This window comes from Shouchella oshimensis, from assembly GCF_004375095.1.
Taxonomy (GTDB): Bacteria; Bacillota; Bacilli; order Bacillales; family Bacillaceae_D; genus Shouchella; species Shouchella oshimensis.
Map to the genome: position 1 here is coordinate 1 of NZ_SNUX01000001.1, position 115,343 is coordinate 115,343.

Consider the following 115,343-nt stretch of genomic DNA (forward strand, 5'->3'; position numbering starts at 1 on the left):
GTAGCTCCAGTAACTCCCGTTACTCCAGTAGCACCTGTAGCTCCAGTAACTCCAGTGACTCCGGTAATGCCAGTCGCACCAGTAACTCCGGTAGGACCAGTAACTCCAGTAGCCCCAGTAACTCCTGTAGCACCCGTTACTCCTGTAGCCCCAGTAACACCAGTAACACCAGTAACACCCATAACGCCAGTAGCTCCAGTAATGCCAGTAGCACCTGTAACTCCGGTAACTCCAGTAGCACCCGTAACGCCAGTAGCACCAGTAACTCCGGTAATGCCAGTGGCTCCGGTTACTCCTGTAGCCCCAGTAACTCCCGTTACTCCAGTGGCACCAGTAGCTCCAGTAATGCCAGTAGCCCCTGTAACTCCCGTTACTCCTGTTGCACCAGTAACACCAGTAGGTCCGGTAATGCCAGTAGCTCCAGTAATGCCAGTAGCTCCAGTAGCACCCGTAGGACCAGTAGCTCCAGTAACTCCCGTAACTCCCGTAACGCCAGTAGCACCAGTAACGCCAGTAGCTCCAGTAACTCCAGTGACTCCGGTAACCCCAGTGGCACCAGTAACGCCAGTAGCACCCGTAACGCCAGTAGCACCAGTAACTCCTGTAATGCCAGTGGCTCCGGTTACTCCTGTAGCCCCAGTGACTCCAGTAACTCCTGTAACCCCTGTAGCTCCTGTAATGCCAGTGGCACCAGTAACGCCGGTGGCACCTGTAACGCCAGTAATCCCAGTGACTCCAGTAGCTCCTGTTACTCCAGTAGCTCCAGTAACACCAGTGGCACCAGTAACGCCGGTGGCACCAGTAACTCCGGTGGCACCAGTAACTCCGGTGACGCCAGTAGCTCCGGTAGGACCAGTAGCTCCAGTAGCACCTGTAACTCCGGTAACTCCAGTAGGACCAGTAACGCCAGTAGCTCCAGTAGCACCAGTAACTCCAGTAATGCCAGTGGCTCCAGTAGGACCTGTAGCTCCAGTAACTCCCGTTACTCCAGTAGCACCTGTAGCTCCAGTAACTCCAGTGACTCCGGTAATGCCAGTCGCACCAGTAACTCCGGTAGGACCAGTAACTCCAGTAGCCCCAGTAACTCCTGTAGCCCCAGTGACTCCGGTAACCCCAGTGGCTCCCGTAACGCCAGTAGCACCTGTAACTCCGGTAATGCCAGTGGCTCCGGTTACTCCTGTAGCCCCAGTGACTCCTGTAGCCCCAGTAACTCCCGTTACTCCAGTGGCACCAGTAGCTCCAGTAATGCCAGTGGCTCCGGTTACTCCTGTAGCCCCAGTAACTCCCGTTACTCCAGTGGCACCAGTCGCTCCAGTAATGCCAGTAGCCCCTGTAACTCCCGTTACTCCTGTAGCACCAGTAACACCAGTAGCTCCTGTAACTCCGGTAGTTCCTGAGACACCCGTAGGTCCAGTAGCACCCGTAACTCCTGTAGCTCCAGTAACTCCAGTAACTCCTGTAATACCAGTAGCTCCTGTAATGCCAGTAACCCCAGTAGCCCCGGTGGCACCAGTAGCACCTGTAATCCCAGTGGCTCCTGTAACTCCTGTAACTCCTGTAACTCCTGTAGCCCCAGTAACACCAGTAGCCCCAGTGACGCCGGTAACACCAGTAGATCCCGTTACTCCTGTAGCTCCAGTAACGCCAGTAACTCCAGTAGCACCCGTTACCCCAGTAGCACCTGTAACCCCAGTGGCTCCTGTAACTCCAGTAGGACCTGTAGGTCCAGTAACGCCAGTAGCACCAGTAACTCCGGTAGGACCAGTAACTCCTGTAGCCCCAGTAACTCCAGTAGCACCCGTTACTCCTGTAGCCCCAGTAACTCCAGTGGCACCAGTAGCTCCAGTAATGCCAGTAGCACCAGTAGCACCAGTAACTCCCGTTACTCCTGTAGCACCAGTAACACCAGTAACACCAGTAACACCAGTAGGACCAGTAGGTCCGGTAATGCCAGTAGCACCAGTAACTCCCGTTACTCCTGTAACCCCAGTAGCTCCTGTAATGCCAGTAACACCAGTAGCCCCGGTGGCACCAGTAGCCCCAGTAACCCCAGTGGCTCCTGTAACTCCAGTAGGACCTGTAGGTCCAGTGGCCCCGGTGGCACCAGTAACACCCGTTACCCCAGTGGCTCCAGTAACACCAGTAGCTCCAGTAACTCCCGTTACTCCTGTAGCACCAGTAACACCAGTAGCTCCGGTTACTCCAGTGGCACCTGTAATACCAGTAGCTCCAGTGGCACCCGTACCGCCAGTAGCACCCGTAACACCAGTAGCTCCGGTAATGCCAGTAGCCCCAGTAACCCCAGTAGCTCCAGTAATGCCAGTAACACCAGTAGATCCTGTAACTCCCGTAGCTCCAGTAACACCAGTAGCTCCAGTAGGGCCTGTAGCTCCAGTAGCTCCTGTAATGCCAGTAGCCCCAGTAGCTCCTGTAATGCCAGTAGCTCCTGTAATGCCAGTAGCCCCAGTAACGCCAGTGGCCCCAGTAACGCCGCTCACATCGTTACAATAGCTACAATAGGTGCTAAATAAAGATCCTCCATTTGTTGGTGTCCTTTTAAATTGGACAATGCTTTGATGTATACAATATTCATATTTAGAAATTTTTTTCATCGTAAACAGCCCTTATACAAATGTATTTTTATATGTAGGAAAAAAAGGCTTTCTAAATAGTATTCATAAATTTTTTAGTTGTGAATGGGACAAGGTGAAGTCCTGACGATTTTTCGTTTTAGATTTAAAGAGTATACATGCATGTTTATAAAGGGCCAAATTTTGTTGCAAAGTAAAAACAAAAAAAGCCCAGATACGAAAGGATCTGAGCTTGAATTAAAGTGGATTGAAAAATTTTATTTTTAGTTAAGAGTGGTTTGTCTCAGATGGTTTTTTCCTCGTTTTTATTCCAATTAAGAAAAAGCCTGCGATAATAGCTAAGACGATAACCGTGAATGCAATAGTCGAATTTATTTGTTGGCTAAGTATGCCAAGTGCAATCCCTACTACTCCAAAGTCTGAATCACCAAACGTCGTACTTTGGAAACCGAGATCTCCGAGGACAGGTAATAGTAATGCTGGTAAGAAGCTAATAAAAACTCCATTTACCATAGCACCAATAATGGCTCCCCGTCTTCCACCAGTAGCATTTCCGAAAACTCCAGCTGCTGCACCTGTAAAGAAATGCGGTACAAGTCCTGGTACTATTACTGCTAAGCCAAAGAGTGGTAGAAACATCATACTGATTAAACCAGCTGCGAAACTAAACAAAAATCCTATAATAACAGCGTTGTTTGCAAATGGGAAAACAGCAGGTGCATCAAGTGCTGGCTTTGCATTTGGTACAATTTTGTCAGCGATTCCTTTAAAAGCCGGAACAATTTCTCCAAGCAACATTCGTACACCTGTGAGAATGATGTATACGCCAGCCGCGAAGGCCAATGCTTGCATTAAAGAGAACACAAGAAAGTTTTGTCCGCCACTCAACTGTGATTCAATAAATTCACTTCCTGTAAATAGTGAAACGACAACGAATAAAATAACCATTGTTAAGGATACAGCAACTGTCGTATCTCTTAAGAAACCAAGTGATTTTGGCACTTTTATATCTTCAGTAGATTTTTCTTTATTGCCAAACCATTTTCCGATTGTAGCAGAAGCATAATAGCCGAAAGACCCAAAATGACCAACAGCAATATCATCAGAACCCGTGATCTCACGAGTGAAAGGTTGAAGCATAGCTGGTAGAAGCACCATTAAAGATCCTAAGATGATAGCGCCTAGTACGACCATTGGAACTCCAGCCATACCAGCAGTAGTTAAAATGACGGCTATCAAGCAAGCCATAAACATGATGTGGTGTCCAGTTAAAAAGATATACTTAAAGGGTGTAATACGAGCAAACAGAATATTTGCCATCATCCCGAATAACATGATCATCGCTGTTTCAGTACCAAATGCATCTTGCGCTATGGCAACGATTACTTCGTTATTCGGTATGACACCGTTTACATCGAATGCGTGATTAAACATCGCACTAAATTGATCTAATGACTGTGTAATGACCATGGCACCTGCTCCTAAAATAACAAAGCCAAGTACGGTTTTTAGGGTTCCTGACACTACATCGGCAACTGCTTTTCTCTGAGCAAGTAAGCCGATGAGTGCAAAAAGACCAACAAGTAGTTCAGGAGTACCTAAGAGATCATTCATGATGAAATCAACCATTGGTGACTACCTCCTTTAGCTTATACATGTTGGTTTAGGACTTCTCGTAATTCATTTTTATCAAGTAGGTTTTTTAGGCCCACTACGTTTCGAGAACCATCTCTTAAATTGGAAACAATCTCTTCTGAACCAATATATAAGTCCGCGTTTTCAGTTTTTGCTGTTGTTAAATCTGTGTGAGACACATCTGCTTGTTTATCTAAATCCTTTAAAACTTGCTTTGCATTCATTTCAACAATCATAGAACTTCCTAATCCATTTCCACATACAACTAATACTTTTTTCATTGTTCTTGTCCTCCTTCATTCTCCTTATGAAGAATGGTTTCAATTTGTGAAGCTGATGTACTTGCCAAAATGTCTTGAACGTTTTTCTGTTCTGAAAGCAGCTCAGAGAGTTGGGATAACGCTTTGAGATGGGTCTCATTATCAATGGCCGCTAAAACGATGATAATTTGTGCATTATGTTTGGCTTCATTAGAAAAAGAAACAGGTTCATTTAGTTTCAATATACTGATCCCAAGCTTATTAACGCCTTCTTCAGGTCTTGCGTGTGGCATCGCAATGGAAGGTGCGATCACAATATAGGGTCCGTTCGTTGTTACATTATTAATCATGGCATGAATATAGGATTCAACAATCGATTCGTTTTGTAATAGCGGCTGAGCAGCTATCGTAATCGCTTCCTGCCAGGAAGAAACGGTAGGCTGAACCTGAATCATGCTCTTGTCTACTATCTCATGTAACATCGGTTTATACACCTCAAGTCTTAATCTAGTTGGGCGAAAGAATGGTTCTAGTTGATGAATTAATGCTTGTCTATCACGAATATCAGCATTTTTTTCAATAATATGCAGAACGCTTTCAAATTCAGACTGTTTTAAGCGTTCAGGATCCAAAAAGCTTTGTAACTCACGAAAGATATGTGCCTTTTCTCGATCTCCAAGAATTGCCGGAACGTAGATAATCGGAATGAGGGATTCGCTTATAAAAGTTGTAGAAAAGGCGAGATCTACTTTTTTCTCATACTTGTTAAACAAACGTATTGGGATATACGTAAGAAATTCTACTTCCGGTAATAAGACTTCTAATTGAGAGAAAAGCATTGATGACGCAGCAATACCATTCTCACAAACAACAACCGCTTTATACGCTTTTTTTCGATTTTCCCTTTTTCGATTAATCCACCCACCAAAGTGCATCGCAATAAGGGCAACTTCTTCCCTTGGAATTGGTCGATTCACGTATTCTTCAAGTGGTTTTAAAGCTTTTTCAGTCAACGTATAGATTTCTTTAAGTTGGTGTTCAATAAGCGGTAAATACCGGTGATTGAGTTGTTCATTATACTTTAATCTGTAATAGGCAGGTTTGATGTGTGCCACTAAATTCTTGTACAAGCGCTCTTTTTCGTGAAAATTAACTCCACTATGGTATTCAAACCGCTCAATGATTTCTTTTGTTAACGTCAACACATCCGTTTGTTCGTCTTGTCGATCACGAGTATGAATATCCGTTACCCGGGAGCTTAACAGCCGAATAACAAATAGTATGCACTCTGGTTGCTTAAATAAACGAAATCCTTGATGAACAAGACGTTCGGCCATTTGATCAACAACCTTATAAGCCTGTGTATGAAGAAGTACTTGCTGTTCTTCTACTTCTATCCAAAGCTTTTCAAAAGATCGATTAGATAAGAAAAGAAGGGTAAGCTTTAAAGACGTTGCTACTTGCTCATTGAATGTTAGCGATAACGCTTGCTCCAATTGTTTAATTTCATTTTGAAACTGTAGTTCTGTATTCGTTATTCCAGCTTCTACTTGATTAAATAGCAACGACCTTACTTCAATAAAATCTTCATCAGCGATAACGAATATAACTTTTTGAATCACCCGCCACACATCATAATCGGCTCCAACTATACGATATCCATCTTGTTTTGAATGAAGCAGCTCAACATGATGATCGTGGAGAAATTGTGAAACAGCAGTTAAATCTTTAAACAAGGTTCCACGACTTACTTGAATGAGATCCATTAACGCTTTAGCGGTTGTGTTTGGTGGTTGCAGCAATACACTGGCTACAATGATGTACTGCCGTTCTTTTTGAGTAAATCGATAATCCCATTGTTTTTTTAATGCAACTAAATTAACTAGACTTGTCTTCGTGTCGGAAGTTAAAGATATGCCTTTACGATATTCACGTTTTATAGGATGTACTTGATTTTCTAACAACCAATAATCAATTTCATTAAAATCGTTATAAAGCGTACGTTTTGACACACCAAGACGCGTTGCTAACTCAGCAGGATCAATCGGTTTTTTCGCTGAATGTAAATAAGATAAGATGGTTATGCGTCGTTGATCAAGAACCACAAAGATTGCTCCTTACAGAATATAATTTTGCACAGTATCTCATAACCTAAATGGAGTATAAACGGAAACAATCAAAGTGTTAATAGCTTTTACCAGACAATAAGTGTACAATTCAATTGTGAAAAACTATACGCAGATTCCAGCAGTACTATTATGAACAAAAAAAGAGAATAACATGAATGGTTATTCTCTAAACGTGAATCTTATTTTAAAGCACTTCCTAGCATGCCAGAAATAAAGTGCTTTTGCATAGCTAAGAAAAAGATCAGAATTGGTACAGTTGCTATTGTAATACCCATCATAACTTGACCGTAATCCGTATACGATACCCCGCTTAACGTTGAAAGGGCTACTGGAAATGTATACATATCAGGTGTTCGAATGGCGATAAGGGGCCACATGAAATTGTTCCATTGAAACATAAAGAGGAAAATGGATGTGGCTGCTAAAGCTGGCTTCATGGATGGTAATACGATCTGCATAAAAATTCTCCATTCCCCTGCTCCATCTAAGCGTGCTGATTCTAATAACTCTGTAGGAAAAGATAAAAAATTTTGTCGCATCAGAAAAATGGCAAATGGATAGCAAAGTTGAGGCGCAATTAATGCAAAATACGTATTTAATAAATTGAAGTTAGCCATCATTTGAAATAAAGGAATTAATGTAGCTTGATACGGTATCATCATGGATAGCAAAAACACTGTAAAAATAACATTTCGCCCTTTAAAAGTAAATTTTGCAAAGGCGTAAGCGGCTGTGGTACTTATCGCTAATGCAAGCACAACGTATAAGCTTGCCACTACTAGTGAATTAAATAATACCCGCCAAATGCCTACATTCTGATCTAAGTTTCTTAAGTTCTCCATAAAGTGACTGCCAGGTATAAACGTCGGTGGACTTGAAAACATGGAAGAAGATGGGTTGGTCGCACCGATGAACATCCAATAAAATGGAAATACTGAAATCACTAAAAAGACGAGTAAAAAACCATACATGCTTACTTTACCTAACAAATGTTTCCGTCCCGTTTTTGTTTTCATTATTTATCACCTGTTACTTTAAATTGAATAATAGATAGAACAGCCACAAGCATGACAACTACATAGGCAACTGCACTTGCATAGTTAAAATCAAAATATTCAAATCCATTTTCATAAATGTACAAGCCTAACGTCATCGTGGAGTTAGCTGGGCCCCCACCTGTAAGATTGAATGGTTCATCAAATAATTGAAGCGTACCAATTGTTGATAAAATCCCAGTAAACAAAATGACTGGCTTTAAACTTGGAATCGTAATGGAAAAGAACTGTCTAATTTTCCCTGCACCATCCATTTTAGCTGCTTCATACATTTCATGGGGAATATTTTGCAAAGCAGCAAGGTAAATAATCATGTTGTAACCCGTCCACCTCCATGTCATAGCAAGCACAATGGAAATCTTCGCCCATGTTCCATCTGTTAACCAAGGAATGGCGGACATTCCGAGATTTGTAAACAGTTCATTAATAAGCCCATTATCTTGTAGTAAAACTGAAAATAATAGTGAATAGGCAACTAGCGACGTGACGGCTGGTAAAAAGAACGAAACTCGAAAGAAGCCCTTTAGGCGTAACAACTGGCTATTTAACACATTTGCCAAGATCATTGATAAAAGTAGCATGAACGGCACTTGTAAAATGAAAATAATAAATGTATTTACGAGGGCCGTCTGAAAGATCGAATCATGAATCAGTCGTATGTAATTGTCAAATCCAGTAAAGACATAGCTTCCACCTTCAAATTTTTGAAAGCTAAGCACGATGGAAGCAGCAATGGGATAAGCTGTAAAAAGTAAAAACAAAATAACCGCTGGTGCTAAAAATACATAAGGGGTTGCCTTAGATCGGTTCATGACACAGCCCTCTTTCTTTAAAATCGGTGAAGCAACGTACAGGACTTCACCGATTTCTGTTTTTATAAGATCATTTAATTCATTCTGTTTTGTAATTGTTGTTCGGCTCGTGTCATTACATCTGTTACGTCCGCTCCATTCGCTGCATCAGATTGCGCCGTTTCCGTTTCATCTCGAGCGATGGAATAATTTCCTGTATAATTTACAGAAGGAATATCTTCCATCATACTGGAAAAGAGCTCCCAAATGGCCTGATCTCCAAAGTAACCAATTGGAGAAGTGAATACGTCATTGTCGTAAATGGTATTAAGAGAAGGAAATAAGCCATTCTCCATTGCCGTTAATTGGACATCATCAGAAGTAGAGAAATACTCCATAAACTCATAGGCAAGTTCAGGATTAGCCGTTTGTGCTGAGATCATGTAATTGCTTCCTCCTAAGTTAGAAGCCCGATTGCCGCCTGCTTCCATTGCTGGCAATGGAAACACTCCCCATTGTCCTTCTAAATCTGGCGCCTGCTCCGTTAACGAACCGGTTAACCATGCCCCAGTTGGCGCAGTAGCAACCTGACCATTCGCCAAGCCTGATAACCATGCATCCCAACCGACTAAATTCTCATTTAACCCTTCTTGATGTAATCGCTGAATCACTTCCATCGCTCTAATCGACTCATCAGACGCTAGAGCAACTTCTTCATTGTCATCAAAATAAAATGTACCTTGCTGATTTAACATCATTCGGTAAACACCATCATCATTACTGATGTCAATACCAGTTAATGCTACATCTAGCTCGTCCCGCAATGTATGACCTGCTTCAATAAAATCATCCCAAGTTTCAATTTCGTCTGCATAAATACCAGCTTCTTCAAACAAGTCAGTTCGATAAAAGACACCAGCAGGACCCGCATCAAAAGGAAAGCCGTACACTCCCCCGTCAACGTTCAATAATTCCGTTTTAAAAGCAGGAAATTTATCATTGTGATTCTCTTCAAAATCATACTCAGAAATGTCTAAAAAGGCATCTTTGAAATTTGAAAGATAACCTTGAACGCGATCATCTTCAACGAGCATAATATCAGGTAAACCCTCTCCATTTGCCTGAAGCCCTGTTGTAATACGCTGATAAACATCCGGTGTTCCTACTTCAATAATTTCTAGTTCAAAATCTGGATGATCTTCTTTAAATTGAGCAGCTGCTTCTTCAAGTACTGGAATATTAATGTTCCAAGCCCACGCGGTTAAGGTTTGATCATCAGAGGTTCCGCTGCTACCTGAACCTCCACAAGCGGATAAAGAAACAAGCGCTACTAGTGATGATGCATATAGTAAGTTTTTTTTCATGTTCATGCTCCTCTCAATATGTATGACGCATTCATGCTTTTGGTATCGCTTACAATTACAGCTAACCCACTCTTTTTTTGAACTATTCAAGTATTCAACCGAAAGAAACCGGTTTCAGTTAACTTTAAAAAAGAAACTCTTTTTTGTCAACAAGCAATTTTGACACTTTGATGATTTCCGTTTTAAGTGAAAAATGGAGCTTCACTTTGACTACACTCGCAAACAATTCTATACTTCTAATAGAAAAATGAAAAAGGGAAGCGATAACGAATGTTGAAGAAAGACGGTGTTACAATTTACCGGATTGCCAAAGAAGCAAATGTTTCGCCTGCCACTGTATCGAGAGTCTTAACTGGAAGCGCAAATGTTAGGGAGCCAGCTAAATCTAGAGTCTTAGCGTTAATTAATAAATATAATTTTAAGCCGAATGTAATGGCACAAAGCTTATATTTAAAACAATCAAAAATGCTAGGTATCATTTTGCCAGATATTGATCATCCCTTCTATTCTATGATTGTTAAAGAGCTTGAAAGACAAGCCCTCGAAAAAGGTTATACGTGTTTATTGTGCAATTCCATGCAAAATTTCACCATAGAGCAAGCGTATTTGGACAATCTGATTTCCCGTCAAGTTGATGGCATTGTTTTTCTAGGTGGTCGCATTAACCAAACCCACCCCACCGAAGAACTTCGAGCAGGAATGATCGACGCACTAAAACATGTACCGATTGTTTTTGTTAATGGAAAAATGGATGGTGTGGACGCCCATACAATCCGTACAGATGAAGCAAGTGGTGTGCGACGTTTACTTGAGCTACTTACTCACCATGGGCATGAAGCGATTGGCTTATTAGGTGGGGAGATAGGGGTTTCGTCTACTGATGAGAAAGTGAGTGTTTTTCGAGAAACGATGCTAGAAAAAGGATTAATCTTTAAAGAAGATTGGATTCATAGTAGCGGTTATAGCATAGAGGCTGGAGAAAAAGATGCCACACATCTCATTCACCTTGATCATCGACCAACAGCCGTCTTATGTATGAATGATTTTGTAGCCATTGGAGCTATCAAACAGTTCAAAAAGTTTGGTTTGAAAGTTCCTGGTGATATTTCTGTAACGGGGTTTGATGATACGTATTTAGCTGAACACTTCCCTCCTGGTGTTACATCTGTTAATCAAAACTACCAGATGCTAGCAAAGAAAACAATCGAGACATTAATTGGTTTGATTGCACACGAAGAACAAGAGAAAGAGGCGATCGTCCCAACGTATGTGACAGTAAGAAACTCATGTGATGAATGGCAACACTAACTCCTTTTTAATGTGTTGTCATTCTTCAAGCTTTCTTTTCAAAAAATGACTTTTAAACATTGACAAAAGTGCAAATTCGATATACCTTTATTTGAAACCGGTTTCTTTTCAAAGGGTAAAGTAGATAGTACGTAAAAGGAGATGACTAATGGTGTCAAAACAATTAACTTGGGGTATTCTTGGAACCGCTACCATTGCAAAACAATCAATGATTCCAGGTATCTTGGAATCCAGCACAGGATCTATTGGAGCTATAGCAAGTCGATCTCTTGATAAAGCTCAAGCATTCGCTTCAGAATTTTCTATCCCTACAGCATATGGGTCCTATGAAGAATTAGTAGCAGATCCCTCTATAGATGCTGTGTACATACCGCTGCCAAACCATTTGCATAAAGAGTGGGTCATTCGTTCGGCTAAAGCGAAGAAACATGTTCTATGCGAAAAACCAATCTCTTTGAATCAATTAGAGCTTGAGGAAATGAAACGTGTATGTGAAGAAAACAATGTATTATTACTAGATGCGTTTATGTATCGCTACCAAGAGCGCTATACACTTATTAAAAACCATATTAAAAATGGGGACATTGGTGATTTAAGAGGGATTAGAAGCTCCTTCTCGTTTAATAATGCTGGAGCTCTTGATAATTTTCGGATGAAAAAAGAATTTGGTGGAGGTAGTTTGTACGATATTGGTGTCTATCCACTTAGTTTAGCACGTATGATATTTGAAGAAGAACCAGAGGCTATTACGGTTCACTCATATTCACCTGATTCTCATAACGGTGTTGATATGTCAGCGGCAGGTTTGGTTGAATTTAACAACGGACGCTTTCTAACATTTGATTGTGGCATGTGGGCAGCCTACCGTAATGATGCTGAAATTCTTGGTTCTACAGGTCGCATTCTTATTCCCGATCCTTTTACAGGTGGTTTAGAAGGATTTCAACTTATTCAAGGGAGTGAACAACGTCAAATTGATGTAGAAGATACAAATCATTACGCGAAGCAAGCCGATTATTTTGCTCATGTTGTATGGGGTGAAACGGCCAATCGCTTTGGCATTGAAGATTCTCTTGCAAATATGCGTTTACTTGATGGAGCGCTTGCATCACAAGAAAAACGGGAAAGAGTGGTGTTGTAAAACAATGTTAAAAACAATTCAATTAGAGGGATTATCTTCCCCTGTATCCTCTCTCATTATGGGATCTGATTATTTTACCCCTGAGAATCAGGAAACAGCTAGTCAAATGATAGAAAACTATTTACGCATCGGTGGCAATACAATTGATACAGCGTTTATTTACAGTGGCGGATTAAGTGAACAAGCGATCGGAAACTGGCTGAATAATGGAAACCGAGAACGTGTTAATATTTGGACAAAAGGTGGGCACCCGAACCAAAATGGCCACACCATTACGAAAGCAGAACTAAAAGAACAGCTTAAAATAAGTCTTGATCGATTAAAAACCGATCATGTTGAGCTATATGCCCTCCATCGGGATGATCCTTCTGTTCCTGTTGGTCACATTTTAGAATGGCTGAATGAGTTTATTGAAGACGGTTACATCTCTACTTTTGGTGGATCAAATTGGGAGACTTCTCGTTTAGAGGAAGCAAACGATTATGCATCAACACATGGTTTACGCGGCTTTTCGTTTTCAAGTCCAAATTTAAGTCTGGCAAAGGCAAAAGAAGCTTATTGGCCAGGGTGCATTAGCTTAGATGCTTCCGACATTAAATGGCACCAGCAATCAACGATTCCTGTACTCTCATGGTCCTCACAAGCAAGAGGTTTTTTTACAGGTCGCTTTGATCGAAACGATTTTTCTAACGAAGACCTTGTACGTGTTTTTTATAATGATGACAATTGGAAACGATTTGATCGTGCAGCAGAGTTAGCGGAAAAGAAAGGCGTAACGACTATTGAAATTGCACTTGCTTATGTATTAAATCAATCATTTCCAACAGCTGCTATTATCGGCCCTCAAAATAAAGAGGAAATGGTATCATGCGCGCAAGGAGCAAGCATTGTATTATCAAAAGACGAAATCAATTGGCTTAACTTAGACGTACCTACACCCTCTTCTTGATGCTTTAGAAAGATAAATGACAATCAAAAAGGTACAAAAGGATAAAAGATCCTTTTGTACCTTTTTCTCTAAAATTCTTGTTTTGGTGAGGACTGAGAATGAACATGGTCATATTCAAATTCTTGTTTTGGAGGAGATTTAACATCTGCACTGTAAAACCCGAATTCTTGTTTCGGACTGGCCTCAACCCCTGCTGATGGAAGTGTCAAAGATGCTACGATGAAAAAAGATGCAAAAACGATGGACATTTTTCTCTTCACGTTTGATCAACTCCTAGTATAATTCGTTTTCTTGACATTTCGAGTGCGTACTCAGAAAACAATAAAGCTGTTTCGAACTTATTTTGCTGCTTAAAGTAATTCGCTATTTCCTCGCCAAGCTCTTGGCAATCAAAGTAGTTCTCTTCTGATTCCAGTTTTCGTAAGCCTTGCTGTATCAAGAGTATATCATCAGTAAGATATAATCCGCGACAAATGAAGCATTTAGCTACTATCTCTTTTGATTGATGCTGTATGGCTTTAGCCTCTAATTCTTCTAGGCCACCTTTGTATTGCCCTGTTCTCATGTACAAATGAGTTAAATAATACTCTGCTTTTAAGGCTAAAGGCGATGTAGCGAAGGCTTCATAAGTAAGTGCTTCTTTAAAATAGCGTATCGCTTCATCAAAACGTGTTAACATAATGCGGTTTGCACCCATATTATATAAATTCAATGCATATGTGTATGGGAATGGTATAGATGCTTTTAAAATCTCGTCATAAAGACGTTCCGCTTCATCATAACGTCTTAGCTCCGTATTAATAGCAGCTAATACTTGTTTACACGTGATTTCATTCAATCGATACGTGTCATGCTTTTCAAAAAACTCTAATGCTTGTTCCATATAGGAAAAAGCAAATGTATATTGATCAATCCGATAATAACTGATACCTAACTTTTGATAGAACTCTGCTTTTTCTGCAGAATCATTTACTTTTTCAATTAAACGCTCTGCTATTTTATATGTTCGAATAGCTGATTTATAACGTCCGTGCATAAACTCTGCTTGACCAGAAACGTAATAATACATAAACCGTAAGTAATCATCTATTTCCACACAAACATCGTATAGGCTGTCTTCATCGACACTAGCACCTTGTTCGTATCTATTTCGTAATAATTGAAAGCGGAAATCAATTAACTGATAATAGGCCAACATTTTGTCATCAGGCTCCATTTGTTTAACGAGAGCCTCTACATCACTTTTTAATTCCTTTGCAGATTGAAGATCACCGCTAATCATACAACTATGCCACTGCACTAAACTTTCTCCAACGAGCTCTGCAGATAAGACGCTCACCATCATCCCTCTTTTCAAATTAGTTAAACGATTTATAAATAGTTTACGATTTTTATAATAGGAAATATACCCTTTTAGTAAAGGTACACGAATCTTCCATAATTTTATAGTACTTTATTTAAACCCGTTTAGCGTCTAACTTGTTTAAAAAAGGCAAAAAACGCCTTCTTAAGGCGTCTAAACGAATTACGGTTCTCTAAAAAGCTATACCCCTAGTAAATCTGGTAACGCATTTGAGAATATTGGAAAATACATCACGAGTACTAGTACAATAATGCTAGCCACTAAATAGGACCCTATACCTTTAACGATGCTTTCTGAAGATACGCCAGAGATACTGCTTGCCACAAACAAATTTAAACCAACAGGTGGTGTAAATAGACCAATGGCAAGACCAACTGTCATCATAACACCAATGGTGGTTGGATCGACACCCACTTCAAGTAGGACAGGCATCAGTAATGGTATGAATATATAAAACGCAGAAATGGTATCAATAAAAGCCCCGACAAGTAACAAAATCACTGCAACAAGAAGTAATAGAAGTAAGGGGTTTGTTGTTATTTCCAAAATACTTGTTGTTAAAGTAGCAGCCACTCGTTGAGTTGTAATGATATAAGAGAATAAGGAGGCAACACCAATGATAAGCATGATAACCGCTGATTGAACAGAAGCATCCACTAATATTTTCGGAATGTGTTTCCATTTCAACTCCCGGTAGAAAAAGAAACCGACAACGAGAGAATAAAACACGGCCACAACGGCTGCTTCTGTTGGAGTGAACATACCAGAATAAATGCCACCTAATATAATAATAGGAATCATTAGACCTAATAATGCTTTTAAAAAAGCTTTCATGACCTCTATAGCTGGTGCTTTTTCAATTGTCACAGCCGCTTCTCCACTATCCAAATGACGTTTTTGGTTCCTTTTATTTACGATCATACTTGCTATGAGTAAACTTATAGCAAGCAACACCCCAGGTATAATTCCTGCGATAAACAATCGTCCAATTGAAATGCTAATAATATCACTCGCAATAACACCAAAGATAATAAACGCAATACTTGGCGGTAGAATAATGCCCAACGAACCGGCACTAGCCACCAATGCAGAGGCAGAGTTTGCTTTGAATCCGTTCTTTACTAAGGCTGGTATTAAGATAGTCCCCATTGCTGCAACAGTGGCAGGACCTGAACCTGAAATGGCTGAAAAGAAAAACGCTGCTACAATTGTCACAATAACAATGCCATTTTTTCGATGCCCGAATGCTAAGTAGGCAAAATCAATCAAACGACTTGAAATGCCTGAGTAGCCCATAATCACACCCGCTAATACAAAAAATGGAATCGCTAACAACGTAAAGGAAGAAATTGAAGAATACATAATGCTAGGTAATAACGCGAGAGAGGCCATGCCTGAATCAATAAGTAATACGATGACGGCTGCAATGCCAAGAGCAAACGCTACCGGCAGATTCATAAAGATGAGAAGGAAAAAAAGAACAAACATGATCACTGTTAACATTTACATCTTCATCTCCTTTGAATCTTCTTCAGTTTTTGGAAGAGGTAGCTGATGATTTTTCTTTAATCGAATCATCATTACTTCAACTGTTCGTATCATACATAATAGTGAGCCTAAAGGAATCGCCCCTGTAAATATCCATTGTGGAATGGTTAATGCTGGTGTTACTCTGCCTCGTTCCATTTGATTCAACACAAGTTCCATACCAAAAATAAGCGTTAATGATAAAAAGAATAACATGAGCAGGCTAGTCAAGATTACAAGAACTCGTTGAGTTGTTGGATTGAATTTGGTGAAAAAATAGTGAAATCCAAAGTGAGCTTGGCGTTTTATAGCAATGGAAGCACCAACAAATGTAGCTAATACAAATAAGTTAATGGTAATCTCTTCTGCAAAAGCAAAAGATGTATCAAAGAAGTATCTTGAGAGGACGTTGGCAAAGGTAATACATGCCATCCCCGCCATCGCAACCATTACAATGGTATTCTCTATGTATGCTACGAGTTTCACCGTTCATCGACCTCGCTCCCATTTGCTTCTTTTAAAAACGTATCTAGCTGTGCATCTCCCCAAATCTCTCTAAAATGATCATACACATTTTGCGAACTCTCTCTGAATTGTTCGATTTCTTCATCCGTTGGATAATAGATTTCCATTCCTTTATCCTTTAGTTCGATAATTTGAGCCTCTTCTTTCTGACGTGTTAGGCGAATTTGATACTCATTTGCCTCCTTTGCAACTTTTTTTATGAGCTCCTGATCTGATTGGGATAACGAGTCAAATAAGTCTTTATTCATACCAAAAACAAGTGCATCATACACGTAGTTCCACATCGTCATGTACTGCTGTACTTCTATTAAACCTGCGGAGTAGGTAACGTCTACAGGGTTTTCTTGACCATCAATCGTTCCTTGTTGTAGCGCTGTATACACTTCCGAAAACGCCATTGTAATGGGGTCTGCTGACTGACTCCGGTAAAGATTCGTAAAAACCCCCATACTCGGTACGCGAATTTTTAAATGATCAAGATCTTCAGGAGTCCGTATGGGACGAGTGTCATTTGTAATTTGTCTAAAGCCACTCTCTCCAAAACCAAGAGGCTCTACCCCTCTTTCCCTTAGCATTTGATTAAGAATCTCCCCACTCTCACCATTCAATACGCGCTCTGCATCACTAAAGTCATTGATTAGAAAAGGAGCACTTAGAACCCCAAATCTAGGATCAATTCCTGCATAGATAATACTAGAGTTGTAAGAGAAATCTTTTAATCCATCCATTAGCTGTTCCACTCCAGCTTCAGGGTTTCCAGCAGATAATTGTTCATTCGTATAAACATCTACTATAAACCGCCCATTGCTTTCTCTTTCTAGATCCTCTGCAAACTTTATTGCTCCTGCATACCACGTTGAACCTGGTCCCACCGTTACCGTCATGTTCCATTCGTAGCGTTCTTCATTCATTGATGCATTCGTTGTGCACCCTCCTAAACTAATGAAAAAAAGCAAAATTAAGCTTTTGTTTATGAGTTGTTTAACCATCTCAACCTCCTTTTTCTAGCAATTATTTAAGCGCTTACATAATTGCCGATCTCCGGCTGGAGACTAAAACGAGTTCCTTCTCTAATAAGAGAAATGTTTTTACGAAACAGTTATATGAAAATATTCTTATTAGGATTAAACAAATTAGTTGGGTCCAGAGCACGCTTAATCGACTTCATTACATCTAATGCGTCGCCATGCTCCTCTTCTAAATATTTCACTTTTCCCACACCTACTCCGTGTTCGCCTGTGCATGTTCCATTAACATGTAAGGCAAAACGAACGATTTTTTCGTTATATGCAGCTACATTGTCTAGCTCATTTGAATCTTGTGGGTCGACTAAAAGTAAAGCATGGAAATTGCCATCGCCTACATGGCCGACAATGCCTGCTTCAATATGATGTTCAACAGCCGTTATTTGTGCATGTTTAATGGCCTCAGCAAGGCTTGAAAGAGGGACACAGACATCTGTCACCATTAATTTCTTTCTTGGTTCACTATGTGAAAAGGCGTATGCCACATTGTGTCGTGCATGCCATAATGCGCTTCGTTCAGCATTGTCTTTAGCATAATGAAATTCAGTGCTATTGTAGTCATTCATGATGCTTTCGCAGAACGCCAGATCATGCTGAACCGATTGTGGATTACCATGGAATTCTAAAAATAACGTAGGGCTTAAAGGAAATTGTGTCTCATTATGCTGATTCACTTTCATCATGGATATCTCGTCAATTAGTTCAATTCTGGCAATAGGGATTCCAGCTTGTAAAACAGCTGTGACTGAAGAAACAGCGTCGTGAAGTGATGGAAACTGTACACGACCAGCGACAATCTTCTCTGGGATGCCATAGACCTTTAACGTCATTTCTGTATAACAACCGAGTGTCCCCTCAGCTCCGACAAATAAGTTCGTTAAATCATAGCCAGACGATGATTTAACGGCTCGGTTTCCTGTATGAATAACCGTTCCATCAGCCAAAACGACTTCAAGATCTCTCACTTGATCTCTCATTACACCATATTTGACCGAATTTGTTCCACTTGCATTTGTTGAGGTCATTCCCCCAACAGTTGCATTTGCGCCTGGATCCACAGAGAAAAACAAGCCGTATTTCTTTAATTCCTGGTTCAGTTGATCACGGGTGACACCAGGCTGTACGGTCACTAACAGATCTTCAGGATCAATGGACAGAATCGCATTCATTTGGCTAAAATCAATCACAACTCCTTTTTCATAGGGAATGACATGCCCTTCTAAACTTGTACCCAAACCATATGGATATATTTTTTCATTAAAACGTGCAGCTAGTTTTACGATGGAACGAACATCCTCTTTAGACTGAGGATAGACAACAACGTCTGGCAAGGATGGCTGGTGATAAGATTCGTCACTACTATGAAGTGAGCGCTGTGTTTCATTAAAATAGACGTTTTCCTTACCTAGCTCCATCACCAATTTTTCTATAAACGGGGTTGATTTTAGTGTTCCCACGATACGTCCTCCTTTTTTGTTAGATAAGATCCGTCTGTTATATCCACTATACGAACATTGTCCCCAATCTTAATCGTAGTGTCGGTGCATCTAGCTGACAATCGCACACCTTTGCGTATGTCTATTAACACAATAACATAGGGAGAAAGGGCTTTCAGTTTCTCTGGAGCCGCGTAAATCGTTGTATGAGAATAGACAATTCCTTTTCCATCTATTTGTTCTTCAACGTGCTTGTCACTTAAACAGTTTGAACAATAGAGCTTTTGCTCTAGCCATACATGCTGACAATCAAGACATGCGTAGAGAGGAATGTTCATTATGCACCTTCCTTTTTAAAGAGATGAACGAGTGAATAAGCACCTGTACCACCTAAATTTTGTGCTAAACCAATCCGCGCTCGTTCCACTTGATTGCAAGCTTCCCCCCTTAATTGGCTTATAATTTGCACAATTTGAGCAATACCCGTTGCTCCGATAGGATGACCTTTAGACAGTAAGCCACCGCTTGTATTTACAGGAATGTTCCCTCCATGTTCGGTTAGTTGCTTTTCAATTGCTTCAAACCCTGTACCTTTCTCAAAAAAACCAAGTTCTTCGATTGCGATAATCTCAGTCATTGAAAAGCAATCGTGCAATTCAACCACATCTACATCTTTCGGTTCAATCGATGCTTGTTCATATGCTTGTGTTGCTGCCTCATACGTAGCTGGTATCCGTGTTAGGTCGTTCACTTCTTGCATTATGGGTGTGCCTGATGCTTGACCTGAAGCAATGACCTCAACTCCGTTTTTCGTATTACCCTCAATGACTACAGCTGCAGCCCCATCTGTTATTGGGGAGCAGTCAAATAAACCAAGAGGATCTGTAATCATTCGAGCATTCATAATTTCTTCTAATGTTATCTTCGTATTAAATTGCGAAAGCGGATTATGCAGTGCATAATGTCTGTTTTTGCGCGCAACCATGGCTAAGTGCGCTTTTGTTGCTCCGTATTGATACATATAGCGATTGGCTACGACACCGAAATAACCCGGAAACGTTAATCCCGTTTTTGACTCCATTGTGCTATTATCCATAGCATAATTAATCGCTGTGATGACATGATTCGTATGAATATGAGTCATTTTCTCTCCACCAACAACAAGGACCGTTTTGTACTCTTCTGCTTTTAGTAATTGATAGGCTTGACGAAACGCGATTCCACCTGAAGCGCATGCTCCTTCTGTTTTCATGGAAGGAATATTTCCGAAACCTAATTCAGATACAAGGATGCTTCCTAAAATTTCTTGCTGTTCTAAAGGTCCTCCCATAAAATTACCAACAATAATGGCGTCAATCTTTGGCCTACCCGCATCAATTATCGCTTGGCGAGATGCTTTTAAAAGCAAGGCTTTCAATGAGTCATTGCTTTTCCCAAACGGCGTCATTCCTATACCGGTTACAGCAACACGAGTCATCCTTTCACACCCTCTTCATAGGACTTTTTTAATTCTCTTCTTAAGATCTTTCCATAAGGGCTTTTTGGTAAAGATGGAACAATTTCTATATATGCCGGTTTTTTATAACTTGCCATATGCTCCTTACAGTGAGATACGAGCTGACTTTCTTCCACAGTCATGTTGTTTTTTAAAACAACATGAGCATAAACGGACTCACCCCACTTCTCATTCTCGACACCAAAGACACAAGCCTCTTTTACTGCTTTATGAAGATTAAGTGCTTCTTCCACCTCTCTAGGGTAAATGTTCATACCACCGCTAATAATGACATCGTTTTTTCGATCAATTAAATGCAAATGCCCAAAAGGATCGATCCAACCTAAATCCCCTGTATAAAACCAACCATCTTTTATAGCATTGCTTGTTGCCTCTTCATTTGCCCAGTATTTATCCATTACTAAAGGTCCTTTACATGTAATTTCTCCAACTTTACCTTGATGAACTTCATTTCCATCTTCATCACGGAGAATCATTTCCACCATTGGACCAACTGCACCACACGATGAAAGGTAATGAGGAAGTTTGTGTTTTGGCATAATCGTAATGGCCATCGGCGCTTCCACCAACCCGTAAGTCTCAGCGAATATTGGACCCAGTTTGTCAAGAGCCACTTGTAATTTTTCAGAAGCGATTGGTGCTCCTGCCATATTGATTGATTTTAGAAAACGTAGCTTTCTAGGTTCAAAAGATTCCTCTTGAATCATTAAATTAACGATAGTCGGAACCATAAATATGGTTGTTACTCGCTCTTTTTCAAGCTGATCTGCAATGAATTTCGGATCGAATTTGTCGAAAATGACTTGCTTTAGTCCAAAGAAAAGAGCACATTGCGCTAAGAAATTACTACCGTGAGTTAATGGCGCAACGTGACCAATGGTATCCTCATAACCCAGCTCGCATGCCATTATGAGTGATTGTGCAGAAGCGATAATAGCACGATGAGATAATACAGCTCCTTTAGGTCTACCTGTCGTTCCCGATGTATACATAATAGCAAAAGAATCTGTATCTATGACAGAACAATCTGGGTATTCAGAATCGGTGTTTGCCAAAAAGGAGTTATAGTCGTTTTCGAACGTAACCCGATCTCCTGTGAAGTTAATAGTTTTTAATAAGGAGATTTCACCGATAACTAAATTCGCCTTGGCGTTCTCTAAAATAAATTGTATCTCTTTTGGGTGAAGCTTTATATTAATGGGTACTTTAATCAATCCTGTCATGGCTACAGCAAGATCAATAACAATATGTTCGACTCGATTTGCTGACAAGATGCCAATTCGGTCTCCCTTTTGGAAGCCTCTAGATAGTAAAGCCGAAGCTAGTTGACATGCCTCTTCTTTTAGCTGTTGATACGTTAATTCACGTCGTTTATCAACAACAGCTATTTTTTCTGCATATTGGGTACATGTTTTTTTTATTATTTGTGAAAGCGTTATCAAAAAAGCGCCTCCCTTATGTAGATTTAGAAGTAAATGAGATGGTTTTATAATTTAAAGCAGCATTATATTTACGTACGGCTGTTACATCATGTGAGAAGATGATCGTAAATTCAACAGTTATGCAAACTTTATTGTAGCCTCTTAAAAAATGACCAGCATGAATACTTCCATCCATCCGCTCGACAATACCGTGTAAATGCATATCAAGCTCGCCGCTCTCATCTTGACAAATAAATCCAGTCGCTTGGATTAACTCGACAGGCTCATCAATCATGAAAGGTTCCGCATAACCGTCTGGTTTATTTTTTTCATTTACTTTAAAGACAGTAAATCCAGTTGTATCTAAGGAACCAATACACGTAACCATTCCTGAATGAATGTGTTTTTCTTTACAAATGGAAAGGATGCCGTCCATTAAATCTTCTGCAACATCTAATGATCCATATACGACTTGATTGTTCATCGTTACTTGACTACTCATACGTGTATCCTCCCCCTATTGTTAGCCAATAGCAGAACCTCCACAAACTTTTAGAACTTCTCCTGTGACATAATCTGAATATGAAGAAGCAAAGTATACTACGGCACCGGCAATATCCTCTGGGTTTCCCATACGATTAATGACTTGATTACTTAAAGGATAATCAAGGTCCTTGGTAATTTCGGTTTTGATTGGTCCTGGTGCAATACTATTACATGTAATGCCAAGTTCACCGACTTCTTTCGCAATCCATTTTGTTAACGCGATGACTCCGCCTTTAGAAGCAGCATAAGCAGGACCAGATCGGGCAGATTTTTTTCCATTATTATAGGACAAAGGGCCACCCATAATACCTGAAATAGAACTGACATTAATAATTTTTCCGTAGCCTTGCCTTTTCATATAAGGATAAATAGCTGCTTTTGACATAAGGAACGTTCCACGTAAATTAGTATTAATGTCTCGATCCCACATCTCCTCTGTCATCTGTTCAAGGTCTAATCTTGAGCATGTACCTGCATTATTGACAACGACATCAATTGATCCAAACCGATCATAAACGTCTTTCATTAATTGTTTAATCATTTCACCATTTTTCACATCAAGACTTACACTCATCACTTCACTTTTGCTACTTTCTTGAAGCTGCTTTACTGTTTCTGCTGTCTCCTCACAATTTAGTAGATCCACTAATACAACATGTGCACCTTCTTTTGCAAGTGCGATGGCAGAAGCCGCTCCAATTCCTCTCGATGCACCTGTAATGATTGCAACTTTTCCTAACAATGCCGCCATGCTTGTCATCCTCCACTGTCACGTATTGGTTGGACATCTAATCACTCCAACCAAGTGTGTATGATATTTTTTTTGCATAATTGACTAATTGATTAATGGTTGCTTCGGTCTTCTCGGGATCTAACCGCATTTCTACACCTGCAACACTTAATGCAGCTACCACCGTACCTGACGAATCATAAATCGGTGCTGCCATCCCCTTTAAACCAATCAAATATTCTTGATTATCAATGGCATACCCTTGCTTCCTAATTAACGCTAACTCGTCGAGTAATGGTTGTTTTTCTGTAATCGTGTTATTCGTCTTTTTCTCAAGCTGCACTGTACGTAGATACGTTTCTAGAAGCGATTCATTTAAATGTGCTAAAAATAGTTTGCCTGAAGCAACCGTATAAGAAGGCACTCGATCTCCAGGACCTAATACGATTCGAACGGTCTGCGAGCTTTCTACTTTCGATAAGTAGGATACAGAAAAATTGTGGAAAGTCGAGATTAGCACACTCTCGCCTGATTCCTTCGCAAGCGCTTCCAAAAAAGGACGTGAATCACCAACAAGGTCGTAATGATTTTCGGCCATTTTTCCTAAATCAATAAACTTATAAGACATTCGATACTTATTAGTAGGCAACTTTTCAACTATACCACTTTCAAGTAATGTAACTAAAAACCTGTGTAACGTGGTTTGGTTAAGCCCTAGCCCTCTAGCTAATTCAGTTGCTGTTTGCGGCACTTCACATAGCGATTCAATAATATCAAATGCCTTACCTAAACTTTTATTTTGATACTGCATCGTCCACACTCTTTTCAAATAGTGAAAACATATTTTCTTTATATGAAAACCATAATACACAATGAATTATCTGTCAATATAAATATTCTGATTTATTGAAGAGCTAAAAAGCTTGTCAACATGAAGTTCACAAGCTTTGTTCATTTTTTATTGTGGCAATGTAGAGTTACTAAATAATCCCTTGAAAGGTTAGTACTATTTGTGCGATCACGGCAGAACCAATCAACGTTCCAAATAACACACAAGTTGAAACGATCATGGCTCTCCACCCCATGGAAACGAAGTCTGTCCATGAACGACCGATTGCAATTCCAGCATAGGCTAAAATCGGTGTAGCAATGGAAAGCAAATTAATTTCGTTTGTGAAGGCACTAACACTTTCTCCCCAAGGCGTTTGAGGTAGTGATGCAATGATTCCAATAGCAATGACATACACCACACTGGGAACGTTAATCGGGATAAGCTTATTTAATAATTGCCCAAGCCCTGCAATAACAATTAAAATAAGCATGCCTGCCATAGATTGTAGCGAAACCATTCCGTCTCCGACGACATTACCGACGTAAGCGACCGAGCCAACTACAAACATTAAAAGAAAGTATTCATGCAGATTTTTCATTCTTTTCCCTCTCCGCCTTTCCATTTTCTGAAGACTGTATAAAGTTTCTCGGTCATTGGTAATGCGATAAACATACTGACAAATAAGCCTGTAGAATAAGTTAGTAAATTACTGGCTCCAGCAAAGGCAACAATTTGTGGTTCTAGTTCCGGGTAAAGACCAACAAGCGATCCAACAGCAGCTGCCATCATACTTCCACTTCCAACGCCAGCTGCCATCGCGAGGCTTAGTGGGTGAAGAGGCGTAAAGCTTGCTAGAAAACCAGCAATTAACCCATAAAACATGGCACCAAATACTGTCCCAAAGATATAGACTGTGGTTACTCCTTTTCCTTCAGGTGATTCAAATCCGTATTTGTCATAGATTAACCCAAGATTCGGCTCTCGACCAACAGAGTGGGTCATGCCAATGGCTTCCCGCTTCATATTAAACAGTAATACTGCGATTGGCAGAGCTAAAAAAATGGTACCGAAATTTCCCACCTCTTGTAGCAATAGGGCTGGACCTGCGGCAATTAAATCTGCTAGACCAGGTCCAATCGTTACACCAATTTTTGCTATAAGCAGGGTTACACTTAACGTAATAATTGGTTCAGCATGTTTGGATTGTTCTTCTTTCACTAGAGGTGTGAAGAAAAGAAGTAAACCTATTACAATAGCAAACAACATAGGGAGTAGCATAATAACACCAGGACCGATCTCGATACGAATGGTACCAATAGTTTCTGCAATAAGGACGACTCCTAGCACTAATAGGTGAAGTCGCCAATCTTTAATAAGGTCCATCATGGCCAATCAACCTACCTCCTTACTTCGTTTGCAATAAGTGAATAAACAGCAGTTGAATCCAATGAAGCTTTTTTTTGTTGCAATGCCAGGCGATAAAGCTGACTTACAATTGAAGATACAGGCTGTGGGGTAGTCGATTGATTCGATAGTTTCATGTAAAGTTCAAGATCTTTCGCCATGTGTGCCAACGAGAATAAGACGTTATCAAAGGATTCGTCCTTTAAGTTCTCACCAAACACTTCCATAGCACGGGAATGTCCTGAACTTGCCTCTAATACAGAAAATAATGTTGAGGCTTCTACCCCTTGCCCCTCTGCTACAACCATTGTTTCACTAAGCAAGCTAATCATGCCTGCAACAATCATATTATTGCAAAGCTTAACCGTCTGACCTGCTCCAGATGAACCTATATAACGAATCTCTTCACCGATTACTTTTAAATAGGGCAAAGCAGCTTCATAGGCTTCTTTCTTTCCACCGACCATCACCGTCAATGTGCCAGCTTGAGCTCCAGCTGGTCCACCACTAACTGGACAATCAAGAAAATGAACGCCATACGCACTTGCTTCTTGCTGTAGGTTTTTCGCTGTATCCGTGTCCGACGTCCCTACATCAAATACAAAAGTGTCTGAGGAAAGATGAGCAAAAAGTCCGTCTTTTCCACTTAAACTATCAACAAGAAGTTTTGGCGTTGGTAGTGAAAGATAAACCGCACGAACATCTGCTGCAAATGCCTTCGTACTCGAAACAAAGTGAGCGCCTAACGATTCTAACTCCTTTTGGGTCTTACACATTGGGTCACTTACATAAACTGTATAATTAGCTGCTAGCAAGTTTTTCACCATACCAGCACCCATCGCACCACAACCAATCATTCCAATAGCTGTCATGATCTTCCTCCCTTAAGGTTTCATATAAACTGCTTTTGTGTCTAACCAAAAATCAAGAGCTGTACTACCTTGTTCACGTAAACCAATACTGGACTGTTTTTTTCCGCCAAAAGGAAGTTGATTTTCATAATAATTTGATGGTATGTTTACATGAACAACCCCAACTTCAATTTGTTTAATAAATGCTTGAGCTTTCGCTAAATCATTTGTATAGATGGATGAAGATAAACCAAATGATGTATTATTCGCAAGTTGAATGGCTTCTTCATACGTTTGAACAATCATGACAGCCACTACAGGGCCGAATATTTCTTCTTGAGCAATCGCCATATCACTTGTTACGTGACTGACAACAGTAGGCGCTACAAAATATCCTTTATCAAGCCCATTTTCAGTGAGTCGTTCACCGCCACATTCGATCCTCGCCCCTGCTTCTTTCGCACTCTGAATATAGTGCAAATAGGTTTGCAGTTGTTTTTCATTGGCAACGGCACCATTATCAATTCCTTCCTCTTGTCCATATCCAACACGCACTGCTTGAGCGGCTGCTTTAAGCTTTTGTAACACGACTTCTGCAATCTCCTCTAGCACGATTACTCGGCTTGTTCCTGTACAGCTTTGGCCGTTGTTATACATACCACTACTAATAATGCCTTTAATGGCTTCATCAAGATCGGCATCTTCTAGGAGGATCGTTGCATTCTTCCCTCCAAGTTCAGCTTGCATTTTCCCACCACGTGCTGATACAGTTTGTCCAAGTTTTAATCCAACTGCTGTGGAGCCTGTAAACGAAATTGCTTTTAATGAAGTGTTTTCGCCCATTTCTTTACCAACAATATTCCCATCACCAAAGACTACGTTTAATACTCCCGCTGGCATACCTGCTCGTTCAAATAGCTCAACTAGCTTAGCGGCAATATGCGCCGTATCATTTGGCGGCTTGTAAACCACTGTATTCCCTGCAAGCATAGCCGGTGCAATTTTATAGACACCTATACCTAATGGAAAATTGAAAGGCGTAATGACTCCTACTGCACCCAATGGTTCTTTAAGAGTATAGGTGAAATAATCCGGATCAATAGAAGGAAGAGTTTCTCCTGCTAGGCGATTCGCAGCACCGCTAAAATGTTTTAAAGCTTGAATTGTAGCATCTACTTCTTTTTCACCTGCGTGTATCGTCTTACCTACTTCTTTTGAAATTAAAAGGGCTACGTCTTTTTTCTCATCTTCTAGTAAGCGTATAAGTCGATAGAGAACATCAGCGCGCTGTATTGGTGTAATCGAACGCCAATAAGGGAACGTTTCTTCTGCTACTTTAATAGCAACGCGGGTATCATTTACAGTAGAATCGGGAAAGTAGCCAAGAATGTCGTCTGTGTTTCCAGGATTGATACTAGCAAAGGTTTTTTCACTTTCTGAAGGAATCCATTTTCCTCCTATGTAATTATGATATGTATCTGCCATATTCGTTTCACAACCTCCTAATTAAACATACACTTATCGTAATATTCAAATTAAATAAGATGTATAGAGATCGTCACAAAAAAAGATACGGATCTATAGGAACGTCCACATTGCAGAAACAAGTATAATCATTTATCATCTACAACGGTTTATTCTCGCAATTTACATAATTTCAATGCAACAACTAGATCTAACCAATCCTCTTCAACGTCAATGGATTTATAAGTAAGATCTTCGACTTTCTTAAATCGTTGGTATAACGTATTTGGATGAATGAACAAAGCATCTGCTGTCTCTTTTCGGTTTCGATTGTGATAAATAAACATCTCCAACGTCTCCATTAATATAGGGTAGTCATGTAACGTTCCAAGATGATCGCAGACAAACGATCGTTTGTGGGTCCCTTCTATTTGTGTTAAAAGTCTATTAAGACCGAGTAACTGGTAACACTTTATTTCTCCCTTTCCCGCTAATTTCCACGCATTCATCGCTTCTTGAAAAAGTTGTTTATAAAGCATGATTGGTGCAACACGACTGATTCCTAATTTGTCACTGTCACCTTTTATCAGCTTACCTAATATTGCATCTGGAACCGTTTGCTTTTTTTCTAAAAAGAGAACCCAACATTGGTCATACGAAATCAGTTTCCACTGTTTAGAGAAAGTCGATACAGATGATTGAATAGTTTGATGCTGGGAATACAAATTTCGTTCTTGCTTTTTCCAAACGACACACGTTACCAAAGTAACAGATGTCATTCCCCAAAAATCTTCAGCATAATCATTCGTCTCTAAAAAATGTTTGAACCGGTCTTCATTTTTTGCTAGTTTCGTCGTCAAATGTTTATCCTCATAGGTCATAAGGATTCCAATAGCTTTAGCAGCTTCTTCAATATAATAAAGCTCCTCAACTGTGGGCTGCTGTTTCATTAATAGCCAGCCTCTATGAGAATGGTAGCTTTTTATTGGAAATGAGACATATCCCTCCATTGCAGTTTCATTATAAAGTACGGAACGATCTTGTAGTAAACGAGATAAACGCCGTACAATTTTCTCTAGATTCCCACCTTCGTGAAGAACTTGATAAAAATAATTTTTTGCCTCTTGTTTTACCGTGTACGTATGAAGCTTACGTTTATGATGTTCAAATTCTTCTTCTTTTTCTAAGGCAATAAGCGCATACTCTAGCAACTCGGATACAAGGTATAGATCTTGTAAGGTAAATGAAGACAACGATTGACAACGATTGACTGTTAATGTGGCAAAACACTCTCCATGAAGAACAATGGGTATGCTCATAGAGCTGTAAACGGTCTGATAAGCAACGCCTTCAAGATAATATTTTCTATTAACATCTGAGATGTTTGACATGGCTCGCTCTACTTCTGTTGGTTTCAGGAAAAGTACCGGTGTTTGTTCGTTGTACACTGAACCAGTTATCGACTCTCCAGGAGAAAAGGCTACTTGATAAAGCTGTGGTGAATGATTTCCTATACTGCTCTTCAAACGTAAGACATGACTTTTTTTATCGTACGTATAAATTAATACCATATCTGTATCTTGAATAACCGTTGCTACTGCATTAGTCAAAACATGAAGAATCTGATCGACTCCCTGCGCTTTCATAAACGCTCGTCCAGCTTTTCGTAGCTCCTGCTCATATCCCACTTTAAATTTCCTCCCTTTCTCATTTCATGTTTATTTAAAGATATTTATTTATTATGAAGGATTACTGCTACAACATCTACTGAAATTCAAGTAAGTCTTAAACTGCCGATTGTAGACTTCCATTTATAGGCTAATTTGAACATTCCATTAGCCTACTTCATAGTATAAAAGAAATTAAAATAAGGAGACGATAAATTATGTATAACCATCATAGATCTTCACGCTTGCCTCATTTTCATCAACCTTATAGGATGGGCATGCCTTCATATTCGTATCAAACAAGGACAGACTTCGGAAACTCCCCTTTTACAGTAAATATATCAGACGCCGCTAAGCAAAATCAGTATTATCGAACAGCTCTTTGGACGGGAGAGCATTTACAGGTGACATTAATGAGTATAAATGTAGGTGATGATATCGGCCTCGAAATTCATCCAGATACAGATCAATTTTTACGAATTGAACAAGGTCAAGGTCTTGTTCAAATGGGGAGTAACCCAAACCACCTTCATTTTGAATCTGGTGTATCCGCTGATAGTGCTATTATGGTTCCTGCTAACACGTGGCATAATGTCATTAATACAGGTCCTGTTCCACTTAAATTGTATTCAATCTATGCACCTCCCCATCATCCCTTTGGAACGGTTCAGCCTACAAAGGCAGATGCAATGGAAACATAAAAGAAAAGGAGAAATGTTTCAGAAACATTTCTCCTTTTCTCTTTTTTATTTAATTTATAGACAAGCCTGCACTTGCATACCCTGCTACAGTATTCAATAACGTAACTCCGGCCGCAGTAGCCGAAAAGACGATTAATAAACGGTCTCCTGTCGTTACTGGGATAGATAAACCAGTTGCATTCCCTGTTGAAATCGCTCCAATCGCTAACGTACCCGTTAACGCTGGCGCTAGAGTAACAGAGGCTCCCGGTATTGCTGTAAGGGTATTTGTTGCTGCCGGCCCAGCCGAACGAAAGACTTGCGCTGTTATTGTAACGGTTGTGCCAATTAGTGTTAAAGCAGCAGTAGTACTAAATAATGCTGATAAAGAGGTAATCACACCGTCTCGTGGTACTAAAAATGCAAAGTTTAATAATGTGCCTGCAGCTCCAGTTAAATCAATGGTATTACCCCCAATTAAACTTAACCCCGTAACAGAGTTTCCAAATCCAACTAAACTCGTTGTACCGACTAAGCCACCTGCGATTGTTGTTAATGCCGTTGGTAATCCAGATGCAAATGGAATGATTGCACCTGCACCATCTAAACCTGTCGCTCCTGTAGGTCCAGTCACGCCAGTTAACCCAGTTACTCCTGTTGCCCCTGTAGCACCAGTGACACCATCTAATCCTGTTGCTCCTGTAGGTCCAGTCACGCCAGTTAACCCAGTTGCTCCTGTTGCGCCAGTAACTCCAGTCACGCCAGTTAATCCCGTTGGTCCTGTTACGCCTGTAACTCCAGTTAACCCAGTTGCTCCTGTTGGCCCAGTGACACCGTCTAACCCAGTCGCCCCCGTTGCGCCAGTAACACCAGCTAACCCAGTTGCTCCTGTTGGCCCAGTGACACCGTCTAACCCAGTCGCCCCCGTTGCGCCAGTAACACCAGCTAACCCTGTTGCTCCTGTAGGACCAGTAACACCGTCTAATCCAGTCGCTCCTGTAGGACCAGTAACACCGTCTAATCCTGTTGCGCCAGTAACACCAGTAACACCGTCTAATCCTGTTGCCCCTGTAGGCCCCGTGACGCCGTCTAACCCAGTCGCTCCCGTTGCGCCAGTAACTCCAGTAACACCGTCTAATCCTGTTGCCCCTGTAGGCCCCGTGACGCCAGCTAATCCAGTCGCTCCTGTTGCGCCAGTAACACCGTCTAATCCTGTTGCTCCTGTAGCACCAGTGACACCGTCTAATCCTGTTGCTCCAGTAGGCCCGGTGACGCCAGCTAACCCAGTCGCTCCTGTTGCGCCAGTAACACCGTCTAATCCAGTCGCTCCTGTAGGTCCAGTTGGCCCGGTGATACCACTTCCTGGTCCAGTAGGCCCTGTTGGACCAGTTGGTCCGGTGATACCGGTTATTCCACCTGATGGTCCAGTAGGTCCAGTAGGTCCTGTTGGACCAATTAAGTTACCATCACCGCCGTTTGTGGCTGTTCGCATGAAATATTGAATGTTCGAACAAGGGTTGCCAAAATTGTATCTTGAGAATTTATACTTCATCATACCAATCTCCTTGAAAAACCTTTTTCATCTATCTTTATGAAAATCTGGTTTAAGTGGAACACCATTAGCCCAATTTTAGTCCGTTTTTCTCTTTTTTCTGATAATAAAATAATAAATTTAAAAAAACGCTTGCAAAAAAAGCATACCTCCTCTATTATTTACTTACCGGTAGGTAAATAATAGAGGAGGGCTTTTTATGGGTAATAAAGAACAAACGTATCAAGATATTATGGAGACTGCTTTTAAGATGTTCTCAAAAAAAGGCTTTGATCAAACGAGCTTGACCAATATTGCCACAGAGGTAGGCATTTCGAAGCCAGCAATATACTATTATTTTAAATCGAAGGATGAACTAATTAAAACGTTGTTTGACACACTCGTAAAAGATATTCAATCCGTTACGTTAATCAAGGTAGAAAACATGACTGCTCAAAATATTAAAGAGCTGATGTACGATATTGGAGAAAAGGCGATAGATCGGCAAGAAAAAGAGCGATCATTTAATCAATTGTTTAATCATTACATTTTGCTTGCTTCACGTGACGCTTATTATGCAGATCAACTTGTTCGTATTCAACACTATTTTTTCAATACCTTTTATGATGCACTCAAACATGCAGTCCAGATTAATGCTATTAAGGATGAGGCGATTTTAATTAAATCACAAGTACTTGCTTTACTTTTTGATAACATCACAAATTACATCTTAACTGGTATGGAACTAGACTATAAAAAAATTTGGAAAGAAGCTGTAGATAATACATTAAGAGGTATTGAATAGAATGAGCAATAGTCGTCATACACGATTAGACGGACTAGACTTAGCTCGATCATTCGCGATGTTCGGCATGCTTATTATGAATTTTATCGTTGTTACAGGTGCACAAGGGAATGGACACTTCCTTTTAGTGTCCATGACAAATTTAGTCGAAGGCCGTGCAGCAGCAACCTTTGTCACATTAGCAGGCATCGGCATCTCTCTTATGACAAAAAAAGCTCGAGTCACTTCAGATCTACAGTTACGTAAAAATAATAAGATTTCTTTAGTGAAACGTTCTCTTTTCTTATATATAGTTGGCATGCTTTTATACACACTTGGATGGGACGGAGACATCTTGCATTATTACGGTGTATATATGGCATTCACTGTACTTATTCTTTTCTCATCACCAAAAACCATTATCACGATTTCAATTGTTTTTGCAGGTATTGCTCAGTTTTATCAAATTTTTTTCAATTACATGAACGGATGGCATCCTGATCATCCATTTCTAGCCTATCTCGATTTTTGGACGTTAAGTGGGTTTCTAAGGAATTTATTTCTAAATGGCTACCATCCCGTTTTTCCATGGATCTGCTTCTTAATGATTGGTTTGTTAATCGGAAGATTAAACTTACGTGACAACAAAATAAGAAATAAGATACTGCTTTACAGTACGACTTTGTTTATTATTTCCGAACTATTGTCTCGTCTACTTATTTCTTTCACAACAGATACCTTACTTGACGTGACGAGCGCAACATTTCTATTTGCAACTGGCCCCATCCCTCCAAATCTCTTTTATTTACTTTCAAACATAGCTACAGCACTTGTCATCATTGTTTTATCCTTATATATAGCTGAAGTCTATGCTGACAATTGGTTTATTCGTTCACTTATTTTTACTGGGCAACTAACGTTAACTCATTATGTAAGTCATGTGGTCATCGGCATTGGACTTCTGCTGATCTTTGATAAAGTCGTTCTCTTTAATGGTTTTGAAAGCCAGCCTCTTTCCTTTACCGTTCTTTACGCTTGTGTCTTTTTCGCAGCAAGCATTCTTTTTTCTACTTACTGGCGCTTACGATTTCGTCGTGGTCCTATTGAAATAGTCATGCGCAAATGGACATAAAAAAATGAGTAAAAAGCCACCCTGAATCGTTATGCACAATTAGGGTGGCTTAGATTTGTAAATACTAAAGCCTTTTCGTCTTGTTTATTCTTTAATTGACCAGTGTCGCATGGAGGATGTGAATCCGAACGGTCGTGTCTTTCGTTTGTTCGCTCACAATAGTCCAATTAGGTGAAAGCATTGATGTAAATTCCTGTAGTTGTTCTTGACTTAAGAGAATATCGTCAAAACGCGATTCTGTCATTTTGTAGTCCGTACCTTCTTCTAACCCATACTTTAATCTAAGCAAGCGCTTGATTCCAAAGTTAGAGGCAAATTTAATTTTATAGCCCGTTTGAATAGCTTCTTCTATCTGCGTAGCGTTTTCAGTAGCATATTCAACAAGGTCATGATAGTCAAAGGTTTGGTCGAATTCATTTAACCCTTCCGTGTCTTCGTGTTTAAGAAGTTCTAGAAGCTTTTCATTTTTCATTCCATTCGCACGGAGTGTTTCAATCATAAACGCATTCCATTGAGATATGGCGGGTAACGTCATTTTATTTCGTCCCTTCTATTCCGTTAATTCAATATCGTTCACATCATATAACTCGTCTAGCCTCGGTGTATAGTCTAACCGGTCATTGACACCATAACGCCCTTGAAGTTGGAATAAATAAACCGCTCCACGATCCTCAGCTAATAATTGTTGTACTTCCTGATACTGTTCAGTACGCTCAGCTTCATTCATATTATAAGCAGCCTCTTCTAACAATTCATCAATGTCTGGGTTTGTGTAGGGAGCAACACCACCATCTTTAAAAAATTCCAGTACGCTACCATCAAACATATCATTTCCCCAGCCCACAAAGATCGCCTCATCTAATTCTTGATTAAACAAGCGGTTTGCGAATTGACTTTGTTCAATTAGCTCTATGTTCGCGGTAATGCCGACATCGGAAAGCATGCCCCCCACCACTTCAGCCATTTCTGTATAGTAGTTATTGACAGACAAGTTAATGGTAACACCATCATCGTAGCCAGCCTCTTCTAATAGTTCTATTGCTCGATCTGGATCATATTCATACGTATCGTATAAAGATTCATCTGCCCCAACATTTCCTGGTGTAATATGAGTACGAGTTGCTGTTGCACTTCCATTTAAGATTTCATCAATGATGACTTGATTTTCAATGGCTAAATCGATTGCTTCTCTTACAGCAGGATCAGAAGTAGGCTCTCCTTCTTCATTTGACAGCCAGAGTTGAATAACCCGTTGAATTGGCTCAAGGGCTACATGGGTCCCTTCATTATTATCAATTCGATCCATATCAGCTGTAGGAATGTTGAAAGCAATATCAACCCCATTTGTTAAAAGCTCTGACACTCGAGTAGAATCTTCTGGCACAACGCTAAAACGAACACGCTCCCAGTTTGGTTCCCCTTCAAAGTAATCAGCATACTTGCTTAATTCGACAGCTTCATCTTGCTGCCAACTTTCGTATTGAAATGGACCTGTTCCTACTGGCGATTGGAAAAAGCTTTCTGCCCCAACCTCTTCAAAATAGTCTTTCGGTAAGATACTTGCAGCTGGAACAGAAAGGCGATTAAGTAGCTGAGGATCAGGCTCCGCTGTTGTTATTCTCACTGTATATTCGTCTACAACCTCAACCGTTTCAATCTGGTTAAACGTTGAATGCTGCTGGAGCGAAGTGTCATTTGCAACGCGTTCAAGTGAAAAAGCAACGTCATTAGCAGTGAAAGCATCACCGTTATGAAATGTCACATCATCACGAAGAACAAATTCCCATGTTGTTTCATCAATTGGCGTCCACTCTGTTGCTAAATCTGGAACGATTTCACCTGACTCATCTCTTTGTACAAGTTTGCTGTAAAGATTAACTAAAACAGCCGATGTTGTAATAACACTATTGTTATGCGGATCAAATGTTGTTATATCTGCTGGATTTGCAATCGTTATCAGTTCATAACCGTTGGCTTCTTCATTTGTTTCTGAAGTGTTTCCATTATCAGGATCATCAAAACCACATGCAGACAACGCAAGAATAGATAACAAGGTACTTGATAGAATCACTTTTTTCATTTTGTATTAACCTCCGATAGTATTGTTTTGTGTCGATCTTTTGGGTGCGACGGTGGCACAGCTTGTAGTAACAATTTCGTATAGGCTTCAGTTGGTTCATGGAATATTTGTTCAGTTTGCCCAATTTCTATAAGCTCACCACTTTTCATAATGGCAACTCGATCACTAATATGGTTGACAACAGGCAAACCATGGGCAATAAAAAGGTAGGAAAGTCCATGGTTTTTCTGTAATTCTTTTAATAAATTTACTATTTGTGCTTGCGTTGAAACGTCTAAAGCAGAAACCGCCTCATCGCATACAATGACATCCGGCTTTAACGCTATGGCTCTAGCTATACTTAGCCTTTGTCGCTGACCACCGCTAAATTCATGAGGATAGCGATTTAAGTGCTGGCTACCAAGACCTACTTCTTCAAGTAAACCGAGAGCACGTTCGGCACGATCTTTATTCGCTAGTCCCTGGTGAATGGTTAATGGTTCTGTCACAATTTCCTTTGCTTTCATCCTAGGGTTAAGGGAGGCATACGGGTCTTGAAAAACAGCCTGGACGTTGGCTTTCATCTGCTTTCGTTCTCGTTTTGATAACGTGCTAATCTCTTTTCCTTGATAATAGATAGAACCGCTCGTTGGGTGAAGAAGTTGTAAAATCATTTTTGCAATCGTTGATTTACCAGAACCTGACTCACCAACAATCCCAAGCGTTTCACCTTTAAACAAGCTAAAGCTGACGTCATGAACGGCTTGAATCGTTCCATTCTGACGTTTACTGCTAATTGAAAACGTCTTGCTCAGTTGGTCCACTTTTAATAACGGTTCCGTCATTCAATCCCCTCCTTCTTCACGTGAATACAACGCACGTAATGAGTCGCCGCTTTTTCTTCTAAATCAGGTACGGCTTCTTTACATGCTTCTGTGGCCCACGGGCATCGTGGGTGAAACGAACAACCGATTGGCAGGTTTACAATGTTAGGCGGATTCCCTTGAATGGCATGTAATCGCTCATTTTTTGTATCAAGGGTCGGCATGGCTTCCATTAATCCAATTGTATATGGATGCTTCGGTCGATCAAATAACTCATGTACCGTTGCTTCTTCAACAATTCTGCCCGCATACATCACGAGAACACGATCAGCCATTGTCGCTACCACACTTAAATCGTGGGTGACAAATACAACTCCTGTGCCATTTTGTTCATTCAATCGTTTTATTAACGATAAAATTTGTGCTTGTGTTGTTACGTCAAGTGCTGTTGTCGGCTCGTCTGCTATAAGCAATTTAGGATCACATGCTAATGCAATCGCGATCATAACTCGTTGACGCATGCCACCTGACAGCTGATGAGGAAAGCGCCTTGCTGTTTCTATTGGGTTGGGAATATCTACTTGTGTTAATAAATCGATCGTTTTTTCTTTTATTTTCGCTTTTGATATCGATGGGTAGTGAATGGTTAAAACTTCCCCAATTTGAGACTGAATACGTAACATAGGATTTAATGAAGACATTGGCTCTTGAAAAATCATCGACATTTCGGTCCCACGTAGCAACCGTCTTTCCTTCGAAGATAATGCATTTAGCTCTTGACCGTTATACAAAATAGAGCCGCTTACTGTAGCGTTTTTTCTCAATAACCCCATAATGGATAAAGAGGTTACACTTTTACCACTCCCTGATTCGCCAACTATCGCAACGACTTCACCAGGATTCACATGGAAAGAAATGTCTTTCACGACAGTTGTTTCTCGTTTTCCTGCGCGAAAAGAAGTCGATAGATTTGTTACGGAAAGCAAAGGGTCACGCGGCTTCATTATCATCCCCTCCTTTTTTCAAGCGTGGATCAAGATAATCACGGAGCCAATCACCAACAAATGTGAAAGCAAGAACCGTTATCGTAATGGCAATACCTGGAAATGTAGCAATCCACCAGCTTGTGGCGATGTAATTTCGTCCATCGTTAAGCATACTTCCCCACGTAATACCTGGTGGCTGTACACCAAAACCAAGAAAACTTAATGACGATTCAGTTAAAATAGCTGTACCGACACCGATTGTAGCGATAACGGTGAAAGATGAAAGAACGTTCGGCAATATGTGTTTGCGAATAATGTACATACTACTCGCACCAAGTGTTTGAGCTGCTTGTACATATTCCCTTGCCTTCACTGCAAGAACGTCTCCACGAACGACTCGCGTATAATTCACCCAGCTCGTCAATCCGATAACGAGTATTAGGGTAATTAAATTTGCATCAAGCATGACCATCGCAACAAGAACAAGCAAAAGCGTTGGTATGGCTAACATTGCGTCTACTATTCGCATCGTTAATGCGTCAATCCAGCCCCCGAAATAACCAGAAACCAGTCCAAGGGATAACCCAATTAGAGCAGCAATCATAACAGAGATAACACCAACTAAAAGAGAAACTCTCGCCCCAAAAATGAGACGGCTAAACATGTCTCTACCTAAATGATCTGTACCAAGTAAATGTGCACTGGATCCATTCTCCATCCAAGAAGGTGGAATTAAGCGCGACGTCGCTGTAATTTGCGCCGGATCATAAGGCGCAATCCAAGGCGCAAACACCGCTAATAAGACAATAGAACCTATTATTAGTAAACCCAGTAGACCAAGTGGCGAGATAGAAAGTAAGAAGCGACGGCGGATTGTGTCATTTGTTTTTGTTAAAGCTGCCATATTCATCGCTCCTAGTTATATTTAATACGGGGATCAAGCACCCGGTATAGTAAATCTGTAAGTAAATTGATCACAATCGTAATGAGTGCTATGACAAAAACAATCGCTTGAATAACAGCCATGTCGCTGTTTTCCATTGCTGTAAGCAATAAACGCCCAATACCAGGCCAAGAAAAAACCGTTTCGACTACTATGGCTCCTCCTATTAACTGAGGGAATTGCAAACCGATGATCGTCACTACCGGAATAAGTGCGTTAAGAAAGACATGTTTTCCAATAACAATCCTTTCTTTTTGTCCTTTTGCTCGAGCAGTTTGAACATATTCTTGTTCAATTACTTCAAGTACACTTGCACGAGTTAACCGGGTCATTTCTGCTGCAAGTGCAATGCCTAACGTAAAGGCAGGCAATACAAAATGCAAAGGAGATGCGGCTCCTGATACAGGAAAAATTGGAAACAGAACAGCAAAAAATAATATAAGCATGATGCCAATCCAAAAGTTTGGCATAGCTTTTCCGATTATAGAAACCCCAGAAATCAGAAAATCTAACACCGTATTTCGCTTTAATGCTGCATAAATACCAAGGGGAATTGAAATCAAAATGGCAATGACCATTGCAATAAAGGAAAGTGTAAGTGTTGCTATTAAACGGCTAAACACTAAGTCACTAGCTGGCTGCTGGTATTGAAGCGACATGCCAAAATCACCTCTAAGTAAATCCCCTAAAAAACCGATGTATTGAGTAAGAAAAGGTTGGTTTAATCCGAGTGATTCTCTTAACGCTTCGCGATCAGCGGCAGTTGCATTTTCAGGGAGCATCATAGAAACAGGATCACCGGCAACATAAACAAGACAAAAAATAATAAAGGTTAAAATGAGTACGCTTGGGATGACTTGCAGAAATACTTTCTTTAATAATGACATTCATCCACCTCCCTTAATGAGAATGAGACGACGGAAACCCTCGTAGTCCGAAAAATTCAAATGAAACGATTTGTTGTGCTACCTCTTCTGCAGTTAATGTCGTAACCGCATCACCTTCATGAAAAAGCCAGCGCTCAATTGTACCGAACACTAAGCTAGCAAGCATTGCAGCTAACGTCTGGTTAGAATAAGTGGTAGGAAGCATATGTAGTTCTTGAGCACGGGCAATGTTGCTCGCAAATGCTTGCTCTATCGCTTGTAGCGTAGACGCAATTTGGCTACGAATCTTTTCATCACTATCTTGCCCCGTTTTTAAAAGCAATTGCATATAATCCTTATTTGATTTTGCATACGTGAATAGCGTTATCATTAAATCTTGTGAGGAAGCTGTCATGTCGCTTAACGTTCCGACTTGTTTTCGGTAACCAGAATAAATGACGTTTAATAAATAGCGTTCCCCTTCTTTTAAAATGTGTAGAACAATCGCTTCTTTATTCTTAAAATGCCAATAGAATGTCCCCTGAGCAACACCGGCTTCTTTAACAATGTCCGATACCTTTGTTTTATGAAACCCTTTTTGTGCCAGCAATGGCAAAGCTGCATCCATTAATACTTGTTGATTTTCAGTCGTGTTCATGTCTAATCCTTTCTCTTGATTGACGAGTCAGTCAATTATCCAATAATCCTAATATATTTACTCGGGTTTAGATTGTCAAGTATTTTATTCAATAGATGGATCAAATTTTTTAAACAACGGAATCGACCACCTTTTTAATAAATAGGACTTGTTCTACAATTTTCTTAGACAGATGGTTGTTTTTAACGAGCGCTTTTACGTTAGGTGAAAAGCTCCTCGTTACCAACCAATCCCCTCCTTATTCGGTATTACATAAAGTAAGTGCTTTTTTTAATCGCTTAATACCTTCTTGTATGTCTTCTTCATGTAAATGACCGTACCCTAGCACTAGCTCGTTTAAATGGTGACCTTTTTTGATTGAAAAATCGTCTACTATGATGGCATTCACTTGGTGTTTTACTAATTTATCCGCCTGAATTCGTTTGCGATCATTAAAGCGAACGACTAAGTGCATCCCCGCTGCTTGGCCTAAGATGTCACACTGTGGAAAGGTGGCGTTAATTGCCTCTACAAGGACCTTTCTTCTCTTAGCATACAACTTTTTCATTCGTCTAATATGCTTTTCAAATAACCCCTCCTGAATAAAAGTGGCTAATGCTACTTGTTCTAACGAAGACGTGTGACGATCCGTAAACCACTTTTGCCTCCTTGCAGATTCTACTAAGTGAAATGGTAAAACCATATAACCAATACGCAAACTTGGCGATAAGATCTTGCTAAAGGTGCCTAAATAGATAACATGCTCTGTATCAAGGGATTGCATCGCTTGAACAGGTGTGCCTTCATAAATAAATTCACTATCATAATCATCTTCAATAATATAGGTTTTCATTTTTCGTGCATATTCAACTAACTCAATTCTTCTCTTTACTGGTAATATCGCGCCAAGGGGAAATTGATGCGATGGAATAGTGAAAACAAATCGTGGTTTATGATTTTTCGGAAGTTGAACTGGTTTAATTCCGTATTCATCTGTTTGAATCGGTTCAATCTGGGCACCAGCTTCTGTGAAAATGCTTCGCATTTCCTCTGTAACCGGGTCTTCCACACAAACCTTTTCTCCAACTGGTTGTAGCAATTTTGTTAAAAATGAAAGTGCCTGTGTAGCTCCTGTTGTAATAACAATTTGATCAGGTAGTGCTTCTACACCTCTTAAGCGCCCGAGGTAGTTAGCAATCGCCTCTCGGAGTTGGACATGGCCAAGTGCAGACTGATAACCAAATACCGTTTCATCTGCTGTAAGACATACCTGTTTGTACGTATTTGCCCACGCTTGTCTTGGGAAATAATCGAGGGCTGGCTGACTCGCTTTAAAGTCAATCATTGTTTCTTCCGACTGATGAATTTGTTTTTCAAACTGTGGTATTTGTCTTCGCTCTTTTTTAAATGCAAGCCCTTTAGATACGTACGTTCCTGACCGAGGAATACGGTATATATAGCCTTCCATTAGCAGTTGCTCATATGCTTCATTTACTGTATTACGTGATACACCTAATGAGTGTGCTAATTCTCGTGAAGATGGTAGTTTTTCATTTTCACGCAGTTGACTAGCCAATATTCTTTTTCTTAATTCTTCTTCAATTTGAACAGCTAGTGTCTGTTCTTCGTTTCGTGCTAATGCAAACCAAAGCATGGCATTCTCCTTCTGGTACTATTAAACTAAGCTAGATGTGGATCTTCATTGGTCCAGTATATCATGGTACGCTTTGATTAAGATGAATAAAAAGGAGCGTACGACTGATGAAAACAATCGGTTTAATTGGGGGCTTAAGTTGGGAATCTTCGGTTTCTTACTATCAATATATTAATCAATATGTAAAAAAAACATACGGCGGGCTTCATTCTGCAAAATGCTTATTGTATTCCTTTGACTTTCAAGAGATCGTTAATTTACAAAAAGCTGGAGAATGGGCAGAAGCGACTGAGCGAATGATTGAAGCAGGGAATAAATTAAAAGCAGGTGGAGCCGACATGCTTGTTATTTGTACAAATACCATGCATTTAATGGCTGACGAAGTAGAAGCTGCGACGAGTCTTCCTGTAATTCATATTGTTGATGCACTAGCAGAAGCCATTAAAGCACAGGATTTGAAATCAATTGGTTTAGTAGGTACACAGTTCACAATGGAAAAACCTTTTTACCGTGAACGAATGGCTCGGCATGGTATTGAACTAATAGTTCCAAATGAAAACGACCGTAAAAAGGTCCACGATATTATTTTTAACGAACTATGCGTTGGAACAATTTGTCCAAATTCTAAGCAGTACTACTTATCTGTTATTGATCAGCTTGCCGCAAAAGGCGCAGAGGGTGTGATACTTGGTTGTACCGAAATACCACTACTGATTAATCAAAACGATTGTGCACTTCCATTATTTGATTCGACACAACTCCATGCTGAAAAAGCCGTTTCACATGCTCTTGAGCTTATTGAAAAAAAAGACCATTGATTTGGTCTTTTTTTTCTACTTAAAATGAAACTCGTATAAGAGACTTATTTTTCCTTTTTGGCCATTTGTCTATTCATAGCATGAATGTGTTTCATACCTTCAAAAAATAAATATTCTTGACGTAAAGTCATTTCAAACTCTTTATCGTCTTTAGTAAGCTGAGCTAAATATCTATTCGAGGAACGCAATCTTTTATCAAGTTCCTCTTTTTTGCGAGTAACTGAACCATGCCCAGGTACATGAATGGCTATCGTATGCTGATTTAAAATGGTTTCAGCTAACACCATTGTTTGCAGGTAGTCTTGGTAGCTACTAAATATAAAGGGAAACTCAACATCAGATAAGTAATCTCCAGAAAGAAAGATCCCTTCTGGTTCAATAACGGTAAAAAGAGAATCACCTGTATGACCAGGGGCGTGATAAAATGTTACTGTTTGTGAACCTAATCGTAACTGTTGTTTATTATGTGTTACCACAACATCAATGGTAGGATAGGTAGGTTTGTAGCTCCGGTTTAAATAATACGTTTGATCAAACGCTATTATTTTTTCTAAAATGGCTTCTTTTTCTGGGTTGGTGACAAATTGACTAGTCGCTACTCCTTTTGCTTCTGGGAATGCTCCAGCACCAATAATATGGTCAAAATCACTATGAGTATAAATAATATAGAGTGGTTTGTTTCCAAAATTGAGTTTAAGATAATCCTTTATTTCATCCACTTCAGTCGGTAACCAGTTTGGATCTGTCATGATAATGGCATCATTCGTTTCCACAATCGCCGCGTTTGTCTTATATAGTGCACTTTGGAACACTGTTAGATTGCCTGTCTTGTATTGAATCATCTAAGCCCCCGCTATTCCTTTTTCGCCCGATGGACTTTTAACTTCTTCCCCTTCACCGTTGCTGTCCGTAAATGCTCAAGAACATAAGTCCCTTTATTATTTAGAATATCAACAAAGCTTGCTGTTTGTTCAACACTTATAACACCAATATCGTTAGCATCTACGTTTGGTATAGAGGTGATGGTACCAACAATGTCTCCAGGACGAATCTTCTTTTGTTTTCCACCATTTAAATAAAGTTTTGTAATCCCTTCGTCAATCCGCTTCTTATTCGTCGAAACGTGAACGTTCTTTTTCTCTTGGTAAAAACTCAATTGCTGTTCCACGGAGACAATCGGCTCCACTTGTTCAACAAATGAAAAACCAAGCTCTTCTTCAAGTAATAGACGAGCTTCCTTTCCCACAGGTTTCATTAATAAAATGGATTTACCTATAGCGCCGTTTCTTCCAGTTCTGCCTGTTCGGTGAATATAGTCTTCAACCGTTTGTGGAAAACTTGCATGTATGACAAGGTCTAATCCATGTACATCAATTCCGCGAGCCGATAAATTGGTTGAGATTAAATAACGACACGAACCTGCTTTAAATTGAGACATAGCCTGTAGTCGTTCTTCTTGCCTCATCCCACCATGAAGTTTTGCCAAAGCAGGAATAGAAGTATGTAACGTACGATAAAGTTGATCAACGTCTCTTTGTGTCTCACAAAAGATTAGTGCATGATCCGGTCGTTCAGCGCTAAGTACATGGCGTATCAGTATGTCCATCGGTTTAGTCGACTCAACAACTGCATGGTGAATGGCCGGAGTCGCTTCTTTCTCTTCATTTACAAGAAAGTGTGGTTCACTTAATGCTCGTTCTATTAACTGCTGCAATGCATCTGGAAAGGTTGCTGAAAACAGCAGGTTTGTTCGCGTTTCTGGTAAAAATTGAATAATTCCCTCTAGTTGATCAAGAAAACCACGATTAAACAGCTCGTCCGCTTCATCGATAACGAGATACTGTAGTTTTGATACATCCAGCGTCCCTTTTTGCAAGTGATCGAGGATACGCCCAGGGGTTCCAACTACAACATGGGTTTTTTGCTTTAAACTCCACTTTTGTTTTTCAAACGACTGCTTCCCAAAAATTTCTTTTACTTGAAGTCGTTTAAATCGACCGATAGCTGTTAGATCCTCTTTTACTTGAACGGCAAGTTCTCTCGTTGGTGTTAGAATCAATGAATGGACTTTGTTCTCGTCCCAATCAATTTTATCGCATAGTGGAATTCCATATGCAGCGGTCTTTCCACTACCTGTTTGGGATTGCACAACATAATCTTGATTTTCATTTCTTATGACCAACGGAATCACTTTCTGCTGTATAGCTGTCGGGTTTATATACTGTAAAGAAGTCAATGCGCGCTTGATTTCCGCGCTTATAGGATACGTAGAAAATCGTTTGTCTTTCATGGAACACCTCATTCTCTTAAGCATACGCTCTTTTCCATAAAACAGGAAAAGGGCTTTACTTATACTTGTGTAGCAACGCTTTCGGTATGTGACATTCATCATTCGGATGTTTGTCTAATCGATCTTGATGCTCTTCAGCACTCTTTACATAGTTTTGGAGAGGGCTTACTTCAACCTTAATTCGACTAGCATCAGCTCTTGCGGCAATAAATTTTCGTGCTTCATTTACATGCTCGATTTTTTCACTATAGACACCTGTTCTATATTTCACTCCACTATCTATACCTTGTTTATTCACACTATACGGGTCAATGATTTCAAAGAAATAATCCATTAAGTCATTCACAGATACAACAGTAGGATCGAATATCGTTTTTACACATTCAGCGTACCCATCATAGGGTCCTTTAAGAGATTGACTTGTTCCGTTTGCCCTCCCAGCTTCTGTTCCGTATACACCTGGTAATGTTTTAATAAATGCTTGCACACCCCACAAGCAGCCACCTGCAAAATAAATTACTTCCACTGACTACTCTCTCCTTTTTACATTCTGTTTTATTCGAATGTCCCTTACAAGATTACCATAAGACGTTAAGAAGACGAAAAAAAACATTAAGATCCCTTGCATAAGACGTACCGTCACCATTTAGAATGAACTGTATTCTAGTTGAAAAGGATGATTCTCCATGGAAAAACCATTAATTAAAAATTCCCCCTTTATCTTTTTATTTATTGCCAGTTGCTTAGCGATTATTGGCTTTAGCACGTTTTTTATGACCACAACATGGTTTGTTATTGCTGAGCTAGGTTCAGCGAGTTCTCTCGGTATTATTCTTATTGCGATCACAGTACCACGTATTTTAATGATGGCGTTTGGAGGGGTTCTAGCCGATAAATTTAAAAAAACCACGATTATGTTTAGCACGAGTACCATTCAAGGCTTCCTCTTACTGATCGTATTTTTGTTGCATGCTACGGACCAACTAAGTTTTAGCTATCTTCTGATAATAGGCTTTTTATTTGGCACGTTAGATGCGTTTTCAGGGCCAGCAGGAACCTCATTAATACCAAAAATGGTTGAGAAAAATCAAATCAAACAAGCCAATGCCATTATCCAAGGATTAGGCCAAATTGGCTTTGTAGTCGGTCCTATTGTTGCAGGAACCATCATGGAGTTTGGTGGTATCACTTCGAGCTACTTAACAGCAATGATCATCGTTTTTTTGTCGGCTTTCTTTATGTTTCCACGATTTTTAAAAGAGGGTCCTGTTGAAAATACCGTTAAGCAAACACCTTTTAGAGATCTTCTTGAAGGCTTTTCTTATGTAAAAGCAAATTCCTTTTTAGTAACAGGAATCTTCATTTTAATTACGTTAAATTTTTTTGCCTTCGGTGCGATTTCCATTGCCATACCGATTTTAGTTGAAACGTATGGAGGATCACCCATTAACCTTAGCTATATTGAAGCCTCTTTAGCTATTGGCATGCTCGTAAGCACAGTCATAATCGGCACCGTTAAACTTCGCAACCGAGGGTTAACATCAATCCTCGGATTGATCGCAACATTGATTGTTGCGTTAGCCTTTAGCCAAATCCCTAATTTAATAGCTGTAACCATTTTGGCATTTATGCTTGGATTCACCATGACGTTTGTCGCCATTCCATTCTTTTCTTCTGCACAAGAAGATACGGATCCTCGTATTATGGGGAGAGTAATGAGCATTATTTTTCTCGCTATGAACGGCTTTGATCCACTTGCATATGCAGGGGTGACACTTCTAGTATCAAGGGGAATAGACATTCAAACGATTATTTTCGTTTTTTCTGTCATTGGGCTACTAATAGCTTTGCTTTTATTTTGGAAAGGAAGAACGTATCGATCGTATCGGTCAAACATTTAACTTTACTGGGTGGACTTGAAACAACCATTTCGTAGGTTCTGAAACGGATAAACAAACAAGAGGAAAGAGCTGGAACTGTATCACATATTCAGTGATCCTCTTTTTGTTTAAAGGTTGAGCCTCTTGATTCATGGGCATCAATAATAGTGAAAAAAGCATGTTTATCAACTTCATAGATCGCTTTTTTCAACTGAATAACTTCCATTCGTTTTACAACAACATAAAGCACATCTTTTTTATCCCCTTCGTAACCTCCTTGCGCTTTTAAGCGTGTTACCCCTTTTCCTAACCGCTGTGTAATAATCGTTGTTAATTCTTCGTAATGACTCGACACAATCATCACCGCTTTTGTTGCATCTAGCCCTTCAACAACTGTGTCAATTGCCTTTGCGGCAACATAATATGTTAAAACGGAATACATAGCGTTCTCAATTCCGAAAACAAAGGCCGCCCAAGCAAAAACAAAAAGGTTAAAAACAAGAACGCACTCACCAACAGTGAACGGTAATCGTTTTGTAAGAATTAATGATAAGATTTCAGTTCCATCCATGGCCCCGCCATTTCGTATAACGATCCCAACACCAATTCCTAATAACAACCCTCCAAAGATTGTTGCTAATAAAGGTGTATCAGTAATTGGAGCAAAATGAAACTGATGTAAAATTGCCTCTGTAACGGCTAGTCCGACAATACCTAGTAGAGAGTAAATAAAAAAACCTTTCCCTAAATGTTTATAACCAATGTATAAAAAAGGAAGGTTGATGATAAAAACGAGTAGTCCAAAATTGATTGCTGAGAGACGATTTAGAATTAGCGATATGCCTATTATTCCGCCATCTATAATATGATTCGGCAACAAGAATAATTCAATTGCAACAGCAGCAATGATAGCTCCAATCACAACAAATAGCCATCGTAACGAGAAATAAACCATTTGTATACACCTCTTCCTCTCCTCTACTATGGACAATTGGAGAATTATTATGCAATTTTACCCATATTATCGTCATTCTTTAGACTCAATTCTTGTGAACAAACAATGAAATCAAGTATGAACCTTCAATGTGGAATCATTTCAACCGATTTAAATGGTGAGACGTATTCTTAAATTAACATTAAAAGGAGACATACATGGATAAGTCATCATTCATTGGTATATTTTTTGGTATTTGTACACTCGTGCTTGGTATGCTTTTAAAAGGTTCAAGTCTTGAGGTTTTGTTAAATCCTGCCGCCATTGTCATAATTGTGCTAGGAACATTTGCTTGCGTTTTTATTGCATTCCCTTTTGCAGATATAAAACGAATCCCTAAGTTATTTCGGGTTCTTTTTTCAAATAGAAAGGGTATGACTCAGCAGGAAATTATCGAACAGTTCGTTGATTATGCTTCGATTTCGAGACGAGACGGTATGCTCGCGTTAGAAGGAAAGATTGATGAGATTGAAGATCCTTTTTTTAAGCAAGCCATTCGAATGATGATTGATGGACAAGATCCTGATTACATTCGTCATTCTTTACATGAACGAATTGACGCTATGCAAGAGCGTCATGCTTCTGGAGCGGCGATATTTAGTCAAGCCGGAACATATTCTCCCAGTCTTGGTGTGTTAGGAGCTGTTTTAGGTCTCATTGCTGCGCTAGGAAACCTAGATGATATTACTATGTTAGGCGAGTCTATAGCGGCAGCGTTCGTGGCAACATTACTCGGTATTTTCTTTGGATATGTGCTTTGGCATCCTTTTGCAAACAAATTAAAGCGAAAATCAACTATGGAAGTATTGCATCAGCACATGATTATTGAAGGCACAGTTGCCATTATTGGAGGAAGTTCTCCTCGTTCAGTTGAAGAATATTTAAGTGTATATCTAGAAGAAAAGGAACAACAACGAGGAAAAGGAGGCGTGAGAAGAGACGATGTCGCAGAAGCGGAGATTTAAATCTCGGTCGGAGGAACATGTGGATGAATCTTGGCTCCTCCCTTATGCAGATATGTTAACATTGCTTGTTGCTCTATTTATTGTTTTATTTGCTATGGGTCAAGTCGATCAAGCTAAATACGATGAGCTCCGGGTTGTTCTCTCAGAAACGTTAGGTGGAAAAGGTATTCTTGATTACCAAGACTCAATTGTTGAAGACGAAAGTCCGACACAAGAATCGACAGAATCGGTTGAAGCTTTACTAAGTGAAGCAGCAGAAACTGAAAAAACGGAGTTAGAAGAGTTACAATCCCGCCTAAATGGGTATATTGAAGAGAAAGCACTTGCTGATCGGTTACAAACAGAACTTGGTGCTTCAGGTCTGCTTATTACCATTAATGATGGCATTCTTTTTGATTCTGGTAGTGCCGAATTGAGACAGAATTCTCATGAGTTAATGGACCAATTGTCCGCTATGCTTGCTTCCGATCCCCCACGCTATATTCAAATTTCTGGTCACACTGATGATGTTCCGATGGGTGGCGCAAATTTTGAATCAAATTGGGATTTAAGTGGAGCACGTGCATATAATGTAATGAAGCTATTCTTAGAATCTGACTATTTAAAGCCCGGTCAGCTTTCCTATTCAGGCTACGGTGAATACCACCCTGTTGCTACTAACGAAACAACAGAAGGAAGAGAACAGAACCGTCGCGTTGAAGTTCTTGTTCTCCCGTTAGAAAACCTTGCTGAACCAGCTCTATAAAGATGTCAGTATTGTTCACACCGCTACGTTTCCTTTGACGTGCGGTGTTTTGCTTACCTGTCTGGATTTGACAGTAAAATAAGCACTCTTATACAATAAAGGATAGAAAGAAAGCTTACACGATGTTGGAAGAAGGTGTGTCTTTGTCTAAAGAAGTTGGTTGGATGGCGTTACGAACACTCATCATCATCCTATTTCTTATACTTTTTGGTTGGCTTGTTGCTAGAGTCTTTTCACTTACATATCCATTCTGGTTTGCGGCTTTGTTTGCATGGATGCTCCAGCCTGTAGCACGATTTTTTCAGTATAAGTTGAAATTTAACAAAGGGTTTGCCAGTCTATTTGGTTTACTTGGCGGCATATTAGCGATAAGTGCTGTTTTAACTGGTATTGTTTTTCTTGTTTACTTTAGCTTGCGTGAGTTTTTTGAACAAGTCCCTATGTGGATAGAAGAAGGGGCCGCTAAAATTCAGCTTTACTTTAACGAGACCATTTTGCCATTATGGCATGAATTTCTTCGCACAATCGATCAGTTTGATTCAGGCGGCACAAGCCCACTATCAGAGGGAATAAATCAGCTTGGAACGTCAATTAGCAATATTGTTGGGAACATCGGACAGGCTGCTTTGGATGTGGTAGCCAATATCTTAATTGGCTTGCCTAGTTTTCTTGTTGCGTTTCTATTTATCATCTTAAGTATTTATTTCATGGGGAAAAGCTGGAGTTTTTATCAGTCTGTTTACGATCGACATGTTCCTCGTAAAGTTCGTTCTAAAGGGAAAGAATTTGTCCAAGCGACTCGTATTCGTTTATTTGGCTTTATACGTGCTCAACTAATATTAATGGTTGTTACCGCGTTAATTGTTTTTATTGGCTTGCTCATTCTTAATGTTGAAAATGCATGGATGCTAGCCATTGTTGTAGGGATTGCAGAGTTACTTCCTTATCTTGGAACAGGCACTATTTTAATCCCGTGGTTCATTTACCTATTTGTAACAGGAGATATGTCTGGTGGCCTTGGTATTGCGATTCTCTATGTCATTATCGTGATTGTTCGTCAAATGCTTGAGCCAAAAGTTCTTTCTTCCAATATGAACTTAAATCCAGTTGCTGTACTCATTTCACTTTTTGCAGGATTACAATTGTTCGGCGCTTTTGGTCTGTTCTTAGGTCCTGTTTTGCTGGTGCTCATCGTTATTTTAAATGACATTGGCTTTTTCCGCACCGTCATTTACTTTATACGGTTTGGTTTTGAGGATACTAATAGTAAGTAAATAAAAAACCTCTATTCGTTGAAGAACGAATAGAGGTTTTAACTATTGATTGCTTTGTTCATCTGTTTTCTCATCATAATGATGTTCTGCATCGACTTCACTAGAATGTTCGTCGGCATCTTGCTCTCTGGCTAATTCTCTAGTGGTCTCTGTGTCACGATCCAGTTGCGCATGATGTAAACCAACAGCACGATCTTCTTCACTACTATCCGCAAAAGGCTCTTCCGCTTCTTCTTGAGCTTCTGTTGTACGTTTCGCATACGGCAATGCTTCTAATCGCTCATATGGAATTTCCTTGCCTGTATCAATACAAGTACCGTAGCTACCATCTTCCATTCGCTCCAAAGCTTCATTAATTTCGGCTAATCGATGTTCATCGGCTTCATTGATGGTTTGTGTTCGTACTCGATCCTCATATTCTGACGCTGTTTCTGCTAAGTGATTGTCTACTCCGCGAGCAATATCGCCTCTCATTTCTGACATTTCCCCTTCAGGTGTAGACGTTCGCTTCTCTATTGACTCTTTCATCGAATGTAATTCTTTTTTCAAATAGTTTAATTGATCCTTTGTTAATGACATCATCGTTCCTCCAATCATTCGTTATCCTACTCTTTCCCTTACAATGCGCACTTTAAACAGGTACAAGGAAAACAAATAAGCACTGCTACCCTTAAAGCGATAGCAGTGCTATGTTTTATTCCTGATCGGTGGTGTCCACGACCACTTTTAATTGTCGCGCTTTCCCGCGATCGTTTTCATCAAATGCATAGGATCCATTCGAATAGCGATCCGCTTTTCGATACTTAGTCGGATCAACAAAAATCTGTTCATCTTGATCGGTTTCTACTAAAAACAACGTTGTGTCCGGAGTGATTTTTTTAAACCCAACAAGGCGATGGGGATTTGATTTCAACTCACGAAGTAAAACCGATCCACGTTTATTTCGACTTGATTTTTCAAATTCAGTAATGGCCATTCGTTTAACAGAGCCACGCTGCGTGACACAGAGGAATTCGACTGTATCTTCTAATTCGAAAGTTTCAAAGCCAACGACGTAGTCCCCAGGCTTAATGTTCATCCCTTTTACACCTGCTGCGCGTTGACCAACGAGGGAGATATCATTTTCTGAGAACCAGAGCCCATAGCCAAAATGTGTGGCAGCAAATAACTCTTTTTTTCCATTCGTTTTTTCAACTGATACGAGAGAATCGTCTTCTTTTATCTTTAAAGCCATTAGTGGTTTAGAGTTACGTTGTGCTTGATAAAGCTTTAACTCGGTCCGTTTGATCATCCCGTTTCGGGTCATAAACAAAAGTGACTCATCAGTATCAAAAGAAGAGATAACAAGGGTTGTTACTAATTCGTCATCAGAATCGATGGGAATGATGTTGGCGATATGCTGACCATCATCCTTCCAGCGAATATCTGGCAGCTGATGAATCGGTAAGTACAAGTAGTTTCCCTTCTTTGTAAAAAGAAGAAGGACGTCAGTGGTGGACGCAACAAGAGATTGAAGCACTGTATCACCGGCTTTCATTCCAGGAGCATCTTTACTAGATGCTGTGTACGAACGAATACTCGTTCGTTTGACGTAGCCTGCGTGAGTAATCGTCACACGTACATCTTCTGTTGCCACCAGTTGATCCATATTGATCTTTAACTCTTCTATTTCTTCCTTAATGACCGTTCGTCTTTCAGAATGAAACTGCTTTTTTACTTGGACTAATTCTTTTTTTATAACTTGAATAAGCTTTTTTTCACTTGCTAGTATGGCTTCTAATTCCGCAATTCGCTTTTTCAGTTCGTCCGCTTCTTTTTCAAGGGTCGTAATATCCGTGTTTGTTAAACGGTACAGTTGCAAGTTTACAATTGCTTCAGACTGAGGCTCTGTAAACGCAAATTGTTCTTGCAAATTAAGTTTTGCGTCTTTTTTATCTTTTGAACCGCGAATTACAGCAATCACTTCATCAAGAATTGAAACTGCTTTTATTAACCCCTCAACAATATGAGCACGCTCTTGCGCTTTTTTAAGCTCAAACTGTGATTTTCTTGTGAAAACATCTTTTTGATGATCAATATAAGCTTGAAGAAGCGCTTTTAACCCCATCAATTGTGGTGTTTTATTATAAATGGCAACCATATTAAAATGGTACATCACCTGCAAATCAGTATGTTTAAACAAATAGTTTAAAATAGCATTTGCTTCTGCATCTTTTTTTAATTCTACGACAATGCGCATTCCAGTTCGATCAGTATCATCACGCACTTCTGCAATCCCATCTACTTTTTTATCAAAGCGGATTTCGTCCATTTTCTTTACGAGGTTTGCTTTTACTACTTCATAAGGGAGCTCCGTTATAACAATTTGCGTTCGCCCACCTCGAACTTCTTCAAATGCTGTTTTCGCCCGTACGACAACTTTTCCCTTGCCTGTCTCGTACGCCTTCCGAATTCCATCTAAGCCTTGAACGATACCGCCAGTTGGGAAATCTGGCCCTTTTATAATGGTTAGAAGTTCATCAATGGTTGTTGACGGTTTTTCCATTAAACGAACGGCACCATCAATGATTTCAGGTAAGTGATGAGGTGGAATATCGGTTGCATAACCTGCAGAGATACCCGTAGAACCGTTAACCAGCAAGTTTGGATACATGGCTGGCAATACAACAGGTTCTTCTATGGAGTCATCGAAGTTCGGAATGTAATCAACCGTTCCTTTATCCAAATCACGCATAAGCTCAGCACTTATCTTCGAAAGCCTTGCTTCGGTATAACGCATCGCAGCTGGAGGGTCGCCATCAATCGATCCATTGTTTCCATGCATATCAATTAAAAGCTGACGTACTTTCCATTCTTGACTCATCCGTACCATGGCATCATAAACAGAACTATCACCGTGTGGGTGATAGTTTCCGATCACGTTCCCAACGGTTTTCGCTGCTTTACGATACGGTTTGTCGGCCGTATTACCATCTGTGTACATGGCGTACAAGATACGTCGTTGTACCGGTTTTAATCCATCTCGCGCATCAGGAAGTGCACGTTCTTGAATAATGTATTTACTATAGCGACTAAATCGATCTCCTATGACATCTTCTAAGGGGAGATCAAGATACTTTTCTGCTTTTGCCAATTAGGATTCCTCCCCTACATGAAGGTTTTCATTTTCTAGGATGTTTGTTTCTTCCTCTAAACCAAATGCTACATGGCTCTCAATCCACTTTCTACGTGGTTCCACTTTGTCACCCATTAACGTAGCCACATGCTTTTCTGCTCGCGCGGCATCTTCTAATCGAACTCGGATAAGGGTCCTCGTTTCAGGGTCCATCGTTGTCTCCCAAAGCTGAGTGGCGTTCATTTCACCTAATCCTTTGTACCGTTGTACGGTTGATCCTTTTCCAATTGCTTTTAATGCTTGTTGAAGTTCCGTCTCTTCCCACGCATACTGGACTTTTTCTTTTGCTCCTGAGCCTTTACTTACTTTATAAAGCGGTGGTAAGGCAATATAAATCTTACCAGCGTCAATTAGTGGTTTCATATAGCGATAGAAAAAGGTTAATAATAGCACTTGAATATGGGCACCATCTGTATCCGCATCGGTCATAATGACCACTTTGTCATAGTTGCAGTCAGATAAATCAAAATCTGCTCCAACGCCAGCTCCGATCGTATGAATGATCGTCCGAATCTCTTCATTCTTCATAATATCATCGAGCTTTGCTTTTTCAGTGTTAATGACTTTCCCGCGTAACGGAAGAACCGCTTGGAATTTTCGATCTCGTCCTTGCTTCGCAGAACCGCCAGCAGAGTCTCCCTCTACTAAATACAGTTCGTTTCGGTCTGGGTTGCGGGACTGAGCAGGTGTTAATTTTCCGCTTAATAGAACGTCTTTCCGTTTATTTTTTTTGCCATTTCTCGCGTCTTCCCGGGCTTTTCGGGCTGCTTCTCGGGCTTGAGCTGCTTTAATTGATTTCTTAATTAAGGTTGTAGCGACCATTGGATTTTCTTCTAAGTAGTACGAGAGCTTTTCGGATATGATCGCATCAACAGCTGAGCGTGCTTCAGCAGTACCGAGTTTGCTTTTAGTCTGTCCCTCAAACTGAAGTTTTGCTTCTGGAACGCGAACCGATATAACGGCTGTAAAGCCTTCACGAATGTCAGAGCCATCAAGCTTTTTGTCTTTTTCTTTTAACAAGCCGACTTTTTTAGCATGCTCATTCATCATTCGAGTAACTGCCGTTTTCGCTCCTAGCTCATGAGTTCCGCCATCCCGTGTACGAACATTATTTACAAACGAGAGCACATTTTCCGTATAAGCGTCATGAAACTGAAACGAGAAGTCCATTTCAATCTCGTTTGCTTGACCTGAAAATGATACAACTGGATGGAGAGGTTCTTTCCCTTCATTTAAATAGTCAACAAAAGCTTCCAGTCCGGTCTCAAACTGAAAGAGCTCTTCCATTTCTTTTCCTGGTCGTTCGTCTTTTAACGTAATTGCGACACCTCTTAATAAAAACGCGGCTTCTCGTAAACGTTCCGACAAGGTTTCTGTATTAAAATTCACCGTAGAAAAGATCGAGTCGTCTGGCATAAAACGAACGAGCGTACCTGCACCTCTCGTCTTTCCCTTCTTCTCAAGGGTCGTTACTGGCTTACCACCGTCTTCAAATCGCTGGGTATAGCGATAGCCGTCACGCTTAATGTCGACTTCTAGCCACGACGAGAGCGCATTCACAACAGAAGCGCCAACACCGTGTAATCCTCCGCTTGTAGCATAACCACCTTGCCCAAACTTCCCCCCTGCGTGTAATACGGTAAAAATGACCTCAGGTGTCGGTTTACCAGAGCGGTGCATCCCGACAGGCATTCCTCTTCCCTCGTCTTGAATGGAGACACTACCATCTTTATGAATGGTTACATAAATTGAAGCACCGTGACCTCCTAACGCTTCATCGACTGCGTTGTCGACAATTTCATATACAAGATGATGCAAACCACGGGTATCTGTAGAACCAATATACATTCCTGGTCGCTTCCGAACGGCTTCTAACCCCTCTAGTACCTGAATGGAATCATCATTATAGTCATGTTGTTTTGCCATTCCGTTCCCCTTCCTAATACCCTTACACACATAAGTACAAGTGTTCTGTTAAAAGAATATACTCCATCTTTATTTTAGTCAATGTTTTCCTTGATGCAACAGTTTTTTCTAATAAAACCTTATCATGCCTGTTTCGTCTCTGCAAATTTTTCCACAAAAAAGACCGTACTGCTCACGTTTGCAGTACGGAAATAGCCTTATTTAAATTTAGCGTGCTCTACTTTAATACAGCGATCCATAATGGTTTCGACATGATTTTCTTGTAAAAACGAATAGGCTTCTTCGCTCACAACACCAAGCTGTGACCAGAAGATAGGGATACCTGCTTGTACGGTTTCTTTTGCAAGCTCAGGTAAAAATTCGCTTCTACGAAAAATATTCACCATATCTACCTCTTGATCTAAATCCGAGATGGAAGCATATGATTTTTCTCCTAAAACGGTGTCCACATTTGGATTGATTGGAATGATTGTGTACCCTGCGTCTTGCATTGCTTTAGAAACCATGTAGCTTGTTCGATCTGGGTTATTTGAAAGCCCAACTACAGCAATACGTTTTTTTGTATGAAGAATTTCTTTTATTCGTTGATCTGATGGATTTTTCATCATTGATTCTCTCCTTTTTAATTGGTAAGTAGTCCTTTTTCGTTTAAAAAATCACGAGCCACTGCGGCTGGATCTTCGTCATTAATATCAACGCGATAATTCAACTCAGAAATTTCATCTTCTGAGCCTATTCCTGCTAATTGGTTTAAAATGGCTTCAAGCTCTGGGTATTCACTTATAGCATGATTGCTTACCAGCGGAGCTGCTTGATAAGGTGGAAACAATGTTGCATCATCTTCTAACACAACCATATCGTACTCGACAATTTGTGGATCTGTTGAGAACACGTCACTTAATTGAATACTACCATTGGAAATGGCTTGATACCGAGTGGACACATCAATCGTTGTTACGTTGCTAAACGAAAAGCCATACACATCTTCAAATCCAGCATACCCATCTTCTCGATCGGCAAACTCAAATGTAAAACCAGCTTCTAACTCGTTTGCATAAGGTTCTAAATCCGATATTGTTTCTACTTCAAGCTCCTCTGCTAATGCTCTAGGCATGGCAATGGCATACGTATTTTGAAAACCCATTGGTTCTAGCAGCGTGTGCCCTAATTGTTCGTACATTTCGTCTCGTGCTTGTTCAAAAGACTCCCGTTCATCATAGCTAAAGTTCTCAATGTTTAATAAATCAGCCAATACAGTCCCTGTAAATTCAGGATAGATGGCGATATCACCAACTTCTAATGCATTAAAGTTTACACTTGTTGTGCCCAGTGGTGCAATGACTTCGACTTCTAAATCGGTTTCTTGTTCAATTAACTCTTTATACATATTGGCTAAGATAGGTGGTTCCGGCCCCATCTTCCCGCCAATAACGATATCTGCTTGGCCAACACCTCGTACTGCATTGACAGTTGGAGGGACAGTCACAATAAGGAGGGCAATTAACACAACCGCTAACATAGGCTTATAGGACCCCGTTCCCTTTTTCTCCGAACGTCGCTCCGTAAAGCGTAAAACAAAGTCAAAAAAGAGTGCGAGCAGCGTAGCAGGTAGTGCGCCAAATAAAATGTATTCGTTACTCGTTCGTTGAATACCAAGCATAATAATTTGTCCAAGTCCTCCTCCTCCAACGAGAGCAGCGAGGGTTGCTGTTCCAACTATTAAGACCATGGAGGTACGAATACCTGCCATAACCGTAGGCATAGCAAGGGGTAACTCTACTTTTAATAAACGTTTACGAGAATTCATTCCCATCCCTCTTGCTGCCTCCACAAGCGCAGGATCCACTTCTTTTATTCCTGTGTATGTATTTCGAAGAACAGGCAAAAGTGCGTAAGCTGTTAACGCTATAATGGCAGGCGTTGTTCCGATTCCAACAAATAAAACAAGAAACCCGAGTAATGCAAGCGAAGGTATGGTTTGCAAAACAGCAGCGATGCCAATAACATACTCAGAATAGCGTGTATAGCGGGTAAGTACAATTCCAATTGGTATGGCAATCGCTACAGCAATAAGTAATGAGATAAGAGATAACTGTAAATGCTCCCAAAACGATTGCAATAATAAATCTGAACGTTCTTCAAAAAGTGTAAAATAAGATGACCAAAAAGATTCCATAACAAAATAAGTGCAATCGAACGTGTATCACGCACCCTGACGATTCACTTTTCCTTTCCATTACATTAGGGTTATGCGTGATGTAGTGCCGGTTGAATAGCTAACTTAGCAAGATTTTGATAAGAAACAACGCCTATACATTTATCGCCCTTTATAACAGGTAGCGCCGGAAATGGACATTGTTCTAACTGATGGTACGTTTGTTCAAGAGTATCGCTATCATTAATGGTTTGATAGTGTTCAATGGATTTTCCAAGATACTGTACATCTTTTAGCTGATTATCGTTCGAAAGAACAAATTGTAGCTCATTCTTGGATTGATGTTCTCCTGATGTCACATACTCACTATCTTCAATAGGAGTAAGAATCGAGCCAACGGTTGGCATTGATGTTTGCTCTACTCCATCGGAATGGCGTAAGAAGCGGGTGACTGATGGAGAAGCTGGATTTTCAATCAATTCTTGTACTGTGCCAATTTGGAGCACATGTCCGTCTTCCATCATCCCAATGCGATCTCCTAAGAACTTTGCTTCCTCCATGTCATGGGTAACGAATACAATGGTTTTTTTAATATTTTGTTGTAGTGCCTTAATGTCTTTTTGCAGCGAAGCTCTTGCTACTGGATCGAGCGCACTAAACGGTTCATCCATTAATAAAATGTCAGGGTCCGCTGCCAGAGCTCGAGCTACTCCTACTCGCTGTTGTTGACCTCCAGACAAATCCGTTGGTAATCGATGCCGGTAAATTTCTGGGTCTAGTCCTACTAACGATAATAGTTCGTCAACCCTGGCATTTGTTTTGTCTCGATCCCAACCTTTTAATTCTGGGACAATAGCTATGTTAGCAGCAACGGTCATATGCGGAAACAACGCTATTTGTTGAAGTACGTAGCCAATGTTCCATCGCAATTGATCGATATTGACTTTGCTCGTATTGACATCATTAATGAATATTTCTCCTGCTGTAGGCGGGATTAAACGATTAATCATTTTTAATGTTGTTGTTTTCCCACAGCCACTCGGTCCAATTAAAACAAAGAACTCACCTTTATCAATTGTGAAATTGGCGTTTGCTACCGCTTTTGTTCCGTCTTCGTACTGCTTTGATACTTGCTTAAATGTGATCAACTCTTTCGCCACTCCTTTTATACAAAAACGCTCTTTATTCATACCCGTTATTGTGCCTATTTTAACCTGAATCGCATAAAAAAAACACGCGATAAGAAACGCGTGTTATTGTTGAAATGCGGCCGCTCCTGTTAAGAAGCCTGATTGACCAATTGATTGCCCTCCGTCAATGGTAATACATGTACCATTAATATACGATCCCTCTGTTGAAAGAAGATAATGGGCAAGCCGAGCTACCTCTTCTCCTTTGCCAAACCGTTTCATCGGAATGCTCTTTAATGCCATCTGATGAGCTTTTTCACTTTGAATTAGCTTGTCTACACCGCCTGTGTCCTCAATTGGTCCAGGGGCAATAGCATTGACGCGTATACCATAGGACGCACCCCATTCCACCGCAAGTGTTTTTGTCATGGCAAGTACCCCTGCTTTTGCACTCGCAGAATGAACAACACCAGGTCCACCTGTATCAGCATAAGTTGCCACAATATTCACCATTGCGCCTGCTTGCTTTTCTTGAATCCATCGCTTCGCAACCGTTTGAGTCATATGCCATGTACCATTTAAGACGATGTCAATAACCGAATGCCATCCATTTTCAGTTAAGTCTTCAGATGGACAAAGGAAATTTCCAGCAGCATTATTGACAACAGCTGTAATTGGGCCCACTGTTTCGTACACGTCGTTGACCATTGCTTCTATATCCCCTCGATTTCGAATATCTAAGGCAAAGGTCGTAATTTGCTCAGGAAATGTTTCTAATTCCTGCTTCGTTTGTATCAATCGTTCTTCGTTACGTGCACAAACAACAACTCGAGCACCAGCATTTGCAAAATGTCGTACCATCGCTTTACCCATACCGCTACTACCGCCAGTGACAACAATGATCTCTTCCTTCATCTGCTTTTCCCTCCAACCTCATAGCAAGCCGTTCTCCTCCTCTTTATTATGCAAAAATTCACGTCATAATGAAAGGGTTTACACAATAAAAATCTAGTTGTTCTTTCATTTAATCTACATTGCGCTGAGCAACAAGGTTATCCAAACCATCTTTTTTCATTGCAAAATAAACGTTCTATGAAATAATCATTTCACAGAACGTTTATTTTGCGGTAAACTACTAAAGAGGTGATCCAATGTCAATCTTTGCAAAAATTAATCAGCATCAACGTTCTCATGAAAAGCAACAACATTCTATTGAAAAGCAGCCCTACCGTCGACTTGACGACTTGCCTGTTTTTATCCAGACGTACATTCAACACATCCGTTCTCTTGGGTACAGCCATGGGACCATTCAACGCTACATTTATGATTTCCTTGATTTCTTCCACTTTGTTGAACGTCAAAGTGGAGAAGAATCGTTTAGAGCTAAAGACAGTACCCTCTCCGATTTTTCACAACTTAACCAACAAGGAATTGAAAACTATGTTCATTATTTAGCAATGGAATTGGAAAATGAAGCAAAGACAATTAATCGAAAGTTATCAGCCCTTCAATCATTATTTCATTATTTAATGAAGCAATATCATTTAAAAGAAAACCCTGTTCAAGCGGTCACAAGACCAAAAGTAAAAAAAAGAGAGCCTGTTTATTTATCGATTGAAGAAATGAAAGCTGTTATGGCGCTAACTCTTAATGATGAGGGCTTAACCTTACGCCAAAAAAAGTACCACCGTTTATTAGCTTTACGAGACTTAACGGCTATTACTCTACTCGTTCGCACGGGTTTGCGTGTATCAGAACTAGCATCTTTAAAGCGTTCACAGCTTCATATTGATCGAAAAGAAATACAGGTACTTGGTAAGGGCAATAAACAACGAACCATCCCACTTACAGAAGAGGTGCTTGATGTTATTCAACACTATATTCAGTCTTTACCTGATACGATTCAACCGAAACAAGACAATACTCTGTTAGTCGGTTTTGACTTTCGGACGATGACGTATACGCACTCGATCAGCGTTAGCGCCCTTCAGAAAATGATTCAACGTCTGTTTGAACGGGCTAAAAAAGTCATACCATCTCTCCAAAATCGTACGATCACTGCACATAAGCTTCGCCACAGCTTTGCGACGGCCTTAATTCGAAACGGAGTAAATGTGTTAACGTTACAGCAACTTCTTGGTCATGAGTCTGTTGCTACCACTCAAGTGTATGCACACGTTGATTACGAAGCGAAAATAAAAGCAATTCAATCATGGTAAAAAGATCGAATTGCTTCACCTTGTTTTGTTTACATAATATATATTACGTTAATAATTATTTTTACACATTTCCTCATGATTTTCCCTTTCCAAATTCTAAGAAAATATGTATAGTCTTCCTCTTCTCGGATAAACTACAAGCAAATTACGACACAACCGCTAGAAATACTGTTTAAGCGAGCAAAGGAGTGAGATTCATGTTTTCGTTTTTCATTCATTCATTTACCTCCATTTTTTCTGTCACTTATCCCATCTTTTTTAACCATATGAGTAAGCCAAAAAAAACGATTGAAGGCGAAGAATTTGTATCTGGAACAGTCTTATTTACAGTTGCAATTAGTATCTTCATTCTTTTGGTCGGTCAAGTCGCCTTTTCTTGGACATATATCCCGATTGGATTCATGCAAATACTTGGAGGCGTCGTTATTCTATCTATAGCGATTACATTAATGCGTAAAAAAAGTCCCGTCACATTAAGCTGGAATGAATGGTTTGGTATGGATTCTTTTGAGATTGGGTTTACTCGAATGAAAGACATGTTTCGCCCTGTGAAGGAGCTAACTTCAGATCAACCCAAATCGGCAACCGCTTATGTGACTTACCTTGCTTTCTTTATTGTTTACTGTGTCGCTTACTCTGTACATCTGCTCGTTTGTTGGATATACGGCCAAATGAATACCCGTTCTTTATTCTTTCTCACCAAATTTACTGGGCTTCTGTTAACATTTTTTGCTCTGGAGATGCTGCTATTCGGTTTTATGGATGTCATTCAATTAATTGATCAACGTGCATCTTAATTCATAGAAGAAGGGTAACTGGCCTTTGATAGCCAATTACCCTTCTTCTCTTATAGTTGATACAAGCGTGTATATTTTTCTGTTAAATAGTGAATCAATGGCTGTGGGTCGATCCCGCCACCAGTCATTGCTGCGATTAATTCTTTCGGTTTTTTCACAGCTCCATACTGATGGATTTGTTCTGTTAGCCACTCTCTAATCGGTTCAAGATTTTCAGAACGGATGAGATCGTCAACATCTGGAATCTCTTTTCTTATTACTTGATTGATTTGAGCCGCGTAAATGAACCCTAGTGCATAGGAAGGGAAGTAGCCAAAGTCTCCTGATGACCAATGAACATCTTGTAGTACCCCTTCTCCATTATGATCTGGTCGAATACCAAGATACTCTTCCATTTTGTCATTCCAAAGCTTTGGTAGTTCATCCACTTCAATCGTTCCTTCAAATAACCCTTTTTCCAATTCGTAACGAAGAATAATATGTAAGCAGTAAGTAAGCTCATCTGCTTCAATTCGAATCATTGATGGCTTTGCTTCGTTTAGTGCAAAGTAAAAATCGTCTAATGGAACCTGATCAAATTGACCTGTTCCATGAGCTGCTAGTTCTTTGTACATCACTTCCCAAAACGAATACGACTGACCAATAAATTTTTCCCAAAAAAGGGACTGAGACTCATGAATCCCCATTGAAGTCCCTCTTGCAAGGTTGTACGGGATAAGATTCTCATCAATATGCTGCTCGTAAAGTGCGTGTCCGCCTTCATGGATCGTTCCTAGTAATGCAACCCGGAAATCGTTTTCATTGTACTTTGTTGTTACCCGCACATCTGAAGGATTTATACCAATGGCAAATGGATGAACGCTCTCATCTAAGCGTCCTTTTGTAAAGTCATAGCCCATTGTTTTAAGGAACGAAATGCTTAATTTCTCTTGATCACTTTTTGGAAAGTGCTTAAATAGACATGTGGTTTCTGGTTGATGCTTTGAAGCAGAAACACGTTGAATAAGTGGAATAAGGTGGCTTTTCAACTCTGAGAAGACCGCATCTAGTGTATCTGTAAAAACCCCAGGTTCAAAATCATCTAAAAGTGTATTATAAGGATGCTTTTCATACCCCAAATAAGTAATAAAACGTTTTTTAAACGCTACTAATTCTTTTAAGTACGGTTTGAAAATATCAAAATCATTTTCTCGCTTTGCTTCTTCCCATTTTGCTTCTGCATTCGTCTGTAATCTCACAAATGCCGCATATTCATCAGCTGGAATTTTTGTGTTACGATTGTATGCTTTTTCTGCCTCTTCCACTGCTCGGTTTAAAACAGCTGAATGATCCTTCTTGGTTTTCAATTCGTCGATAAGCTCTTTTAATTCAGGAGATGTCGTCATTGAAAAGATGTCGCTTGAAATTGTGCTCATTACATCTGCTCTCTGCTCTACTGCCCCTGTAGGTGCACCAGTCCGAGCATCCCATATCATCAAACCTACTAATTGCTCATAGTGGTTTTTTCGTTTTAAATAATCAGTAAATTTTTCTTCTGCTTGTTTCATATTGGTTCGCCACCTTTCATTCTCAGCATACTAGCATTTACGAGTTTAAACAACACCTAAGACGAAAAGAAGCTTCATATGATACACTAGTTCTGTAGGAGTGATGAAATGAATGTACTAATAACGAAAGAAGCTGTTCAATTTTATCGTCAAGAAATGCATTTAGTAGATGGCGATGAGCTTCGATTATTTGTTCGTGTTGGTGGTGTTGGTTCTGGTGGTTTCTCTGTTGGTGTTACAAGAGAAATAGAAGGTTTTGATTACGAAACCATTCAGCAAGAAGGCATTTTATTTTACGTATCAAAAGATGATTTATGGTACATTGATGGCATGCACATTGACTATAATGACGACTTAGATATGGTTTTGTTTAAACAGGGTAAATTTGACAATCTTGACCATCCATTATTTATAGAAAAAACGTGAGCCTTTTTTGGCTCACGTTTTCTTAACGATAGTCATCTTGTGCCTCTTCTAATTGGTGAGTGGCTTGGTCTAAAAGTGCAGAAGAATGGGCGAAAAAGGCTTCATCTATATTTCCTTGATAAGCAAGTGCTTGTTTAAATTGTGCTTCAGCTTGCTCAAGAGCTGCTGTTGCTGCTTGTAATTGCTCACTATCCATACTATGAGTTGCTTGGCCAACCATATGTTGTGCAGCTTTTATCGCCAGTTCAATTTGTTCTAAATTTTTGTAACCATCTTCATAACTCATTATGTAACCTCCCTTTTTGCTTTACTATTTACAAAAAAGGTAAGCTTTATACTTAGTTTACATAATAAAATTATGGTTAACTTAATTGTCAACGACTAATTCTGGAAATACTGGCTCTAACTGATTGTAAAGGACTTGATACAGTTCACATTTTTTCTTATACACATGATAGTCCCGATTATTTGGTTCAAATTGAGCCATAAATGTTTGTTCGCCCTGTTCCAAGTCATTATGAGCTAGTCGAATGGCACCTAATGATGACGCATGATGTGTTTCTTGGATTCGAACGGTCTTACCTGAAATGTCAGCGAGTAGTTGAACCCACTGCTTAGACCTTGCGAAACCTCCTGATGCATGAATTCGCTTAATTGGCCCGACAGACTCCTCTAACGATGTTAAGACAGATTGTAAACTATAAAGAATTCCCTCAAGAACGGCTCGACTAAAATGCGCACGATTATGAGTTCGTCTCATGCCGATAAACGCCCCACTTGCTTCACCATTCCAATACGGTGCACGCTCTCCATTAATAAAAGGTAAAAAGAGTAGTCCTTCCGCACCTGGCTTAACTGTGAAGGCCTCTTCAATAATCTCACTTACAGTGGCTCCTTTCGCAAAATGCTCGATATACCAAGTCAGTGCAATGCCACCATTGTTTGTTGCTCCGCCGGCGATCCATGTAGACTCATTTAAAACATAGCAAAACGTACGCATAGCGCTATCCGTTAACGGTTCTTTAATCGTCACTCTTACTGCCCCACTTGTTCCTATTGTCAGTGTGGCAACCTGGTCCAATAAACCTCCTGCTCCAACATTTGCGAGCACACCATCACTAGCACCGATATGGTATATACAATTGTGCGAGAAAGAAAACGCCTGCATGACGTTTGTTGGTGTTGTAAAGCAATAATCGGTTCCAACCACCGTTGATAATTTTTCTGTGTTTATGTGCAAGAATGCTAGAATACTATCGTCCCAATCTTTTGTTTTTAAGTTATATAGCCCTGTGCTACTTGCAATCGATTGATCAACAACGTATTCTCCAAATAAATGAAAGCATATAAACTCTTTAATTGATATAAATTTATATGCTTGCGTATAGAGATCTGGCCAATTCTCTTCCATCCATTTCATTTTTCCGATCCATGACATAGGATGAATGGGTGTGCCGGTTTTTTCATAGAATTGCTTTCCCTGATCGGTTTCTTTTAACATCGTTGTGATTGATTGAGCACGAGTATCTGCCCATGTTAATAACTGTGTTAATGGGCGGCCCTCTTCATCAACCGCCACTAATGAATGCATGGCGGCTGAGAAAGATATCGTTGTTACGTTTTTAGATTCAATACTTGTTTGCCGCAATATTTGTTGCAAACTATGTAAAACAGCATCACGAATGACAATTGGATCTTGTTCTGCATAAGATGGTTTTTCTTGGAGTAATGGATAAGCCGTTTCGTGATCAGCTTTATAACGGTAGTCTTTTGAAAATAAAACAACTTTAGCACTTGTGGTACCAATATCAATGGCAATGGAATACATGTTCAGTCTCCTCACATTAAAGCATCCGTTTTGCCCCTAAGTCATAAAACCATTTTGAATCACCACTTTCCAGCGCAACATGCTGCAATGCGTGATAATCTATATCTTCTAAATGACTTTCCACAGGGATGATGTCTTTGTAGTATATTAAAATCGGTTCTTTTGATCGTCTCTTGTCTATTGTATAAAAAAAATACGTTTGATACATACCCTCACGGCAAATACAGGCAGGATTTTTTTCGATCCAACCGAGTACGTGCTGAATGCCTCTTTGAAGATAGATCCATGTACCGTCATTGACCATGTCTACACCTCTTTATTGTTAGTTTATCTTTTATTTTTTATTTTATGTGTATCAATACGGTAAGTGAAATTATATAATGATTAAGCACTCGTTCACTCGAAAAAGGCGAAAAGTTTGATGATCTGTCATCAGTCTCTTCGCCTTTTACTCACATGTATGTGCCCATTTAATGGCCTATTTTTCACACGCTTTTTTTTATGCTCTTGGAGGTCTAGGACCGAAAAATTGATAGTAGTCGGTTTTTATATTGCCATTGTATAATTTACGCTTCTTACTTGCCTGCTTGCCGTACAAGGCTTCAAAACCCTCATGAGAAGTCAATACATATACTGACCATGTCTCAAACGACTTCATTACCTGACCCATGTCTCTGTACATCTCTTCTACCTCAGCTTGTTCACCAATTCGTTCTCCATATGGTGGATTAGCAACAAGAACACCGTACTGAGCACGATGGCTAAAGTCTCGAATTTGCATCTGCTTAAAGGAAATAAGATCGGCAAATCCTGCCTCTGCTGCATTGTTTTTCGCAAGTTCAATAGAGCGATGATCAATATCTGATCCAACAATATCGAGGGATTGATCATACTTTGCTAAATCTTCTACTTCTTGACGAGCACGGTCCCATTTTTCTTGACCAATCCAATGCCACTGTTCTGATACAAAGTCTCGATTAAACCCAGGTGCGATATTTTGTCCAATAAGCGCTGCTTCGATAGCAAGGGTTCCAGATCCGCAAAATGGATCAGCAAATGGGCGATCCACATTCCACGTTGTGAGCTGAACCATTGCAGCCGCTAGTGTCTCTTTTAACGGAGCTTGATTATGTAAGGCCCTGTATCCTCTTTGATGTAATCCGACGCCACTAGAATCAATAGTTAGCTGCGCTTGGTCTTTTAATAAAGCTACTTCAATTCGATACAGAGGTCCATCTTCATCAAACCAGCCACGTTTGTACTGTTTTTTTAAGCTTTCAACAACCGCTTTTTTCACAATAGCTTGGCAATCGGAAACACTAAACAACGTTGATTTAACTGAGCGTCCGATAACAGGGAATTCTGCATGGGGAGGCAATAGGTCCGCCCACGGCAATGCTTTCGTTTTCTCAAACAGTTCATCAAACGTGAACGCTTTAAATGAACCGACAAGAATTTTTATCCGATCTGCCGTTCTTAACCATAAATTTGCACGTGGAATGGCGTCAACAGTTGATGTAAATACGACTCGTCCATTTTCAACTGTAACGTCTTCGTAGCCAAGTGCTTTTACTTCTCTTGCACAGATTGCCTCTAATCCCATCGTCGTTGTTGCAATTAATGTTACTTTATTCATTCTGTTCACTCCTTATTGTTACAGTAAGTAGCCCCCACCTTGTGTTTCAGCAATAAACGCACCAACGATGGCGACTAAACCAAATATAAGGGCAAGTAAAGTAGCTAGACGTTTGGCTGAACGGTGATAAAGAAATACTGCAAGCATATATAATGCAAATACGGCTATTAAAAAAATGCCCCCTAAACCAATTAAATACCCTTGAATGGCAAATCCAATTACATTTAAAAGAAATAACACGGCTCCAAGCCCGTACATTACCTTTGCTTGTGACATGACAATCCCTCTTTTCTTGTCTTTTTTGTTAGTGTACCAGAAACAAAATAAAAAAACCCTCAAAAGGGTTTTTACTCGTTTATAAATCCATCTGCATGCCAGTCATAAGCCATGTTCTGTTCTTTTGTACTGCAAACGGTGATGAACCTCGTACTCCAGTAACAACCATCTATCTACGAATAATCGTCCTTATAGCTCCGTTCATTTTCGGACTATAAAATGCCCCTACCATTGTTTGGGTTTCTCGCTCGTGGGGTTTACCTCGTTCCACTCTACTCGTTTCCAAGTAGACTCCGTCACTGTGGCACTTTCAAAGAGTGTATCCCATGTCGTTAACGATTTAGGGAAGCCTCTTGCCGTCAGTTATCACTAACTGCCCTAGCTTATGAATTGGCTAGGCACGATCACTACCGGCGTCGCAGCCAGTGCGAGCATGGACTTTCCTCTACACTAAGTGCAGCGGTTGTTTCATGACATGCTCATTCATAAACGACTTGTTCATTATAGCGTACAATGTAACAGATTACAATGCTTCTTTAAAGATTCGCTTTGGCTCACGAATGGCTAATCGAGCTAACTCGTCCGCTTTTTTATTTTGCTTACTCGGAACCCATTTAATAAAAAACAAATCAAATGCCTCTATAAGCTCCTGTGCTTTCTTCACATACGGATCGAATTGCTTTCGCTTCACATAACGCTTTTCAATTGCTTCGCTCACTAAACGAGAATCGGTTTGGACGAGTAAATGGCCTAACTGCTTTTGCTTAGCAATTGTCAGGGCAACGATAAACGCTTCAAATTCCGCTTCATGATTGTTGTGCAATCCTATATGGTAGCGAAATTCTTCCGTCTGTCCGTTATCAAATACAAGTAAGATCCCTATACCAGAAGGGCCCGGGTCTCCTGCGCTAGCTCCATCAATTGACATTCGGTTCATTCGTACATTTTGCTCCCGAAGACTTTTTTCTCTAAATTAGAAAGACGCTGTAAAATATCATAATTTGTACTCCCTGCTGATTGAGGTGCACTTTGATTTCGAGTAGGTCGATCTGTTTGTCGCTTCATTTCCTGTCTAAGTTCTTCATTTTCTTTCAATAATTGATCGACTCTGCGTTGATATGCTTCGTAGTCTTGAATGACAACATCTAAAAATTTGTCTACTTCATCTTGATTGTACCCTCTCATGCCAGTCTTGAAATCTTTATCTAGAATTTCCTTGGCATTTAACTTAATCTCCACTGAACTCATTTCTATCACCTCATGTTCAATTCCCGTTACATCCTATTCTTCCAAAAGTCTGCTATAAAGTCAATTTAAACCCGGTGCTTTTGTTATTTTTAAGAAATCTACTAAAAATCATCTAATGCTTCCCTTCTTGCTTCTTCTATTTCTTCTGGGGAGATAATAAAAATAGGCTTGTCCATTGATCGAGCAACTTTTATATAAAAAAGAGGTGAGCCTTCCTTCTCCTCATCAAACAATACGAGCAAACCATCTGTTTTCTGCACTAAAAAATCGTTTTTCACTTTTAATTGCATGGGGTTTTCATAAGGTCGCTTCGAAATTGAATCAACAAAGTCTGCTTTACTCACACGCTCATGGTAGAGCTCCTTCAATCGCTCATTCCATTTTGATTCTTGTTCTTCAAATGGCGTTAATAGCCCTAATTGAATGTGAGGATAGATTTCCTTTAATTCATCGACAACATCCATTGCCCATTGTTCAACACCTAGCTGACCACTCGTAATAAACCAAGTTGCACCTTCTTCAATAAGTGCTATCATTCTTTTCTTTAAAACAAACTTAATCCATTTAATCCCTTCATGAGACTCATTAAACACGCCAAGCTCATGCATTTTATAGCCTGTGACGAGGACGGCATTCACGTTTGATCCTCTCCTAAAAAAGAAAGCGAGCTTTTTGCTCGCTCCTTAAGATTATTTCTTAAAGCCGCTATATGGCGATACATTAGACGGCTTCATGTTTGTTGGTGCTGTGTTTGTCGGTTTTACGTTGTTTGTTGGTTTCATGTTGTTCGCTGGTGCAACATTATTCATTGGTGCCATATTGTTCGGCTTCATATTCGCTGGAGATACATTTGATGGCATATTGTTCATTGGCTTCTCGCAATATTGTTCATTCATAACATTCTCTTGCACGCTGTCAGTGTGCGGGTAATGATGAACGTGCTTATAAACGTGATTTTTCACGTGAGTAGTGTGTGTAGGATGAATTTCAGGAACAATATACTCTTGCGTGCTTTCTACTACATTATGCTGAGTTGGATGAACAACTGCTGGTAGCTCTTGTGAACATGTCGGCATCGTCATATTCGGCTTATGATTTCCACCACATGGATCACACATTGGTCTTGGGGGGCAACAGTGATTTGGTCTTTTATGAAACATAGTTAAAGTCCTCCTTTAATTTTAAGTCACTATTACCTTATGTATCTCCCCACCCACGTGTACTAGTTGATTAACCCAATTTTAGGTGTTTTATCATTGTCCGATGAATAAAGTCGATTTATCTGTTATTCCTCGCGATAAACGTCGACTTATGCGCTTCCCCAGGAAATAATGATTATTTCCGCTTTAAACGATGAATTCTTTTAAGTGCCTGTAGGCGCTCTTTCTCTACAGTTGCAAACGATAACGCTTGATTCGCATACGTGCATGCCTTTGCGAAATCTTTTAAGTAATGTTCATACATAAGCGCTAATTCAATCGCACTTTTAAAACGAAACGTGTCAACCTTAAGGGCTTCTTTGAAATCTTCAATCGCTTGTTTATATAATTTCTTTTTCTTAAAGATGTAGCCTCGATAGAAATAAGCTTCGGCCTTTGCACTACCTTGCTCCTGCAGATGATGAATGCTACTTGTTAACATAGTCGTAGCCATTTCTAACTCCCCATTCAGTTGATGCCATTTTGCTAGTTCCAATCTCTCATTAAGAGAAGTCCGCTCTTCCCATTTAATAACGGTTTCTGTTATTTGAGCATAGAGAGCAATTAACGAAAGTACATCTTGCTCATGATGCTCAAATACACTCGCTATTAGAGCAGGATCTTGTTCCCGAACGAAATCAAAATAGAATAATGGCACGAGATGAGACGGAGTATTCTCATCTCTCCTAATCCCAAGCTTCTCTTCTTCTAATATGCTCAGTTTGCATGACGGTAGTTCATTCTTCCACAATCGTCTTGCGCTGTGAAGCAAATCAAAATGACCAAACTGAGGTAATTGTGGAACTGTTTCTCTTAAATAAGCATGACGTGTCTTTAAGCGTGGCCAATCAAATGCTTTACCATTAAAACTAACAAGGTGTTCCAACTGACCAACATCTTTCAAAAAAAAGTGATATAAAGCAGACTCTGCGTCTGGAGATGGTAGCAGGTATTGACGAACCACCACTTCATGTTCTTCAAAACAAGCAAAACCAAGTAAAAACATTTGCGTCCCTGCCCCTGCGCTTAAACCAGTTGTTTCAGTATCAAAGAAGATTAGTTTATTTATCGGAACAGACCTACTTGAAAGCGGATGAGAAAACGATTGGTTGTCCCATTGCATTAGGTCGTCTCTATATGTGCGGAAGGTTTTAAAACCATACTGTGTATCAAGCGAATGTCTTACTTCACGAATATAGCAAACGTGCTCATCAAATGTATGGGCTACAGTAGCAAGTGATGCCCAGCTCTTCGAAGTTGAATGATTCGCTTCATGTTGTTCAATCACAGGCTTTGTTTCTTGTTTCATATGGACTTCTATTCGTTTTAACTTTGCTTTTAGTGACATAAATTCTCCTTTCTTTTTTAAATACGGTATGTGAAATTATGAGACTCTTCTTTACAAATCGCTTATGATTGTCATCAATTTTTTCTTAAATCGTCTGTCTTCTTTTACCTCTCCAACACATGCTGGACACCCTTGTTCGCACAAACAACTTGTAATGAGCTTACTCATATGATTTAAAATTGTATCAAGACGGTCATATACTTCTTTAGCAAGTCCAATACCTCCTGGATACGCGTCATAAATAAACACAGTCGGTTTTCCTGATACATCTGCTTTCACTTGTGGGGTTACATGAATATCACTTCGTTCACACATTAGATGAAGAGGTGCAACATGATGGAGCAACGTTGCAAAGCTCATAAGGATATCTTCTATCTCTTTAGGTTCAGCAAATTCTGCTAGAAACGTTAGCCACACTCCGTTCGTGTGCATCTCTTCTTCAGGTAAGTGGACAGGGCCAGAACCAACGTTCTCCATCGTTGTTAACCGAATTTTTTTAAAGATCGTAACTTTCCCTGTCACTGATACATCTCCATAGGAAAGCAGCGCCAATCCTCGCTGGCTAGATGCATCCTCTTCTAAAATAGTTAAAGAGACGGCTAAGTTGGCATCCGTAAAATAATCAACCTTTACTTCTCGCACGAACGCTTTCTTTTCATCCCAATCCAAATATTCTACTTGGAACTGAATGCCTTGATGCAGATAAATGGCTTCGTCGTGTAATAATGTCATGGCACTAAACCGATCCATTTCCCCAATTACTTTATGAGTTGTTACATCACTTTGATCAATAATCACAACATTTTCTTGAGAGGCAGAACGTAGACTTATGCCATGGGCAGGAAAAGCATCACTCATCCAGTACCAGCGATCTTTCTTTTGTAGAAGCACTTGCTTTTCAGTTAAATAGGTTAAATAGTCGTCGACTACTTCACCTAAAAATGAATCCCCAACTTGAAATGGCAGTTCATAAGCTGCACACTTTAAATGATCTAAATAAATGATCAAATTTAAAGGATTTACTCGTGCTGTCTCTGGGTTACGATTAAAAAAGTATTCTGGATGGTTTATAATATATTGATCAATTGGTGAAGACGACGCGACCATAATAATTGCCGCTTCATTTTGTCTTCTGCCAGCTCGACCAGCTTGCTGCCAGGCGCTCGCTATTGAACCTGGATACCCGGTCAAGATACATACTTCGAGTTGACCAATATCCACACCTAACTCAAGAGCATTTGTGGAAACGACACCAATGATTTCACCACTACGAAGCCCTTTTTCAATCGCTCGTCGCTGATTAGGTAAATAGCCACCACGATAACCAGCAATGGTTTTTTTTCCGAACGTATGCTTAATCATTTGCTGTAACTTTGTTAAGATGAGTTCTACTCTTACTCGACTTCTAGCAAATAGAATGGTCTGAATCCCTTCACGGAGAAACCCTTCTGCTAATTCTTGTGCTGAACGCATCGCACTTTGCCTAATTTGCAATGGTTCGTTAACGACTGGAGGGTTGTAAAACAGAAAATGTTTTTTTCCAGAAGGTGCACCATTCTGATTAATAACGTGAAACGATTCACGAACTAATGTTTCAGCTAATTCCTTTGGATTGGCTATCGTTGCGGATGTACATATAAAAGTTGGATTCGAACCGTAGTACGCACAAATTCGTTTCAGTCGCCCAATAACATTTGCTACGTGGCTTCCAAATACTCCTCTATATGTATGGAGCTCATCAATGACGATATAATCTAAGCGTTCAAAAAAAGCAACCCATTTCGTATGATGAGGCAAAATCGCTGAATGGAGCATGTCGGGATTTGTTATAACAACATTGCCAGACTGTCGCACATTTGAACGAATCTGGGGCGCTGTGTCACCGTCATAGGTATGACACTTTAGTGAAACCCCAACATCACGAATCATTTCATTTAATTCTGCCATTTGGTCTTGTGCCAACGCTTTTGTTGGGAATAAGTAAAGAGCACGGCTAGACGAGTCCTTTAAAAAAGATGTCAACACCGGAAGATGGTAGCAGAGTGACTTTCCAGATGCAGTCGGTGTCACAGTAACAAAATGGTCTCCTTTACGGCTGCACTCAAGAGCCTCCTTTTGGTGACTATAAAGTTCACTAATTCCTCGTTTACGCAAGCCATGGCAAATACTCATATCAAGCCACTCAGGAAACGGCTCTGTTTTTGCATCTTTTGCCTCTATTTCATGCCAATATGTGATCTGTTTATCTTGCTTTAATTCCTGTAATTTTTGTTGTAATGTTTTTTTAAACATGATCCACCTCAAAAACGTCTTCTTTCTCTATTTTAGCGAATGGTTGTTCTGTTGGCTACTAGCAATTTATCACTCTATTTTTTCTGAACTAGTGTAAATGGTTTTTCTTTATTGTATACTAATAGATATTTCGATTTACGAAATTTAAGGAGGTAGGCACAATGACACTTACACAACGACAAGCGATTCCAGCCGAGGAAATGTGGGATTTAAACGATCTCTTCTTATCAGATGAAGATTGGGAACAAGCACGTCAGCATGTCGAAAAAGAAGCAGAGAAATTATCTTTATTTACAGAAAAAATTGGTGAACGGGCAGAGAATCTAGCGAATGCTTTGCAGGCAAGGGAAGCCTTAATGGAAAAGCTAGTACCGGTTATCACCTATGCAACGTTATCTTTATCAAGCGATGGAACAAGCTCATCCGCTCAAGGAAACGCAAGCCTTGCTCAAAGCACGCAAGCTCTTGTCCAAGCTGAATTAGCAAAGCTTGAAGCAGAGATCATTAAACTACCTGAAGCTGTCATTGAACAGTTTCAACAAGAGAGCGAACAACTTCAATCTTTCCACGTATTTTTGGAAAAGTTAATTGAATCAAAACCCTTTTCACTCTCTTCTGAAACCGAAGAAGTGCTTGCTTCTCTGACACCTATTTTAACAAATCCTTATTCTACTTATTTAACTAGTAAAGCTGCTGATATGACTTTTCCAGATTTCATTGGTGCAAATGGAGAACAAAAACCACTTTCTTTTGCTAGGTTTGAAGACCAATATGAGCTTTCTGCTCACACGGAAGAGCGACGAAATGCCTTTATTGCATTTGATGATACCCTCCAGCAGTACGAGCATACATATGCGAAACTTTATGCTGGAGAAGTAATGAAACAAGTAACACTCGCACGCTTACGTGGCTATGATTCTGTTGAGCATATGCTATTGCACAGTCAACAAGTGACCCCAACGATGTACCACAACCAGATAGATATTATTTATAAAGAACTAGCACCACATATGCAGCGCTATGCGAAATTAAAAAAAGATGTTTTAGGTCTTGAATCTTTTGGCTTTTCTGATTTAAAAGCCCCTCTCGACCCTGAATTTGAACCGCCTACAACATACGACCAAGCATATGAGACGATTATAGAAGCCCTCAAACCATTTGGCGAAGCGTATAACCATATGCTTATGCGTGCTAAGAATGAACGGTGGGTAGACAGAGCAGACAATATTGGCAAGGCTACTGGCGCCTTTTGCTCAAGTCCGTATGGCTATCATCCGTATATTTTATTAACATGGAAAGATACAATGCGCGGGGCCTTTATTTTAGCTCATGAGCTTGGACATGCTGGCCATTTTTATAACGCAAACGATGCACAACCGCTACATGCAACACGTCCATCAACATATTGTATTGAAGCACCGTCTACAATGAATGAGCTATTTCTTGGAAATCATCTTTTAGCATCAACTGACGATCCGCGAATGAGACGTTGGGTAATTCTTCAATTTATCGGAACATACTACCATAATTTCGTCACCCACTTATTAGAAGGTGAATTTCAACGCAGGGTTTATGCACTTGCCGAGAGTGGCACACCATTAACTGCCATTACATTGCGGGAAACAAAACAAGCGGTTCTCTCTGGTTTTTGGGGAGATGCGGTCGAAATTACAGAACGAGCTGGGCGAACATGGATGCGTCAACCTCATTATTATATGGGTCTATACCCATACACTTATTCTGCTGGGTTAACGGCGGCAACGAAAGCTTACACCCTCTATCAAGAGCAAGGTCAACCAGTCATTGACCAGTGGCTTAAAATGCTGCGAGCCGGCGGCACGCTTCAGCCACTTGATCTGTTTAAAGTGGCTGGAGTTGATATGGAAAAGAAAGAAACGATTCAAGATGCCGTTGCGTATGTCGGTTCTCTTATTTCAGACCTTGAAAATAGCTATAAATAAATAAAACGGTATGCATATGCATCCCGTTTTATTTATCTTCTTCGTTTGCTTGAAGCAGTGCTTTATAGCCAGATCGTGTTAGTTGATTTTCTTCATCAATATAGTTCGAGCTGGCAAGTGATTGATTACTCTCTTTTGATAAACGTGGGAGTAAACGTTGAATTTCTTCATTTAGAGCAGCAAATGAGCCTGATTCTAAAATGGCCGGGTCCATTGAAGCCGCAATTTCCCGCATTGGCGATTGTTTAATAAATAACTTCTTTGTGCCTTTAACAACATTCATCAAGCGATTGGAGGCATTGAGCCATTCTTGACGAACCCGCGATGTTTCAGTGTCGGTTTGTTCAAGACGTTCACGAATTTTTTCTTTTTCAAGCTCTGCTAACTCTGTTTTACTTAACAGCTCTTCAAACAATTGAGTTCGATCCAAATCAAGCTTTTGTAGTTGATATTCTTTTTCTTGTAACGCAACAAGATCATGTTCTTTTGTTTTTTCGTGCTCATGATCGAGCTCTACTTTTTCAACTTCATCTTTTTTTATAAATTGATCGAGCTTCTCTTCTAATCGTTTTGTTTTTAAAACAAGAAACACAAACAAAGCGATTAAAGCAAATAGGACGACAATTTGATACCATAAATGGCTCAGTAGCGCTAAACAAAATACACCGACTAAAACCACTCCAGCGAGTGCATAAAGCCAACTGTTTCTTTGTTCTTTCAACCTACATTCAACCTTTCTTTATTGCTTATCGTTTAAAAGCAGTTTAACGAAGATTTGATTTCTTGTCCACTTTTAATAAGAAAGGCTTTTGCATACATGGCAAACTGAATTAGCCGCGTAACGTATCATACCAACGTTTCGCTTCGTCTACTTCCTCACGTAACAATTGATGGCCACCTGTTGTCCAATAGCTTTCAACAGATGCACCTGCTTGTTGTAAATCTGTAATGAGGATGTTCGTTTGGTCAGCTGGAATCATCGGATCATTCTTGCCTGCGCCAACAAACACCGCTGTTTCACTTAGATTCGGTAATTGTTCTTTTTGTTGTGGAACCATTGCATGAAACAAAAATACGCCTTTAAAAACAGAACCGTGTTCATATAGAAGGTTTGCGGCAATATTAGCACCGTTTGAATAGCCAATCGCATATACATCTTGATCTTGAAATTTGTACTGAGACGCTGCCTGTTGTAAAAAATCATTTAATTCATCTGTACGCTTCTTTAAATCTTCCATATCAAAAACACCTTCTTGCAAGCGACGGAAAAAGCGAGGCATGCCATTTTCTAGGACATTGCCACGAACACCTAGCACATTCGCTTTTTCATCAATCATCTTAGCAAGAGGCAATAGATCATTTTCATTTCCACCTGTTCCATGGAGCAGCACAAAAGTTGGTCCACCGTTTTCTTTTTCTTGGTACACATGTTTATGTTCACTCATTATTGATTTCCTCCATACGCATTATGATTTCCTACACTATAACAAAGAAGCCAATAGTTTACCACTAAACTGTACTCAATAAAAAAAGAACTAGCCTTCAGACTAATCCTTTTTTTCATTTTTTAGCACATCAATTTCTTTTTCTAAAACAGAGACGTATTCTTCGTAAATCTCAATAAACGCTTCTCGTCGGTATTGTTCTTCTTCTTTTCGCATTTCGTCAATTTTAAAACGGTATTCGTCTTTTGAAGGTGTAAAACTCATCTTTTCTCCTCCTTCATTCTTTTCAAACAATAAGTGCCCTACCTCTCACTTATCGTTACGGTTCCTAGACCGAGCCACTTGAATGAAAAAAATGTATGCCGTAAAGTCGCAAAATCAAAAAGCACCTCTCCTTTTCCGTGGACATTTATTCTATACCCGCTCTATCTGTTTTAAAAACAATCATTTATAAGAATCTGTATTACTACACAACAAAAAAAGAGCCAAGAGGCTCATTAGGCATAATAGCTATTAATCATGTCTAAAATCGTCATATCCTCTTCTTGATCCGTACGCTGCGTGTCTTTTTCAGTTGCCATAGTATCTCCTCCTGAAATTGTGCTTACTATTACTATATGCCATTGTATTATAACAGTCAATAGTTTTTTTGTTTGTTTTATAACAAACGTTTGTTGAATAAACCGCTTTTTTTTCCACAAACTAAAAAAAACGAGACAGAGGAGTTTTTACATGACACGGTTATTTAAAGTGTGCGCCACGTTCATGATGGTTGTGTTACTAGCAACTGGTTGTGTCCAGGGACAAACACCTCAAAAACAAAGTGATGACATAAAGAAATTATCAAATCGTCAAGAAGTTAATCACGTTAAGCTTGAACAAACAACAGAAAGTGAATGGTACGCAACTAACATTGAAGCCTATTTAGGTACTGTTTACTCACTACTTCCTGCACTTGGAACAGAGGTCGAAAATGGTAGCCAAGGTGCGCAACGACAACTTGATACGCTTTTAACAGAAGCAGAAACGTTTGAAACCATTCCACCAGTAGAACCGTTTCACACGTTAAAGGATTTGCACCACTCTTACCTTATTGCCTTACAAGAATTAGCTGCTGCAAAAGATGTAAATGATGCTCGCCTTCATTCTAGTTATGCGACATTAACGATTCGTCTCTATGCAATGGAATACCAATCAATAGCAGCCGAGAATGGTATTAAAGCGAAAAAAGATCTAGACATGTCGAGAATTGACTAAGAAAAGAACTATTTGACTAGTTTTGAATAAAGCTTTTTCTTAACAGAAATTCACGCTATAATACATCTTGTACTAATTCCATAGGTGGAGTGAAACCATGATTCATATTGATATAGAAGTAAAACGAAGTGAAATGCATATGATCGCAAAAAAATTCGGCTTAGGCGCTACTAAAACCGTTAAGTGTTCTCAAGAGCTTGATTCACTATTAAATTGTCTTCAACAACATCGTGGGAAATTTCATCGGTAACCTTGCTTTATACGATTAATTTTGGTATGGTAAAGCCATATTAATTGAACAGAATTATAGTAGAGGCGCATGATCAAAAAGTACATTCACTGAAGGATTAGGCCTGTTGATGTGAATGGAAAGGTGTGATTGCCGAAATAAGGAATGACCTACTTTCATTCTTTATTGGGGCTGTTTCTGAATAAGAGCAGTACTGTCATACATTTGTATGGGGGGCTACATGAAGGTAGGTACGACCTATGCAGCAATGGACTTGTCATTGTTGTTTTTTTATTCCTCTCTACTGTTCATAAGGAGGATTTTTATGCATTTCGGACAATTACTCACTGCAATGATTACCCCATTTTCACAAGATGGTTCCATTGACAAAGAAGGCACCTTTTCACTTATTCAGCATTTAGCGAGTACAGGAACGGATACACTTGTTGTAAACGGTACAACAGCCGAGTCACCTGTTCTAACCGCTTCTGAACGAAAAGATATGTTAAAACTAGCGATTCAAGCATCCACTAAACAAATGAAGGTCATTGCTGGAGTCGGTTCTAATAATACCGCTCACACCATTGAGTTGGCAAAGGAAGCGGAGGCTCTCGGAGCTGATGGTATTATGGTTGTTACACCATACTACAATAAACCTTCACAAGAGGGAATTTACCAGCACATGCTTCAAGTGGCTACCGCTGTCTCTCTTCCTGTTATGCTCTACAATGTACCCGGGAGAACAGGAGCCGATATGTCTGTTGAGACAGCCATAAGGTTATCGTTGATTCCGAATATTGTTGCCCTTAAAGAAGCAAGTGGAGATGTTGATAAAGTAACCGAGATTGTTTCGCAAACGACGGATCATTTCCAAGTGTATAGTGGTGACGATTCCTTAACGCTGCCGATGATGGCAGTCGGTGCTACTGGTGTAGTCTCTGTTGCCTCTCACATCGTAGGACTTGAAATGAAAGAAATGATGCAGGCACTTCATGATGGTGAATTCCAGCACGCTAAAACCATTCATCAGCGTATTTACCCAGTAATGAAAGGGTTGTTTATGGCGCCTAATCCTACAGCAGTAAAAGCAGCGTTAACTGCATTTAATTTACCTGCAGGTTCTGTTCGTCTCCCGCTCATTCCGTTAACAGACGAAGAAAATCATGCACTTCACGTACTATTGCAACCTTTTCTTCCACAAACAACCTTATATGCGAATTAATTTAAAAAGCGTATGTTCAAATGAACATACGCTTTTTTATGCTTTATTAAAACGAATAATCATGCCGTAAATCGTCTAATAAGTGGAGACTCTTTCTTGCCCATTCTGAATCATCTTGCGCTACAGTATCATAAGCGCGTTGCCATGCCTGTCGCAACGAAGATTCATAGTCAGCCGCCTCGGTCCCTTCATAAGACTTAACCGTTGTAAGTGGTACCCATGCTTTTTCTAAATAAGCAAGCGCTTTTCGTTGATGAAAATACGCAACGTCTACTTGTTTTGGATTATGTAAATCTCCCTGTTTCGGATGGGTTTCCACGGCCAATACTTTAAAAAGTGCACGATTTTGTTCTTCTTGTACGTCAATAAGTTCTCCAATGTAAATCCCTGTTTTGTACTTTGCTTTTACTAACTCCATGGTTACACCTACCCTTTTTATAAAAGAAACGTAAACATCATAATAATAAATAGTATGACACATACTAATGCCAATGGAATACTCCAATATAGAGGTTTTTTATTGCCTTTTAAGGCAGACGCTAACGCAATACCTCCAAAAATACCGGCGACGATAAAGCAAAGAATAAAAAACGCAAGAAACCCTATGTCTTGACTACTCATAACGCTCTATAAACCTGGCACAAGGCGAGTAAATAAGTCCCATAAAAATTCCGAGGACGGCACTAAATACTGTTCATTGATCGTTCTTAAGCTATCATTATCCATAAACAATTCGAGCACAATTAGGGTGAATGTTCCGGTCATCGTTAAAATGGCCGAAGCAAGAACAAGTACTAATAATCCAATATAGGCAAATACAATTCGTAAAAGCCACTTTAGCCAAGTCGGCCTTTGTTGTCTGCCTTTGTTTTCCGCTTCCATTAACCATACTCCTTTTTCGTTGGTATATCTCTACTGTACCAAAAGATTCGATATAAAGAGAACAAAAATGCGAAAAAAGAACGACTTTTTTAAAGAAAATGAACCTCACGCTTGATAAAGCGGAGGTTCATTTTTTCCCCAATAGATTGAGCCTAGTTCATAATGTTCATTAAAATCATCTTCGTATGAGTGATAGTGGAATTGAAACACATGACCTGTTTTTGGCGGTCGATCAATGCGAACGTGAAACCTAATTAAATCATCGCCTGTTTTTGCATGAACGATGTGCATAATCTTTTCACCCCGTCCAGTAGACGATGCTTCTGTCATACTAATTTCATGCCACATATTGCGATCCGTCGTTTCCAAGACCGTTGCCACCGCTTGTTTCAGTTCTGGTAAAATTTCATCTTTGTAGGCTGCTTCGATTTTTTCTCCAATCCGTTGACCAAATTTCTTCATACCTTGGCGATATGCTTCGTCCATTATCATGATCTCAGTCAGCCAGTGTGACTCTAGCTCGATATGCTCATATTGTGTCGGTGAACCGACAACAAACGGGAGTAACGTGTATTCTTCATCATTTGTTAAGTACACATTTGATTTCGAGTCATTCCACTGCCATGCTTTTGCTGTAGATAGCTCTCCAGAGTCTGCTTTTTCAACCCAAGGGTCCATAATTGAAAGATTGATAGAAAAGAAGCCAACGAGCACCATCATCATATGTTTTAAATACGTTCTGACCATATCCATCATCCCATTGGCTTTTTTCTTATTATGACACGGAGCGAAGCGGTTGGTCTAGAACATTTTTCCCCATTACGGTAATTGGCTGCTTCCCATTAAGAAACGATCACATTCACGGGCTGCTTCTCTTCCTTCATGAATCGCCCACACGACTAAACTTTGTCCACGACGATTATCTCCAGCCGCAAATACATGAGCTTGATTCGTTTGATAACGACCATATTCAGCGTCAATGGTTTGGCGTTTGGTTTGATTAATGTTCATTTGCTCAAGTAGTTGTCGCTCTGGTCCAGTAAATCCGACTGCTAGTAAAACAAGATCTGCTTCCCATAGTTTTGTTGAATCTGAAACAGGATGACGAACTTTTTTTCCATCTTTTAGCGTTGTATTCACTTCAATCGTTTCAAGGCCGACTAACTCACCTTTTTCGTTACCGACGAATTTAGCTGTTTGCAGTTTATAGCTGCGTGGATCACGACCGTAAACGGCTTTAGCCTCTTTATGAGCATCTTCTTCACTATAAATATTCGGGAATAGCGGCCATGGATTGTCAATGTGACGAATTGTTTGCTTTTGCTCATTAATATCAAATTGTGTAACCGAACGTGCCCCATGACGAATAGATGTTGTTATGCAATCCGCTCCTGTATCACCACCACCAATGACAATAACATCTTTATCTTTTGCAGAAATGTAGTTTGCGTCTTGATGATTCGAATTTAACAAACTTTTCGTATTCGCCGTTAAAAAATCCATAGCATAATGAATTCCTGATAACTCTCGCCCTTCTTGATCAACATCTCTTGGCATTGTAGCACCTGTTGCCAATATAATCGCGTCGAACTCTCGATCTAATTCCTCCGCTGTAACATCAACACCAACCTCGACGTTGGTTCGAAAGACAATTCCTTCTTCTTTCAATAGTGTAATGCGGCGATCAACAATTGTATAAGCAAGCTTCACATCCGGGATGCCGTACGTTAATAAACCACCTGGTCGATCTTCTCGTTCAAATACGGTTACGAGATGCCCTGCTTTATTAAGCTGAGCTGCACTTGCTAAGCCAGCAGGCCCTGAACCAATAACAGCCACTTTTTTACCTGTTCGCTCCTTAGGTGGATTCGGTTTAATCCAGCCTTCTTTAAAGCCTTTCTCTACAATACTGTACTCAATTGATTTAATTGTAACTGGCTCATCGCTAATGGCTACCGTACAAGAACCCTCACATGGCGCAGGACAAACTCTGCCAGTGAATTCAGGAAAGTTGTTCGTCTTATGAAGGCGATCAAGGGCTTCTTTCCACTTCCCACGATATACGAGCTCATTCCACTCTGGAATAAGGTTGTAGACTGGACAGCCAATTTCATTTGACCCAGGCATAGTTGTGCCTGCTTGACAAAACGGAATGCCGCAATCCATGCAGCGGGCACCTTGACGCTTTAACTGTTGCTCTGGCATAACAATCTGAAACTCTTGCCAGTTCTTCACACGAGCCATTGGATCCTTTTTTCTAGGCGCCTCTCGCTTGTATTCCATAAACCCCGTTGGCTTTCCCATCGTTTGCTCACTCCTTACCTAACTTGATTAATGGAAGAGGGTTCTCAACCACTCTTCCCTTTTCTATTTAAACATTTGATAGCTTCGTTATTTTTTCATCAAAGGCAGCGAGCGCCGCTTCATCATCATTTAATCCTTCTTGCTTCCGTCGCTCAATAGCAGAAAGCATTTGCTTGTAATCTTTAGGGATCACTTTCACAAAATGCTCTTTGTGCTCTTCCCAATTTGAAAGAATCATTTCTCCGTGGGTGCTGCTTGTAAAACGAACGTGCTCTTCTATAAGTGTTTTTACCAACGATTCGTCACCTGATGCTAACGATTCTAACAAGATCATTTCATGGTTGCTCTTTTCCGCAATACACGCCTCTGGGTCATACACATAAGCTGTTCCACCGGACATACCAGCTGCGAAGTTTTTGCCGACATTACCTAAGTTAATACAAATGCCACCGGTCATATACTCAAGACCATGATCGCCCATTCCTTCAATTACGACTTGTGCACCAGAGTTACGAACGCCAAACCGCTCACCTGCTTGACCTGCGATAAATGCTTTCCCACTTGTCGCACCATAGAAAGACGTATTCCCTATAATGACGTTATCTTTCGCTACAAAAGCCGCTTCCTTAGGCGGAAATACGTTAATTTGACCACCTGATAAGCCTTTTCCAGTGTAATCATTCGCATCTCCTTCAAGTGTTAGCGTTACACCTTTTGGAATAAACGCTCCAAAGCTTTGACCAGCTGAGCCTGTAAAACAGAATTGAATGGTATGTTCACTCAATCCAGCTAAACCATAAGCTTTGCTCACCTCACTACCAACAATCGTTCCAACAACTCGGTCAGTATTCCGAATAGTTGTTTGATAGGATACTTTTTCACCATTTTCAATAGCTGGTTTTGCTTGTTCAAGTAATTCCCGGACGTCCAGAGACTGATCTAGTTTGTGATTTTGTTCAACTTGTTTGATTTGTTGCTGCTCACTTGTATTTGCTGGACGATAAAGCACACTCGATAGATCAATTGAATTGGCTTTCTCATTTGTCGTTGTACGTTGGGTTAATAAGTCAGAGCGACCAACCAGTTCGTCAATGGTTTTAACGCCTAATTCCGCCATAATTTCACGCATCTCTTCCGCGATGTACGTCATGAACGTAACAATTTGATCAGCTTCACCAGTGTATTTTTTTCGTAATTCAGGATTTTGAGTCGCTATTCCAACTGGACAAGTATCAAGATGGCAAACTCTCATCACAACACAGCCAAGCACAACGAGAGGCGCAGTTGAAAAAGCAAACTCCTCTGCACCTAAAAGTGCGGCAATGACAACATCTCTTCCTGTCATTAATTTCCCGTCTGTTTCAAGAGTCACGCGGTTGCGCAGATTATTTAACAATAAAGTCTGATGGGTCTCCGCAAGACCGATTTCCCACGGTAAGCCAGTATGTTTAATACTTGTGCGTGCTGCTGCACCTGTTCCACCATCGTAGCCACTAATGATAATTCCGTCAGCACTTCCCTTGGCAACACCAGCGGCAATAGTGCCTACCCCAGTACCCGCTACAAGTTTTACGCTTACTTTGGCAGACGGGTTAGCATTTTTTAAATCATGAATGAGCTCAGCTAAATCTTCTATTGAATAGATATCATGGTGAGGCGGCGGTGAGATTAGTCCTACGCCAGTTGTCGATCCCCGAACTTCTGCAACCCATGGGTACACTTTTTGCCCAGGTAATTGACCACCTTCACCAGGCTTTGCGCCTTGTGCCACTTTAATTTGAATTTCATCTGCGTTTACCAAATAATTACTCGTTACACCAAAACGACCTGAAGCAACCTGTTTAATAGAACTTCTACGTAAATCACCATTCTCATCTGGTGTAAAACGAGATGGATCTTCCCCACCTTCACCGGTGTTGCTTTTCGCTCCAAGGCGATTCATCGCAATCGCAAGAGTCTCGTGGGCTTCTTTTGAAATGGAACCAAATGACATCGCGCCGGTACGGAAACGCTTTACAATAGAGGAAGCCGGCTCAACTTCTTCAATTGAAATAGGTGTTGCTTGTTTAAACGATAAGAGACCACGTAAAGATGTTTGCTTCTCGTCTTGTGTATTAATTGCATTTGTATAATGTTTGAATAAATTGTAATCAGCAGTTCGACAAGCTTGTTGCAGCATATGAATGGTATGAGGGTTGTATTGATGCGCCTCACCATCTCTTCTCCACTGTAAATCATCGCCAGAGTCTAACTGGTCATCATCCCCTGCACGAGTCGTAAAACCTCGGCTATGACGAACGAGCACTTCTTTGGCAATGTCTTTTAACTGAATCCCACCAATACGAGATGGTGTCCAAGTAAAATGTTGGTCAATCACATCAGGGTGAATGCCAATTGCTTCAAAAATTTGTGCCCCTCTATAACTATGAATCGTTGAAATTCCCATTTTTGATAATACTTTCATTAATCCTTTTGTTACACCGTTTACATAGCGGCTACAAGCTTCAACATAATGATACTCTGTTAACAATTCTTCCTGAATCCACTCATCAATTGTATCGAATACAAGATAGGGGTTAATCCCTTCTGCGCCATAACCAATTAATAACGCATGATGATGAACTTCTCTCGGCTCTCCTGATTCAAGAAGGAGACTGACGTCTGTTCGTTTTCCAGTGCGAATAAGATGATGGTGCAGACTGGACACAGCTAATAAAGCAGGAATTGGTGCTTCATCAGCCGTTACATCTCGATCACTTAATATAAGGAGAGTTTTTCCTGCCTCAATCGCTTGATCTGCTTTCGTGCATAGTGTTGCTAATCCTTCTGCTAGACCTGCTTCATTAGCTGGAAAAAGCATTGGGATGGTTTCCGCTTCAAATCCAGCTAATTGATTAGAGCGTAACTTTGCTAATTCTTCATTATTTAAAATCGGTGTAGGTAAATGAATATGTTGACAACTTTCTTTTTTCGGATCTAATAAGTTTCCTTCTTTTCCAATGGTCGTTCCTTGCGCTGTTACAACCTTTTCACGAATGGCATCAATAGGCGGATTTGTTACTTGCGCGAATAGCTGCTTAAAATAATTGTACAAAAGTTGAGGCTTCTTTGAGAGCACCGCAAGTGGCGAGTCATAGCCCATTGACCCAACTGGATCATTTTCTTCTTTCACTAATGGCATAATCATTTTATTTAGCTCTTCGTACGTATAACCAAAAATAAATTGTCTTAGACGAATATGCTCAAATTCTGTTTCTGGAACGTTTGCCGTTTCTAAAACATCATCAATATGGCGTAAACCATCACGCACCCATTCTTCATAAGGGTGTTCAGAGGCAATGGATTGCTTAATTTCTTCGTCAGGGATAAGGCGCCCTTCTTCAAGATCTATAAGCAATAATTGACCTGGATGAAGGCGTTCTTTTTTCACAATGGTATGAGACGGTAATTCGAGAACCCCTACTTCGGAACTCATTACAATCATGTCGTCACTTGTTAAATAATAACGAGATGGTCTTAATCCATTACGGTCAAGGGTCGCACCAATTTTTGTTCCATCTGTAAAGACAATGGCAGTTGGTCCATCCCACGGTTCCATTAGCGTGCTGTGATATTCATAAAAAGAGCGGCGCGTCGTATCCATTTGCGCATTATTTTGCCATGGCTCAGGCACCATCATCATGGCTGCATGGGCAAGGGATCTTCCTGAAAGGGATAAAAATTCTAACGTGTTGTCAAACATTGAAGAGTCACTGCCATCCTGATCAATAATAGGATGTAATTTCTGTAAGTCATTCCCAAACACAGGCGTTTCAAATTTCGCTTCCCGCGCATGCATCCAATTAACATTCCCTTTGATCGTGTTAATTTCTCCGTTATGAATCATATAGCGATTCGGATGAGCACGCTCCCAGCTAGGAAATGTGTTTGTACTAAATCTTGAATGAACGAGTGCAAGTGCAGATGTAAACAACGGATCACTTAAATCTAAGTAAAATAGAGTTAATTGTGCAGTTGTTAACATCCCTTTATACACAATAGTCCGACTAGAGAAACTGGCAAAATAAAATGAATGCTCTGACGACATTTGGACTTCATGTTCAGCCCGTTTTCGGATTACGTAGAGCTTTCGTTCCAATTCTAAGCCAGTCAGGTTTGTTTTTGGTGAAACAAAGAGCTGTTCAATAATAGGCATGGATTGCAAAGCTGCATTTCCAAGAGAAGATGAATCAGTAGGAACATCACGCCAATGAATGAGATCAACTTCTTCTTCTGCTACAATCGCTTCAATTTGTTGTTTCACTTCGGCTCTCGTTTGTTTATGACGAGGAAGGAAGACCATGCCGACAGCATATTCGCCTTTATCCCTTTGAATAAGTCCTTTTTCACGAAAAAACGCATGTGGGATCTGTGTTAATATACCAGCGCCATCTCCAGTGTTTTCTTCATCTCCCTGACCACCACGATGTTCGAGGTTTTCAAGTAACAGAAGCGCGTCCTTTACTGTTTTATGTGTCGCTTTTCCCTTAACATTAGCTAAAAAACCAATGCCGCAGTTATCATGTTCAAAGTTCGGATCGTATAACCCTTGTTTTTTTGGTAAGTATGGGACTCGCATGGTTTCACCCTCTCTCTTATAAACTCTCTCCAGTAAACATTTTTTGTTTAGTACATCGTAAAACGGTCTTCACTAGCAAATTGTATAAATACCAAAATAACCGCATAAAAATTCATGATTGCTTACTAAAAGAACTGTCCGTCACCAACACACAAATGTGCAAAGACGAACATTTCGAAATAACCTAAAAAAATTATTCTGTGTTAGAAGTTTAGCGATTTTTTTGTTATTCGTCAAGATTGAAGTGCATTTTTGTTAAGATAATTCCCGATTTACCTGCAAATAAATTGCTTAACATTGCATTTTCGTTCATAATAGAAAGATAAAAAATGAAACGTTTTTCATTCCATTTCGTATATAAAGAAAACGAATCTATTAACCTGCTGGAGGTTCCACTATGAGTGATAAACCCTTACAAAACCATAACCAAAATGATGCAATACAGTCTTCTGAAGGCATAGACAATCAATTATCACATCTCCCTTCCATGGAAAGTGAAACGGATTTACAAGACCTATTTAAGAAGCTCGACACTTTAGGAGAAGTAGAGCAACGTGAAGCTGGTGAATCGTTAGAAGCTTTAAAACGTCCGGTTCGAGAAATGATGGGCGATGAGTCAAATACATTACCAAAACAATTACATGAACTGCGGGAAGTCGTCGGACAGCTTGAGCCTGACCACTTAAAAGATTCACAAATCAAGAAACTATTCAATCGCCTCATTCGTCGTAACCCAATTGAACAATACGTACGACGCTATCAAACAGTCGAAGCACAAGTTGATCACATTGTAGAGGGCTTGTTGACAGGAAAAGATAAACTGCAAGAAGATAACGTTATGTTAAAAGAACTAAAAGTTGTCGCAAGAGAGCGCATTGGTAATTTAAACGAGCAAATTTCAATGGGAAAAGAATTGCATGAAATGCTTGAAAAAGAGATGACGTCAGAAAAATGGGCGGATAATGCCAATGAATTGAAAAAAGGCCAATTAAAAGTGACGACTCGAATGAAAAATATGCAGCAAGCCGTTATGGTGTTGCAGCAATCTCTTGCATCTGTTGACCTTATAATGGAAAATAACGAAAAACTTGAAGAAGCCATTTTTAACGCTATTACGATGACAAAAAACATCATTACAGTAACAGCCTCCATTCAGCTTGCATTAACCAATCAGAAAAAGGTTATTTCTGCTGTCCAAAATGTGAATCAAGCAACAGAGTCTATGTTGCTCTCAAATGCGGAACTGTTAAAACAAAATACAGAAGAAACGTTAAAAACGTTAGAAGAGCCTGCGATTGCTCTTGATGCATTTCGAAAAGCGTACGATAATGTCTATAAAGCCATTGAACTTACGGAAGAATCAAATGAACGAATTGTTTCAAGCGGAAAGCAGTTTATAGAAGAAATGGATAAATTAAACTCAGAAATGCAAACAAAATTGCTAAATCGCTAAAACTGCAGGAGGTAGAGATGTGTGAAATTCTTTTCTACGACAGGACTACTTGATTTCTTCACACCTGCTTATAAGCGGCCTGTTGATGATCATATTATACAAGACGAGACAACGACTCGCTTAATAAACGACACAGAACGATTATTAAAACGAATGACTGAAAATGCGACGGGTAAAAATGAACGCAAAAATATCCGGCGACGTCAGAAAGACTGGGATATTCGTGTAAAGATTAATTACAACTATATTCGTCTTATTGTAGCTGATACAAAAAATTCTCGTTCTCCTATTCATAAACGGTTACGAATTGTTTGTTACCGAAAGTATATTAAGTCTTCAAATGGAATGGGGAAAATTAAAGAAGCTACGATTCATTATTTAAAAGATGGACGGACACATGTGCGCTCTCTCTTGAACGTCTCACACTTTAAAGGCATATTATATGGTATTCATCAATTAGACCTAGCGTATGTTGGAACAAAATCAACTGAAGTTTCACTAGAACGTTTGAGTGGTCATGAGCAACAATTAAAAAGCGAACACGCAAACGACATTCGGGTGCTTGTGCAAGAAGCGAAGCGCTATGTACAGGCAATGGACACCCTATCAATTGATCCAATGCTCGATAATCGCTTGCAACGAATTTTAACGCATGTAGGTAAACTGGAAGACGATTTTCAACTATTTGACTTTGAAGATAAACATACTGTACGACGATTATTACGAGAAGACATCCCTAACTTAATGGGTGCATTCTTTGCGCTATCTAAGCAAAATCAACTTGAGCAAAGGGACAATGTTTTTGTATCCCTTTCTAAAATGGAATTATCTCTCATCCGTCTCCTAGAAGAACTTGAGAAAACGAAAATTGAACGGATGAACCATGTGATGCGCTTGCAAGAATTACGCTACGGCGCTAATGAAAAGCAGAATGAAGAATAACGATTTAGGCGCTACACTTGCAGGAGTGTGGCGCTGTTCGTTATAATAGCAGTAAGATTTTAATGGTAAAGGTGAGGATGAAATGGATCGATATGAAGCGCAACAACAAATTGGCAGCCTTCTCGTCATCGATCTCGGTGAAAAGGGAACGTACTTAGGTGAGCTACTATCGGTACTGACCGAGCCAAAGAAACCATGGCGCGGACGTATTCAAATTAAATCTGTCGTAACGCTGCCTGAATTTATCTTCCAAAATGAAACGATTGCCATTCATGAAATTCCCTATTCGGAGGATGATGTCGATACGTTTGCGAGTCAGTATTTAACAACAAGATCGCCACATATACACGTAGAATCGTATATTGATTCCATTTTAACGGACTTAAAAAAACGGTATATTCGCTTGAAAAATAATGGTGCTCCTTCCGCTGTAGAGATAGAGGCTCTTGAAGTCTATATTAAAACAATGACAAGTCAAAAACGTAAAAAGAATCGTCTCGTAAAAAGTGAGCAACAGGATGAAGAGCAAACGCCTTCATTTGTTGAGTATACCTTCCATGTAAAAGGTGACGATTATTTTCTTCAGGATTCTAAAGGTGAGCAACTACCGTTAACAGTCTCTCATTTTCACTATACTTGGAACCAACAAGGGCAGCTTGTTACTGGCCGCTACGAAGGTGACGGTATCTTTATTCGAGAAAACGGTAGCCGATTTATCCCAAACGAAGGTGATCTGATTCTCATTGATAAAGAACAGTTTAATCCGTACTCTATTTTCCAAACGGAATTAGAGCCAGCTGCCTTACAAGGTTTTGAGCACAACTTAGCGTTGCATCATGTATCTCATAAAGATCTGATTCATTGTTATAACGCTCTTATTGATCAACTGTTTCATTCTGAATCAACCACAACATTTCGAGGAGTTAATTTCTTAACGTATCAAACGGATGATCAGTTTGTTTTAGTACAACATCATTTTAAAAGAGAGCTTCGTTCACAACAACAGCCTTCAAAGGACACTGTCTACGATCGATTTGAATTTACAACAGATAAAGGAAAACGAACAATCGCCCTTTATACAAATGCTTACCAATAAAAAGTGTAGTCCCATGAGGACTACACTTTTCTTGTTGAATCATGGCTCTCTTGATAAGAATACCATTTATATAGCTCATGACTCGTATCGTGACTAATATCTTTTACAGCAAAAGACTTCCCTGCCATACTTGATTGCACGTGTAACTCAAACGTTGCTAGTTCTTTACGCTTTTGTAGCCATGAAACTTGTTTTGCAATGGACTGAATTTTTCTTTTACGTGAAATGATAAGCGATTGCCCAATTGTCCGGTAGCGTAGCCAGACAAATTCACCTTCAGCCCCTGCACCTGCATCTTTGTATTGAAACCAAGCAAGGATGCTTGCAACAGCGATAACAATCAGTCCAAGAGAACCGATCCATCCCCAGAAGTATACTGCAGCAGCGGTTAACAGCACTGGAATGATTAGCATACGAATAAAAAAGCGTCTCGCTGCACGAGCTGGAGCTGCCGTTAACGGTGTGTCGATGGCATAGTCAGGAACAACGGTTTCCAAAAAACCTTGTAAATCCCTTTTATGGATAAGGGGTACGAGCAAGGTCGATCCTTGTTCATTGTTGTTTCCCCCTCCTGCCGACTCCACATATACAGAAACGAAACCAAATGGCTGTCGAATCACACTTCGAATGACTCGAATCGCTGTGATTCGACTATACGCTAGTGTTAATTGCCGTTTTTCTAACAAACCTCTTTGAATGACCATTTCTTTATCATACGTTTCAATATGAAAGTTTCCATAGGTAACAATGGTTATAATACTTGAAATGAACCAAGATAGAATTAGAACCACAATAGCCATGCCAATTAACAATAGCATACTTAAGCTAACGACTGTTTCAAAGGTATCTTCATATATAGAATCTGGAATAAATTGAGCTGTTTGCGAGAGCAACGCAATAACAGCAGATAAAACAAGACCAACACTACTTGAGGTGAGAGCAGTATACACTAATCGCCTTTTACCTAATTGCCAAACAGTACGGGGAGTCTGTTCGATTTCATCAAGTGGTTCTCCCTCATCATTCATATCTTCTTCTTCACCATTGGGCTGAGTCGCTGCACGTGGTTCTTTTAAAAGAAGCGTCCGAATCGAATCTGCTTCCTTTTTTGTAACAGCAACAAGCTCTGCCTCTGCTTCCATACCACCACCAGCTGTATCAATATTAACTTTCACAAGCCCAAAAATGCGTTGTAAAACGCCAGCCGAAATATTGATGGCTTGCACACGCTTTTTTTGAATGTACCGCTTTTTCTTTACAAAAACACCCTGTTCTACGTAAAGTTCGCCTTCTTCAAGAGAGTAGCGAAACTTATACCAGCTCAACCAGCTAAAGCCAATTGATACGAGGATTAATCCAGCTAACGCTAAGAAAAAAAGCCACAATAAGCCTTGAAAAAAAGCCACAATCGCAAACGGAACTGCAAGTTGAAAAAGTCCTTTAGCAGCATTAATAAAAATAGCTGCTACATGTTGCCGCTTTACCTCATTCATCTTCATGCACCGATGCAAGAGACGCAATTTGATCTCGCAATGCATCTGCCTCTTCTATAGTAAGTGTTGGAATTTGATGAGTTGTTGCGGCTGTTGTAATCGAGACCGCTGCCATTTTGTATCGTCTTAAAATTGGACCTTGTTCTGTATCAACGTGCTGTACCCGAACCATTGGCACAAGCGTTCTTCTCACGATTAAAACACCTTGTTGAATATCAATTTCATCGTCAAACACTTCGTATCGAAACCGGTACCATTGAATGGTTGGCCAAATGAGGATACGCGTTACACCATATACAATAACCAAACCGGCTAATACCCACGTAATCCAAGTAAAGAAACGTTCAAATATGTATGCCTGCACAAAAAAGTAGACAACTGGAACAAGAGCAAAAAACAATGTATCAAATAAATTCTGAATACGCCATACTTGAATTGCTTTTTTCGGTAATCGTAATTCAGGTTGCTTTCGCATACCATTCCTCCCTCTTTTAATAAAGGAATAACATGTCATTGCGACATGTTATTCCTCCTCATCAGTCACTTCAGTGATCGTTACACCTTGCTCTTCTAACCACGTTAACAATTGTTTATTTTCTTCTTGATCGTACAATAAGCCGATTGAGGGAACGATCTCGACCTCTTCTAAATGACCTTTTGCTGCATCATCAATAATTTCAACAATATCTTCTTTACCTTCTCGCTCTAGCTTCTCTCTTAGAGCATTTATCATCGGTGTCATGGTTTAACTCCTTTTATTTGTTTCGTGCTTCTGTCATTTGTTTCCAAACAGAGCCTTTTGCTTCTTCGCCACCTTGAATACGCTCTAACGCCATTTTCACTTGTAGCGCTACTTCGAATTCAGGGTCATCTTCCGCTGCTTGCAAAGCTGGAATTGCTTCGTCTGTTCCAACTTCATAAAGAAACATGGCAGCGCGCCAGCGAACAATTTTACTTGAATCTTGTAGAGAAGCAATCATAGCAGGAATCCCTTTTTCTGAACCAATATCAGACATACAATCGCCAGCTGTACGTCGTACCGTTACAGAAGGATCGTTCAACGCTTTTTCAAGAAGAGGTAATACACTTTCTGTTTCAATCATCCCTAAGTACATTGTTGCTAATCGACGAATGGACGCTTTATCATCTTGTAAAGCAAGCTCTAAAACAGGAAGGTCTTTTTCTTTTGGATCCATTTGTTCTAAAGATGCATAACGATTGCGCCAATCTGGATCTTGAAGCATTTCTCTCGTTACTTCTTTAAAACGTGCAGCAAACGCTTCAGCGGCTTCTTTTTCGCCTTGGGCAAGCTTCACTAAGCTGTCTAACCGTGTTTCTGAATAAGCGGCCTCTAACTCAGCTGTCACTTCATCAGCTACGTGCTCTAGCTCACCGTAACGGGGTGCTTGATCATCCCACTTCCGCTCAAGTACGACGTTGTCCCCCTCTTGTTCAGCATGACCAATGGCTTGCACAAAGCGGTCAGGTAACGCTCTTCTTACTTCTCTTTCATCGTCTGTTACTTTTACTTGCATAGGAATTCCTTTAAACATCTGTACTTGAACACGGACTTCCCCGAAGCCTTCTTGAACAGATGCTTCTTGATTCTGATCTGACGCTTCACCAAATAATGCGCGAATTTCAGGTAAAACAACTTTCCAATCTGCTTTTGGGAATCGATCAACGGCTAAAAAATCACCTACGTGATAAACAGCTTTTATGCCTTCTACAGCTAGGATAGCTTGAATAAATGACGGTGCTTGATCTTTGTTTTTTTCGCTATAAGTGGTGCTAGCTCCGTCATGTGCTTCACTTAAATTCAATTTCATCGTATTGGGACTTGGTGTCGGTTCAATAGAACGAATATGCATACGTACGTTTCCTCCTTGAGGCTTTATTCTCAGCTAAATTTTAACATGTCTATTGTGCCTTTACCAGTCGAACGCCTCTCTCTATCATTCTAGTTCCCTAACTGCTGGTCCATCTGTTACAATACAAGAAAGGAGGCTTCATTACGATGAGATTTGCTTTTTTATCAGATATCCATGGTAACGCAACAGCTTTGGAAGCGGTTTTAAATGACTTGCGAACACAACACATTGATCAGATTTACATACTTGGTGACCTTTGTTTTAGAGGGCCTGAACCGAAGCGTGTTCTTGAGCTTGTACAAGGCTCTGGAGCAAACGTTCTAAAAGGCAACGCTGACGAATGGTTAATTCGTGGATTTAAAGATGGAGAAATCCCGAAGGAACGTCTTGAACTGTTTCAGAAAGAGAGAGACTGGACGTTAAGCCGTTTAGATCAAGAAGATCTTGACTACTTAAAAAACCTTCCAACAGAATTTCTTATTGACGATGGGCAAGATTTAATCGTTCACGCCTTTCACGCAACACCAGCTAGTTTATTTGATGCAGTTCCACTTGATGATACGGCTAAAATTGAAAATGACATTATGATTCGTGATGAAGCAGATATCTACATTTATGGCCATACGCACCACCCTTACATTCGTAGCATCCACGGCAAAAATGTTGTTAATACTGGTTCAGTAGGGATGCCATTTGATGGTCACCCACTCTCATCCTATGTCATTATTGATATTGAAGACGGGAATCATTCCATTCAATTAAAACGTGTTCCGTACAACCGTGAGCACGTTGTAGAAATTTATAAGCAAAGTGGCTATCCAAACATTGAAGAAATGGGCGCAGTTATCTACTACGCAGTACAGCCAAAATAAAAAAGAGACGTCGCTTCCCGTTTGTGGACAAGCGACGTCTCTTTTTTAAACAATCGTTGTTAAACTAGCCATAATGGACGCTATCGAAGCGTTTTCTCCGAACCTATTCACAACGAGTAGTTCTTTATTTAACAATACGGTTGTCGGTACACCTTCACAGCCAAACTGATCGTATACAGTTGTTCCGTCATCTTTTAGCACGAGGAAATGGTGATTGTGCTGTTTGAGCCACTCTTGCAAATCGACTTCGCCTTCACGCCCTGTTACATTGATAGTGACAAAACAAAGTTGATCTTGGTCCATCGTTTGATAGAGTGCTCTTTTAGCAGCTAGATCTTTATAAGAATCTGGGCACCAAGACGTCCAAAAAGTGAGCATAACCGGACGCCCTTTCGCCTCTTTTTCCAATTCCCAACGTTCTCCACTACCTAATTTGTTTAATTTAAAATTCATAAAACACCTCTAAGAAAAAAACGTTCTCTGTAAAAAGAACGTTTAACAATGTTCGTTGTATGCTGTCGCCAAGTTACGAATGATGGCTTCAGGTTCTGCTCCCTCAATCTCTTCTCTAGGAATAAAATGAACCACTTCATTTCCTTTCAGCAATGCCATTGAAGGAGATGATGGCGCATACTCTGGAAACTTCGCACGCATTTGCGCTGTCGCGTCGCGATCTTGACCAGCAAATACGGTCACCAGTTGATCAGGTGTGCGATCATGTTTTAATGAATAAATTGCTGATGGACGTGCAAGCCCTGCCGCACAGCCACAAACAGAATTAATAAACACTAGTGTTGTTCCCTCTGCATCAGCCATAAACGTGTCCACTTCATCAACTGTTTTTAATTCTTCAAAACCAGCGTCTGTTAATTCTTTTCTCATCGGTAAAACGACTTGGCGCATGTATTCTTCATATGCTGTTGACATTAGTAGTAACCTCCTTTAAATGGTGCTGCAAATCGATCACAGACTTAAATTGATACGATAAGCGAATCTTTCTTCCATCCTTATAATAAATCATCGCTGGTACACTTTCAATTCGATTGCTCATCGCAAATTCAGGCGCAAGCTGTAGATTAAGTTTTAAAATAGGATCTGTAAACTCTTGAAGGCTCTCAACAACGTGAAGCATTTGTTCTGCTAGTTGACACGTTCCGCAAAATGGTGAGGAAACATAAACCCAACCTGTCCAATTCTGTTGTAGCCGCTTGTTAAGCTCTACAATGGAAGTTTCAATCATGAGTTGTTAATTCACCTTTCTTAGATAAGTTCAATACAAGCATGTCTTCTGCCACAATGACTGAAGGGAATGCTGTCTTAGCCTCATGAAGATAAAACGTTTCATTTTGGGCATAACGTGATGAGATGTGGGTTAAAACAAGGTGTTTTACATGGGCAGAAGTCGCCAGCTTTGCCACATCTTGAATGGTTGAATGTCCAAAGTCTCCTGCATGGGCTTGGTGATCAGAAGCAAATGTTGCTTCATGAACGAGTACATCGGCTTCCTTAGCTTGTACACTTACTTCCTCCACCGGAGCCGTATCTCCGCAAATAACCACCGTCCTACCTTTGATTGGCTCCTCGACGTAAAGAGAGCCATCAAGCCACTCTCCGTTTTCAAGTTGAACATGCTCACCTTTTTTAATCGCTGCATACAAAGGTCCAGGTGAAACGCCTTTCTCTTTTAATGCCTCTACATCGAGCTTTCCCGGCTTCGCTTGTTCTTCTATACGGAAACCAAAGCTTTGAACAGGGTGTTGTAAAGAGAACACCGTAATAGCACAGTCTTCATGTTCGAATTGACAAGAGCCAGCCAATTCAACAATGGTAAACGGGTATTTTAAAGCTGTATTCGTTGCCGCTAAAGAGTGCTCTATATACGCTTTAATACCTTTAGGGCCATAGAGCGTTAATGGTGTTTTCCCACCTTGAAAAGAGCGACTACTTAATAATCCAGGTAATCCATACACATGATCACCGTGAAGATGGCTTATAAAAATCGTCGAAATGGCCGGTATTGACAATGCTGAATGAAGAAACTGATGCTGTGTAGCTTCCCCACAATCAAATAACCAGACACCTCTTTTTTGTTCTAAAAACCGTAAAGCAAGTGCACTAACGTTTCGCTTTTTTGCCGGAACACCTGCTCCTGTTCCTAAAAAATGAAATTCCATCGCTTATTGTTCCGCCAACTTATCCGCAAACGCTTTAGCATAGGGTGGTAAATCTGGTGGGCGTCTGCTTGAGATAATATGTCCATCACCGATAACGGCTGTATCGTGCCATGTAGCCCCTGCATTAACCATATCGTCCTTAATACCTGGTGTGCTAGTTACATTTTTTCCTTGTAGGATATTTGCCGAAATTAATACCCAGCCCGCATGACAAATTTGTCCAATTGGCTTTTGAGCTTGATCCATTTCCTTCACAATAGAAAGCAGGGTTTCATAGCGTCGTAACTTATCTGGTGCCCATCCACCTGGAATTAAAATACCGTCATAATGAGAAGCTTGCACTTCATCAAATTCGTACGCAGCCGTTGCTGGTACTCCATACTTACCGATATAGGTCTTTCCTTTCTCATGTCCTACAAGATCAACAATGGCACCTTCTTCTTGTAAGCGAAGAATTGGATACCAAAGTTCTAAGTCTTCAAATTCTTCATCTACCGCAGCGATAATTTTCTTTCCTTTTAACCTCATATTGTCTCCTCTTCTTCCATTAAATTAGTAATGAAAATAGACTTTCATTTTTATTTACTTCTTCGTAACCAAAGCCTAGCTCGTTCATTCGCTGAATGAGCCCATCATAATCTTTATTCGACTTTAACTCGATGCCAATTAACACTGGTCCGCTTGATTTATTGTTTTTCTTCGTATATTCAAAGCGGGTTATGTCGTCTTCAGGTCCAAGTACATAGAGAATAAATTCTTTTAACGCTCCAGCCCGCTGAGGAAATTCTATAATAAAGTAGTGTTGTAATCCTTCATATACGAGAGAGCGTTCGCGTATTTCTTCCATACGACCAATATCGTTATTTCCACCGCTAACCACGCAAACGACGGATTTCCCTTTGATTTTATCCGCATAAAGATCTAAAGCTGCTATTGGCATCGCACCAGCAGGCTCGGCAACAATCGCATTTTCATTATACAGTTTAAGAATCGTCGTACATATTTTTCCCTCAGGGACTAAAATAATATCATCTAAGTATTGTTTACAAATATTGTACGTTTTTTCACCGACACGCTTAACTGCAGCTCCATCCACGAACTTATTAATTTCAGGGAGCTCCACTACACCGCCTTGCTTGATCGCTTCTTTCATCGATGCGGCGCCAGCTGGTTCACAGCCAATCATTTTAGTGGCGGGACTAATGCTTTTAATATATGTTGAAATGCCGCTAATCAATCCCCCACCGCCAATGGATGAGAAAATGAAATCAGGGGTTTCTTCCATATCATTCAATATCTCCAAGCCAACTGTTCCTTGACCAGCGATAATGTGATCCTGATCAAATGGATGAATAAACGCTAGGTTGTGTTCATCGCGGTAGCGCATAGCCTCTGCATAAGAATCATCAAACGTATCGCCAGTTAATCGAACATCAACGTAATCTCTGCCGAAAAATTCTACTTGCGCGACTTTTTGCTTCGGTGTTGTTGAGGGCATAAAAATAACGCCTTTAATTTTTAATGCTTGGCAAGAATACGCAACACCTTGGGCATGATTCCCTGCACTTGCACAGACTACACCAGCGTTTAATTCTTCTTTTGACAGCGAAGAAATTTGATAGTACGCTCCTCGAATTTTAAAAGAACGGACAACTTGAAGATCTTCACGTTTTAAATACACCGTACAACCGTACCGCTCTGAAAGTACTTGATCCTTTTGCAATGGCGTATGAGTAATAATGTCTTTAAGCATTTGATTTGCTCGAATAATATCTTGTAGGGTTGTCGCCATTTTACTACGTCCTTTCAGCTTAAACATTTACACATAAAATACTTCTTATAATGAAATAATCTTACCATAGTGTCGTACAAATAGAAATGGAATAGTGCTCTTGCACAAGCTGCATTCATCTCTTATAATAGAAGGTGTGAACGTTTGCACGTCCCTATACATAGTTGTAAACCGTCATTAAAGGAGGTTATGTCGTGTTCAAAAAAAGCGTTGTTGCTCTAATTATGATTGTGATTCTTTCTGTTCTTGTTTATGAACCAACTGCTTTAGCAGCTGCTGCAGAAGCTAGTGAAGGCGATAGTCCGGATACGATGTTACGATGGACGTTAAATATATTGTCTATTGCTACTCTAGGATTTTTGTCGTATTTAATTATTTTTGATCGTAATTAAAACCAATTAAGTATACTTAATTGGTTTTTTTGCGCAAAAAACCATCTAACGAATGGTCGTTAGATGGTTTTGTTGTTTGCATGCTTAATTTCTTCTAAAACTGCGTCAAGTACAAACGTAACAGATTTAAACGTTTCTCTTTGCCTTCTCATTCCAGAGGATGGATAAAAAGACTTAATCGCAACTACGTCTAAATTTTCAACTGTTTGTTCTACTTGGCTCACGTGAACAAGCTTTGTATAATGCTGCATCAGAAAAGGCTTTACTAGGCTTGCCCATTCCTGTGCGAGTGGCTGTACTTGATCAGCAAAGGGTTTTACTTTTCCATAAAAATCAACTTCATAAGCAGGATCCTTTTTTACAACATCAATATAGAAAGTTTCTGCTTCTTTTGTAAGCGCGCGTAGCGCTTCCGTCGTCTGTTTTAACCTGTCCATTCGTAACACCTCGACTGTTAGTGTAGCAAGGAATAACGAATTTTAAAAGCTAAAAAAAGAAAGAATGGCTTTCCATGTCCGATGAGGATAACGCTTTGGCTCTTTAAACGGTCTACCATTGCCATCGTCTTCTTGTTGATATCGCTCTTCCATTTGAATTAAACGATTTTCAAGCCGATCCAAAACCTTCATCATATCATCAAGTTCTGAACGATGCTTTAAAAGCTGATAGCTAACAACATCATCCGCTTTCGTCTCTAATCGTTGCTCAAGTACGTGAACTTGCTGGTACATTTGCTCTAACTTTGCGTCATATTGCTTCTTTGGAACTGATGGGATACGCTTTTCCTTTTTGTGCTTCGAATCCGAATCAAGTGATATGTCTTTTAACTTTTTTCCTGCTCGCAACTGTTCCTGTATAGAGCGAAATAATGGTACATGTTCATCTGTATATAAAAAATGTCCCTGCTCGTTTACATCGCACGAAATCTTAAAAAACTTTGTCCATCGTTGAATGGTCGTTGGGTTGACACCTAGCTCCATTGATACTTCCTTTGTTTTATAACTCGCCATTTTCGGTTCACTCCTCAACCTTTTGTCGTTGCTATACACATTCTCCCTTCACTCTGTTATTCCTACAAGGCTGACAAAACTAGTTTTCATTCAACAAAGATTGTAGAAATCCATTTTATCCCCATTTATTCGACGGATAATTTGCGATTTGTTGCCTCATACTGTTGCTAAGGGGGTGATTTTGTTGAAAGAGAAAAAACAACGACAAAAAGAATCAAAGAAAACCACGAAAAGAGAGCATGCCACTAAGGATTTAGACAAAAAACTAGGTGGTCCAAATCGACCAGCGGAATAAATAAAAAAGCTGTATCACACAGCTTTTTTTATTTGTCTTTTGTTAGCCAGTTCAACCAAGCTAGTTCCATTTGAGCTACGTACACATTGACTTTTTTCGGCTTACATACTTCCAGCGGTGTAAAAAGCCGCTCTACTTTCTCTGGTTGCTGGGACTCATACCAATCCGTTTGTTCAACGTTAGCATGTGAACATCGAGGGTACACGACTCGAAGGGGTAAACTTTTTCTCGTGACACCATAATCGCCTCTTGAGCCAGTTGGTTCTACTTCATCCATAAATTGATGAAATGAATACTGTAGTGTTGGGTGATACAGTAAATGAGCTAACCGTTTTCCTAGTTCAATTCTTTTTATCGGGTTTGCAAAATTTTTGATACATTCACCATACATTGTATTCACCGTACACGGTAACTGTGGGAAAAGAACATGGCTAAAATGAAGGTAAGACTCCATTTTATATAAAGCCGATTGAAAAAATGCTTCTACTTTTGATCGTTGAAACAACCGCTCCTCCACCATCATTTGTTCATTAATGATCAATGCAATTAAAAGACGCCATTCATCCTTTTCTTCTAAAAATCGATTCCACTCTCGTATCATAAAAATAGACACACCATGTTCTTGTAGCGATAACACCTGCCATTTTCCAGTTCGTTTATACGCTTCGTACATTAAAAGCTGAGGATAAGCGTCTCGAAAAATGAGCCAGTTTGCCCGTTCATAAATCCAAGCAATGTTCTGTCTTGTTGAACGAGATAATAAAGAACGGAAGGGTTCAATGGTTAAATCTGTTAAATTCCAGCCCGCATTACGAGACACCATCCCGGCTAAACGTGCCCAACGAATTTCTGGGTGCTTACGTCCAAATTGCTCATATGCCTTTGTTCGTGCTATATTGTCAACATTAAAAGTAGCTACTCGTCGATCCATTTCATGTTTTCCCTCATTTTTTCATTAATTTTTCAACAGATCGCGTGTTCTCTTCCGTTACTTTTTTCCATTGTATGTTAAACTATAGATTGGCTTACTAATTACCTTTCCTCGATATCTTCAAAACCATGCGAACAATTTTACCGGGAAGGTTGTGAGAACTTGTCTATTCAATATCCTAATGGAAAACGTTATCGGACGAATCAACAATTAAATAAGCCAAATGCATCTATTGCTTATGGTGGAAGAGGTATGTCTTTTGAAGCGGACATCGATGAATCGAATCAATTTTACTTAATGAAAGAAAAAGCTGTTATTCATAAAAAACCAACGCCTATTCAAATTGTACAAGTAGACTACCCAAAGCGTAGTGCCGCCGTTATTAAAGAGGCCTATTTTAAACAAGCATCTACCACCGATTATAATGGCGTATATAAAGGTCGTTACATTGATTTTGAAGCGAAGGAAACAAAAAACAAGACGTCCTTTCCTTTGCAAAATATTCACTTACACCAAGTCAATCATATGCGAACGGTTGTTCAGCAAAATGGTATTTGCTTTTTATTGATTCGTTTTTTCTATACACAAGAAGTCTATTTGCTCGATGCACCTACACTGATTTCGTTTTATGATAACCAAAAAGAGCGAAAGTCAATAAAAAAAGCAGATATCGAAACATACGGTCATATGGTTCATACAGGATATCAGCCGTTTGTTGATTATTTACGAACGGTCGACGAACTCTATATTAAGTAAGCATCAAAGGGGAGAAAAAGATGGCAGATGAATACAAATCACGCCAAGAGCGAAAAACTGCGCAAACAACGAGTAAAAAAAGTAAAAAATCAGCTGGAGACGGTGGCACTGGTGGCAAAAAGCCAAAAAGATCGTTAGTAAAGAAAATTGTACTTGTTTGTCTTATTTTGTTCGGTATCGGTTTGATCGGTGGCGGTGTTACCGTTGGCGTTATTCTTGCAAACGCCCCTGATATTGAAAGAGAAAAGCTAATGCTTCCTCAATCTTTACAAGTACATGATATGGACGATGAGCTTGTGTTCACGCTAACCGGCGGAGAAAATCGGATTAATGCGGACATTAACGATATGCCTGACCACCTTCAAAATGCATTTTTAGCAATTGAAGACCATCGCTTTCGTGATCACTTCGGTGTTGACGTCCGCCGCTTAGGTGGAGCCGTACTTGCCAATCTTCGAGAAGGCTTTGGTGCTGAAGGTGGTTCGACCATTACACAGCAGTTAGTAAAGAACTTATTTCTTTCGCAAGACAAACAGTTAACAAGAAAAATTCAAGAAGCGTATTTAGCGATTCAACTTGAACGAATGTACTCAAAAGACGAGATTTTAGAAATGTATTTAAATCAAATTAACTTAGGTCCGTCTGCAGGTTACGGTGTTCAGCTTGCTGCTGAAGCTTATTTTGGCAAAGATAACTTACAAGACTTAACGATAGCAGATGCTGCCGTACTCGCTGCGATTCCACAACGTCCACGTGACTTTGACCCTGTAAGAAACCCAGAAACGAATGAAAAACGTCGTAACGTCGTTATTGACCGAATGGAACGAGAAGGGTTTATTTCAGCTGAAGACGCTGAAGAAGCACGTACTACAGATATAAACGATCAAATTAATTATACCGAAACAGAAAACTCAGGTTGGTATACATTTTATGATGAAGTGTTAAAAGAACTTGATGACCTTGGCTTTACAACTGATGAAATTTACCATTCAGGATTAAAAGTGTACACGACACTTGACACTGAAGCCCAGGACTTAGTAGACGCTGTCTTAAAATCTGGAGAGTATGAAGGCCTACCATTCCCTGATAACGAAGATTTTCGTGTTGGTGTCACATTACTTGATACGAAGTCAGGTGCAGTCCGCGCTATGGGAAATGGAACAGAAGAAAATGATGCTCGGGTAAACAACTACGCTTCTATTCAAACGAATCATGGTTCGGTTATGAAGCCTCTACTTGGCTACGGACCAGTTATTGAAGAAGAACAATGGTCAACAGGTCATATTATTGCAGATGAACCTTATAACTACTTAACCGGCGAAAAAGGGCCTGTGCGAAATTTTGACCGCCAATTTAAAGGAAATATGCGCATGCGTCAAGCGTTAGCAGAATCACGAAACGTCCCTGCCGTTAAGGCGTTAAATGAAGTTGGTCAAGAACAAGCATACGAATTTTTAGAGCGCATGTTTGTACCAGGTGGGGCGCAAGTTGAGTCTGGTATATTAGGACCAGCAGAAGGATCGACAAAAGAAATTGCCGCAGCGTACGCTGCCTTCGGAAACAACGGTGCTTATACTGAACCGTACACGATTCGTAAAATCGTCTATCCTGATGGACGCGAGATTGACGTTCAGCCTGAAACAGAACAGGTAATGGAAGACTACACAGGTTATATGGTTACGGATATGTTGAAATCAGTCATGACAGACGGAACCGGTACGAGTGCACAAGTGCCAAATGTACCAATAGCTGGAAAAACAGGAACATCAAACTTTTCAGAAGCAGAAATTGCTAATTTAAATGCTGCTGCAGGTACTACTGTCTATCCAACGTCAGCATTTACAGGTTACAGTACAGAATATACACTGTCCACATGGATTGGCTTTACTGATCGACGGGGAGATAATTATTTAACAAACGACCACAATCAAATTACGCGTAATTTATTCCGTCACATTATGACGGGTGTCCACCAAGGTGTTCAAGCATCTGACTTTACCATGCCCGATTCGGTGGAACGTATTAGCGTCGAACGTGGAACAGGACAGTTACCAAGCGCAGGAACGCCAAGTAGCGAAATTGTCTCTGAATTATTTGTTCGTGGAACAGGACCTTCTCAAGTATCGGAAGAATTTGCTCAAGATATTCCTGACCCAAGCGGACTTGATTACAGTTACGATGAAGAAGCTGGCACCCTAACCTTCTCTTGGTCCTACCCTGCTGATTTATTAGATGATGTTGAGTTTGAAACTTCCATTAGCTCAGGTTCATTAGATGTTTCATCTGACTCGTTAACTGCTACTGTTAACGGCGTAAGTCCTGGAAGCTATACCTTTAGCATTCGTGCCCGGGCAACTGACGGAACGAGTGGAGCTAGTTCCTCAGTTTCAATAACAGCTACTATTGAAGACGAAGATGATGATGATGACGAGGAAGAAGAAATTGAAGAGGATGACCCAGGTGAAGAGGAACCAGCAGAAGAGGAGCCATCTCAAGATGAAGATGGTAATGATGATGACACGAACGGTGAAAACAACGATGGTTCATCAGATGACGATTCTTCAAATGACGACTCTTCGAATGATGATTCTTCTACAGATGATGGTTCAACCGATGGTGATGATACAGGCTCTGGAGAGCCAGCTGACCCTGGGAATGAAACCGATGATTCTGATTCGAACTCTGACCAACAAAATACAAATGATGACGATCAAGAATAGCAAAAAAGCATAGGGATTAATCCCTATGCTTTTTCATTTACCCATTGTTGTAAGGCACTACGTTCTGCTTGAATGCTTTCTTGAATCGTAGCTGTATAAAGCTGTCGCCGCTTCGTGATCTCTGCCACAACTTTTGCTTCTAACAGCTTGGCTTGTTTTTCAAACAATTTTGTACTTATTTCTTGTAACATTTGTTGAGTATGTTCCTCTTCTTTCCTTAGACCTGCACGTATTTGCTGAACGAGCTCTTCTACTAACGTTTCTTTCACTTGTTTCACTCGACTGCCTTCAAAAAAGTCTTTCAGAGATTGAAATGACCCAACGTTTGACTCAATAGAAAGTGTTGTTGTTAGCGTTCCTTGCAATGTCTCTAATTGGATCGATTGTTTTGCATGCGGAAATTGAAAACCAGGTACGGTAGCTTGAACAGACTGTTGCCATTCTTTTTTCCACTGCTCAAATGCCCGTTGAAGCATAAGACTAATGCGGGTCATCGTTGCTTTTAACTCTTGATTTATATAAAAAACACTATCTTCATTCCATGTTGCTAACTGGGCAGCTAGCATTTCCTTCTGTTTTTTTCGAGATGGGCCAACAATCGTAGCCACATTGACAAATTCAATGAAACGATCACGGCTCACATACGGAATGCGCTCACGTAAATAAGCAAATAACTCACTCGCCTCTTGCTCCACTTTCATATGGAATGACTTCCCGTAATCTTGCTTAAACGAATCCAGCATCGTACTTAGCTGTTGTTCAAATTGTTGTTGTTGGGCTTGCTTTTTTTCATCAGAAAGCGCTGTAAACAACTCCGCTTCCTGTAAATACAGTACATATTGGTTTACATTTGCTACAAATGACGTTCGATTTGCTTCCTTTAAAGACGTTAATAAAGGTCCATAAAGCTCTTGTTTAAAGTAATCAAAATCTGTTGATGAGGCTTGTTCTTCAAATACATTTTTGCTTGAAAGAGAAAACAGGGCAGGGTCATCAATTCCTGCTTCTTCAAGTGATCGCATGACAAATGATTCTACACCTTGGCGCTCCTGTTCATTTGCCGCTAAATCAATTGCATTTAAAATAAAATATAGCTTTTTTGAAGCAAACTGCTTATTCATTTTACCTAATTGCTCAATAAACTGGGCATCCGCTCGTGAAAATGAATGGTTATAGTACGTTACATACAATATGGCATCAGAGGCTTTTACTTGTTCATACGCAACATTTGTATGTCGTCCATTAATAGAGTTGACCCCAGGCGTATCCACTAAAGTCAAGCCTCTTTTCGTCCATTCGCACTCATAATAAATTGTCGCATTGGCAATCAAACAAGCAACATCTTCGTTCACGATTTTCTCGTTTAAATCAGCCAGAGACACCACTTCGTCTTGCTCAATAAAGGACTCAAAACGTTTCATACTTTTCTGTAACGTTTCAATATATGACAAAGCTTGTTTTTTTGCTGCCGTTGTGGCTTGATACGTTTTCGTGCGAAAGCGCTGAAACTGTTCAAGCGTAAGCGACACGTCTAATAACTGGGATATCGAAGTTAATTCCCCGCGTAATTGTTCATATGTCTTGTACTGGACAAAGACATCACCGTTTGCATAACCCGATGTGGGACGAGTTACAGTTGTCACCGTCGCTGTTGTTGGGTGAGGAGAAGCTGGTAATACTTTTCCCCCTAATAATGCGTTCGCCAAACTTGATTTTCCTGCACTAAACGCGCCAAATAATGACAAGGTAAATTGCTCTGTTTGAATATGTGCAATCTCTTGCTCAAGCTGTTCATGCCAATCTTGCGTATACGCTTTTTTTTCAAATTGATTCATCGTTTTGTGCAACGCTGCAATCGCTTCATCTGTTACGCGAATGTGTTCATTGGTCAATCGACGTTCTGTTTTAATCGTTGGTAGAAGAGAGGCTTCAGTGCTTTGTTTCACTTGCTCTTTCCACGATGACGGGCTCTCTTCAAAATGAACTTTTTTTGTCACTATTTCCTTTAACGCATTCGAAAAAGCCCCTTTATCATCTCTTCGGTTTGCTTCCTTCATTATTTCACGAATAACCGTTTCTTTTCGCTCTCTTGCAGATAAATAGTGAGACACATAAGGCTTCATCGCTTCAAGTTGATGTCGCCTCTTATGTGCTTCTTGCTTTTTCTGTTCATCGTAAACCCGCAATTGCTCTTCTGCAATGGAGAGTACATCAAGTGCTTGCTTCTTTAACTGCCGTTTAATGTCTTCTGTTCGCTCTTTTGTATACTGGTAGACAAATGAATCAGCGAATGTTGTCTTCGGCACGGCTTCCTCTAGAAAAGATGGCGTTGCCGTAAATGAAAGGGATTGAATAGCGTCTAAAAATATAGATTGGTTTGTCATTTCTTCTAAAGGAAGCGATTGCAGAGATTGTCTTAGATGAAACACAAGCTGTTTGTTAATTTGATCATTAAGCTCATGTAATACCTCTTCTTGACGATGTATTCTCTCTTGTGCCATTTTTCGCTTCGATGCAAAGAGACCCACTTTAAAATTCGGGCGCATAGCGTCAAGCCAGTTAGCTGTTTTTTCAGTTAAGATTGAATTGAATACAGTTGCTTGTCGAAACAAATTGTCCCATTCCTGTAAAAAGTGCTGATGACGAGCCACTGAACCTTGTTCAGCTTGTGCTACTTTTTCTACATGCTCCTCATAATTCTCAATATCAGTTAACTGATATCCCTTATGTTGAAGAGTTTCAGTAAAACTGGCCCGTTCCTCAGCCCAATCATCCTCTACTCTTCGTTGAATCGATTTATAAAAACTGTGTTCAATTTTTGTTTTCCCTGCTTTGACTAATTCATTTCCATAAAAAAATAGCGACATTAAAACGGCTTTTAAACGTTCAAGCTCATCATGTGGTGACTCTTTAATCGTTGTAAAAAACAAATCGTGATACGCAATTCCCCATTCCGCAAGTGTATCTAAAATACTCTGTTTGTAGCTTTGAAAAGATAATTCGTCATCACGATGTTTATCAACTTGGTTGACAACAATAAAAAGGGGTTTTCCCTCATCAGAAAGTTGCTTTAAGAAACCTAGATTGGTTTCTGATTTAACGTGGTTGTAATCCATCACATAGAGTAAAATATCAGTCGTGAAAAGCGCATCTAATGTTACATGTTGGTGGGTTGGATCAGTTGAATCAACACCTGGTGTATCAATTAAGCTACCCGCATGTTGCAAAAACGGTATCGGCGCATAGATCATTAGTTTCTCAACATTTGCCCCATCCATGGCGTACCTTTTAATCGCCGCCCAGTCAATCGTTCCTCGGAAAGACTTTTCCGTACCATCTGTATGCACAACTACTACTTCCAGATCACCATGGGCTATCGTAATTTGATTGGCACTTGTAGGTATTGGACTTGTAGGTAAAATGGGCACACCTGTTAAATGATTGATTAAAGATGACTTTCCAGCAGAAAAATGTCCACTTAACGCAATGGATAACGTGTTTTTACTTTGAATACGTTCCCACTGAAGCTGTTCGTTGTCTGTTAAATTCGCATGCTCTTTTACGTCATTCACAGCTGACTTCCTCTCTTTGACAATTTCTTCAACAGATCGACCCGCTCATTCAGTTTGTTCAGATCTTCCATAAAGGAGCAAAGCTGAACAAACCCTCGGTCTCCTTGTCCATGTAAAATAAACAATACACGATCCGCTGCATTTAAGGGTGCATGAGTAAACGTATGTACATCATGTGCTACTTGCGTTAACTTTACTCTTTGGCCATTCAACCAGTATAGGCTTTGTAGCATAAACGCTTTCATAACTAGCTGTTCATGAGCGATTTCTTTACCCTTTCCTTCTTTAAGTAAAGCCAGATGCTGATCTTTCTGACAGGTAAACGTGCGTTGGAGCTCACGGATTGCTTCTGTTGTATTGACTTGCCACGGCTTCGTAAATGCCGTTATATCTTCCATAAAGGGATAGCTTAGCTGGCGCGTTATAAAATCTTGTCCCTCGTCTACATAAACCTCTTCTCCATCACGATAAAAGGGGGCTACACAGAAAGAGGAAGGAACCTTTTTATACATGGTCCTTCACTCCTTTTAATCGTTTTTTCCCTTCTCTGCACATAAAGGCCAATGGACATTGCTGACATTGGGGGTTTTGTGCTTTACAATGATAGCGACCAAAGAAAATCATTCGGTGATGGGCATCAGACCAATCAGCTTTCTCAATTTTCTTTTCAAGTGTTTCTTCTACTTGTTTAACAGAGTCTTTCCAACGACATATACCAAGTCGCTTTGATACACGTTCCACATGTGTATCAACAGCAATAGCTGGAATATTAAATGCTACACTTGTAACGACATTGGCAGTTTTTCTTCCAACACCTGCAAGTGCTTCTAAATCTTCTCGAGCAGACGGAACCTCTCCGTTATGATCGTCGAGTAACGATTGCGCCATTTTTTTTATGTTTTTTGCTTTATTTCGATATAATCCAATTGAACGTATGTCCATTTGTAGTTCCTCAATTGGAACTGCACAATAATCTTCAGGTGATGTGTATTTAGCAAACAAACTTGGTGTTACCCGATTGACTAATGCGTCAGTACATTGTGCCGATAGCATCACTGCAACGAGTAATTCGAACGGATTAGCGTGAACTAGTTCACACTCCGCTTCAGGGAACATGTCTCCCATTTTATCGATGACAAATTGGGTATCTTTTTTCGATAACATCGTGCTCTCCTTATAAATTTTCTAACCAATTGAATCCCGGTATGTTTTCTGATTGCTTAGCCGTTTGTCGTTTTTCCTTGTTGATCGGTAAGTTGGTTTTCTGCCTAAACCGTTCACTATGGGCATGAGCCTGTTCTACCGTTCGAACGCCATTGCGTTGCCACTCAAACAAAATCCGATCAATGTAGCGGAAATTCAATTTGCCCGAAATAACGGCTTCCTTTAATGCAGCTTGAATGAGCTCTATCGTATAGGTATCTTGATCAATCCACATCGAAATGGTTTCCACTTCAATTGGTGAAAGTGGTCTGGCAAACTCTTGTTCAAATTGTTGAAACAGTTGTCCTTCAACTTCTTCTGTTTTTGTACCTTCATATTCACTTTGTTCAGTCTCTACATAATCAATTAATTGGAGCCATAGCGGGTCAAGTGAACAATATTCATACACCATATTCGTTTCATCATCCCGCTTATTTTTTATTGACAATAGCCGCTTACGTACGAGCTGGCCAATTTTTTCAGCACATTCTTCTATAGACAGCGTCATTTGTTCACTTAACGTTTGCGGAGTTGGAAACGAATCACCATTATCAATTAATCGTTGAATTTGTATTAGTAGAACGAGCTCCGTCTCGTTCATATTTAACTTTGTGTAATGCTTTAACAGTAAATGGGGCACAGTGACTTGCTTTTGCTGAACCCATTTTAATAAGACTGTATCGTCCACAGCTACCACCTCTAACAACTCTTAGTATAACACGTTTACTTCTCTTGAAGCAGTAGAAAACAAGTCGTGATTAAAAGGAATTCACTCTTTTTACAAACAAAAAAACACCTTACGTACATGCTAATACGCGGTAAGGTGTTTTTTGTTTTTACTTATGGGTACAAACGATTTAACAGGCGCGGGAACGCTATTGTTTCTCGGACATGTTCAATGCCTGAAAGCCAAGCAACAGTACGCTCTAATCCTAATCCAAACCCTGAATGTGGGACTGAACCGTATTTTCTTAAATCTAGATACCACTGATAAGCATCTAACGGTAATCCATGGGCTTCGATTTCTTGTTTTAACAAGTCGTAATCATGAATCCGTTCGGACCCACCAATAATTTCACCGTAACCTTCTGGCGCAATTAAATCGGCACATAATACAACATCATCTCGATCTGGAGCTGGTTGCATGTAAAACGGCTTCAGAGATTTCGGGTAACGGGTAATAAATACTGGTTTATCGTAATGCTCTGCTAACGCAGTCTCATGAGGTGAACCAAAGTCGTCACCCCAGACAATATCGTCAAACCCTTTCTCATGTAAAAGCTCTAACGCATCGTCGTATGTCACTCGAGGAAACGGTCCTTTAATTGCGGCAAGCTTTTCTTTGTCTCTTTCCAAAAGATCAAGCTCTAGATCACAATTCTTTCGTACCTGTTCAGCTAAATAACACACATATTCTTCTTGTATGTCTAAGCTTTCTTCATGCTCAACAAAAGCCATTTCTGGTTCAATCATCCAAAATTCAATGAGATGGCGTCTCGTTTTTGATTTTTCCGCTCGAAAGGTTGGTCCGAAAGTGAATACGCGATTTAACGCCATTGCACCAGCTTCAGCGTAAAGCTGTCCACTTTGGGATAAAAACGCATCTTCATCAAAGTATTTTGTATGGAATAACTCAGAAGTACCCTCAGGGGAGCTACCTGTTAAAATAGGTGAATCTAATTTAGTAAAACCTTTTGAGAAGAAGAAATCATACGTTGATTTAATGATTTCATTCCGTATTTTCATCACAGCATGCTGTTTTTTTGAACGAATCCATAAGTGACGATTGTCCATTAAAAACTCTGTCCCATGTGCTTTAGGTGTAATAGGATACCCCTCTGCTTCATGAATAACATTAAGATCCGTTACTGTCAGCTCGTAGCCAAATGATGAACGCTCATCTTTGCGAACAATGCCAGTAACATAAAGCGAAGATTCTTGGGTTAATGATTTTGCTTGTTGAAAGAGTGTTTCTGCTACTTCTGCTTTTACTACTACACCTTGAATAAAGCCTGTACCGTCTCGTAATTGCAGAAAAGCGATCTTTCCACTTGATCGTTTATTTGCAAGCCATGCACCGATGGTTACTTCTTTGTCTACATATTGACCTACTTGGGCAATCGTTGTTTTCAAAACTGTCATTCCTCCTGAACGTCTTTCTTTTCAACGTTTCTTTTTCCGACTAACATTATAACTGACCGCGGGATGAAAGTCGATAGAAGCCCACTCTTCGCTGTTAAGCTGCTGTGTGAATACTGTAGCTCTTTAAATATGCACCTGTTTCAAACAGTGTATAATAAAAAACTCTAGAACCATTTGTCACGTATGTAAATTCATACACTGGTTGTCCATTCTCAACACCAAGTCGGATTGATTCAAATGACGTTACGTTTAACTCTTGTGATACAGTATCAACCATTTCACTTTTTTCTACACCCTCATGAGGTGACAGCAAATAATATTCATCTGACTCTTCATAATCCTCATGTAAAAATAACAATTGATCTTCACCGTCATCATTTGTGCCTTCCAAGACCCAATAACTGTCACCGCCATAGTAATGGGAGACATCGCTTACGGTCGTTAATAGATCATGGTTTAGCGCAACTGAGCGTGCGTCTTCCCCTTCTGCTGCTAACGGTGAGCGTATTGTGCTGTACAGCCAAATACTTAAGCCACTTATTAAGAACAAACTAACGATTAACGAAATCATAATTCCTTTTTTCTTCATCTTATCCTCTACACTTCATAAATGGTAAAAACAATTTTTTCGGAGTCTTTTGCATCAAGAGCAAAACCAAATGTTAATCCTTTTTCTTTTAATGTTCGATTTAATTGATCAACGACTTTATAAAAATCATCTGTACGATCAATTGTCACTGTCGATAATACTTTCATTTTCATATCGGTATTTTCCATTTTTCTTCACTCGCCTCTCCATTAAAGTATACCAACCAAATTATAGACTTCTCCACAATCTTTACTAAACATAGCTTGCTTTGTTCGTGGCAAAATACAAATACGCCAGGAGAAGGGGGGCGTTTATATGGAACAACACGGCTTGGCCGATTGGTTTCAGCATCAAAAGGACGAATGGTCCTTGCTTCACAGAGGAAACCAAACGTTGGAGGACATATGCTGTTTTCCATTAAAGCAAACAGCGTTTCCTGCTGTGTTCTATCCACTATCTGTAAGTGCAGAGGATATGCAGGCTGATATCGATTAAAAACCTTCTACCTACACCTCATTGACGCTGCTATAACAGCGTTCCGCTTATCGACTTAGTCGATAAGCTTTTTATTAACCGCTGACATAGAACGAGCTTCTGCCATAATTTTTTCTTTATCCATCGTAACGAATTCTTTGTTTCGATACAATGGTTTTCCTTGAACAAACACATCTGTCACATCTGTTCCTTTAGCAGAGAATACGAGATGGGATAAGACACGTTGTTCAGGCAATAAATGAGCTTGATTTGGAGAAAGCATAATAAAGTCTGCTTCATTACCAGGTTGTAGCGCACCTACTTGATTGACATACGTTGCTTTGGACCCATTTATTGTAGCCATCTTTAAACCATCGTAAGTTTTGACAATATCCGCTTGCTCATTTACACCACGCTGCAATAAAACTGCAAAGCGCATTTCTTCAAACAAATCTAAATGATTATTTGCTGCAACTGAATCTGTTCCGATTGATACTGGGATATCGTGCTTTAGCATAGATGCAACTGGAGCTATCCCTGATCCTAATTTCATATTACTCATTGGGTTGTGCGAAACCATAGCTCCTCTTTGTTGAATGAGTTCAAAATGTTGCTCATACATATGAACACAATGGGCAAACAGCCATTTTGTGCCTGCCAGCAAGTCACGTTCTTCTAATAACTCCAGTGGATGCATGCCGTGTTGATCCATAAAATCATGAATTTCTTTTCTCGTTTCGGCCAAATGCATATGAACAGGTAAATTGGCATCACGAGCCGCTTCGACAATACGCTCAATATAATCTGGTGGGCACGTATAAGGCGCGTGAGGAGCTAACATTGTTGTAATGCGTCCGTTTGCTTGACCGTGGAAGGCTGTCGCAAACGAAAGAGACTCTGCTAGCTTTTCATCTTGTTCTTCCTTAGAGCAAAGTCCAATGACTGAACGCATTAACGTTGCGCGTATACCGACTTCCTCTATTCTGTTAGCAAAAGACGGTAACCCGAGATGATACATATCGACGAATGCCGTTGTTCCGGAAGCAATCATTTCAATCATACTGACATCTCGCGCAACATGTAAAGTCTTCTCATCAAATTTCCGCTCTGCTGGCCAAATGGATTGTTCAAGCCACTCTTGCAATGGCTGATCATCACTAATTCCTCTTAAAAGCGTCATACCTGGATGACCATGTGTATTAACAAGTCCAGGCATAAGCCATTTTCCATTGGCATTCATTTGCGTCGTCTCTTCTTTTTCTTTTTGCGTTGGTTCTCCCTCTGCAATGGTTACGATACGTTCTTTATTAAACCGTATATAGCCACGGTCAATAACCGTTTCTTCGTCATCCATTGTGATAATGGTTGCGTTATAAATCAGTGTATCCACTACTCTTCCTCCTGATTATGAATATGAGCTTCCAAAAAGTGTTCGAACTTCCCTTCGTACACTGGTGTAGTTGGTAGTGAAGCTAAAAACGTTTTTCCATATCTCGTTGTGACAACACGTCGATCAAATATAAAGAAATTGCCTTGATCCTTCGCTGTTCGAATTAAACGTCCAAACCCTTGTCGAAATCGAATAACCGCTTGTGGTAAAGAAAGGTCTGTAAACGGATTTTCCCCATTTGCCTTCGCTGCGTTAATTTGCGCTCTTGTAAGAGGTTGATTAGGAGGCGCAAACGGCAGCCGTACAATGATTAAATGCTCCAGTGCATCACCAGCCAAATCAATCCCTTCCCAAAAGCTATTGGTTCCAAGTAAAATACTCGCTCCATTTGCTTGTCTAAACAGTTTTAAAAGGCGAGAGCGTGATCCACTCGTAACCCCTTGGCCAATAAGCGTAATTTGCCC

General features: G+C 40.0%; 115 protein-coding genes, 1 other RNA gene and 1 riboswitch (1 of these 117 running past the window's edge). Of the genes, 27 read left to right on the top strand and 89 right to left on the bottom strand.

Features of this window, described 5'->3' with window-relative positions; translation table 11 throughout:
• The 7 genes from E2L03_RS00005 to E2L03_RS00035 all read right to left on the bottom strand — a co-directional run.
• The coding region (locus E2L03_RS00005; RefSeq protein ID WP_134258377.1) for a beta strand repeat-containing protein at window positions 1-2,612 on the bottom strand (2,612 nt) is incomplete at its 3' end.
• A gap of 246 nt (window positions 2,613-2,858) precedes the next feature.
• Window positions 2,859-4,220, bottom strand: coding sequence for a PTS ascorbate transporter subunit IIC (ulaA, locus tag E2L03_RS00010; RefSeq protein WP_134258378.1), 1,362 nt, complete (start codon window positions 4,218-4,220; stop codon window positions 2,859-2,861).
• 20 nt (window positions 4,221-4,240) lie between these two features.
• Complete coding sequence (locus tag E2L03_RS00015) at window positions 4,241-4,507, bottom strand: PTS sugar transporter subunit IIB (RefSeq protein WP_078440141.1); 267 nt, start codon at window positions 4,505-4,507, stop codon at window positions 4,241-4,243.
• Window positions 4,504-6,591 (bottom strand): BglG family transcription antiterminator, encoded by a 2,088-nt coding sequence (locus tag E2L03_RS00020; protein ID WP_134258379.1) that lies wholly within the window; start codon window positions 6,589-6,591, stop codon window positions 4,504-4,506. Before E2L03_RS00020 ends, E2L03_RS00015 begins: the two co-directional genes overlap by 4 nt.
• Window positions 6,592-6,794: 203 nt before the next feature.
• A complete protein-coding gene (locus E2L03_RS00025) occupies window positions 6,795-7,631 on the bottom strand; it encodes a carbohydrate ABC transporter permease (RefSeq protein ID WP_038479893.1) in 837 nt (278 codons plus the stop codon).
• Entirely contained in the window at window positions 7,631-8,482 is an 852-nt protein-coding gene (locus tag E2L03_RS00030; protein WP_078440139.1) for a carbohydrate ABC transporter permease, read from the bottom strand. The genes E2L03_RS00025 and E2L03_RS00030 overlap by 1 nt, the downstream gene beginning before the upstream one ends.
• Window positions 8,483-8,556: 74 nt before the next feature.
• On the bottom strand, window positions 8,557-9,825 hold the full coding sequence (locus E2L03_RS00035) for an ABC transporter substrate-binding protein (protein ID WP_134258380.1): 1,269 nt from the start codon (window positions 9,823-9,825) through the stop codon (window positions 8,557-8,559).
• Window positions 9,826-10,095: 270 nt separating this feature from the next.
• Between E2L03_RS00035 and E2L03_RS00040 the strand changes: the two genes are divergently transcribed.
• The 3 genes from E2L03_RS00040 to E2L03_RS00050 all read left to right on the top strand — a co-directional run bounded on the left by E2L03_RS00040 (window position 10,096) and on the right by E2L03_RS00050 (window position 13,223).
• Window positions 10,096-11,133 carry a LacI family DNA-binding transcriptional regulator gene (locus E2L03_RS00040; RefSeq protein WP_038479900.1) on the top strand — a complete coding sequence of 346 codons (1,038 nt, stop codon included), beginning with the start codon at window positions 10,096-10,098 and terminating at the stop codon, window positions 11,131-11,133.
• Between the two features lie 148 nt (window positions 11,134-11,281).
• The gene (locus E2L03_RS00045) at window positions 11,282-12,274 is read left to right on the top strand and encodes a Gfo/Idh/MocA family protein (RefSeq protein WP_134258381.1); all 993 of its coding nucleotides are present in this window, start codon (window positions 11,282-11,284) and stop codon (window positions 12,272-12,274) included.
• A 4-nt stretch (window positions 12,275-12,278) separates the two neighbouring features.
• Window positions 12,279-13,223, top strand: a complete 945-nt coding sequence (locus E2L03_RS00050; protein WP_134258382.1) for an aldo/keto reductase — start codon at window positions 12,279-12,281, stop codon at window positions 13,221-13,223.
• Between the two features lie 68 nt (window positions 13,224-13,291).
• On the opposite strand, the gene E2L03_RS00055 is transcribed toward E2L03_RS00050, so the two are convergent.
• The 17 genes from E2L03_RS00055 to E2L03_RS00135 all read right to left on the bottom strand — a co-directional run bounded on the left by E2L03_RS00055 (window position 13,292) and on the right by E2L03_RS00135 (window position 29,551).
• Window positions 13,292-13,483 carry a hypothetical protein gene (locus tag E2L03_RS00055; protein WP_038479909.1) on the bottom strand — a complete coding sequence of 64 codons (192 nt, stop codon included), beginning with the start codon at window positions 13,481-13,483 and terminating at the stop codon, window positions 13,292-13,294.
• On the bottom strand, window positions 13,480-14,562 hold the full coding sequence (locus E2L03_RS00060) for a Rap family tetratricopeptide repeat protein (RefSeq protein WP_166740157.1): 1,083 nt from the start codon (window positions 14,560-14,562) through the stop codon (window positions 13,480-13,482). The genes E2L03_RS00055 and E2L03_RS00060 overlap by 4 nt, the downstream gene beginning before the upstream one ends.
• Before the next feature lie 204 nt (window positions 14,563-14,766).
• Entirely contained in the window at window positions 14,767-16,089 is a 1,323-nt protein-coding gene (locus tag E2L03_RS00065; protein ID WP_134258384.1) for a TRAP transporter large permease, read from the bottom strand.
• Entirely contained in the window at window positions 16,090-16,599 is a 510-nt protein-coding gene (locus tag E2L03_RS00070) for a TRAP transporter small permease (RefSeq protein WP_124742084.1), read from the bottom strand.
• Entirely contained in the window at window positions 16,596-17,627 is a 1,032-nt protein-coding gene (locus E2L03_RS00075) for a DctP family TRAP transporter solute-binding subunit (protein ID WP_134258385.1), read from the bottom strand. Before E2L03_RS00075 ends, E2L03_RS00070 begins: the two co-directional genes overlap by 4 nt.
• 110 nt (window positions 17,628-17,737) lie before the next feature.
• Window positions 17,738-19,078: an FAD-binding oxidoreductase gene (locus E2L03_RS00080; RefSeq protein WP_078440310.1), complete on the bottom strand. Its 1,341-nt coding sequence runs from the start codon at window positions 19,076-19,078 to the stop codon at window positions 17,738-17,740.
• A gap of 29 nt (window positions 19,079-19,107) precedes the next feature.
• A complete protein-coding gene (locus E2L03_RS00085; RefSeq protein ID WP_038479921.1) occupies window positions 19,108-19,437 on the bottom strand; it encodes a Zn-ribbon domain-containing OB-fold protein in 330 nt (109 codons plus the stop codon).
• Window positions 19,437-20,576 carry a thiolase C-terminal domain-containing protein gene (locus tag E2L03_RS00090; protein ID WP_134258386.1) on the bottom strand — a complete coding sequence of 380 codons (1,140 nt, stop codon included), beginning with the start codon at window positions 20,574-20,576 and terminating at the stop codon, window positions 19,437-19,439. Before E2L03_RS00090 ends, E2L03_RS00085 begins: the two co-directional genes overlap by 1 nt.
• Window positions 20,573-22,057, bottom strand: coding sequence for a class I adenylate-forming enzyme family protein (locus E2L03_RS00095; RefSeq protein ID WP_124742087.1), 1,485 nt, complete (start codon window positions 22,055-22,057; stop codon window positions 20,573-20,575). Before E2L03_RS00095 ends, E2L03_RS00090 begins: the two co-directional genes overlap by 4 nt.
• Window positions 22,058-22,070: 13 nt before the next feature.
• Window positions 22,071-22,538 carry a PPC domain-containing DNA-binding protein gene (locus E2L03_RS00100; protein WP_124742088.1) on the bottom strand — a complete coding sequence of 156 codons (468 nt, stop codon included), beginning with the start codon at window positions 22,536-22,538 and terminating at the stop codon, window positions 22,071-22,073.
• Between the two features lie 21 nt (window positions 22,539-22,559).
• Window positions 22,560-23,333, bottom strand: coding sequence for an SDR family NAD(P)-dependent oxidoreductase (locus tag E2L03_RS00105; protein ID WP_134258387.1), 774 nt, complete (start codon window positions 23,331-23,333; stop codon window positions 22,560-22,562).
• A gap of 37 nt (window positions 23,334-23,370) precedes the next feature.
• Window positions 23,371-24,123: an IclR family transcriptional regulator gene (locus tag E2L03_RS00110; RefSeq protein WP_134258388.1), complete on the bottom strand. Its 753-nt coding sequence runs from the start codon at window positions 24,121-24,123 to the stop codon at window positions 23,371-23,373.
• 169 nt (window positions 24,124-24,292) lie between these two features.
• On the bottom strand, window positions 24,293-24,742 hold the full coding sequence (locus E2L03_RS00115; protein WP_134258389.1) for a hypothetical protein: 450 nt from the start codon (window positions 24,740-24,742) through the stop codon (window positions 24,293-24,295).
• Window positions 24,739-25,530 (bottom strand): DUF3100 domain-containing protein, encoded by a 792-nt coding sequence (locus E2L03_RS00120; protein ID WP_134258714.1) that lies wholly within the window; start codon window positions 25,528-25,530, stop codon window positions 24,739-24,741. The genes E2L03_RS00115 and E2L03_RS00120 overlap by 4 nt, the downstream gene beginning before the upstream one ends.
• An 11-nt stretch (window positions 25,531-25,541) precedes the next feature.
• Entirely contained in the window at window positions 25,542-26,420 is an 879-nt protein-coding gene (locus E2L03_RS00125; RefSeq protein WP_134258390.1) for an NAD(P)-dependent oxidoreductase, read from the bottom strand.
• A 12-nt stretch (window positions 26,421-26,432) separates the two neighbouring features.
• Window positions 26,433-27,884, bottom strand: a complete 1,452-nt coding sequence (locus tag E2L03_RS00130) for an aldehyde dehydrogenase family protein (RefSeq protein WP_134258391.1) — start codon at window positions 27,882-27,884, stop codon at window positions 26,433-26,435.
• A gap of 149 nt (window positions 27,885-28,033) precedes the next feature.
• Window positions 28,034-29,551: a helix-turn-helix domain-containing protein gene (locus tag E2L03_RS00135; RefSeq protein WP_134258392.1), complete on the bottom strand. Its 1,518-nt coding sequence runs from the start codon at window positions 29,549-29,551 to the stop codon at window positions 28,034-28,036.
• Window positions 29,552-29,802: 251 nt separating this feature from the next.
• Between E2L03_RS00135 and E2L03_RS00140 the strand changes: the two genes are divergently transcribed.
• Entirely contained in the window at window positions 29,803-30,231 is a 429-nt protein-coding gene (locus E2L03_RS00140) for a cupin domain-containing protein (RefSeq protein WP_241741995.1), read from the top strand.
• Between the two features lie 49 nt (window positions 30,232-30,280).
• On the opposite strand, the gene E2L03_RS00145 is transcribed toward E2L03_RS00140, so the two are convergent.
• Window positions 30,281-31,762 (bottom strand): exosporium glycoprotein BclB-related protein, encoded by a 1,482-nt coding sequence (locus E2L03_RS00145; protein WP_367613678.1) that lies wholly within the window; start codon window positions 31,760-31,762, stop codon window positions 30,281-30,283.
• 199 nt (window positions 31,763-31,961) lie between these two features.
• Between E2L03_RS00145 and E2L03_RS00150 the strand changes: the two genes are divergently transcribed.
• Window positions 31,962-32,546, top strand: coding sequence for a TetR/AcrR family transcriptional regulator (locus E2L03_RS00150; RefSeq protein WP_134258394.1), 585 nt, complete (start codon window positions 31,962-31,964; stop codon window positions 32,544-32,546).
• A gap of 1 nt (window position 32,547) precedes the next feature.
• Complete coding sequence (locus tag E2L03_RS00155; protein WP_055737199.1) at window positions 32,548-33,657, top strand: DUF418 domain-containing protein; 1,110 nt, start codon at window positions 32,548-32,550, stop codon at window positions 33,655-33,657.
• Between the two features lie 91 nt (window positions 33,658-33,748).
• Here the strand turns inward: E2L03_RS00155 and E2L03_RS00160 are convergent, their stop codons facing one another.
• From E2L03_RS00160 to pdxR, 8 genes are all read right to left on the bottom strand, one after another.
• The gene (locus E2L03_RS00160; RefSeq protein WP_148305172.1) at window positions 33,749-34,156 is read right to left on the bottom strand and encodes a hypothetical protein; all 408 of its coding nucleotides are present in this window, start codon (window positions 34,154-34,156) and stop codon (window positions 33,749-33,751) included.
• Between the two features lie 51 nt (window positions 34,157-34,207).
• Entirely contained in the window at window positions 34,208-35,737 is a 1,530-nt protein-coding gene (locus E2L03_RS00165) for an ABC transporter substrate-binding protein (protein ID WP_095150280.1), read from the bottom strand.
• Window positions 35,734-36,561, bottom strand: coding sequence for an ATP-binding cassette domain-containing protein (locus tag E2L03_RS00170; protein WP_051667520.1), 828 nt, complete (start codon window positions 36,559-36,561; stop codon window positions 35,734-35,736). The genes E2L03_RS00165 and E2L03_RS00170 overlap by 4 nt, the downstream gene beginning before the upstream one ends.
• The gene (locus tag E2L03_RS00175) at window positions 36,558-37,544 is read right to left on the bottom strand and encodes an ABC transporter ATP-binding protein (RefSeq protein WP_241741931.1); all 987 of its coding nucleotides are present in this window, start codon (window positions 37,542-37,544) and stop codon (window positions 36,558-36,560) included. The genes E2L03_RS00170 and E2L03_RS00175 overlap by 4 nt, the downstream gene beginning before the upstream one ends.
• Window positions 37,531-38,430: an ABC transporter permease gene (locus tag E2L03_RS00180; RefSeq protein ID WP_038479962.1), complete on the bottom strand. Its 900-nt coding sequence runs from the start codon at window positions 38,428-38,430 to the stop codon at window positions 37,531-37,533. The genes E2L03_RS00175 and E2L03_RS00180 overlap by 14 nt, the downstream gene beginning before the upstream one ends.
• An 11-nt stretch (window positions 38,431-38,441) precedes the next feature.
• Window positions 38,442-39,356 (bottom strand): ABC transporter permease, encoded by a 915-nt coding sequence (locus E2L03_RS00185; RefSeq protein ID WP_134258396.1) that lies wholly within the window; start codon window positions 39,354-39,356, stop codon window positions 38,442-38,444.
• A 13-nt stretch (window positions 39,357-39,369) separates the two neighbouring features.
• Window positions 39,370-39,993: a TetR/AcrR family transcriptional regulator gene (locus E2L03_RS00190; protein ID WP_038479968.1), complete on the bottom strand. Its 624-nt coding sequence runs from the start codon at window positions 39,991-39,993 to the stop codon at window positions 39,370-39,372.
• Window positions 39,994-40,231: 238 nt separating this feature from the next.
• The gene (gene pdxR, locus E2L03_RS00195; protein ID WP_134258397.1) at window positions 40,232-41,626 is read right to left on the bottom strand and encodes a MocR-like pyridoxine biosynthesis transcription factor PdxR; all 1,395 of its coding nucleotides are present in this window, start codon (window positions 41,624-41,626) and stop codon (window positions 40,232-40,234) included.
• Window positions 41,627-41,733: 107 nt separating this feature from the next.
• On the opposite strand from pdxR, the gene E2L03_RS00200 reads away from it, so the two are divergent.
• Window positions 41,734-42,444: an aspartate/glutamate racemase family protein gene (locus tag E2L03_RS00200; protein WP_124742098.1), complete on the top strand. Its 711-nt coding sequence runs from the start codon at window positions 41,734-41,736 to the stop codon at window positions 42,442-42,444.
• A 44-nt stretch (window positions 42,445-42,488) separates the two neighbouring features.
• Here the strand turns inward: E2L03_RS00200 and E2L03_RS00205 are convergent, their stop codons facing one another.
• Genes E2L03_RS00205 through E2L03_RS00215 form a run of 3 tightly spaced genes read right to left on the bottom strand, consistent with a single transcriptional unit; the run spans window position 42,489 to window position 45,260 of the window.
• Complete coding sequence (locus E2L03_RS00205; protein WP_134258398.1) at window positions 42,489-43,286, bottom strand: MBL fold metallo-hydrolase; 798 nt, start codon at window positions 43,284-43,286, stop codon at window positions 42,489-42,491.
• A gap of 11 nt (window positions 43,287-43,297) precedes the next feature.
• Entirely contained in the window at window positions 43,298-44,734 is a 1,437-nt protein-coding gene (locus E2L03_RS00210) for a DEAD/DEAH box helicase (protein ID WP_134258399.1), read from the bottom strand.
• 55 nt (window positions 44,735-44,789) lie between these two features.
• Entirely contained in the window at window positions 44,790-45,260 is a 471-nt protein-coding gene (locus tag E2L03_RS00215; protein ID WP_134258400.1) for a peptide-methionine (S)-S-oxide reductase, read from the bottom strand.
• A 160-nt stretch (window positions 45,261-45,420) separates the two neighbouring features.
• On the opposite strand from E2L03_RS00215, the gene E2L03_RS00220 reads away from it, so the two are divergent.
• A complete protein-coding gene (locus E2L03_RS00220) occupies window positions 45,421-46,635 on the top strand; it encodes an MFS transporter (protein WP_134258401.1) in 1,215 nt (404 codons plus the stop codon).
• Window positions 46,636-46,723: 88 nt separating this feature from the next.
• Here E2L03_RS00220 and E2L03_RS00225 read toward each other — a convergent pair whose 3' ends face one another.
• Window positions 46,724-47,569, bottom strand: a complete 846-nt coding sequence (locus tag E2L03_RS00225; protein ID WP_038479989.1) for a YitT family protein — start codon at window positions 47,567-47,569, stop codon at window positions 46,724-46,726.
• Window positions 47,570-47,766: 197 nt separating this feature from the next.
• Here E2L03_RS00225 and motA point away from each other — a divergent pair, with 197 nt between their 5' ends.
• The 3 genes from motA to ytvI all read left to right on the top strand — a co-directional run bounded on the left by motA (window position 47,767) and on the right by ytvI (window position 50,592).
• Window positions 47,767-48,573: a flagellar motor stator protein MotA gene (gene motA / locus E2L03_RS00230; RefSeq protein ID WP_095150289.1), complete on the top strand. Its 807-nt coding sequence runs from the start codon at window positions 47,767-47,769 to the stop codon at window positions 48,571-48,573.
• A gap of 19 nt (window positions 48,574-48,592) precedes the next feature.
• Window positions 48,593-49,318, top strand: a complete 726-nt coding sequence (locus E2L03_RS00235; protein ID WP_243839494.1) for an OmpA family protein — start codon at window positions 48,593-48,595, stop codon at window positions 49,316-49,318.
• Window positions 49,319-49,440: 122 nt separating this feature from the next.
• Window positions 49,441-50,592 carry a sporulation integral membrane protein YtvI gene (gene ytvI, locus E2L03_RS00240; RefSeq protein ID WP_078440118.1) on the top strand — a complete coding sequence of 384 codons (1,152 nt, stop codon included), beginning with the start codon at window positions 49,441-49,443 and terminating at the stop codon, window positions 50,590-50,592.
• Window positions 50,593-50,634: 42 nt separating this feature from the next.
• Here ytvI and E2L03_RS00245 read toward each other — a convergent pair whose 3' ends face one another.
• The 7 genes from E2L03_RS00245 to fadH form a co-directional block, all read right to left on the bottom strand.
• Complete coding sequence (locus E2L03_RS00245) at window positions 50,635-51,189, bottom strand: TraR/DksA family transcriptional regulator (protein WP_241741929.1); 555 nt, start codon at window positions 51,187-51,189, stop codon at window positions 50,635-50,637.
• 97 nt (window positions 51,190-51,286) lie between these two features.
• The gene (gene parC / locus E2L03_RS00250) at window positions 51,287-53,725 is read right to left on the bottom strand and encodes a DNA topoisomerase IV subunit A (RefSeq protein WP_124742104.1); all 2,439 of its coding nucleotides are present in this window, start codon (window positions 53,723-53,725) and stop codon (window positions 51,287-51,289) included.
• Window positions 53,726-55,693 carry a DNA topoisomerase IV subunit B gene (gene parE / locus E2L03_RS00255; RefSeq protein WP_038480002.1) on the bottom strand — a complete coding sequence of 656 codons (1,968 nt, stop codon included), beginning with the start codon at window positions 55,691-55,693 and terminating at the stop codon, window positions 53,726-53,728. It lies immediately after the preceding gene.
• Window positions 55,694-55,890: 197 nt separating this feature from the next.
• Window positions 55,891-56,298, bottom strand: a complete 408-nt coding sequence (locus tag E2L03_RS00260; RefSeq protein WP_055737703.1) for a CoA-binding protein — start codon at window positions 56,296-56,298, stop codon at window positions 55,891-55,893.
• 17 nt (window positions 56,299-56,315) lie between these two features.
• Window positions 56,316-57,869, bottom strand: a complete 1,554-nt coding sequence (locus tag E2L03_RS00265) for an ABC transporter permease/substrate-binding protein (protein ID WP_134258402.1) — start codon at window positions 57,867-57,869, stop codon at window positions 56,316-56,318.
• Between the two features lie 71 nt (window positions 57,870-57,940).
• The gene (locus tag E2L03_RS00270) at window positions 57,941-58,996 is read right to left on the bottom strand and encodes an ABC transporter ATP-binding protein (protein WP_134258403.1); all 1,056 of its coding nucleotides are present in this window, start codon (window positions 58,994-58,996) and stop codon (window positions 57,941-57,943) included.
• A gap of 105 nt (window positions 58,997-59,101) precedes the next feature.
• Window positions 59,102-59,893, bottom strand: a complete 792-nt coding sequence (gene fadH, locus E2L03_RS00275) for a 2,4-dienoyl-CoA reductase (RefSeq protein WP_095150292.1) — start codon at window positions 59,891-59,893, stop codon at window positions 59,102-59,104.
• A gap of 236 nt (window positions 59,894-60,129) precedes the next feature.
• Between fadH and E2L03_RS00280 the strand changes: the two genes are divergently transcribed.
• Together E2L03_RS00280 and E2L03_RS00285 are read left to right on the top strand one after the other, a co-directional pair.
• On the top strand, window positions 60,130-61,197 hold the full coding sequence (locus E2L03_RS00280) for a tyrosine-type recombinase/integrase (RefSeq protein ID WP_134258404.1): 1,068 nt from the start codon (window positions 60,130-60,132) through the stop codon (window positions 61,195-61,197).
• 197 nt (window positions 61,198-61,394) lie between these two features.
• On the top strand, window positions 61,395-61,994 hold the full coding sequence (locus E2L03_RS00285; RefSeq protein ID WP_038480017.1) for a hypothetical protein: 600 nt from the start codon (window positions 61,395-61,397) through the stop codon (window positions 61,992-61,994).
• Window positions 61,995-62,044: 50 nt separating this feature from the next.
• On the opposite strand, the gene E2L03_RS00290 is transcribed toward E2L03_RS00285, so the two are convergent.
• Window positions 62,045-63,541 (bottom strand): carboxypeptidase M32, encoded by a 1,497-nt coding sequence (locus E2L03_RS00290; RefSeq protein ID WP_124742109.1) that lies wholly within the window; start codon window positions 63,539-63,541, stop codon window positions 62,045-62,047.
• A 108-nt stretch (window positions 63,542-63,649) separates the two neighbouring features.
• On the opposite strand from E2L03_RS00290, the gene E2L03_RS00295 reads away from it, so the two are divergent.
• Window positions 63,650-63,967 (top strand): iron-sulfur cluster biosynthesis family protein, encoded by a 318-nt coding sequence (locus E2L03_RS00295; protein WP_055737697.1) that lies wholly within the window; start codon window positions 63,650-63,652, stop codon window positions 63,965-63,967.
• A 22-nt stretch (window positions 63,968-63,989) separates the two neighbouring features.
• Here E2L03_RS00295 and E2L03_RS00300 read toward each other — a convergent pair whose 3' ends face one another.
• From E2L03_RS00300 to E2L03_RS00355, 12 genes are all read right to left on the bottom strand, one after another.
• Window positions 63,990-64,253, bottom strand: a complete 264-nt coding sequence (locus E2L03_RS00300; protein WP_055737696.1) for a DUF2564 family protein — start codon at window positions 64,251-64,253, stop codon at window positions 63,990-63,992.
• 81 nt (window positions 64,254-64,334) lie between these two features.
• Complete coding sequence (locus E2L03_RS00305; RefSeq protein WP_134258405.1) at window positions 64,335-65,795, bottom strand: gluconokinase; 1,461 nt, start codon at window positions 65,793-65,795, stop codon at window positions 64,335-64,337.
• A gap of 16 nt (window positions 65,796-65,811) precedes the next feature.
• Window positions 65,812-66,099 carry a hypothetical protein gene (locus E2L03_RS00310; RefSeq protein ID WP_038480032.1) on the bottom strand — a complete coding sequence of 96 codons (288 nt, stop codon included), beginning with the start codon at window positions 66,097-66,099 and terminating at the stop codon, window positions 65,812-65,814.
• Window positions 66,100-66,294: 195 nt separating this feature from the next.
• Window positions 66,295-67,431: a THUMP domain-containing class I SAM-dependent RNA methyltransferase gene (locus tag E2L03_RS00315; protein ID WP_134258406.1), complete on the bottom strand. Its 1,137-nt coding sequence runs from the start codon at window positions 67,429-67,431 to the stop codon at window positions 66,295-66,297.
• A gap of 18 nt (window positions 67,432-67,449) precedes the next feature.
• Complete coding sequence (locus tag E2L03_RS00320) at window positions 67,450-67,707, bottom strand: hypothetical protein (RefSeq protein WP_038480038.1); 258 nt, start codon at window positions 67,705-67,707, stop codon at window positions 67,450-67,452.
• 100 nt (window positions 67,708-67,807) lie between these two features.
• Window positions 67,808-68,182, bottom strand: an RNA gene (gene rnpB / locus E2L03_RS00325) — RNase P RNA component class B.
• Window positions 68,183-68,230: 48 nt separating this feature from the next.
• A complete protein-coding gene (locus tag E2L03_RS00330) occupies window positions 68,231-68,644 on the bottom strand; it encodes a ribonuclease HI family protein (RefSeq protein ID WP_038480041.1) in 414 nt (137 codons plus the stop codon).
• The gene (gpsB, locus tag E2L03_RS00335; protein WP_055737694.1) at window positions 68,641-68,955 is read right to left on the bottom strand and encodes a cell division regulator GpsB; all 315 of its coding nucleotides are present in this window, start codon (window positions 68,953-68,955) and stop codon (window positions 68,641-68,643) included. The genes E2L03_RS00330 and gpsB overlap by 4 nt, the downstream gene beginning before the upstream one ends.
• A gap of 101 nt (window positions 68,956-69,056) precedes the next feature.
• Entirely contained in the window at window positions 69,057-69,593 is a 537-nt protein-coding gene (locus E2L03_RS00340) for an SLOG family protein (protein WP_095150297.1), read from the bottom strand.
• A gap of 51 nt (window positions 69,594-69,644) precedes the next feature.
• Window positions 69,645-70,115 carry a spore coat protein gene (locus E2L03_RS00345; RefSeq protein WP_078440116.1) on the bottom strand — a complete coding sequence of 157 codons (471 nt, stop codon included), beginning with the start codon at window positions 70,113-70,115 and terminating at the stop codon, window positions 69,645-69,647.
• A gap of 175 nt (window positions 70,116-70,290) precedes the next feature.
• On the bottom strand, window positions 70,291-71,502 hold the full coding sequence (locus E2L03_RS00350; protein WP_134258407.1) for a ribonuclease H-like domain-containing protein: 1,212 nt from the start codon (window positions 71,500-71,502) through the stop codon (window positions 70,291-70,293).
• 51 nt (window positions 71,503-71,553) lie between these two features.
• Entirely contained in the window at window positions 71,554-73,794 is a 2,241-nt protein-coding gene (locus E2L03_RS00355) for a DEAD/DEAH box helicase (protein ID WP_134258408.1), read from the bottom strand.
• 161 nt (window positions 73,795-73,955) lie between these two features.
• On the opposite strand from E2L03_RS00355, the gene pepF reads away from it, so the two are divergent.
• Window positions 73,956-75,755 carry an oligoendopeptidase F gene (gene pepF, locus E2L03_RS00360; RefSeq protein WP_134258409.1) on the top strand — a complete coding sequence of 600 codons (1,800 nt, stop codon included), beginning with the start codon at window positions 73,956-73,958 and terminating at the stop codon, window positions 75,753-75,755.
• Window positions 75,756-75,783: 28 nt separating this feature from the next.
• Here the strand turns inward: pepF and E2L03_RS00365 are convergent, their stop codons facing one another.
• From E2L03_RS00365 to E2L03_RS20160, 4 genes are all read right to left on the bottom strand, one after another.
• Window positions 75,784-76,476 carry a hypothetical protein gene (locus tag E2L03_RS00365; protein WP_038480058.1) on the bottom strand — a complete coding sequence of 231 codons (693 nt, stop codon included), beginning with the start codon at window positions 76,474-76,476 and terminating at the stop codon, window positions 75,784-75,786.
• 109 nt (window positions 76,477-76,585) lie between these two features.
• Window positions 76,586-77,200, bottom strand: coding sequence for an alpha/beta hydrolase (locus E2L03_RS00370; RefSeq protein WP_134258410.1), 615 nt, complete (start codon window positions 77,198-77,200; stop codon window positions 76,586-76,588).
• Window positions 77,201-77,302: 102 nt separating this feature from the next.
• The gene (locus tag E2L03_RS20155; protein WP_158318526.1) at window positions 77,303-77,464 is read right to left on the bottom strand and encodes a hypothetical protein; all 162 of its coding nucleotides are present in this window, start codon (window positions 77,462-77,464) and stop codon (window positions 77,303-77,305) included.
• Between the two features lie 233 nt (window positions 77,465-77,697).
• Window positions 77,698-77,841, bottom strand: coding sequence for a hypothetical protein (locus E2L03_RS20160; protein ID WP_166740158.1), 144 nt, complete (start codon window positions 77,839-77,841; stop codon window positions 77,698-77,700).
• Window positions 77,842-77,932: 91 nt separating this feature from the next.
• Between E2L03_RS20160 and E2L03_RS00375 the strand changes: the two genes are divergently transcribed.
• The 3 genes from E2L03_RS00375 (at window position 77,933) to dapA (ending at window position 79,908) form a co-directional block, all read left to right on the top strand.
• Window positions 77,933-78,457: a hypothetical protein gene (locus E2L03_RS00375; protein WP_055737690.1), complete on the top strand. Its 525-nt coding sequence runs from the start codon at window positions 77,933-77,935 to the stop codon at window positions 78,455-78,457.
• A gap of 97 nt (window positions 78,458-78,554) precedes the next feature.
• Complete coding sequence (locus tag E2L03_RS00380) at window positions 78,555-78,707, top strand: aspartyl-phosphate phosphatase Spo0E family protein (protein WP_078440115.1); 153 nt, start codon at window positions 78,555-78,557, stop codon at window positions 78,705-78,707.
• A gap of 52 nt (window positions 78,708-78,759) precedes the next feature.
• Window positions 78,760-78,934, top strand: a riboswitch (Lysine riboswitch).
• Between the two features lie 77 nt (window positions 78,935-79,011).
• Complete coding sequence (dapA, locus tag E2L03_RS00385) at window positions 79,012-79,908, top strand: 4-hydroxy-tetrahydrodipicolinate synthase (protein WP_038480067.1); 897 nt, start codon at window positions 79,012-79,014, stop codon at window positions 79,906-79,908.
• Window positions 79,909-79,954: 46 nt separating this feature from the next.
• Here the strand turns inward: dapA and kapB are convergent, their stop codons facing one another.
• The 6 genes from kapB to gltB form a co-directional block, all read right to left on the bottom strand.
• Window positions 79,955-80,326 carry a kinase-associated lipoprotein KapB gene (kapB, locus tag E2L03_RS00390; RefSeq protein ID WP_134258411.1) on the bottom strand — a complete coding sequence of 124 codons (372 nt, stop codon included), beginning with the start codon at window positions 80,324-80,326 and terminating at the stop codon, window positions 79,955-79,957.
• 17 nt (window positions 80,327-80,343) lie between these two features.
• Window positions 80,344-80,529, bottom strand: coding sequence for a hypothetical protein (locus E2L03_RS00395; RefSeq protein ID WP_038480073.1), 186 nt, complete (start codon window positions 80,527-80,529; stop codon window positions 80,344-80,346).
• A gap of 6 nt (window positions 80,530-80,535) precedes the next feature.
• Complete coding sequence (locus E2L03_RS00400; protein ID WP_038480076.1) at window positions 80,536-80,790, bottom strand: hypothetical protein; 255 nt, start codon at window positions 80,788-80,790, stop codon at window positions 80,536-80,538.
• Window positions 80,791-80,895: 105 nt separating this feature from the next.
• Entirely contained in the window at window positions 80,896-81,537 is a 642-nt protein-coding gene (locus tag E2L03_RS00405; protein ID WP_166740159.1) for a YpjP family protein, read from the bottom strand.
• Window positions 81,538-81,609: 72 nt separating this feature from the next.
• Window positions 81,610-83,094 (bottom strand): glutamate synthase subunit beta, encoded by a 1,485-nt coding sequence (locus E2L03_RS00410; protein WP_095150303.1) that lies wholly within the window; start codon window positions 83,092-83,094, stop codon window positions 81,610-81,612.
• Between the two features lie 67 nt (window positions 83,095-83,161).
• On the bottom strand, window positions 83,162-87,712 hold the full coding sequence (gltB, locus tag E2L03_RS00415) for a glutamate synthase large subunit (protein WP_134258412.1): 4,551 nt from the start codon (window positions 87,710-87,712) through the stop codon (window positions 83,162-83,164).
• 487 nt (window positions 87,713-88,199) lie between these two features.
• Between gltB and E2L03_RS00420 the strand changes: the two genes are divergently transcribed.
• From E2L03_RS00420 to E2L03_RS00430, 3 genes are all read left to right on the top strand, one after another.
• A complete protein-coding gene (locus E2L03_RS00420; RefSeq protein ID WP_051667740.1) occupies window positions 88,200-89,165 on the top strand; it encodes a toxic anion resistance protein in 966 nt (321 codons plus the stop codon).
• Window positions 89,166-89,186: 21 nt separating this feature from the next.
• Window positions 89,187-90,107 (top strand): hypothetical protein, encoded by a 921-nt coding sequence (locus tag E2L03_RS00425; RefSeq protein ID WP_038480088.1) that lies wholly within the window; start codon window positions 89,187-89,189, stop codon window positions 90,105-90,107.
• A gap of 82 nt (window positions 90,108-90,189) precedes the next feature.
• A complete protein-coding gene (locus E2L03_RS00430; protein WP_124742121.1) occupies window positions 90,190-91,203 on the top strand; it encodes a DUF2777 family protein in 1,014 nt (337 codons plus the stop codon).
• 20 nt (window positions 91,204-91,223) lie between these two features.
• Here the strand turns inward: E2L03_RS00430 and E2L03_RS00435 are convergent, their stop codons facing one another.
• Genes E2L03_RS00435 through E2L03_RS00450 form a run of 4 tightly spaced genes read right to left on the bottom strand, consistent with a single transcriptional unit; the run spans window position 91,224 to window position 94,567 of the window.
• Window positions 91,224-92,696 (bottom strand): PH domain-containing protein, encoded by a 1,473-nt coding sequence (locus E2L03_RS00435; RefSeq protein WP_055737685.1) that lies wholly within the window; start codon window positions 92,694-92,696, stop codon window positions 91,224-91,226.
• The gene (locus E2L03_RS00440; RefSeq protein ID WP_038480097.1) at window positions 92,689-93,171 is read right to left on the bottom strand and encodes a PH domain-containing protein; all 483 of its coding nucleotides are present in this window, start codon (window positions 93,169-93,171) and stop codon (window positions 92,689-92,691) included. Before E2L03_RS00440 ends, E2L03_RS00435 begins: the two co-directional genes overlap by 8 nt.
• A gap of 48 nt (window positions 93,172-93,219) precedes the next feature.
• Entirely contained in the window at window positions 93,220-93,438 is a 219-nt protein-coding gene (locus tag E2L03_RS00445; protein WP_038480100.1) for a type 2 periplasmic-binding domain-containing protein, read from the bottom strand.
• Between the two features lie 13 nt (window positions 93,439-93,451).
• Window positions 93,452-94,567: a conserved virulence factor C family protein gene (locus E2L03_RS00450; protein WP_038480103.1), complete on the bottom strand. Its 1,116-nt coding sequence runs from the start codon at window positions 94,565-94,567 to the stop codon at window positions 93,452-93,454.
• Between the two features lie 146 nt (window positions 94,568-94,713).
• On the opposite strand from E2L03_RS00450, the gene E2L03_RS00455 reads away from it, so the two are divergent.
• The gene (locus E2L03_RS00455; protein WP_038480106.1) at window positions 94,714-95,439 is read left to right on the top strand and encodes a metallophosphoesterase family protein; all 726 of its coding nucleotides are present in this window, start codon (window positions 94,714-94,716) and stop codon (window positions 95,437-95,439) included.
• A gap of 45 nt (window positions 95,440-95,484) precedes the next feature.
• Here E2L03_RS00455 and E2L03_RS00460 read toward each other — a convergent pair whose 3' ends face one another.
• Genes E2L03_RS00460 through ilvA form a run of 6 tightly spaced genes read right to left on the bottom strand, consistent with a single transcriptional unit; the run spans window position 95,485 to window position 99,405 of the window.
• Entirely contained in the window at window positions 95,485-95,892 is a 408-nt protein-coding gene (locus E2L03_RS00460) for a TlpA disulfide reductase family protein (RefSeq protein ID WP_038480108.1), read from the bottom strand.
• A 42-nt stretch (window positions 95,893-95,934) separates the two neighbouring features.
• Entirely contained in the window at window positions 95,935-96,366 is a 432-nt protein-coding gene (locus E2L03_RS00465; protein WP_038480111.1) for a BrxA/BrxB family bacilliredoxin, read from the bottom strand.
• Window positions 96,350-96,679 carry a thioredoxin family protein gene (locus E2L03_RS00470; RefSeq protein WP_038480114.1) on the bottom strand — a complete coding sequence of 110 codons (330 nt, stop codon included), beginning with the start codon at window positions 96,677-96,679 and terminating at the stop codon, window positions 96,350-96,352. The genes E2L03_RS00465 and E2L03_RS00470 overlap by 17 nt, the downstream gene beginning before the upstream one ends.
• Entirely contained in the window at window positions 96,672-97,613 is a 942-nt protein-coding gene (gene rnz / locus E2L03_RS00475) for a ribonuclease Z (RefSeq protein ID WP_038480117.1), read from the bottom strand. The genes E2L03_RS00470 and rnz overlap by 8 nt, the downstream gene beginning before the upstream one ends.
• Before the next feature lie 3 nt (window positions 97,614-97,616).
• Complete coding sequence (locus tag E2L03_RS00480; protein WP_038480120.1) at window positions 97,617-98,141, bottom strand: type 1 glutamine amidotransferase domain-containing protein; 525 nt, start codon at window positions 98,139-98,141, stop codon at window positions 97,617-97,619.
• Between the two features lie 19 nt (window positions 98,142-98,160).
• A complete protein-coding gene (gene ilvA / locus E2L03_RS00485; protein ID WP_095150307.1) occupies window positions 98,161-99,405 on the bottom strand; it encodes a threonine ammonia-lyase IlvA in 1,245 nt (414 codons plus the stop codon).
• 194 nt (window positions 99,406-99,599) lie between these two features.
• On the opposite strand from ilvA, the gene E2L03_RS00490 reads away from it, so the two are divergent.
• Window positions 99,600-99,797, top strand: a complete 198-nt coding sequence (locus E2L03_RS00490) for a hypothetical protein (protein WP_038480126.1) — start codon at window positions 99,600-99,602, stop codon at window positions 99,795-99,797.
• A gap of 59 nt (window positions 99,798-99,856) precedes the next feature.
• Here E2L03_RS00490 and E2L03_RS00495 read toward each other — a convergent pair whose 3' ends face one another.
• Together E2L03_RS00495 and racA are read right to left on the bottom strand one after the other, a co-directional pair.
• The gene (locus E2L03_RS00495) at window positions 99,857-100,234 is read right to left on the bottom strand and encodes a YppE family protein (protein ID WP_038480129.1); all 378 of its coding nucleotides are present in this window, start codon (window positions 100,232-100,234) and stop codon (window positions 99,857-99,859) included.
• Between the two features lie 42 nt (window positions 100,235-100,276).
• On the bottom strand, window positions 100,277-100,807 hold the full coding sequence (gene racA, locus E2L03_RS00500) for a chromosome-anchoring protein RacA (protein WP_051667522.1): 531 nt from the start codon (window positions 100,805-100,807) through the stop codon (window positions 100,277-100,279).
• Between the two features lie 184 nt (window positions 100,808-100,991).
• On the opposite strand from racA, the gene E2L03_RS00505 reads away from it, so the two are divergent.
• Window positions 100,992-101,102 carry a spore protein gene (locus E2L03_RS00505; RefSeq protein ID WP_134258414.1) on the top strand — a complete coding sequence of 37 codons (111 nt, stop codon included), beginning with the start codon at window positions 100,992-100,994 and terminating at the stop codon, window positions 101,100-101,102.
• A gap of 28 nt (window positions 101,103-101,130) precedes the next feature.
• Here E2L03_RS00505 and E2L03_RS00510 read toward each other — a convergent pair whose 3' ends face one another.
• Window positions 101,131-102,033, bottom strand: a complete 903-nt coding sequence (locus E2L03_RS00510) for a DUF2515 family protein (RefSeq protein WP_134258415.1) — start codon at window positions 102,031-102,033, stop codon at window positions 101,131-101,133.
• Between the two features lie 162 nt (window positions 102,034-102,195).
• Between E2L03_RS00510 and recU the strand changes: the two genes are divergently transcribed.
• Entirely contained in the window at window positions 102,196-102,789 is a 594-nt protein-coding gene (recU, locus tag E2L03_RS00515; RefSeq protein WP_055737680.1) for a Holliday junction resolvase RecU, read from the top strand.
• Window positions 102,790-102,809: 20 nt separating this feature from the next.
• Window positions 102,810-105,509, top strand: coding sequence for a penicillin-binding protein 1A (locus tag E2L03_RS00520; RefSeq protein ID WP_197196507.1), 2,700 nt, complete (start codon window positions 102,810-102,812; stop codon window positions 105,507-105,509).
• Window positions 105,510-105,532: 23 nt separating this feature from the next.
• Here E2L03_RS00520 and E2L03_RS00530 read toward each other — a convergent pair whose 3' ends face one another.
• The 7 genes from E2L03_RS00530 to E2L03_RS00560 all read right to left on the bottom strand — a co-directional run bounded on the left by E2L03_RS00530 (window position 105,533) and on the right by E2L03_RS00560 (window position 113,182).
• Window positions 105,533-109,081 (bottom strand): dynamin family protein, encoded by a 3,549-nt coding sequence (locus E2L03_RS00530; RefSeq protein ID WP_134258416.1) that lies wholly within the window; start codon window positions 109,079-109,081, stop codon window positions 105,533-105,535.
• Window positions 109,078-109,593 (bottom strand): YpoC family protein, encoded by a 516-nt coding sequence (locus E2L03_RS00535; RefSeq protein ID WP_134258417.1) that lies wholly within the window; start codon window positions 109,591-109,593, stop codon window positions 109,078-109,080. Before E2L03_RS00535 ends, E2L03_RS00530 begins: the two co-directional genes overlap by 4 nt.
• Window positions 109,586-110,245, bottom strand: a complete 660-nt coding sequence (gene nth, locus E2L03_RS00540; protein ID WP_038480148.1) for an endonuclease III — start codon at window positions 110,243-110,245, stop codon at window positions 109,586-109,588. Before nth ends, E2L03_RS00535 begins: the two co-directional genes overlap by 8 nt.
• Before the next feature lie 10 nt (window positions 110,246-110,255).
• Window positions 110,256-110,972, bottom strand: a complete 717-nt coding sequence (locus E2L03_RS00545; RefSeq protein WP_038485676.1) for a DnaD domain-containing protein — start codon at window positions 110,970-110,972, stop codon at window positions 110,256-110,258.
• A 152-nt stretch (window positions 110,973-111,124) separates the two neighbouring features.
• The gene (gene asnS, locus E2L03_RS00550; RefSeq protein WP_038480151.1) at window positions 111,125-112,417 is read right to left on the bottom strand and encodes an asparagine--tRNA ligase; all 1,293 of its coding nucleotides are present in this window, start codon (window positions 112,415-112,417) and stop codon (window positions 111,125-111,127) included.
• Between the two features lie 103 nt (window positions 112,418-112,520).
• Window positions 112,521-113,015 carry a cell wall elongation regulator TseB-like domain-containing protein gene (locus E2L03_RS00555; RefSeq protein WP_055737675.1) on the bottom strand — a complete coding sequence of 165 codons (495 nt, stop codon included), beginning with the start codon at window positions 113,013-113,015 and terminating at the stop codon, window positions 112,521-112,523.
• Window positions 113,016-113,023: 8 nt separating this feature from the next.
• Window positions 113,024-113,182 carry a YpmA family protein gene (locus tag E2L03_RS00560; RefSeq protein ID WP_437183206.1) on the bottom strand — a complete coding sequence of 53 codons (159 nt, stop codon included), beginning with the start codon at window positions 113,180-113,182 and terminating at the stop codon, window positions 113,024-113,026.
• A gap of 148 nt (window positions 113,183-113,330) precedes the next feature.
• On the opposite strand from E2L03_RS00560, the gene E2L03_RS00565 reads away from it, so the two are divergent.
• Complete coding sequence (locus E2L03_RS00565) at window positions 113,331-113,510, top strand: hypothetical protein (protein ID WP_038480161.1); 180 nt, start codon at window positions 113,331-113,333, stop codon at window positions 113,508-113,510.
• Between the two features lie 55 nt (window positions 113,511-113,565).
• On the opposite strand, the gene E2L03_RS00570 is transcribed toward E2L03_RS00565, so the two are convergent.
• Both E2L03_RS00570 and dinG read right to left on the bottom strand, forming a co-directional pair.
• Window positions 113,566-114,879 carry an amidohydrolase gene (locus E2L03_RS00570; protein ID WP_134258418.1) on the bottom strand — a complete coding sequence of 438 codons (1,314 nt, stop codon included), beginning with the start codon at window positions 114,877-114,879 and terminating at the stop codon, window positions 113,566-113,568.
• Window positions 114,879-115,343 carry the 3' end of an ATP-dependent DNA helicase DinG, 3'-5' exoribonuclease type gene (gene dinG, locus E2L03_RS00575; RefSeq protein WP_134258419.1) on the bottom strand. The gene runs 2,322 nt beyond the window's last position, so 465 of the gene's 2,787 nt are visible here — the last part of the coding sequence; the start codon falls outside the window, past its right edge — the gene reads right to left on this strand; it ends in the stop codon at window positions 114,879-114,881. The genes E2L03_RS00570 and dinG overlap by 1 nt, the downstream gene beginning before the upstream one ends.

Bases quoted from the DNA above. Each gene is read 5' to 3' on its own strand.
- E2L03_RS00245 (WP_241741929.1), bottom strand. From the start codon at position 51,189: ATGATTGGAGGAACGATGATGTCATTAACAAAGGATCAATTAAACTAT.
- E2L03_RS00210 (WP_134258399.1), bottom strand. From the start codon at position 44,734: ATGAAAGACAAACGATTTTCTACGTATCCTATAAGCGCGGAAATCAAG.
- E2L03_RS00280 (WP_134258404.1), top strand. From the start codon at position 60,130: ATGTCAATCTTTGCAAAAATTAATCAGCATCAACGTTCTCATGAAAAG.
- E2L03_RS00260 (WP_055737703.1), bottom strand. From the start codon at position 56,298: ATGAAAAATCCATCAGATCAACGAATAAAAGAAATTCTTCATACAAAA.
- fadH (WP_095150292.1), bottom strand. From the start codon at position 59,893: ATGAAGGAAGAGATCATTGTTGTCACTGGCGGTAGTAGCGGTATGGGT.
- E2L03_RS00185 (WP_134258396.1), bottom strand. From the start codon at position 39,356: ATGTCATTATTAAAGAAAGTATTTCTGCAAGTCATCCCAAGCGTACTC.
- E2L03_RS00330 (WP_038480041.1), bottom strand. From the start codon at position 68,644: ATGAACCGAATGTCAATTGATGGAGCTAGCGCAGGAGACCCGGGCCCT.
- E2L03_RS00085 (WP_038479921.1), bottom strand. From the start codon at position 19,437: ATGAACATTCCTCTCTACGCATGTCTTGATTGTCAGCATGTATGGCTA.
- E2L03_RS00145 (WP_367613678.1), bottom strand. From the start codon at position 31,762: ATGAAGTATAAATTCTCAAGATACAATTTTGGCAACCCTTGTTCGAAC.
- E2L03_RS00100 (WP_124742088.1), bottom strand. From the start codon at position 22,538: ATGAGTAGTCAAGTAACGATGAACAATCAAGTCGTATATGGATCATTA.
- E2L03_RS00495 (WP_038480129.1), bottom strand. From the start codon at position 100,234: ATGGACAGGTTAAAACAGACGACGGAAGCGCTACGCGCGCTTACAAAA.
- E2L03_RS00150 (WP_134258394.1), top strand. From the start codon at position 31,962: ATGGGTAATAAAGAACAAACGTATCAAGATATTATGGAGACTGCTTTT.
- E2L03_RS00295 (WP_055737697.1), top strand. From the start codon at position 63,650: ATGAATGTACTAATAACGAAAGAAGCTGTTCAATTTTATCGTCAAGAA.
- E2L03_RS00065 (WP_134258384.1), bottom strand. From the start codon at position 16,089: ATGTTAACAGTGATCATGTTTGTTCTTTTTTTCCTTCTCATCTTTATG.
- E2L03_RS00180 (WP_038479962.1), bottom strand. From the start codon at position 38,430: ATGGCAGCTTTAACAAAAACAAATGACACAATCCGCCGTCGCTTCTTA.
- nth (WP_038480148.1), bottom strand. From the start codon at position 110,245: ATGTTATCGAAAAAAGATACCCAATTTGTCATCGATAAAATGGGAGAC.
- E2L03_RS00105 (WP_134258387.1), bottom strand. From the start codon at position 23,333: ATGGCGGCATTGTTAGGAAAAGTTGCAATCATTACAGGTGCATCGAGA.
- E2L03_RS00460 (WP_038480108.1), bottom strand. From the start codon at position 95,892: ATGAATTTTAAATTAAACAAATTAGGTAGTGGAGAACGTTGGGAATTG.
- dapA (WP_038480067.1), top strand. From the start codon at position 79,012: ATGCATTTCGGACAATTACTCACTGCAATGATTACCCCATTTTCACAA.
- E2L03_RS00155 (WP_055737199.1), top strand. From the start codon at position 32,548: ATGAGCAATAGTCGTCATACACGATTAGACGGACTAGACTTAGCTCGA.
- E2L03_RS00190 (WP_038479968.1), bottom strand. From the start codon at position 39,993: ATGAACACGACTGAAAATCAACAAGTATTAATGGATGCAGCTTTGCCA.
- E2L03_RS00110 (WP_134258388.1), bottom strand. From the start codon at position 24,123: ATGCAGTATCAAAATAAAAGTTTAGGTAAGGCATTTGATATTATTGAA.
- E2L03_RS00140 (WP_241741995.1), top strand. From the start codon at position 29,803: ATGGGCATGCCTTCATATTCGTATCAAACAAGGACAGACTTCGGAAAC.
- E2L03_RS20155 (WP_158318526.1), bottom strand. From the start codon at position 77,464: ATGAGTTTTACACCTTCAAAAGACGAATACCGTTTTAAAATTGACGAA.
- E2L03_RS00445 (WP_038480100.1), bottom strand. From the start codon at position 93,438: ATGACACCGATGATAAATGCTCTAAGAGAGAAGCTAGAGCGAGAAGGT.
- E2L03_RS00350 (WP_134258407.1), bottom strand. From the start codon at position 71,502: ATGTCACTAAAAGCAAAGTTAAAACGAATAGAAGTCCATATGAAACAA.
- ytvI (WP_078440118.1), top strand. From the start codon at position 49,441: ATGTTGGAAGAAGGTGTGTCTTTGTCTAAAGAAGTTGGTTGGATGGCG.
- E2L03_RS00125 (WP_134258390.1), bottom strand. From the start codon at position 26,420: ATGACAGCTATTGGAATGATTGGTTGTGGTGCGATGGGTGCTGGTATG.
- E2L03_RS00420 (WP_051667740.1), top strand. From the start codon at position 88,200: ATGGAAAGTGAAACGGATTTACAAGACCTATTTAAGAAGCTCGACACT.
- E2L03_RS00395 (WP_038480073.1), bottom strand. From the start codon at position 80,529: ATGAGTAGTCAAGACATAGGGTTTCTTGCGTTTTTTATTCTTTGCTTT.
- E2L03_RS00435 (WP_055737685.1), bottom strand. From the start codon at position 92,696: ATGAATGAGGTAAAGCGGCAACATGTAGCAGCTATTTTTATTAATGCT.
- E2L03_RS00440 (WP_038480097.1), bottom strand. From the start codon at position 93,171: ATGCGAAAGCAACCTGAATTACGATTACCGAAAAAAGCAATTCAAGTA.
- E2L03_RS00115 (WP_134258389.1), bottom strand. From the start codon at position 24,742: ATGAAAAATCTGCATGAATACTTTCTTTTAATGTTTGTAGTTGGCTCG.
- E2L03_RS00175 (WP_241741931.1), bottom strand. From the start codon at position 37,544: ATGAAGCCGCGTGACCCTTTGCTTTCCGTAACAAATCTATCGACTTCT.
- E2L03_RS00315 (WP_134258406.1), bottom strand. From the start codon at position 67,431: ATGAATAAAGTAACATTAATTGCAACAACGACGATGGGATTAGAGGCA.
- E2L03_RS00370 (WP_134258410.1), bottom strand. From the start codon at position 77,200: ATGAGTGAACATAAACATGTGTACCAAGAAAAAGAAAACGGTGGACCA.
- E2L03_RS00160 (WP_148305172.1), bottom strand. From the start codon at position 34,156: ATGATTGAAACACTCCGTGCGAATGGAATGAAAAATGAAAAGCTTCTA.
- E2L03_RS00450 (WP_038480103.1), bottom strand. From the start codon at position 94,567: ATGCATATTCGTTCTATTGAACCGACACCAAGTCCCAATACGATGAAA.
- E2L03_RS00170 (WP_051667520.1), bottom strand. From the start codon at position 36,561: ATGACGGAACCGTTATTAAAAGTGGACCAACTGAGCAAGACGTTTTCA.
- E2L03_RS00040 (WP_038479900.1), top strand. From the start codon at position 10,096: ATGTTGAAGAAAGACGGTGTTACAATTTACCGGATTGCCAAAGAAGCA.
- E2L03_RS00400 (WP_038480076.1), bottom strand. From the start codon at position 80,790: ATGGAAGCGGAAAACAAAGGCAGACAACAAAGGCCGACTTGGCTAAAG.
- E2L03_RS00510 (WP_134258415.1), bottom strand. From the start codon at position 102,033: ATGGATCGACGAGTAGCTACTTTTAATGTTGACAATATAGCACGAACA.
- rnz (WP_038480117.1), bottom strand. From the start codon at position 97,613: ATGGAATTTCATTTTTTAGGAACAGGAGCAGGTGTTCCGGCAAAAAAG.
- E2L03_RS00130 (WP_134258391.1), bottom strand. From the start codon at position 27,884: ATGGCAGATACATATCATAATTACATAGGAGGAAAATGGATTCCTTCA.
- E2L03_RS00090 (WP_134258386.1), bottom strand. From the start codon at position 20,576: ATGACTCGTGTTGCTGTAACCGGTATAGGAATGACGCCGTTTGGGAAA.
- pepF (WP_134258409.1), top strand. From the start codon at position 73,956: ATGACACTTACACAACGACAAGCGATTCCAGCCGAGGAAATGTGGGAT.
- pdxR (WP_134258397.1), bottom strand. From the start codon at position 41,626: ATGCTTTGGTTTGCATTAGCACGAAACGAAGAACAGACACTAGCTGTT.
- E2L03_RS00560 (WP_437183206.1), bottom strand. From the start codon at position 113,182: ATGAAAGTATTATCGACAGTGACAATTGATCGTACAGATGATTTTTAT.
- E2L03_RS00555 (WP_055737675.1), bottom strand. From the start codon at position 113,015: ATGAAGAAAAAAGGAATTATGATTTCGTTAATCGTTAGTTTGTTCTTA.
- E2L03_RS00480 (WP_038480120.1), bottom strand. From the start codon at position 98,141: ATGAGGTTAAAAGGAAAGAAAATTATCGCTGCGGTAGATGAAGAATTT.
- racA (WP_051667522.1), bottom strand. From the start codon at position 100,807: ATGGCGAGTTATAAAACAAAGGAAGTATCAATGGAGCTAGGTGTCAAC.
- E2L03_RS00075 (WP_134258385.1), bottom strand. From the start codon at position 17,627: ATGGTTAAACAACTCATAAACAAAAGCTTAATTTTGCTTTTTTTCATT.
- E2L03_RS00535 (WP_134258417.1), bottom strand. From the start codon at position 109,593: ATGTATAAAAAGGTTCCTTCCTCTTTCTGTGTAGCCCCCTTTTATCGT.
- E2L03_RS00165 (WP_095150280.1), bottom strand. From the start codon at position 35,737: ATGAAAAAAGTGATTCTATCAAGTACCTTGTTATCTATTCTTGCGTTG.
- kapB (WP_134258411.1), bottom strand. From the start codon at position 80,326: ATGGAGTTAGTAAAAGCAAAGTACAAAACAGGGATTTACATTGGAGAA.
- E2L03_RS00025 (WP_038479893.1), bottom strand. From the start codon at position 7,631: ATGAAAACAAAAACGGGACGGAAACATTTGTTAGGTAAAGTAAGCATG.
- E2L03_RS00375 (WP_055737690.1), top strand. From the start codon at position 77,933: ATGACACGGTTATTTAAAGTGTGCGCCACGTTCATGATGGTTGTGTTA.
- E2L03_RS00470 (WP_038480114.1), bottom strand. From the start codon at position 96,679: ATGATTGAAACTTCCATTGTAGAGCTTAACAAGCGGCTACAACAGAAT.
- E2L03_RS00310 (WP_038480032.1), bottom strand. From the start codon at position 66,099: ATGGTCAATGACGGTACATGGATCTATCTTCAAAGAGGCATTCAGCAC.
- E2L03_RS00430 (WP_124742121.1), top strand. From the start codon at position 90,190: ATGGATCGATATGAAGCGCAACAACAAATTGGCAGCCTTCTCGTCATC.
- E2L03_RS00290 (WP_124742109.1), bottom strand. From the start codon at position 63,541: ATGAAACAAGCAGAAGAAAAATTTACTGATTATTTAAAACGAAAAAAC.
- E2L03_RS00205 (WP_134258398.1), bottom strand. From the start codon at position 43,286: ATGATTCAATACAAGACAGGCAATCTAACAGTGTTCCAAAGTGCACTA.
- E2L03_RS00015 (WP_078440141.1), bottom strand. From the start codon at position 4,507: ATGAAAAAAGTATTAGTTGTATGTGGAAATGGATTAGGAAGTTCTATG.
- E2L03_RS00410 (WP_095150303.1), bottom strand. From the start codon at position 83,094: ATGGGAAAGCCAACGGGGTTTATGGAATACAAGCGAGAGGCGCCTAGA.
- E2L03_RS00465 (WP_038480111.1), bottom strand. From the start codon at position 96,366: ATGTCAACAGCATATGAAGAATACATGCGCCAAGTCGTTTTACCGATG.
- E2L03_RS00305 (WP_134258405.1), bottom strand. From the start codon at position 65,795: ATGTATTCCATTGCCATTGATATTGGTACCACAAGTGCTAAAGTTGTT.
- E2L03_RS00320 (WP_038480038.1), bottom strand. From the start codon at position 67,707: ATGTCACAAGCAAAGGTAATGTACGGGCTTGGAGCCGTGTTATTTCTT.
- gltB (WP_134258412.1), bottom strand. From the start codon at position 87,712: ATGCGAGTCCCATACTTACCAAAAAAACAAGGGTTATACGATCCGAAC.
- E2L03_RS00225 (WP_038479989.1), bottom strand. From the start codon at position 47,569: ATGGTTTATTTCTCGTTACGATGGCTATTTGTTGTGATTGGAGCTATC.
- E2L03_RS00050 (WP_134258382.1), top strand. From the start codon at position 12,279: ATGTTAAAAACAATTCAATTAGAGGGATTATCTTCCCCTGTATCCTCT.
- E2L03_RS00355 (WP_134258408.1), bottom strand. From the start codon at position 73,794: ATGTTTAAAAAAACATTACAACAAAAATTACAGGAATTAAAGCAAGAT.
- E2L03_RS00035 (WP_134258380.1), bottom strand. From the start codon at position 9,825: ATGAAAAAAAACTTACTATATGCATCATCACTAGTAGCGCTTGTTTCT.
- ulaA (WP_134258378.1), bottom strand. From the start codon at position 4,220: ATGGTTGATTTCATCATGAATGATCTCTTAGGTACTCCTGAACTACTT.
- E2L03_RS00265 (WP_134258402.1), bottom strand. From the start codon at position 57,869: ATGGAATCTTTTTGGTCATCTTATTTTACACTTTTTGAAGAACGTTCA.
- E2L03_RS00220 (WP_134258401.1), top strand. From the start codon at position 45,421: ATGGAAAAACCATTAATTAAAAATTCCCCCTTTATCTTTTTATTTATT.
- gpsB (WP_055737694.1), bottom strand. From the start codon at position 68,955: ATGAGTTCAGTGGAGATTAAGTTAAATGCCAAGGAAATTCTAGATAAA.
- E2L03_RS00405 (WP_166740159.1), bottom strand. From the start codon at position 81,537: ATGGTCAGAACGTATTTAAAACATATGATGATGGTGCTCGTTGGCTTC.
- ilvA (WP_095150307.1), bottom strand. From the start codon at position 99,405: ATGGCGACAACCCTACAAGATATTATTCGAGCAAATCAAATGCTTAAA.
- E2L03_RS00520 (WP_197196507.1), top strand. From the start codon at position 102,810: ATGGCAGATGAATACAAATCACGCCAAGAGCGAAAAACTGCGCAAACA.
- parE (WP_038480002.1), bottom strand. From the start codon at position 55,693: ATGGCAAAACAACATGACTATAATGATGATTCCATTCAGGTACTAGAG.
- E2L03_RS00030 (WP_078440139.1), bottom strand. From the start codon at position 8,482: ATGAACCGATCTAAGGCAACCCCTTATGTATTTTTAGCACCAGCGGTT.
- E2L03_RS00565 (WP_038480161.1), top strand. From the start codon at position 113,331: ATGGAACAACACGGCTTGGCCGATTGGTTTCAGCATCAAAAGGACGAA.
- E2L03_RS00300 (WP_055737696.1), bottom strand. From the start codon at position 64,253: ATGAGTTATGAAGATGGTTACAAAAATTTAGAACAAATTGAACTGGCG.
- E2L03_RS00345 (WP_078440116.1), bottom strand. From the start codon at position 70,115: ATGTTTCATAAAAGACCAAATCACTGTTGCCCCCCAAGACCAATGTGT.
- E2L03_RS00380 (WP_078440115.1), top strand. From the start codon at position 78,555: ATGATTCATATTGATATAGAAGTAAAACGAAGTGAAATGCATATGATC.
- E2L03_RS00285 (WP_038480017.1), top strand. From the start codon at position 61,395: ATGTTTTCGTTTTTCATTCATTCATTTACCTCCATTTTTTCTGTCACT.
- E2L03_RS00455 (WP_038480106.1), top strand. From the start codon at position 94,714: ATGAGATTTGCTTTTTTATCAGATATCCATGGTAACGCAACAGCTTTG.
- E2L03_RS00045 (WP_134258381.1), top strand. From the start codon at position 11,282: ATGGTGTCAAAACAATTAACTTGGGGTATTCTTGGAACCGCTACCATT.
- motA (WP_095150289.1), top strand. From the start codon at position 47,767: ATGGATAAGTCATCATTCATTGGTATATTTTTTGGTATTTGTACACTC.
- E2L03_RS00200 (WP_124742098.1), top strand. From the start codon at position 41,734: ATGAAAACAATCGGTTTAATTGGGGGCTTAAGTTGGGAATCTTCGGTT.
- E2L03_RS00120 (WP_134258714.1), bottom strand. From the start codon at position 25,530: ATGATGGACCTTATTAAAGATTGGCGACTTCACCTATTAGTGCTAGGA.
- E2L03_RS00080 (WP_078440310.1), bottom strand. From the start codon at position 19,078: ATGGAGCTAGGTAAGGAAAACGTCTATTTTAATGAAACACAGCGCTCA.